Raw genomic sequence first — 115,343 nt, 5'->3', positions numbered from 1 at the left:
CGGCGATGGCGCTATCCCGCAGCCGGAGCTCCTCGACCGCCTCGTGCCGGCGGCCCGTTTCCTCCAGGATGCGGATCGCATAGGCCGGCTCGCCCTCGTCGTTGCGGACGAGCGAAACGGTCATGCGGGCGCGATGGATGGCCCCCGACCCATCCACCAGCCGGCTATCCATCTGATAATGCTCGCGCACGCCGGCAAAAAGATCGGCGTAGAGGGCGGCTTCGCCGGCGCGGAGGTCCTCCGGCAGCGCCGCGTCAAAGGGGCGTCCGGCGAGCTGGCTCCGCGGTATCGACAGCAACCGCGCGGCGGCTTCGTTCACAGCCAGCATCGCGTTGTCCGCATCCGTGACAAACACGGGCGTCGGCGCGTCATGGAACAGGTCGATCAGGAGCGCGGCGGACGGCGCCGGCTCCGGCGGGGGCGGCGGCATCTCGGTGTGGATCAGGTCGTAGATCAGCGCGGCGCACTCCTCGAGGACACCGATCGCCGGCTCCTCGACGTGGCGGCCGCGTACGTCGATCAGACTCAGCGCGCCAATGGCCTGGCCGGCACGATCCAGAATCGGGACGCCGGCGTAAAAACCGATGCCCCGCGCATACCGGTCGGTCCAGTCGGGCATCGCGGCCGCGTCCTCGACGAGAAGCGGCTTGGCTTCCTGAACGACGCGACTGCAAGGGAGATAGTCGATATCCGCGTCGCGCACGCTGAAGCCGGTCGTGGCCAGGAAATGCAGCCTGTCGTTCACGATCCGCGAAACGAGTACGACGGGGACATCGAAGAGCTTTTTGACCAGCGCGACGACGCGCTGGAGCGGATCGGGGCGGGGGGTCGAATCAAGGGCTTCGGCGCCGGGGGCTGCGCTCGAAGGAGAAAGAGAGGGAGATGACATGGCCGATGTGGCGCGTTAGTCCGAAATGCCTGTGGCAGGTGGACACGCCAAGGATGTGCCATGCGGAAAGGAGGCGCCGTTTGGGCGGATACGGGGCGGGAAAGCCCCGGAGATGCGACAGGAGACGGTCAGGAACGCCGGCGGCGCGGACAAAACTTCACTCTGGCATGACACGGCAATCCGGCATGACACGGCCATCCGACCTGACGCGTCGACCGGGTCACGCGATCAGGAGGCGAGGCGGCCGCCGCAGACGTAGAAGTCGTCCTGCCGCCAGGCGCAATCGACATCGCTGAAGCCGGCGCGCTCCATGGTCTTCATGAGCCGGTACAGACCGAGCGTTCCGATCTGGTCGGCCACGAACAGGTGGCCGCCGGGTGCGAGGGACGCGCCGAGCCCCTGAAAGAGCAGTTCGTAGCGCGTTTCCGCTTCGGCGCCTTCCGGCTCGCTGCCGCCGATGAGATCGGGCAGGACCATCGAGGCGATGATGACATCGTAGGGGCTGCCGGGAAGGGGTTCGCCTTCCGGGGAGACCGTGGCCTCGATCTGGGTGACGCCCTCGCGGATCTCGCTGATCTTCTCGCGAGCCAGCTCGAGCATTTCCGGGTCTTTGTCGAGCACCGTGAGATGGACGGTGGGATAGGCCAGGAGGACCGACATGCCGGCGTTGCCGGTCCCGCATCCGAGGTCGCACACCGAGGTATTGGAATCGAGCGGCGGAAGGGCGGCGACAAGCTCTTCCATGAGCGGAATGGAAAGCGGCAGGCGACGTGCGATGTTTACGTCGTACCACCGTCCATGCTTCCAGAATCCGCCTTTCTGGCGCAGATTCCGATTCCAGTTCGGTGTGGTCATATCAGGCCGCTTGGCTGCGTCCGGTAAATGAGCGTTTGTAGATCCCGTTTTTGTTGACGTGGCCGACGTAGCGTCCGAGGATTTTCACTTCTTCGAAGATATCGGGAGAAATCCGGATGTCCTTATAGGCGTCATTCGCCGCGACCAGGCGAAGCCCGTCCTGCTCCTGATAGATCCTCTTGAGCGACGTTTCACCGTCGTACAATACGGCGCCTATGCCGCCGTTCGGGATATCATCGTCGATGAGCAGCACGTAATCGCCATCCTGGATATCCACGCCGATCATCGATTGGCCTGATACCCGAATCGCAAAGATTCGATCCAGATTCGGGAAAAGAGTTTCGAGGGTGATGGTGCCCTGATTGTCCTCGATCGCCTCCTGGAGCACGCCGGCCGTGATCGTGCCCAGAATGGGAATCCCGAGGAGCGGACCCGAAAGCAGGTTCGCCGTTTCGCTGACGAACTGATAGCCCTCATCCTCCTTCATCAGGAAGCCCTTTTTATACAGCGCCTGGAGATTCTGGGTGACACTGTTCGGCGAGCGATAGTCGAACTGATCGACCATCTCCCGATACGTCGGCCAAACGCCGTGCTCGCGCACATAGTTTTTCAAGAACTTCAGGAACGAGTGCTGTTTGGCTGTAAGGTGTTTGCGACTCATGGTTGTGTGATGGTAGTTCACCCTGGCGGTAGGTGCATGCGCAGCCGGCGTTTCGTTCGATCGGAGCAGGGAAATCGCTTCAACCCGCTGGTATGACCCGACTTAGCCCATAGCGCGCTGCATGTCACATATGTATACACACTTCCTGATAAAAAAGCAAGTAGAAAATGTTCCAGGAGGTGAAAGAGCGAATCCGGCGTTTGCGCGGAGGGTCACTCGACCCGGCGATCCAGCAGGGCGCCCAGCACCTTTTCGCCCCGGGTCGGATAGGCGTCCTCGACATGGTACTGCAGATAGGCATCGACGAGGGCGGTCACTTCCCGCCGCACGGCGTCGGGCATGGCCATACGAAGGACGACCTCCGGCCGGGCATGCGCCAGGATGGCGAACGCCCGGAGCGCCTTGCGCGAGGCGCGACGCGACGACGCCCCTTCGCCCCGCCCGACCAGCACGTCGCCGCTCTCGAGCGCCAGAGCCCCACCCGCCTCGGGCAGCGCCTCGACCTGCTCCCGCGTGACGGCGGGCTGAAAACCCAGAATGCCGGCGAGGCGCAGCTGAAAATAGGGCAGCAGATTGTCGGGGTCCTCGGCGTCGAGGGCGTCGAGCAGGGTGAGCGTCTCGACGGCCAGATGGAAAAGCGGCGCGTTTTGCTCGTCGGGCTGCAGCAGCGCGTTGATGAATTCGACGATGCGGAGGCCGATCGCCAGCCGGTCGAGCGCCTTGCTCAGCCCGAGCAGCGGGCGGACATGCGAGATCTCCTTGAGCGTCTGCAGGTCGCGCCCCGGACGGTGGTACAGGACGACGTCGACATACGCCATGGGCTGGAGCGCGCTTCCGAACGGGCTTTTCGCCGAGCGGGCCCCCTTGGCGATGACCGTCACCTTGCCGAGTTCGCGCGAGAACAGCGTCACGATCTGGCTCGTTTCGCGGTAGTCGAGATGACGCAATACGATCGCTTCGGTGCGGAGAATCATGCGGGTGCCGGCCTGCTTCTGGGGGGAAGGTACGTTATCGCGTCGATCCGTGTCTAGAATGAGCATCAAGGGGCGCTCCCCGAAACGTGCACCATCCCCACTCGATCACATGGACTGGCGACACCCTTTTTACCGGCTTCAGCAGCGGCTGGCCCTCACGCGACGCGAAACCCATACACTCGCCGTGTTGCTGCTTCTGCTCGCGGCCGGCCTCGGGCTGCGGCACATCCGGTACGAGCTGGTGCCGTACGATCCTGCATATTATGTCGAGATCGACAGCCTCGCCGCGCCGGCGCCCGCACTCGATCCGGATGCAGCGCCACCGGCGGACCTCCCGGCCGACGCCCCGGCGTCGGATGGCCCGATCCGGCTCAACACCGCCACGGCCGCCGAACTGGAGGCGCTACCCCGCATCGGCCCGCGTACGGCCGAGCGGATCGTGGCGTTCCGGGAAGCGCGAGGCCCCTTTCGCCGGCCCGAGGATCTGCTCCAGATCAAAGGAATCGGGGAAAAAACCCTCGAAGCGCTGCGACCGCATCTCATCGTGGAATGAGCGCGCCACGGGGTCAGGCCGGCCGTTCGTCGCCCACGTTTTCCTCCTCCGCCCGCGCCTCCGCGGCCTTCGCCTCTTCCCGCAACTGATCGACGGTCCAGTTCGCGCTGATCCGCTCTTCCCGTTTCAGAAACCGGTAAACCGGCACGAGGAGGAGTGCGGCCAGCCCGAAGAACCCGAGCAGGGTCATCAGGATGAGCGGTCCGTAGTTCACAAAATCCAGAGGCACCATGAACCAAATCCTTTCGTTTTCGGTGATTCGGTTGCGATCTTTGGTTGTAAAGCTGTAAACTTAGCCAGATCGAGAGGTCTACTGTTGAGCATACCTGTAACGGCCCTACTTTGTGCCCGGCTCCGCAGTCCACACCACCAAAAGCCCACGGGAAATGCACGCTGCGCGCATGCTCATCGTAGAGGATGACCCGGCTACCGGAGAGCAGCTGGGTACGTATTTCTCGGAACACAACTACGAGGTGGTCCGCGCTACCGACGGAGAAAAGGCGTCCCGATTGCTGATCGGCGCCACACCGTTCGATATCGTGTTGCTCGATTTGATGCTGCCCCGGAAGAGCGGCTTCGAAGTTTTGCGCGAGGCGCGGCAGGCCGGCATCGACACCCCCGTCATCATCCTCAGCGTCTCGTCCTCGGAGGAAGACAAGCTCAAGGGCTTCAACCTCGGCGCCGACGACTACGTAACCAAGCCCTTCAGCACCAAGGAGATCGCCGCGCGGGTGCGCGTGATCCTCCGGCGCGTCCACACCGCCGGCGAGGAGTCGGTCGAGCAATACACGTTCGACGACATGAGCATCAACTTCAGCAACCACACCGCCCAGCGAAATGGTAGCAAGCTGCAATTCACCGCGCTGGAGTTCAGCATCCTCCACTACTTCATCCGGCATCGAGGCCGCACCGTGAGCCGGAAACAGCTGCTGATCGATGTGTGGGGCATCAAGGGCGACATCACCACCCGCACGATCGACCGGCATGTGGCGTCCCTCCGCAAGAAAATCGAGACAGACCCCACCGAACCGAAGTACATCCAGACGGTTTACGGCATCGGGTACAAATTCACCGGATGAGCGGACCTGCGCGCCGCCGCATCCATCCCGCTCATGCCGAATATCCCGCGAACGCCGCTTCTGACCCTTCTTCTCCCCGGCTTTCTCACGGCCCTGATCCTGACGGGATGCAACCCGTTCGCGCCGGCGCTGGAGGAAGGCGACCCGTTCGGCGCCCTCCTCGGAGACCCTGCGACCCTCGACGGCTTCTTCACCAATTTCCAGGCGGCGTACGAGTTGCGAGACCTCTCCCTCTACGAACCGCTGCTCGACTCGGCCTTCATCTTCACCTACTACGACTTTGACGTCCAGGTAGAACGCCAGTGGGCCTTCGCCCAGGAGATCGAGTCGACCCGCCGGCTGTTCGCCAACGCCAGCTTCATCAGCCTCGAGTGGAACCAGATCATCTCCCAGAACCTGTTCGACGAGAATCGCCGCGCCAGCATCATCCGCTCTTTCAACCTCACCATCAACCTCGAATCCGGCGACGTCTTCCGCGGCGACGGCAACGTCAACTTCCTCCTCCTCCGCCCCGCCGAAGGCGCCCCCTGGCGCCTGATCAACTGGCGCGACGAGAGCGAGTTTTAGGAAAGGTTCAAGGTTTGAGGATTGAGGTTCAAGGTTGTGCAGCCGGTTTGTGCCGAATCCCTTTCCAACCACTTTTTTTGATCGCCGCCATCAACGCGAAGAGGCGTCTGGACAGCAACGCGGCACGTTCACTCAGCGTGGCGAACGCAGCGTCCTCGATATAGGCCGCATTTCTCGCAACGTACAGCAAACTCCGCAACTCGCCGGCAGAACCTTTTGCCACAGAAAGAAAGTACAGAAACTCCGCGTTGGCGTTGCGCTCGTATCCTTCGGCGATATTGGATGACACCGACACAGCCGCCCTGCGCAGCTGGTCGCGTAGTGAGCGATCGCGAGCAAAGCTTTCCTGACACGTGATTTCATAGATCGCATCGGCTAACTTTATTCCCTCTTGCCACACGACGAGATCCTCAAAGCCGTTGATGGATTTCATGGCTTCCCCCTGATAGTGCGTCTTTCACTACCTAGACGTCTCTTCATTGAACTTCGTACCTCGAACCTTAAACTTTCATGCAGACCGCCCTACAGTACGCCGCCCATCATTTTGATCGATTTGTGGATGAGTTGATCGCGTTGCTGCGGATCCCTTCGATCAGCACGGATCCGGCGTACACCGGCGAGGTGCGGCGGTGTGCGATGGCGGTGGCGGACCACCTCCGCATGGCCGGCTTCGACACGGTCGAGGTGATGAACACCGGCGGCCATCCCATCGTCTTCGCCGAGCGGATCGAGGACCCCTCGCTGCCGACGGTGCTGGTGTACGGCCATTACGACGTCCAGCCGCCCGATCCGCTGGACCTGTGGACCTCCCCCCCGTTCGAACCCGTCGTCAGAGACGGTCGCCTCTATGCCCGTGGGTCGAGCGACGACAAGGGGCAGATGTTTATGCACATCAAGATGGCGGAAGCGTACCTGCAGGGCGAAGGCCGGCTGCCGCTGAACCTCAAGTTCATCATCGAGGGCGAGGAGGAAAGCGGCTCGAAGCACCTCCGGCCGTTTATCGAACGGCACCGGGACTTGCTGAAAGCCGACGTCGTCATGATCTCCGACACGTCGATGTTCGCGCCGGCCATCCCGTCGATTACCTACGGATTGCGCGGCCTGGCCTATGTGCAGGTCGAACTCACGGGCCCGAGCCGCGACCTGCATTCGGGCATGTACGGCGGCGCCATTGAGAACCCGATCAACGTGCTCGCGTCACTCATCGCCGGCCTCCACGATGCCGATCACCGGGTGACGATCCCGGGATTCTACGACAGCGTCCGCCCCCTCACGGCAGAGGAGCGGGCCACGTTTGCGGCGCTGCCGTTCGACGAAGCCGGCTGGAAGCACGCCGTATCCGTCACCGCCACGCGCACGGAGGCCGGCTACTCGGTGCTCGAAGGCATCTCGGCCCGCCCGACGCTCGACGTGAATGGCATCTGGGGCGGCTACCAGGGCGAGGGCGCAAAAACGGTGCTTCCGGCGAAAGCCGGCGCGAAAATCTCGATGCGCCTGGTGCCGGATCAGCAGCCGGACGCCATCGTCGAGAAAATCCGCGCCTACTTCGAAGCGAACGTCCCTACCACCATGAAGCTGACGTTCAAGGACCTGCACGGCGGCAAGCCGGTCATCGTCGACACCACGCATCCGGCCATGCTGGCCGCGGCAAAGGCGCTCACCGACACCTATGGCAAGGAGCCCTTCTTTACCCGCGAGGGCGGCTCGATCCCCGTCGTCGCCGATTTCAAGGAATTGCTCGGCATCGACACGGTGCTCATGGGCTTCGGGCTCGACGACGATTCCATCCATTCTCCCAACGAGCATTTCGGCCTCGACCGGTATCGCCAGGGCATCCTCTCGGCCGTACGCTTCGCGCACTATTTCAGCGAATAAACCGCCGCTCCCCATCCACGTTCGGCTCCCAGCGAGGGCCCTCCACGAAGCCCGTTGCGCTTCCATCGGGGGGTCCTCGCCGCATTTATACGGCTTTTTGCGTCTTCACCGCGCATTAACAGGTCAACAAAGGGTGTTAACACTAAGGTAACACAAAGATAATACCTTGGTAATATGACTCCCTTAATCTGACCGAACTGTATGTTTCGCTTACTGCGTTTCCATGCAGATGGAAACACCCATGCGCCACGCCGATCGCACCACCGGACCCGCCTCGCGATCGTGATCGCCTGCATTTTTTTGACTCGCACACCCTTTTTCCCGGCGTTCGCCCAGTCTCCTGTCGATTTGAGCGGCCTCGCTTATATCGACTACAACTACGTGCTTGCCTCGCCCGACTCCGGAGAAGCCGGCAGCAACGGCTTCACCTATCGACGCCTCTACCTCACCGCCGACTACCGGCTCGACGATTCCTTTTCAGGTCGTGCGCGCGTCGAGGTGTCGAACAGCTCCACGACGGCCCAGGGACGGCCGAGTCCGTTTATCAAAGACCTGTATGTCACGTGGAGCAACGCCCTCGGGCACGGCCACCATCTCACCCTCGGCGTCACCGCGCCGCCCAGCTTTACGGTATCGGAGCGTTTCTGGGGTTTCCGGAGCCTCGAAGCGACGATCATGGACCGCAACCGCATCGTGTCGTCCCGTGACTTCGGGATCGTCGCCAGCGGTCCGCTCGAAGCCAGCCGCCGCTTCCGGTATGCGGTGATGTTTGCAGACAACGAAGGCGTAAACCAGGAGCGCGACAAGGACAAACGCCTGTACGGCCAGCTTGAGTGGCATCAGCCCGACGGGCGCGCCGTGGCGACCGCCGGCATCGATTACGCCGGCTACACGGGCGAACTCGATCGGGGCGTGAATTTCCCCGTTTTTCTCGGGGTCGACCTCGAGCGGTTCCGTCTCGGGGCCGAGGCATTCTACAACCGCATCACGTTCGACGCCGGTGGCGACGAAGTCTTCGCCGGCCTCAGTGTATTCGGCCTGGTCCGGCTGACTACGCGCTGGAACGGCGTCGCGCGGTACGACCGGTTCTCGACCGAGATCGGATCGAACCGGAGCCATGCGGATTACGCGATTATCGGTCTTGAATTTCACCCCAACCCCAACGTGCACATCATGCCCAATTTCGAGTTCACCCGCAGCGCCGCAAACGCGGACATGCTGGTCAACGGGCGATTGACCGTGCACGTCGATTTCGGCACCTGAACACGGGCCTCGCACTCCGGTGTGAAGCCATTACGCCAACACAACCACGATGGAACTCCTGGACCGAAAAACTTCGGGGCTCTCCTTCCGACCTGACGCAACCCAACCAAGCACCCGTGATGCCGGCACCGCCGCGACACCCGCAGCAGACGGCAAAACACGCAATCGTATGACGGACGATTCCTCTTCCTCCCTGCCTCAAGGCGCGCTCACCGCGCTCCGTATCCTGGCGCTGCTCGGCATCCTGATGCTCTTCTTCGTCAGCCTCGAGATGATGAGCGACGCCTTCAAGCTGATGGGCAAGGGCTTCGCCGAGACGCTGCTGAGCACGACGTCCAGTCCGATCATGGCGCTGCTGACCGGCATCCTCGCGACGTCGCTCGTGCAGAGTTCCTCCACGGTAACGTCCCTCACGGTTGCGCTCGTGGCCAGCGGCACGCTGTCGATCGAAGGAGCCGTGCCCATCATCATGGGCGCGAACATCGGAACGACGGTGACGAACACGATCGTGTCGATGGGGCACATCACCCGCAAGGACGAGTTCCGCCGCGCCATGGCCGGCGCGACGGTGCATGACTTCTTCAATTTGCTGGCCGTGCTCATCCTGTTCCCGCTCGAACTCCTGTTCGGCGCGATCTCGCGGCCGGCGGCCATGCTGACGAGCGGTCTGGCCGGCGTGGGCGGCGCCAGTTTGCTGAGCCCGCTGAAGGCCGTCATTAAGCCGATCACCGGGTTTCTCATCGGGTTAATGAACGAAGTCGGCTGGCTCGTGCTGGTCGTCGGTCTCGTGTTGCTGTTTCTGGCGCTGCGCTACCTCGTCGTGCTGCTCAAGCAAATGATGATGGGGCGTTCCGAGCAGATCCTGCACAAGTACATCTTCGGCTCGCCGATGGCCTCGATGGCGTGCGGCCTGGTGCTGACGGTGCTGGTTCAGAGTTCGTCGGTGACGACGTCCGTCGTGGTCCCGCTGGTGGGCGCCGGCATCCTGACGGTGCGTCAGATCTTCCCGTACACCCTCGGCGCGAACGTCGGCACGACGGTGACGGCGCTGCTCGCGGCGCTCGCCCTGGCGGCGTCGGGCGAGGTGGCCGCGCTGGCCGGCCTGACGGTGGCGTTCACCCACGTACTGTTCAACGTGTTCGGGATCGGGATCATCTACGGCATCAAGCCGATCCGCGAGATTCCGATCCGCATGGCCGATTTCATGGGCAAACTGGCGTATACCAACCGCGTCTACGCCTTTCTCTATCTCGTGGGGCTGTTCTTCCTGCTTCCGCTACTGCTGGAGCTGGTGCTCTGATCGCAGGATTGGTTCAAGGATAGCATGTTCAATGTTCAAGGCTGGTTCGATCACGCCTTGCACATTAAACCTGCTACCCCTGAACCAGCACAACGGAACCGTTGTGCTGGAGATCGGGTTAGCGCCATCCTCCCTGCCCGGGTGGCGGAATTGGTAGACGCGCTAGACTCAAAATCTTGTGCTCGCAAGGGCGTGCGGGTTCGAGTCCCGCCCTGGGCACCGAGACGTAAAAGCCCCTGGACCATCTCGGTTCAGGGGCTTTTGTTATGCTGTGGCGTAACTCCGTCTCTGCTGGCACCCGGCCTGGATGGTGACAGCCGCCCGCGCGCACCGCGGTACTCCAGGGCTGCCTCCCGAGCACGGCATGCGGCTTATCGGGATTGAGCCGCCAGCCATTCCATGATCGTCGCCGGCCGACCATCCACCATCACGGGGCTCCCATCATAGTCCTGCCGCGCCAGGTTGGCGTGGGAATAGATCCAGCTCCAGTGACCCGGGTACCGGTAGCCCTCACCTCCAAAAAAACCGGTGATATCCACGACGTGATCGTAGAACGTGAAGTGGACGTTCGGAGCCCCCGCCTTCTTCAACCGGGTATACACGGGCACCACCGTTTCGTCCGGAACCGTTGTTCCGTCGTCTTTTGACTGGATGAACCAGATGGGGATCTTCTTTATCCGGGCTATCTGGGCATCGGTGAGGTAGGCGTCCCGAAACGCGAGGGCACTGGGAAAGGCGGCGGCAAAAAACGTCGGGTATTCAATGAGCAGCTTGAGGGTCATGTAGGCGCCGTTCGAACATCCCCCTACATAGATGCGATTGCGGTCCACCTCCGGATGCTTCGCGATGAAGTCGTCGATAAGCCCCTTTACGGCCTTGAAGTAGATGTCGTCCACCTGACCGCTGGTCGAGCCCTGGCCGCTGTCCATCCAGCGGGTCGGGCTCTGCGGCACGAGCACAAAAGCGCCGCCAAAGATGGCCTGGAGGTCGTCCGAGGCGTAGTTGGCCGCCCGGTTGGCGATCAGGGGGATGGAGGGATCGACGCCCCCTTCGCCGCCGCCGTGCAGCCAGATGATCAGCGGGGCCTTGCCCTGAACGTTTTGGGGACTGTACGAGGCGTAGGACATGGTGATGCCGTGCCCATCCGAGTACCTACCGGAAAGATCGAACCGATCGATGAGCGGCATGTACCTATTGACTTCCCGACTCCAGACCATGCCCTTCGTCTCATCGCGGATGGTCATCGCGTAGTCGATCCAGCTGTTGCCGTTGCAGCCTTCCCCGCGGGAATACTGGATCGGCGAACCGATGGGCAGATTCGGCGCCACGGCGAGCACGAGCGTGATGTGGTCACCCTCTTCCACGCGCGTCCCCCGGGCATCGGACACATAGCCCCCGATGACGGTCCGGCTGCCGAGCACCTGACTCGCGGGGATGGTCGCGCAGTCGGACGAACGCCGCACCATCACGCTGTAGACGCTCCAATCGACGGACGCAACCGGCTCCTCAAGGGCCAAGATCACCTTGTTTACAGCCGGCCCCCAGTCATACCCCTCAATGACTACCCCGTACGCGCCATCGGTCGGAGGTTGGGTGGCGAGCGCACTGTTCATCGACATCCAGCACGCCGCGATATACAGGAGCAATGTGAGCTTTTTCACAGGACTTCAGATTGTGTGAAGGCGACATAAGCGGTAAATCCGATGCGTTCCATTAAAAAAACAACGCATCGGTATAACAAACAAGCACGTCTCGCCGGCCCCGGGTGATGGAACAGGTGGGCTTTTACAGCGACAGCGTCTGCCGGCCCGGGCGCAGCATCGTTCGCTGGCCGGCCCACACGAACGAGCCGCTCAGCCCGTCGGGCAGGACGATTTCGGCCTGCACGCCGGCCGTTCCCCGGCGCTCCAGCTTCACCCGGATGTCGCCCTGCTCGACCGGCAAGACGCCTTCCGCCCGTTTCAGGGGACCGAGCGCCGGCGCGATCTCGACCGTCGCGAACCCGGGCGACGCCGGCCGGATGCCGAGCACGGTCGCCAGGAGGCCGTAATTCGGGTGAGCCGCCCAGGCATGCGAATCGGACCGCGTCGGCTCGGGGGTTTCGGGGGTGGTGGTGAGCCCCATCGCGAGCATCTCCTGCCAGGGGGCGAGCTGCTCGATGTAGCGGTCGGCCATGCCGGCTTTGCGCAGCGCCTCAAAGACGTAGAAGCTGTAATAGTAGGTCGATTGCGTCAGCGACGTGTCGGCCAGGACGCGTTCCATGACGGCGTGCTGTTCGGCGGCCGGCACGGCGTCGGTCAGGACGGCCATCACGTTGGTCTGTTGGCTGAAGGCGTCCGACTCCGGCGCGTCGCGGAAGAGGCCGCGCTCGGCCACCCAGGCGCGGGCGCGGACGTCGGCGATGCGGTCGGCGGCGAGGGTGCGGTACCGTGCTGCGGCGGCCGGCAGGCCGAGCGCGTCTTCCAGATCGGCGGCGCGCTGCAGGGCGTAGACGTACTGGAGTGTGATCATCGCCGAGTGCCCGTCGTTGGCTCCCGGGGGCCGGCCGCCCGGCCAGGCCCAGTCGACGTAAGGCCACCAGGGCAGCGGCTCCATCATCCCGGTATCGTCGATATAGGCTTCGAACCAGGCGAGTACACTCTCGATGCCGGGTACGAGGTTACGGACGAAGTCGGCGTCGCTCCGGTACATCCAGTAGTCGTGCACCATCGCCACGTAGAGCAGCGAGAACGGCGGGATGTACTGACCCAGCTCGGAGGGATACCGGCTGTTCGTGATGCCCTCGGGGATGCGCGACAGGTTAAAATGCGTGATGGCCTGCCGCATGAGGCGGTCGTCGCCGCTCATGTAGAGCGTCATGAGCGCCTGGATGCGCGTGTCGCCGATGTACTGGAGCTGCTCGTAATAGGGCGTGTCAAAAAACGTCTCCCAGGCACAGAGTCGGGCGCCGCGCCAGTTCATGGTCCACACGTCCGCCAGCCAGGGCAGGTCGCTATCGAACCGGGCTTTCAATTCAAACGGATACCCGGTAAAGAGGCCATGAAGGTCGTGGATGCGCAGCGGCTGATCGGCCGTCTTCACGTCGAGTTGCACGTAGCGGTAGGTCCGGAACCAGAGCGTCTGGAAGCGCCGATGATCGCCCCCATCCGGATGAAAAACGTCACGCACTCCCGCGATGCGCTTGCCCTCGAGCTCGTTGCGATTGCCCTTGCGTCCCTGCTCGTCCTTGCCCGACTCGGCGTAGGTCAGTGTGATGGTGCTGCCGGCGCCGGCGCTCGTTTCGAGGATCGCGTAGGCATTGGTCAGATGCCCCTGATCGAGCACGAGCGAGGCCTCCGTATTCGGCGGAATGACGAGATCGCCGGCGCCCGTGAGAAATCCCTCGCCGGCGGCGACGCCTTCCGCGCGGCGGACGCGGGCGAAGCGGACGGGCGCCTCCTCCATCGGCGGGATCGTGCGCGGCGTCAGCTGCCAGGCGCCTGCTTCCCCGTTCGGGTGCTGCCCGCGTAGCTGTGTAAATCGGGAGCCGAAGCCCTGACCGCCCTGCGCCTGCGGCCAGGCCGTGTCGTCGAATCCAGCGGTTTCCCATCCCCAGGGATACCGGGCGCCATCCACCTCCTCGCCGGGCGGGGACGCATAATATCCCCCCACATCGCGAAATCCGATGGCGATCGGCGCATAGGCCGCATCGGCGAAAACCTTCCAGGTCGCGTCCGTATTGATCACCGCTTCGGCGGGGCTATTCCCTTGAAGCAGGAAGCCCGTCCGATACGAGTGCTGGGCCACCGGGCGCTGCGAACCCCAGTTCCACACGAGCGCGGCGATGACGTTGGAGCCGGCGTGCAGATAGGGCGCGAGGTCCACCGTTTCGTACCGCCAGTGCATCAGATCCGAGCGCTGAGGGCCGGAAGATACAGGCTCCCCGTTCACGAACAGCCGGTAGCGGTTGTCCGCCGAGACGTGGACGATGAACGCGGCGGGCGCCGCGGCCAGTTCGAAGGTGCGGCGGAAGTGATAGACACCGAAGGCCTGGAGGTCGGCATCTGGCGGCGCGATCCAGGCCGCAGCGGGTGCGCCCTCGAACTGGGTAGCGCGGCGTTGCTGAGCCCGGGCGGGTTGCACCAGCGCAATCGACAGAAAAACGAGAAGCAGACGGACGGAGAGCATGACGGAGGCGGGATGGCTATGCGCTTCGCAATCTAGCCATGCGGTCCAGCGGATGCAACCGCGGGCCCCGGGTCGGCGCGTCCTCGCCGGGCATCCCTTAGCGCCTAAAACCGGAAGGCATAAAGCAGGCTCACGTTCCACAAAAAGTCGTCGCCGGCGATCTCGCTGTCGATCGTCTTGTTGACGATGGCCTGGAGCGACAGCGGGAAGTCCGCCATGTCCAGCGAGAAGCGGGACATCACGTAGAATCCCTGGTCGCCCACGATACGCAGATAATAGATCTGAGGAACGAGGCTGAAGGTGAGCCGGGGAGCGACCGGGACATTGACCAGTCCGAGGTTGAGGCCCACGTAGTGGGTATTGCGGTTCGACGAGGGATCGATGCCGTGCGAATACAGATAATACGTGCCGAGGGTGACGCGCGGCGCCGGGGTATAGTTGAAGGTCATCTCGCTGGCCAGATAACGCCGCGCCTCGATCACATCCTCGGGGGTCCCGTCCGAATCGAAGGTCCGCGTCCGGAACGACAGGACCGGCTGGGCGCCGAAGCGCAGGTTGACCTTCTTTTTCTGGATGGCGCGGTAGCGCCAGCGGAAGATGAACGACCACGGTTTCCCATCCTCCAGTGCGACGCGGAACTGTGGTTCGAAGCTCAGCCGTTTTCCGCTGACGATCAGGTCGACCGTCGCCGCCGGCCTCCCGAGCGTGAAGGACGGGATGGTTGAGATGCCCTTGTTGGTCACCGTCAGCAGGCCGGTGTAGGACCTGACCGATCGGGAGCTGTCCGTCACCTGGGCGCCGGCATTCGCGGCGAACGCAAACAGCACGGCGAACAGGACGCCGTTCGCGGCAAACCCTTTTTTGTTCATGTGATTGTGCGGCCGGCGCTCCGCTCCCGCGCGTTGGACATACCGCGTTGCCCGTAGGGGTAGTCTGTGGATGGACGCATCGTCCGGACTGGACACGCGATCCGGGCAACCAGCCGAGTCGGCTGCCTTGCCTGACGCAAAATCGCGCGGGGCGGGAGGTACCGGCAAGAGGCTGCTGTGATATTCCACAAAGCTTGTTATCGGCCCGGGGAGCCGGGCGAGCACTGGGAAAGCAGACTGCCTTCAAGGATCGACCCTGCGCTGGGCGTTTTCCGGGTAACGTGCGACGGGAGGCACCTGGCACTTCAACAGAGCATACCAACGGCTTTCTGGCCATCCTCCCTTCAAGGATATCACCCGGGTGCGCAAGACCACCCGGACCGGCAAACGTTAAGAATGTCAAATCTTCGTCATCGCGCCGTCAAGCGCATGTAAAAGATCGCCATTGTAGCGGCTGGCGTCTATTTTCGGTAGCGCTTCCCTTCTTTCTGCCCGGGCGTCTTGCTGCCTGAGCCTCACCCCACGAACCCCATCCGTATGATGCGCGTGAACCCCTACCGATCCACCTTACCCCTGTGGACGGTCGCCGCCCTGATCTTCCTCGCCGGCTGCGCCGACAACTCGTCGCCCTATGCATCGTGGAGCATGTACGAAGGCGACGCCGGCGCGGCGCACTTTTCTTCGCTCACGCAGATCGACCGATCGAACGTCAAGGATCTGGACGTCGCGTGGACCTACCCCGCCGGAGACAACGGTCCGTCGGGATTCAGTCCGCTCGTGGTCGACCGCATGATGTACGTCGTCGCCGATAGCGGCGCGCTCGTGGCGCTGGACGCCGGCACCGGCAAAGAGCTATGGGTCCATTCCTTCCCGCGGGCCGGGCGCGGCGTGCGCGACCGCGGCCTCCTGTACTGGGAGAGCGCCAACCGCTCGGACCGCCGGCTGTTTGTCCCCCGCGGCAACCTGCTCTACGCCATCAACGCCGAAAATGGCGAGGGCATCCCCTCATTTGGCCCGGACGGCGCGATCGACGTCCGGGAAGGCATCTCGCGCGACCCCGAAAAAATCCGCGCGACGCCCTCCTCCCCCGGCATCGTGTTCGAAAACCTCGTCATTCTCGGCTCCGGCCCCGGCGAAGGCTACGGTTCGGGCCCGGGCGACATCCGGGCGTGGGACACGCGGACGGGCAAGCTCGCCTGGGTCTTCCACACCATCCCCCATCCCGGCGAATACGGGTACGACACCTGGGAGAACCCCGAGTCCTGGAAAACCGCCGGCGGCGCCAACGTCTGGGGCGGCATGAGCGTCGACGTGGAACGCGGCATCCTGTACCTGCCGCTCGGCTCGGCCACGTACGACTTTTACGGCGCAGACCGCCTCGGCGCCAACTTGTTCGCCAACTCGCTCGTGGCGCTCAACGCCCGCACGGGCGAACGCATCTGGCATTACCAGACGGTCCATCACGACCTGTGGGACCTCGACCTGACGGCCGCGCCGGTGCTGTTGACGGTGACCCACGAGGGGAAGGAGACAGACATCGTCGTGGAAGCCGGCAAGACGGGGTACGTGTACGTCTTCGACCGGGTAACGGGCGAGCCGCTGTGGCCGATCGAGGAGCGGCCCGTCCCTCCATCCGACATGCCCGGCGAGGAAGCCTGGCCCACCCAGCCCTACCCGACCTGGCCCGAGCCGTTCGGCGTCCTCTCGTTTACCGAAGACGACGTCAACCCGTACATCCCCCAGGAAGAACAGGACAGCCTCCGGCGCTACGTGGCCAGCATGAACAACCTGGGGCTCTTCACGCCCCCGAGCACGACCCCCACGATGCAGATGCCGGGCAACAGCGGCGGCGCCAACTGGGGCACGACCGCGGCGGACCCCGAGAACGGCATCTTCTACATCCTCAACAAAAACTTCCCGACCGTCCTGACGCTGGAGCGTGAGATCCCCGGCGTCCCCGGGCCGGACGCCTTCCCGCCCGAGCGCGGCGCCTTTGTATACCGCCAGAACTGCCAGCTGTGCCATATGGCAAACCTGGAAGGCCAGCCTCCGCTCATCCCGTCGCTGGTGAATGTGATGGATCGGCTCAAGCCCGAGGAGGTGCGCCAGCAGGTGCGTGAGGGCAAGGGGACGATGCCGGCGTTCCGCGACCTCACCGATCAGGAGGTGAGCAGTCTGATCTCCTACCTCTCGTTCCCGGAATTCGCGCCGCCACCTCCGCCGCCGGCGACGTCTACGGGGCCCGAAGAAGGCCCGGTGCGTTATAAAACGGGCTACGGCTATTTCCTCGCCAGCATCGGGTATGCGATCAAGCCCCCGTGGGAGACCCTGACGGCCTACGACATGCATACGGGCAACAAGATATGGGAGCGGCCGGTCGGGGATGTGGAGGCGCTCGTCGAGCGCGGCATCACAAATACCGGCTCCGTCGGGATGCGGGGCGGGCCGTCCGTTACCGCCGGCGGGCTCCTGTTCGTGGCGACGGACAAGACCTTCCGGGCCCTCGACAAGGATACGGGCGAGGAGATCTGGACCCACCGGCTGCCCGGCCCCGTGCAGGGCATCCCGGCGATCTACGAAGTCGACGGCAGGCAGTTTGTCGTGATCGGCGCCGGGCCGGCGGGGGGCAGCATGCTGTCGGCGCTCACCGGCGCGCCGGCGAACCCCCTGCCCCGGAATTACTACGCGTTCGCGCTGACGGAGTGAAGCCCCACACCTGTCATGAGAACATACCACAACGCTCCTGCATCGATACGATGCAGGAGCGTTGTTTTGTACGGACAGTCTGAACGGATGCGCATCCATATGCGCACAAATGCAACCCGTTTATCGGGCATACTGGATGTGATAGAGGTTGTCTTTGTGCGCCAGCGCGTATTTCTGGGCTTCCATCAGCGCTTCAGGATGATCCTTCATCACCCGGGCGAGCAGCGACTCCCAGGCGGTGACAAACGCCGCATGATCTTTCGTGCTGATGTACCAGCCTATATTCCACTCATCTCCCCAGGCGTGCCGAAGATCACCCCATCCGTAGATGAGGCCTTCAGCCAGCATGGCATTTAACGCCGGCGCCATCGCCGTGTCGAACAGCTTGTCGATAGCCGGCACGTCGACCTCTTTGACCATCGCCAGATTGGACATCATGAAACGGGGTGGTGCTTCCCCAGCTGCGAGCGGACGACCGAACGCCTTTCTGACCAGGAACTGGTTATCCTTGTGGGCCTGGAGGTACTGCATCATTTCAGGCACGCCGTCAGGAAACCGCTCCATGATACGTTTGGAGAATTCAGCCCAGGCGCTCACGAACGATGCGTGATCCGCGGTCGTGAGGTACCAGTTCCAGTTCCACTCGTCCCCCCATTCATGCGTGAGAATGCCCCAACTCATGATGATCTGTTCCTCCACCATGGCATCGAGCACGGGACGCATGATGGAGTCGGCCAGTTGATTTAACCGGGGCACGTCCAGCCCCGCGACCTTGTTCTGATGGAACATCAAGAATCCCTGCGGCGCGGCAGCATCCTGAGCGAGGCTGACGGACGAGAGCGCGACGAGGAGGGTGCAGCAAGCAATCAATCGTTTCATGGTGTTGAGCGACAGGTTTATGAAACAGTAAGAAAGTTCGCACAAACACTTCTATCACAACATTGCAGCAATACAGAGCTCATCCAGCGATGTCGCATTCATCGATTTCAAAAAAACGCGCTGGAAAAACACATTAGAACAGCCAAAAAAGTGTGAGAGATTCGGCAACCCGTCTTGGATAGTCAACGGCACACGATACAGGCAGCAACATCGTTACATTACAGCCGGATGTTATCCGAAGGGATAGCCTGAATAAAAAAGCTCCCGAACCTGAGCGGCCCGGGAGCTTTTTTACGACATGATGAGGATTAGGACAGTAGCCTCCGCCCTTCACGGTCGGGATCGTTCATCACCGCGCTCTCGTCGTCGAGCACCATCACCTCGCCCTGCTCCGGTGTGAAGGCCGGCCACGCCGGCAACCCGCCGCCGTTGGGGTCGCCGGTGCGCATGAAATTCAGCAACGACGCCGACATCTTGTTCGACAGCATGCGCGGCCGTTTGCCGCCGCCGGTGTGCGTGAGCATCACGTCGGTGTTGGCGTACCAGAAGCAGATGTCGAGGCAGTGGAACGAGCGCATGCGGCCGTTGAACATCGGCGGCTGCCACCCGAACCAGGCGACGTAGACCGGCGCGTTCTGGCCGGACTTGGCCGTAGCTGTGTCGACGACGCCCTGGCGATTGCTGGAAACGAGGGTGACGATCTCGAACGGCGTGGCTTGCGGGAAGGCCCGGGCGTATCCGTCGTACACGGAACCCGCCTTATCCCCGAGTCCGCCGCGGAAGCCGGCGCGTTCTCGGAGCATGGCGATCGCCTCATCCTTCGACATCTTCTCCATAGCAGGGTTGACGCGGCTTGCCGCCCATTCGTGGAAGGTGCTGCAAATCAGCATGGGCACATCCGCCGACAGGCCGTTCGCGTCGCCGAAGAAGTTCGATTTCGGGATGTTGATCCCGTCGGCTACGGGGCCGAAGCCGGCGCGGAAGCCGGTCACGCCTTTCTCCTCGCCGTATTTCCGCGCGGCGCGGGAGGCCAGCAGGAGGTAGTCCTTCCACGGCATCTCCTGGAGCTTGTCGATCTCGGAGGCCTGCAGGCCGGCTTCTTTCAGGATGTAGGCGCCGATGCCGCGCGACGTCTCCTGATCCATGCCCTGGAGCGTGGAGCCACTGAGCGGGACGCCTTTGTGGAGCAACCCTTTCGCCGCCGGCATGCCCATCAGCGTGCACACCTTCGCGCCGCCGCCGGATTGCCCCATGATGGTGACGTTCCCGGGGTCGCCGCCGAAGTTCGCGATGTTGTCGCGCACCCATTCCAGCGCGGCGACCATATCCAGCGCCCCCACGTTGCCCGAGTGCGCGTATTTGCTGCCGCCGACGCCCGAGAGATCGGAGAACCCGATCGGGCCGAGGCGGTGGTTGATCGAGACGAAGACGATGTTGCCCGTGCGGCTCAGGTTCGCCCCGTCGTAGCCGTCCTGTTCGACGGCGTTGCCGTTCGTGTAGCCGCCGCCGTGGAGCCACACCATGACCGGGCGTTTGCCGCCGTCGTTGAGGGCCGGCGTCCAGACGTTGAGGCGGAGGCAGTCCTCGCTGACATCGTCGTAGTTCCAGTGGTCGGCATACGAGGCCCAGACGTTATCGTACCGGCCGTCCATGATTTGAGGAGCCGTATCGCCCCACCACACCGCCGGCAGGACGCCATCCCACGACGCCGGTTTTTGCGGCGGCATGAAGCGGTTGGCCCCGCCGGTGTCCGCGCCGTAGGGGATGCCCCGGAAGTGGTAGGTGTCGCGCAGGATGAAACCCTGCACTTTGCCGTATACCGTGTCGGTGATGGCGATGTCGTCGCCGATGTAGAGGATCTGCTCGTCGTCTTCTTCGGGGACGCGGGCGTCCCGTTCGCGGGCGCCGAGGGTCACCGGACCCAGGCCGAGGCCTGTGGTACCGGCGCCCAACACCTGCAGGAAATTGCGTCTACTGGATTGCATGATGGTCTCCTGGTGCGCGTGTGGTTGACAGGTTAGTTGATTTACGACTTTCCAACGACAATTGCGAGACGCGCGCCATAGCCTATGCCGAAGTATGGGGCAATGGGGGATAGCTCTGTCATCCTGAGCCGGCACGATGGAATCGGGCCGTGTCGAAGGACCTCCCGACCCATTCGCGACGCCCTGTATCGTCGTTGGCGCGTGTGATTCGGGAGGTCCCCCCGCGTTCGCGAGAGCGGGCTTTCGACACGCCAGTCGCGAGCGACCGGCGGCTCAGGATGACTGGGTGCGCGGGTGAACGCAAACGCTCAACAGACGCCTCAAAACATCCCCTTGAGATGATCCGACAGCCGGAGTGTCATCGCGAGGAGGGTCAGCGTCGGGTTGGCGGCGCCGGCGGTGGGGAAGACGGCGGAGCCGGCGACGTGCAGGTTATCGATTCCGTGCACGGCGCAGTGTAGGTCGACCACCCCCTGTTTCGGATCGGGATCCATGCGGGTGGTGCCCATATGGTGCCAGCCGGCGCCGAGATTGGCCGGCCACATCGGTTCGTCGGTCAGCAGCCAGTCGCTGAGCTGCATGCGGCCGATGCCGGCCTTGCCGATTTCGGCGGCGAACGTCTCGTGCAGCTGGCGGATCGAGCGTTTTTCCAGGTCGCCGATTCGCCAGTCCAGCTTCACCCGGGGCATCCCGAGGGCATCCCGCTGGTCGCCGAGCATGATCCGCGAGTCCGGGTTGGGCGCCTGCTCCATGCGGACCTGCATTACATACTCCGTCCGCGGCGCTTCCTCCACCGCCGGCGCGTTGGCCTGGTTCTGTACACGCGACAGGCGCGACTGACGGTCGCGGACGTTCTGGACGGCATCCGCCGAAAACCCGGTGACGCCGCCGGCGGCGTTCGGGGCGGCCTGCGCCCGGACCGCCGAGGTCCCGTTGAGGATCCGGAGTTCGCGTTGTTTTTCGGCCGTGATGGCCATCTCGGCGAAGTGCTTCGATACGCCGAACTGCGTGAGATACAGTTTCATCGGCAGCGGCTGCGTCAGGACCATCCGTGCCGAGATCACCTCCAGGTGCTCCATGAAGTAGCGCCCGACCCGATCCGCGTCGTTCCCGAGGCCGCGCGGCGCCTGCCGGTTCGAGGCGAGCAGCAGCCGCGCGTTCTGGATCGCCCCGCCGGCGAGCACGAAATGCCGGGCGCGCACGCGGTGCGTCTTACCCTCGTGGGAGCGGATTTCCACCTCCTGCACCTGCGACACGTTCTCATTCGCCCGGATGTCGGACACATTCGCGTACGTGAGCAGATGGATGTTCTTCGACCCCACGACGGCGTCGCGGTACACGGTGCCGAAGCGCGTGGGCGGGCTCAGTTGCCACATCTTGGCCCAGACGACGGAGCGGTCGAGCGGCAACTCGACCAGCCCGGGGTCTTCCGCCAGGTACGCCGGCGTGTCGAAGGTCCGCTTGCCAACCTCGACGTAGGCGCAGGCGCGGGCGTAGTAGGGGTCGAGTTCGGCGCGCTTGATGGGCCACCCGCTGTTCGGCACCCAGTCGCGCGGCTCGAAATCCTGCGGATCATAGACCGACGACCAGCCGCCCCAGTGCCCCGTCGTCCCGCCGAAATAATGCAGCCGGGACGATTGGAGCGGGAAATACGGCTGCCCGACGCTCTCGCCGGTGTAGAGGTCTTGCATGGCGTACTCGACATCGAATCCGCCGCCTTCGAGCAGGATGACGCGCTGCGGCGCGCCTTCCCATTCCAGGGCCATGCTGATGCCGGCGGCGCCGGCGCCGATGATGCAGAGATCGCCTTCGATCAGGCTGCCGTTTTCGAGGGTGCGCGCGTCGGTGTGCATGGATTTCGGGGCAGGTTGAAACGATCGGATACGATATCCTGCCGGCGAAATGGGGTACGCCGGCACCCCCAAAGTACTTCGGATGCGCATCAGATGCCACGCCCGCCCACAGCGAGAACACGGCCCGGTTATGCCGGCGCGACCAGTGCCCGCACGATCTCCTCAAACGCCGGTACGGCGCCGTTGTCGGTGTTCGCCACCAAGATCAGCGAAGTCCGCGAGGCCGGTATGTACACCCAGATCGCGTTGAAACCCGGCATGCCACCGCTGTGCCACACGACCGGCTCACCGAACATATCCGTCAGGTTAAACCCGAGTCCGTACCCGCTTCGCTGCATGTATCCCGGCATCGAGGCCGGCGGCGATCCGGGCGGGGTGTACATCGCGTCGTAGACGGGCCGGCCGTCTCGCACGTGCGCATAGGCTGTCATCTCGTCCAGCAGCGAATCGGCCACCAGTTCGCCATCGAACAGGGCGCGCGACCAGACGAGCATGTCGCGTACGGAGGATTCCAGCCCACCTGCAGCCCCGAGCTGCGCCGCCGGGAAATCGACGGCCTGGAAAGAGGATGTGGCCAGCGAATCGCCGGCATCGACGCGTGCATGCCCCCGGGCCCGGGGCACCGCAGCCTCCTCGCCCCATAGGCCGGTTTCTCGCATCCCGAGCGGCTCGAACACCTGCTCATCCAGATACATGAAGACCGGTTTCCCGGTCACGGCCTCGACGATCTCGCCCAGCAACACGTAGTTGCTGCTGGCATACGCGAACTGCGTCCCCGGTTCGACCAGATACACGGTGTTCATCCGCGCCAGATAGCGGTGGGGCTCGGGTTCACGCGCCCAGGTGTCGGGGGTCCCTTCGGGCAGGCCGCCCATCCACCAGTCGGCGATGCCGGAGGTGTGCGCGAGCAGGTCGCGGACCGTCACCTCGCCGGCGCGAGGGAAGTCAGGGAAGAAGCGTTCGATGGGGTCGTCGAACCGGAGCAGGTCGGCTTCCACGAGCCGCGCGATCGCCATCGCGGTAAAGGGTTTGGTTACGGAGGCGATGCCGAAACGCGTTTCGGGGCGGACGGGCGCTTCAGCTTCCACATCGGCCACGCCGTAGGTTTTCACGAACGGGACGTCGTCGCCGATCTGAACCGCCACGGCCACGCCGGCCGTATGGCCGTTCAGGACCAGGTCCTGGACCAGCCGATCAACGGTTTTAATGGGGCCTTCCCCGCGATGGTCCGACTCGGAATGGGCAGGCGTGGTCGCGTCCCGGCAACCGGTGAGGCCGACGAGCAGCAGGAGCGCCGCGATGCGATAGGAGGTCATAACAGGTGCCCGAATTTTTTCATGCTAGAAAACTAGCACTACGCCACCCTATCGGGCAGGTTTCACTCGTCGCCGAAGGCAAAATCCCAGCGTTCCTTCGGGTCGTCGAACTGGACTTCGGTCGGGTCGAAATGCGCCGGATCGAAATCCTCACCGAGCCATTCGCGCGTCGAGGCGTGGTCTTCGTGTTTCGGGTCGGCGAGGACGGAGAGCATGTCCTGATAGCCCCAGACGCCGCCGCTGTCCTCGATGGGGCAGGCGCGTTCGCCGGCGACACAGGCGGGATAGTCGAGGCCTTCCTCGCGGTCCTTGACGAGTTCGAACTTGAGTTCGTGCACCCAGCCGTCGCCGAAGTCGTATTCGTAGGCCACGATGGCGCCCGGTTTCATCCAGTCGGACACGCGGGTTTCCCATCCGGGCGTGACGTTTTCGCCCCCCATGTCGTCCTCGACGGGGATTCCGATCTCGGTGACGACGCCGGTGGAGGGATGCGGTACGCGGAAGGCGTGGAGGTGATAGTCCTCCCACCCCATCGCGTCCTGTATGGCGACGTGGAGGTCCCAGAACGTATAGGTGGGGGGAACGAGGATACGCCGCCAGATGGCTGGCTTGACCCCTTGCAGGGTGATCTTGAATTGAAAGACGCGATCGAGCGAAATCGAGTCGGGCATGGACGGTCGCGGAGCTGTGGACGGATCTGTGGAAGCATACAGCATGCAACCGGCTGGTGCAACCGTCGCCGGGCGAAAAAGAAACCCGAAGGGTCTCGAAGACCCTTCGGGTTTGCGTCCTGAGCGATAGATACCTCCGTACGAAAATAACGATGCCGATCGCGGACCCGCATCGACGAGATCGGCTGTAGGGCTATGGAGGCCGGCGTACAGGTGCGACTCATGGCCGGGTGTCGTATCGTGCGGTGTTTCTCCAGCCAGCGAATTGCATGACCGACCACCCCGCACCGGCTTCGTTCTCCGAAGCGTTGCTACCCATCCTCGGCCTGCTGGGCCTGATCGTGTACGGACTGATGCTCCGGCCCGCCCTGTTCGGCCAGCCGCCGATGCCGCTCGAAGTCCTCTTCATCCTCGCCGCCAGCCTGGCCACGGTCGCGCAATTCGTGCAGGGCCACACCTGGGAGGCCATCCAGACGTCCATCGTCAACAAGCTCGCCAGCGCGCTGCCGGCGTTTTTCATCCTGTTCGCCATCGGCCTCATCATCGGGAGCTGGATCGTCAGCGGCACGATCCCGATGCTGGTCTACTACGGCATCCGGATCATCAACCCCACCTACCTCTACGTGCTCGCCTTCGTGGTGCCGGCGATCTTCTCGACCCTCACCGGCACGTCGTGGGGCTCGGCCGGCACGATCGGCGTCGTGCTCATCGGGATATCGGGTGCGGTGGGTGGGCACATGGGCATCACGGCCGGCGCCGTCATCGGGGGGTCGTATTTCGGCGACAAGCTCTCGCCCCTCTCGGACACCACCAACCTCGCGGCGCTGGCGGCGGACGTCGACCTGTTCATGCACGTCCGCTCGATGCTGTACACGACGGTCCCCTCGGCCGTGCTCGCCGCCCTCATTTTTACCGCGATGGGGTTTGTCTATCCCCCGCACGCGTCGGCGGCGGACCTGAGCGCCATCGAACCCTTCCTCGCCGAAATCCGGTCCCTCTTCGCGTTCAATCCGCTGCTGCTGCTCCCGCCGGCCATCGTGCTCTACGGTTCGCTCAAAAAGAAGCCGACCATCCCCACGATCCTCTCGTCCGTCCTGACCGCCGCCCTCCTCGCACTGCTCTTCCAGCGCTACACGGCGACCGACGTCATCCAGACGCTGTACAAGGGGTTCCACACCGACATGGCCGTGTGGGCGCCGGCGGTTTCCGAGCGGGTGCAGATTCTGATGAACCGGGGGGGCCTTTACGCGCTCAACGAATCGATCACGGTCGCCTTCATGGTCTTCATCTACATCGGCGTGATCGACAACATCCAGGCCATGCCCATCGTCGTCGGCCGGCTGTTCCGGTTCGCGCGGTCGCGCCCGAGCGTCATCCTCGCCTCCCTGGCCGCCACCGCCGTCACCAACGCGATGACGTCCAATCAGTACGCAACCAGCTTCGTCGTGGGCGATGCGTTCAAATCGAAGTACGATGCGCTACGGATTCCCCGGCAGGTCCTCTCCCGCTCACTGGAAGACGCCGGCACCATGATCGAAAGCATCATCCCCTGGACGACCACGGCCGTCTTCATGGTCGGCGCGCTCGGCGTACCCTATGCCGACTACTGGCACTGGCAGCTCCTCACCCTTATCAACCTCGTCGTGGCGCCGGCCCTCGCGATCCTGGGTATCGGGTGTTTTTACGAGGATGAATAAATAACTGCTTTGGCACACGCCGGCGCTCCGGTGATCAGATGCGGGATACGCGATATGCAGCGGAATGAGCACATCCAGCATCGAGCATCCCGCATCTGACGGAGCGGCTCTTATTGCCCTGTCGGCTTGCCCCAGAATACGAACGTCCCGCGGGTGCCGGAGGTCAGGATGTCGATGGCGCCGTCGCCATTGATGTCCTTCGCCTTGGCCTCGGATCCGACGCCCGATTTATTGTGGACGAGGTGCGGGATGAAGGCGACGCCGCCGGGCGCGTCGGGCCGGCGGACGGTCTGGTACCAGTAGATCACCGCTTCGCCGTCGGGATCGGGGTCGACCATCGTGTCGAGGTGCGCCCAGTGCCGTTTGCCGATGATGAAATCCATGATGCCGTCGCGGTCGACGTCCGCCAGGATGGCGCCGGCATGGGGTTCGGAGAACGTGACGCCGCCGGCGTTTTCCGTCGAGAAGTCGCCCATGATATGGTGCTTCTCGAAGGAGATCTTTCCGCTGGCGTCGCGTTGCTGTTCGTACCAGGCGAGGCCCCAGGCGTGCGCGCTGAGGCTGGAGACGACGTCGTTCAGCCCGTCCCCGTTGAAGTCGTACACCGAGATGGCGCCGCCGCCGCCGATGAACGTGGCGGATTCACCGAACAGCTGCTGGTGGTACACCCAGTTGCCTTTGGCCGCGTCCTTCGCCGGCTGTTCCCACCACCCGGTGGCCTGGAGGATATCCACGCGCCCGTCACCGTTGATGTCGCCGGCGCCCACGCCGTGGATGCTGCACCCGTTGAACTCGAACACGGGCGCAGACACCTTCGTCAGCTTCCAGGGTCCGGTGGGATTTGCGGGATCCACCTTGCCATAAGAGACGCGGCTTTCCCGGTCGACGTACACGAGTTCTTCCTCGCCGTCGCTGTCCACATCCGCCTGGATGGCGATCTCGCTGCAGACGTCGGGGATGACGAGCACCCGCTCCCAGCGCCGGCTTTCGCCTTTCGGGTTGATGAAGAGCGCGAGCGGCCGCATCTCGGACACGATGATATCCGGCCAGCCGTCACCGGTCCAGTCCTTCGCGAAAGCGAGCATGTGCGGCGTGTATTCGACGCCGGGGTTGTAGGTGCGGGACGGGAAATACTCGCGGCGACGGCGGAAGTCCGGGCCGAGGTAATAATAGGGGCCGGCGACGAGGTCGTTGACGCCGTCGCGGTCGATGTCCGCCGCGTCGACGCCCCAGGAATAGTGGAAGTCGGCCACATGCTGCATGGCGAAGCGGTCCGACAGGTGCTCGGACTCGACGGTGTACTGGATCCAGTCCTTCACCGCCACATCGGTAAACGCGACGCTGCCCGAACCGACATACAGCGCGATCGGACCATACGCCTGCGGCATCGTTTCGCGGGGCGCGAAGATGCCGGCGGCGGCGGATTCGGGCGTCTGTGGCACCGCAGTGCCGCCGGGGATCGAACGGCGGACGCCGTTCAGGTGATTCTGGATCTCGTTGGCCCGGATAAAGATCTCGATGGTGTTCCACGCATCCCGCTGCAGCGGGCTCGGCGCGGTGCGGACACCGTTATCGCCGTCGTTGGCCTCGCGCGCCAGTTCGCGCGACGTGATCTTGCCGTTCCGGTCGAGCATCACGCGATAGGGCCCTACGTCGTCGTCCTTCAGCGAGATCAGGATGCCTTTCATGCCGTCGCCGGATTTTTCGAGGCGGAGCAGCACGCCGGCGTCGCAGGCGCCGGTGCATCGAAAGCGAGTGAACACCGCGACATCCTCATAGGACCGGTCGAACACCAGCGCGCCGCCGCCCGAGCGGGCCGTCCCGGTGATGGTGCCTTTCTCCGCTTTCCATTCCGCCCCACCGAGTGGACGCCACGCGGAGAGTTGCGAACCGTCGAAGAGATAGTCCGGCACAAAATCGGGGGCGGGGCTCTGCTGCGCGCGCGCCGGCAACCCGATTAACGAAGCGATAACAAGTATCCAGTTCAAACGGTAGCGCATAAGATGCCTCGCAGAGGGTTGATCGTGTGGTTGAAAGGGATGGAGGGTCAGGGCAGTGCGAAGGCCATGTACCCCGGCTCGATCACGGCGCCGGGGGGCATTCGGGCGGCAGGCACCGCGTTCACCGCCACCACGACATACTGCTTGCCATCCACCTGGTAAACGGAAGGGATGCCCTGGCCGATGCCCGGCAGGGAATGGGACCAGCGTAGGGCCCCGGTATCCTTATCGAATGCGTAGATCTTTTCGGCGGCGGACTGGAAGATCAAGCCGCCGGCCGTGACGGCGGGGCCTCCGCGCACGCGCATGCCGGCGCCGGTGCCCGTGATGCCTTGCTCGGCCAGCCACCATACCTCACCGACGGGCACCTGCCATTTGATGACGCCTTCGTTCATGTCGTAGGCGGTGAGCCGTAGCCAGGGCGGCTTGATCGCCTGCACGCCTTGCGAATCCACGATGTGGATCCATCCGCTCTGGTAGCGTTCGGGCAGGTCGTCTTCCGCCCGGGCATTCGCGCCGGGGGTCAGGGCGAGGTCGGGGTTGGAGAGGTACGAAAACAGCGCGGTCATCTCGGCCTCGGTAAGCTGGGGCCAGGCCGGCATCTGGTTTCGGCCGCCCCGAATCACCGCGTTGAGGTCCACATGCGACAGCCGCTCGGTGACGCCGCGCAGCGACGGGATGCCGCCGGCGGGCTGGCCCTCCAGATCGGGGCGATGGCAGATCTGGCAGTACGCCTGATAGACGGCCTGGCCGCGGTCCACGATGGTGCCGCCGGTGCCGATCGCGGCGGCGGTGACGGCCTCCAGCTCGAGGACGGAAGGCAGGTTGTCGCCGAGGACGTAGAAGGTCCCGTCCCGGGGGTCGCCGGCGGTCGAGCCCCAGTTCGCCCCGCCCCGGTTTCCCGGGATCTGGAGCGTGGGCCGGGTGCCGGGCGGCGTATACATGCCGGTCACCACCATCGACCGCAGCAGGTGCTGAATGGAGTCGCGGTCGGCGAGGGACAGGTACGGATTAAGATCCTCCTCGGTGTTCCATTCGAGCGGCACGAAGGGCGCCGGCTTCGCGGGAAACGGCTGCGTCGGCCAGGCCTGCTCGCCCGGCATCGGCGAGGCCGGCACAGGGCGCTCCTCGATCGGCCAGAGCGGTTCGCCCGTCTCGCGGTTGAAGGCGAACACCATCCCCGTTTTGGTCGCCTGCGCCACGATGTCGAGCGGCTTTCCGTCGCGCTGGATGGTCAGCAAGACCGGCGAAGCGGCCAGGTCGTAGTCCCACAGGTCGTGATGGGTGGTCTGAAAGTGCCAGATACGCTCGCCGGTGCGCGCATCCAGCGCGACGAGGGAGTTGGCGAAGAGGTTCTGCCCGGGGCGGTCGACGCCGTAAAAGTCGTAGTTGGCGGAGCCCAGCGGCACGTACACGATCCCCCGCTCCACATCCACGCTCATGCCGCCCCAGGCGTTGGCGCCACCCCCCTTTTCGGGCCGGCCGGCGGGCCAGGTGTCGTACCCGAATTCGCCGGGTTGCGGCAGGGTATGGAAGATCCACTGCTGTTTGCCGGTCCGCACGTCGAACGCGCGGATATGCCCCGGGCCGGCGCGGTAGCCCTCGCCGGGCGACGACCCGAGAATGACGAGGTCCTCGAACACGACGCCGGGCGACGACGAGGTGGCGCGGGCCATCGTTTCCGGGGGGATGCCCAGGCCGTACCGAAGATCGACCACCCCATGCTCGCCGAACGACTCGATGGGCTCGCCCGTGAGGGCGTCGAGCGCCACCAGGTTGTAGCTGCCCCGAAAATGGAGGAGGCGGCGATCCGAGCGGTCCTCGTTTTCCCAGTACATGAAGGCGCGCCCGGTCATGCGGCCGGCCGGCGTGCTCGGGTGGAACCACACGCGGCGACCGGTGCCGGCGTGCAGCGCCATGACCGACCCGCTGTCTCCCACGGCGTACAACAACGAGTCGACGACGATCGGATTGTGGATCACCGCGCCGGGCGTCGGATGCATCCAGGCCACCTGCAACCGATCCACGTTCGATCGGTCGATCTGGTCGAGCGCCGAGAAGCTGGTCGCGCCCGGCTCCGCCTCGAAGCGGGACCAGCTATAGAACCGCCGATCGAGCCCCTGATCCTCCGACGCGCAGGACGCCAGCACCAGGGGCGAGATCAACAGCAAGCCGCATACAATCCATCGAAGGTCGGTCATGTGCCGGCAATGTGCCGCAAAGGATATGGATGTCACGAAACGTTCCACTCAGTCAGTTTCCGGAAGCGAATACACGATGTAGGCGGGTTTGCGCGGGCGTGTGGGCTCCGGCTGGCCGAATCCGCCCGCCGTGGCGATGGCCACGACATACTGCCGGCCGTTGACTTCGTAGACCGTCGGGATCCCTTCGCCGATGCCCGGCAGCTCGGAGCGCCAGAGCACCTCGCCGGTCGCGCTGTCGTAGGCCCAGAAGGTCTCGCCGGCCATCTGGAAGATGAGCCCGCCGGCGGTGATCGCCGGCCCGCCGCGCAGCCAGTTGGCCGCGCCGGTGTTCGTGATGCCTTTCTCCGCCAGGTGCGGCACCTCGCCGATCGGCGCCTGCCATTTGATGGCGCCGGTGTTCATGTCGTAGGCCGTCATCCGGAACCACGGCGGCTTGATGACCGGCACCCCCTTGCTGTCGAGGATGTGGTTCCAGCCGCTCTGGTAGCGGACGGGCCCCTCGGGCCGGCCCGTCGTCAGCGCCTCGCCGGCGGTCAACGCCAGGTCGGGGTTGGCGAGGAAGGACTGGAGCGCATCGAATTCGCCGTCGCTCAGATTCGGAAAGCCCGGCATCAGCCCGCGGCCGCCCTTGATCTGCTGCTTCAGGATGTCGTGGCTGAGGCGGTCGGTCACGCCGACCAGCGACGGGATCCCGCTCAGGGGCTGCCCCTGCAGGTTCGGGCGGTGGCAGATCTGGCAGTTCGCCTGGTAGATGGCCTGCCCCTGGTCGAAGATGGACTCGCCCGTGCCGACGGCGCCGGCGGTGATGGGCTCCAGCATCAGCACCGACGGCATGTTGTAGCTCAGCACGTAAAAGGTGCCGTCGCGCGGGTCGCCGGACGTCGAGGCGAAATTGGCGCCCCCGCGATTTCCCGGCACCTGCAGCGTCGGCCGGGTGTCGGGCGGCGTGTACATGCCCTTGTAGACCATCGAGCGCACGAACGCCTCCAGCGAATCCCGGTCGCGGGCGTCCATGTGCGGGTTGAAGTCCTCGACCGACAGGGTCAGGGGGATGAACGGTTCGGGTTTCGTGGGGATGGGCTGGGTCGGCCAGGCCTGCTCTCCCGGCATGTCCGATCCCGGCACCGGCGTCTCCTCGATCGGCCAGAGCGGCTCGCCCGTCACGCGATCGAAGGCGAACACCATCCCGGTCTTGGTGGCCTGGACGACGATGTCCAGCGGCCGGCCGTCGCGCTGCACCGTCAACAGGACGGGCGTGGCGGTCAGGTCGTAGTCCCAGAGGTCGTGATGCACCGTCTGGAAGTGCCAGAGGCGCTCGCCGGTCCGCGCGTTGAGCGCCACCAGCGAATTGGCGAAGAGGTTTTGCCCGTGGCGATCGACGCCGTAGAAGTCGTACGTCGCGGAGCCGAGCGGCACGTAGGCGATGCCGCGTTCGACATCCACGCTGATGCCGCCCCACGCGTTGGCGCCCCCGCCCTCGTCCGACCGCCCTTCCGGCCAGGTTTCGTACCCGAATTCGCCGGGTTTGGGCAGCGTATGGAAGATCCATTCCTGACGCCCGGTGCGGACGTTGAACGCGCGGATGTGCCCGGGGCCGGCGGCATACCCTTCGCCGGGCGACGAGCCGAGGATGATGAGGTCTTCAAAGATGGCGCCCGGGCTCGGCGACGATCCGCGCTGGACGCGCAACGGGTCGATGTCGAGCCCCTGCCGGAGGTCGACCATGCCGCTGTCGCCAAACGAAACGATCAGCTCTCCGGTCAGCGCGTCGATGGCCGTCAGCGTGTTCGTGTTGGCATACATCAGCAGCCGGCGGTCGCTGCGGTCCTCGCTTTCCCAGTACGTGATGCCATGCTCGAAGTAGCCCCTCGGCAGGCCGAGCAGCGTCACGGTATTCGGGCTTCGGTGCGACCAGATGCGCCGGCCGGTAGCGGCATCGAGGGCCTCCACCGCGTTCGAGTCCCCGAAGACGTACATCATCGAATCGACGACGATCGGGTTGATCGAAGCCGCCCCGGGGGTCTCGTACGTCCAGGCGACGGTCAGCCGGTTGACATTGGTGCGATCGATCTGGTCGAGCGCGGAGAAATGCGTGGCGCCGGGCTCCGACTCGTAGCGACGCCACTCGTAAAAACGCGGGTCGAGTTCGGTGGTAGACGGCGAACAGGCCGCGGCCAGCATCGCCAGCGCGGCCAGTCCGGCCAGGGGTAGTTTGGTCGTGGACATCATACAGGATGAGCGGGGTATAAAACGAGGGCCGGCAACCGACATGGGCCGCCCCCGGAATCAGGCCTTTCTTGAAAATCGCTCGGGTGGCCCCGGGGCATTCAGGGAACCTTCAACACCGCGTCGAACCCTGAATTCGGGTCGGGATACACGCGGTCTGCCGGCTTTTCCAGATAGAACCTAGCGTTTGCTGATAAAGACATTCGTTCCCCGGCGCGTCGCGGTCAGCACGTCCGGCAGCCCGTCGTTGTTGAGGTCGGCCGTGACCATGTCGGTCCCGACGCCCGAGTTGTTGTTGATCAGCTCGGGCACGAAGCGGGCCTGGCCGTTCTCGCGCACGAGGCGGAACCAGTAGACCACGGGTGCGCCGAAGGCATCCGGGTCGGTCGGGTTTTCGCCGAAATGCGCCCACCAGCGTTTGCCGGTGACGATATCCTGCAGCCCGTCGCCGTCGATGTCGGCCACGGCGAGGGCATGGAGCGCGGCGAAGACGACGCCGTTGTTCGGATGGGCGAAGTCATCCATGATCATGTGTTGCGTGAACGAGATCGTGCCGGCCGCGTCGCGTTTCTGCTCGAACCAGGCCAGGCCGAAGCCATGGCCTTCGAGGCTGGTCACGATATCGTTCAGCCCGTCGCCGTTGACATCGTAGGCGTAGGCGCGGGCGCCGCCGCCGCCGCCCTGCTGGGATCCCCAGCGGCCAAACGTCTCGGGATGGTACGTCCACGGCTGCCCGTTCGGCGTCGCCGGCTGCTGCCACCACCCGTAGGCCTGGATGATGTCCTTGCGCCCGTCGCCATCCACGTCGCCGGTGCCCAGTCCGTGCGCATACATCGCGCCCCACGGTCCCTTCTCGGTGACGGGGTGGAAGGTCCACATCTTCGTCGGGTCCGGACCCGGCTCGGCGTACCCGATGAAGCCGCCATCGGTGTAGACATACTCCAGCTGGCCGTCGCCGTCGATGTCATCCGCGAAGGCGACCTCGTTGTCCACCGACGGGATCACCATGTATTTTTCCCAGCGGTGCACGTCGCCCTTGCCGGGATTCACATAGAGAAAACCCGGACGTCCCGGCTCGCCGGTGTACAGGATGTCCGGATACCCGTCGCCGGTGAAGTCGCCGGCGGAGGCGAGGAGCGGATCGGGGTACGAGGTGGGCGAATAGGTTTTGGGGACGAACAGTTCGTGCCGCGTCGTGAATTCGGGCCCCATGAAGATGTTCGGCCCGGCGATGACGTCCATGTTGCCGTCCAGATTCACGTCGGCCGCGGTGATGGCTTCGCTGTAGAACATCGCGTCGAGCTGCTGCTTCCGGAAGCGCGGCGACGTCACCTCGACCGGCTGGGCGTTCTTGACGTCCATCGGCTTGACACCGACGCCGCGGAACCGGATCTCGGTGCCGGGAGGGCCGGAAACGAAGAGGCCCACCTGCCCGTGGGCGGTGCGGGCGGCGGCGGTCACGCCGGCTTCCATGGTGCCGGCGCCGTTGAGCAGGCCCCGCAGCGACGTGCCCACCGAATGGATCTCGGCGCGGTTCCAGGAATTGTCGAGCTTGAGCGGCTCGATCCCCTGCCGGCCTCCGAGCTGGCCCGGGTACAACAGGCCCAGGCCCGGATACTCCGCCCGGAAGTCGAGCATGCTCATGGGGTACGGACTCGGACTCGGCTCGATGCCCGACCGCTCGACGAGCTTTCCGCTCGGATCGAGCACGATCTGATGTCCCCCCACCTTCCCCTCGCCGAACGAATAGAGCACCGCGCTGGTGCGATCGCCCTCGGTTTGCGCATGGATCACGATGCCCGGCTCGCAACCGGGGCCGCACCGAAAGGATGCCGCCACGGCGAGATCCTGGCTCGACCCATCCAGCAGGAGCAGCGCGCTGCCGCCGGGCCCGACCAGGCCGATATATTCGCCGTCCTGCACGCGCCACCGCCCGCTCTGCTGGCGGGTGCCGTTGAGGCTCGTGGCGTCGAACACCCGGGACGGCATAAACGTCTGGACATACGTCGCATCGAGGGTCGGGGCGAGCGCCGCGGAGGCCGAGGGCGGCTCGGCCGCCTGTTGGGACAACAGCATCGAGATCGGAATCGTCGCCTCTTTCTCCTTGTCCTGCGCCCAGCCCCCCCGCGGGAACAGGAGCGCGATCAGCGCAACGACAAAACCACGGAAGAACATCGATTTCATGGCAAAAGCCTGTGACTGGTTGAATACGGGATAATCACACCGCGCGCCGCGCCGGCTACTTACCCCAGAAGATGAACGTGCCGCGCGTCCCCGACGCCACGACGTCGAGCACACCGTCGCCATCGATGTCCAGCACCTTGACCTCGGAACCGACGCCCGACTTGTTATGGATCAGATGCGGCACGAATTCGACGCCTCCCGGGGCTCCCGGGCTTCGGACGGTCTGGTACCAGTAAATGACGCCCTCCCCATCGGGGTCGGGATCGGTATAGGCATCCAGGTGCGACCAGTGCCGTTTTCCGGTCACAAAATCCATGATGCCGTCCCCGTTGATGTCCGCCAGCGTGGCGCCGGAATGGACCTGGGAGAAGGTGACGCCGCCGGCGTTTTTCGTCGAGAAGTCGCCCATGATCAGGTGCTCGTCGAACGAGATCTTGCCGGCCGGGTCGCGTTTCTGCTTGTACCACGCCAGGCCCCAGCCGTGCGCGCTGAGGCTGGTCACGACATCGTTCAGGCCGTCGCCGTCGAAGTCGTACACCGAGATCTCGGCGCCGCCCGGGTGCTGCGGCGAACGGGTGTAGCGGCCAAACTGATCGTCGTGGTAGATCCACATGCCTTTGTCGGGGCCGGCGGCAGGCTGCTCCCACCATCCCCGGGCCTGCAGGATATCGATCCGGCCGTCGCCGTTGACGTCGCCCGTGCCCACGCCGTGCGTGTTGCAGCCGGCGACGACGGGTTCTGAAATCTTGTGCACCTTCCACGCGCCGTTGAGATTGGCCGGATCGGGCTCGCCGTAGGCCACGCGGCCGTCATCCGCCACATAGACGATCTCCGGCTTCCCGTCGGCGTCCACATCCGCGCGCACGGCCGTTTCGCTACAGACATCCGGCAGCGCCTCGATCCGGTCCCAAAAGCGCCGCTCGCCCCTGGGGTTGACGTACAGCACCAGCGGCCGGCGTTCGGTGACGAGGGCATCGACCCATCCGTCGCCGTTCCAGTCGTTCGCGAACGTAAGCATGTCGTTGATGTACTCGAGCCCGGGGTTGAATACGCGGGCCTCGTAGTACTCGTGCCGCTCGGTGAATTCGGGGCCGAGGTAATAAAACGGTCCGGAGATGAGGTCGTTGATGCCGTCCTGGTTGACGTCCGCGATATCCGCCCCCCATCCGAAATAGAATTCGTTGAGCTGCTGTGCCCGGAACTGGTTGGAGGTCTTCTCCGGCTCGACGTTGAGGACGTGCAGATCCTTCACCGACACATCCTCGAACTCCACCGTCCCCGAGCCCACATACAGCGCGATCGGGCCATACCCGTGGACGCGCGTCACCGGGATGATCACGGCGCCCCCGAACTCCGGCGCCGGCGTATCGGGGAATTCCTGCGCGATGCCGCCGGCAATGGCGTTGCGGACGTTGTTGAGGTGGTTGTAGATGAGGTTGCCGTCGACGATGACTTCGAGGGTATTCCAGGCGTCGGGCTGGACGGGTACCGGGGCCGTCAACGCGGCGGTGGCCGCGTCGAGCACGGGGCTCGATGGCATCGGCGGCTGTTGCCCTCCACCCCCGCCGCCGCCCTGCCGGCGCGCGGACTGCTTCGAAACGATCTTCCCGTTCGCATCGAGGGTGACGCGGTAGGGCGCGATCGTTCCTTTTTCAATCGCCACAAAAACGCCTTTCATGCCGGTCGGCGTCTTTTCGGCGCGCAGGAGCACGCCGGCGTCGCAGGCGCCTTTGCATTTGAAACGGGTGAAAAACGCGGCGTTCTGGTACGACGCATCCAGCATGAGCCATCCGCCATTCCTGCCGGCCGTGCCCGTGATGGCCCCGAACTCCGCCTTCCACTCCGCTCCGCCGATCGGACGCCAGCCGTTCAGCTGCGAGTCGTGAAAGATGTAGTCGGGGATAAAGTCGGGCGCGGGGCTTTGCTGCGCCGACGCCGGCAGGGCTGCGAGCACACACAGGGCGCCAGCGAGCCGGACCATGAACGTAGTGGACATGTCTGATCTCCTAGGGATGGTACAAAAAGGCAGATCCGGAGCGAGGGGCATGAACAGCCCGGCAAACCTATTCCGGAAGTGCGAAGGCGATGTAGGCGGGCGTTCGCGGCCTGACGGCCGGCGGGGACCCCTGGCCGCCGCGCGACACCGCCACGACGACGAACTGGCGGCCCTCGGCCTCATAAATGGTGGGGATGCCCTCGCCGATGCCCGGCAACGGCGTGGACCAGAGCAGGGCGCCTGTTTCACGATCGTGCGCCCACAGCTTCTCGCCGGCGGAGACAAAGATCAGTTCGCCAGCCGTGACGGACGGGCCGCCGCGGACCCAGGTGGAGGTGCCCGTATTTTCGATGCCCTCCGCCACCAGATGATCCACCTCGCCGATCGGCACCTGCCACGCGATGTCGCCCGTCTCCATGTCGTACGCCGTCAAACGGAACCAGGGCGGCTTGATGGCCGGCTCGCCCCGGCTGTCGAGAATATGGTTCCAGCCGCTCTGGTACCGCTGCGGTCCTTCCGGCCGGCCGGTCAATCCGCCGTCGGTCGCCTGCTGCTGGCCGGTCGTCAGCGCCAGCTCCGGGTTGGCCAGATACGCCACCAGGGCGTCGTACTGCGCGGGGGTGATCTGCGGGAAACCCGGCATGAGGCCGCGGCCGACCGTGATCTGCTGCCGGATGTCGTCGTGGCTCAGGCGCTCGACGACGCCGACCAGCGACGGAATGCCGCCGCGAGGCTGGCCCTGCCGGTTGGCGCCGTGGCAGATCTGGCAGTTCGCCTGATAAAAGGCCTGGCCCTGGTCGAACGACGAGCCGCCGGTGCCCACGGCGCCGGCGAAGATGGGTTCGAGCTTCAGCACCGAAGGCATGTTGTAGCTGAGCACGAAAAACGTCCCGTCGCGTGGATCGCCGGCCGTCGAACCCCAGTTCGCCCCGCCCCGGTTGCCGGGCGCCTGGAGCGTGGGATGCGTGTCGGGCGGCGTGAACATCCCCTTGTAGACCATCGACCGGACGAGCGCCTCGAGGGAATCCCGGTCGCTGTCCAGCATGTGCGGGTTAAAATCTTCCACCGACAGGGTCTGGGGGATAAAGGGCGCCGGCTTCGTCGGGATGGGCTGCGTGGGCCAGGCCTGCTCGCCGGGCATGTCGGACGCCGGCATGGGCCGCTCCTCGATCGGCCAGAGCGGCTCGCCCGTCTCGCGGTTGAACGCAAACACAAACCCCGTTTTGGTGGCCTGGGCGACGATGTCGAGCGGCTTGCCATCGCGCTGGATGGTCAGGAGGACGGGCGTCGCCGTGAGGTCGTAGTCCCAGAGGTCGTGATGGACCGTCTGGAAGTGCCACTTCCGCTCGCCGGTGCGCGCGTCGAGGGCGACGAGCGAATTGGCGAAGAGGTTCTGGCCGTGCCGATCCACCCCGTAAAAGTCGTAGTTGGCGGATCCCAGCGGAACGAACACCATCCCGCGTTCGATATCGACGCTCAACCCGCCCCAGGCGTTAGCGCCGCCGGCGGCGTCGGAGCGTCCGGGCGGCCAGGTTTCGTAGCCGAATTCGCCGGGTTTGGGGAGGGTATGGAAGATCCAGACCTGCTTGCCCGTCCGCACGTTGAAGGCGCGGATGTGCCCCGGCCCGGCGGCGTAGCCTTCGCCCGGAGCCGAGCCCAGGATGTAGAGGTCGTCATAGATGACGCCGGGCGCCGGCGCCGTGGCGCGCACCACGCGCATCGGGTCGATGTCGAGCCCCTGGCGGAGGTCGACCTGGCCGTTGTCGCCAAACGAGGGGATCGCCTGGCCGGTGCGCGCATCGATGGCCACGAGGTAATAGCTGCCCCGGAAAAAGAGGAGCCGGCGTTCCGACCGGTCCGCGCTCTCCCAGTAGGCCACGCCGTGCTCGGTGCGTCCCCCGGGCAGCGGGCTCTGGTACGACCACAATTCCTCCCCCGTCGCGGCATCGAGCGCCACCATGGCGCCGCCGTCCCCGAACGCGTACATCACCGAGTCGATCACGATCGGGTTGAAGGCCGCGATATCCGGCGCCTCGTAGCGCCAGGCTTCTTGCAGCTGGTTTACATTCGACCGGTTGATCTGGTCGAGCGCGGAGAAATGGGTCGCGCCGGGCTGGCCCTCGTAGCGCTTCCAGGTGTAAAACGATTCATCCAATGCCTGCTGCTTCGGCGCGCAACCGGCCAGCAGCGAGGCGGCCAGTGCCACGTAAAGGGGCAAGCGCAGGGTGTCTCTCATGATTCACGCAATGATGAGTGGGATGGGCTCGAAATGCGCGTCTTCCGCCGTCGCTTCGTCGTGCCGTGAGGCGACACTGGAGCCGGCGCGACCTCACGCGGCCAGGGACGGGTATCGCACGGGACGGCACGCGACAGGACGCGTTCGCACCCCTGTTCGAAAAACCTGTTTAGCCAGTGAAATAATACCCGGAGGCGTCAAGACGCACGAGAGGTAATTTTTGGTAGTACATGGCGGATTTTTCGCTCGCCCGCGAGGCAAAGAACCTATATCGCCAAATGAAGCCATTCCAGGCCGGCAAGAATGTGCGTTTTTTACACCGCGCCGGCTCTTTTTCCCCCGGGAGCCCGGTGCGCATCCCGCCACGCGCCCGGCGAGATGCCGGCTTCGCGGCGAAAGAGGCGGACGAAGTGCGAGGGGTCGGTGTACCCCACGCGCTCGGCGATCTGGGCGATGGTCAGGTCGGTATGCACCAGCAGATGCCGGGCTTCCGCGATGCGCCGCCAGATGATCCAGTTGCCGACGGTCCGCCCGGTCAGCCGGCGGATCGTCGTGGTGAGATGCGCCGGCGAATAGAAGACTTCCTTCGCCACATCGGCGAGCGAAAGCGACTCCGCATACCGGGCGTCGATCACCTCGAATACCTGTTTGAGCAGCGGCTGCGTCTGCGCCTGCGGCGCCGGATGCGCCATGGCGGCAAACCGGCAGACCTGGACGAGCAGCAGCGTGAAGAGCGCGTTCACCGCCTCCTGCCAGTAGGGAGGCTGCTTGCGGCGTTCGGCCTCGAGCGATCGCAGCGCGGTCTCCCACCCCGAACGCTGGGAGGCGGGCACGTTGAGCCGCATCGGCCCCTCCTGCGAGCCGAAGGCAAACGGCACCAGCAGCGGATGCAGCAGGATGCCGAGCAGCGACTCGCCGGCGTCGCCGTCCGGGTCCAGCGCCGACGCCGTGAATTCCAGGATCCAGATGGTGGACTGTTTCTCGAACACGTCCTCCGCCCACTCGTGCACCTGCCCCGGCGGAATGATGAGCAAATCGCCGGCGGTGCTTTCCCAGACCTCGTCCCCGAGACGGTGCACGCCGCCTGGCTCCTCGAAGTACACGACTTCGAAGAAACGATGGGCGTGCGGGGTCAGGAATTGCTGCGTATGCTGCGGCTCTAGCCGAAACGCGCGTACCGGCGGCCCGCTGGGTGTCGGTTGAAAATTGATCAGTTCTGGCATTGCGCTCCGGTGGATGCGTCCGCAAGATACGAAGCGTATGCGTGAACCCCACAGCCCGACGCTAAAAGGGGCGACCCCTGCCGGAGTCGCCCCTCTGAAATCGGTGCGGTATGTCGGTCAGTCGATCACGAACCGGAAGCCGGCACCGCGTCCTTTTTCGGTTCGCGGAACACGAAACCGAAGAAGACCGCGACCACGATGGCCATCGCCCCCATGATCGTCCAGAACTGCGTCCAGCTCGCCATCGAGAGCGTCGTCCCGTCGCCCATGAACGAGTTGAACAGCCGGCCGGAGAGCTGCGCGCCGATCAGCATGCCGATGCCGTACGTGGCGAAGACGAGCATGCCCTGCGCCTGGGACCGGATCGACGGGTTCGCCAGCTTGTCGATGTAGATCTGGCCGGTGACGAAGAAGAAGTCGTAGCAGATCCCGTGGAGGATGATGCCGGCGGCGATCATCCAGAACACCGAGGCCGGCGCCGCCAGGGCGAACAGCGCATACCGCACGGCCCACGCCAGCATCCCCACGAGGAGCATCCACTTCACGCCGAGGCGGCGGAAGAAGAGCGGCATCAACAACATGAAGACCATCTCCGACACCTGGCCGAGCGTTTGCGTGGCCGCGATGTTTTCCACGCCGGTCGCGCCGAGGAACAGCTGCGTGAAGTTGTAATAGGCGGCGAGCGGGATGCAGATGAGCATCGAGCTGACGATGAACGCGATGAACGACGGGCTCTTCAGTTGCTGGAACGCGTCGATGCCGAGCAGGCTGCGGACCGACACCTTCTGGCCGGCGGCCGGAGGCGGCGTATGCGGCAGCGTGAAGGAGTACAGCCCCAGCAGGATGCCCGCGATGCCGGCCGCGTAGAGCGGCATCGGCGTCTGTTCGGGGACGCCGCCGCCGGCCAGCGGCTTCAGGATAAACGGAAACATGATCAGGCCGGCGAATATCCAGCTGAACGTGCCCCAGGCGCGGATCTTTGGGAAGTCCTTCTCGGGATCCGGGATGTGATGGAACGCCAGCGAGTTCGACAGGCCGAGCGTCGGCGTGTAGGCCAGCTGGTGCAACATGATCATCGCGATGAACAGCACCGGCTGCCCTTCAAACTGAGGCGCCAGCAGCAGGAACATGCCGCTCAGCAGGTGCATCACGCCCAGCACCTTTTCCGTGCTGAAATACCGGTCTGCAATCAGACCCAGGAAAAAGGGCGAAATCAACGCGCCGATGGGCTGCGCCGTGAACGCCCAGAACGTCACCGTCCCCATCCCCACGGTCGACATGTACACCGCGATGCTCGTATACCAGGCCCCCCATACAAAAAACTGGAGGAATGATAACAGGCTGAGCCTACTGGTCAGGTTCGAATGCATAATTCGCTCTTCCGACTTTGGTGAAGGACGGCACACGCGAAGCGCTACCATCCGTGACGTGAAACCGGGCTTTTTTCAAACCCGAAGGGGCATTGTGAGGCCACGGAAGGTGACCGTGCTCTCACGGGGATCCAGGTGGAGGTCGATCGACTCGCCGTATTCCGGCTCCCCAGGATCCTGGTGGGTATAGTGCTGCAGTACGGCACGGAGCACCGGCGAATGCGTCACGCACACGAAGCGCCTCCGGCGGTGCGTTGGAACGTACAACAGGCTCATACAGAATGCAACGATGCGCCGCGCCACCGCCGTCACATCCTCGCCGGGCGGATCGGGCTGGGCCATCCAGTAGCCGATGCGGTCCGGACTCCGAAAAAACGCATGGAAAAACGCGACGGCGTCCACGCCGGCGGCGTCGATGCCGGTCTCGGGGATCTGGCCGGCCATCGCTTCGGGGGTGCTGACCATTTCCACACGCCGGCCCGCCAGAAACAGGTCGGGGTTCCGGATCGCCCACTCCTCGCGGGGCTCGAGGAAGCCGGCGCCTTCTCCGTGCGCCGCGCGCATCGACGCGCGGAGCACGTCGGCCGTCTCTTTCGTCCGCCGGGTCGGGGTGGTCAAAAAATGAACGTCCTCGTCGCGCCGCAGCCCGACGGCCAGCCCGCGGCCCGCCGCCGCGATCTCGACCCGCCCCTCCTCCGTGATCGGTATGTCGCCCCGATGCGAAGCGACCCGGCCGTGACGAACCAGATGCACCGCCACCGGCAAGCTGTCTCCCTGTGCCATCCCGATCAATCGAGCGTTTCGTAGATCGCGCGTTCGCGGTGCGCCAGATTCGGCAGCGCCTGCCCGAGTACGTACTCCTTGAAATGCTCGGTTTCCTTGTGCGCCTCGAAGCCGGCCTCGGAGGTATAGACCTCGTACAGCAGGAACGAGGCGGGATCGTCCACCGACCGCTGCGCCGTGAACTGGATGGTCTCCGGCTCCTCCGTGGTGGACAGCCGAGCCATCGTCCGGACGATGTTTTCGATAAACGCTTCTTTCCCTGGCTTGGCGCGCCAGGTCGCTACGACGACGTAGGACATAGGGGTTGCAGGTTACAGGTTGGAGGCCTGTCCTGAGCGGCGGCGGCGGTTGCCGCCGGCGTCGAAGGATCGCAGGTTCTCAGTAAAAAAATGATTGTCGTCCCGACCGCAGGGCCTGCAAAGCAGGACCGGAGCAGAGGGACCTCCCAAAGGATGGCGGTATTCCACAATCAACGTAGCGCCACTCTTCGGGAGGTCTCTCCGCTTCCCCTCGATGTGATCGAGGGTTCGGTCGAGAAGACATCGAAGTTTCAGGACGATCAGTGACCGATGACCCCTGACCGCGCCCAGAGGGCGCTCACGACCGTTCATCTCCCCGCCGCCAGCTTGACGGCATCGCGGATCTTGACGTAGCAGCCGCACCGGCAGAGATTGCCGCTCAGCGCGAGGTCGATCTCATCGTCCGTCGGATGCGGGGTTTCCTCCAGGAGCCGCTTGGTGGTCAGAATCATCGCCGGCGTGCAGTAGCCGCACTGGAACGCGTGCGCCTCCTCGAACGCGCGCTGGACGGGGTGATCGCCGCCCAGCCCTTCGATCGTCGTGATCGCCCGGCCTTCGGCCATCGGCGTCAGGTAGATGCAGCTGGACACCGGCTCGCCGTCGATCAGGACGGTGCAGGAGCCGCACACGCCGATGCTGCACGTCTCGCGGACGCTCGGAAAGCCCAGCCGGTCGCGCAGGACGTCGAGCAGCATCTCGTCGGCGCGGACGTCCACCTCGGTCGGGGTGCCGTTGAGGGTAAATCGTACGTTCATGATGGTTACGATCGCGGGTGCGTCTCGATGAGTTTCCGGACGGCCGCCAGCCGCGCGGGGCCGTCCCCGCCGTCGAGGGCGTGGATGACGCGCTCTGCCGTCATGGGCAGCGCCGTCTGGTGGATGCCCTGCGACGCCAGCGCGTTGCCGATGGCCGCCGGCACGGGCGGCAGCGCCGTCTCGCCGAGGCCGTACACCTGCGCGCCCTCGCGCTCGACGAGGTCGTGCGTGATCCGCGGCAGGTCGTGGAAACTCGGAACATTGTAATCCGACAGGTTGGCGTTGGTCACCTGCCCGCCGTCGAACTGGATGGCCTCGAACAGCGCCGTGCCCAGCCCCATGATCATGGAGCCTTCGTTCTGCAGTTCGGCCGCCGGCCGACTCACCACCTTGCCGGCATAGATGGAGGCGTGAATGTGGCGCACGTGCAGCTTGCCCGTCTCGCGATCCACGTCGACGACGGCGCCGGCGGCGCCCTGGTGCCAGTGCGACGAGGCGATCCCCTGCCCGGTATCCACGTTCAGCCCCCCCTTGTCCGTCACCTCGCCGACGCCCTTTCGGCCGTCCAGCTCCAGCGCCCGCACGGCCTCGACCAGCGCGCGGCTCATCACGTGGGTCGAGCGGCTCGACGTGGTGCGTGTATCGTACGGCACGATGTCGGTGTCGGGGTCCGGAAACGTCACCCGGTCCATGGGCACGCCGAGGAGCTCCGCCGCCATCTGCCGGATCGCCGGCCGGGCGCCCTGGCCCATCTCGATGGTGGCGCAGCGGATGGTGTACGTCCCGTCGTCCTCTTTTTCGATGCCAATCGACGCGCGGCTGGGGGTCTGCATCCCTTTCATCAGGACGCAGAGCCCCTTGCCGCGGTGATCATCGGAAGAATCCCAGCCTATCGCCTCCGCGCTCCGGCGCAGGCACTCCTCGAAGGCGACATCGTGCATCGTCTCGCCGGTGCAATACGTGTCGCCCTCGCGGAGGATGTTCTTGAGGCGCAGCTCGAGGGGGTCCATCCCGAGCTTGTGCGCCAGCATGTCCATCAGCCGCTCCGACGCCCAGATGCACTGCATCTGCCCGTAGCCACGGTAGGCGCCGTTGGGAGGGGTGTTGGTGTACACGCAGTGGGAATCGACCCACACGTTCGGGATGCGGTACGGCCCCGGCGAGGCATAGCCCATCTTCTGGGCGACGCCCGGGCCGCTATCCGCGTGCGCGCCGGTGTTCGCCCAGCACATGACGTGTTTCGCCACGAGCGTGCCGTCGCGCTTCGCGCCGATCTTCATCCAGAGCGTGGCGGGGTGGCGGTTCATGGTCTGCCACTCTTCGGCGCGCTCCAGGACGATCTTGACCGGCCGGCCGGCCTTGCGCGCCAGCGCCGCCGCGATGGCCTCCGTCCGCACGAACGTCTTCGCGCCGAAAGACCCGCCGAGGGGCGGGACGACGATGCGGACCTGCTCGGGCTTGAGGCCGAAGATGCCGGCCAGGTCCATCCGCAGGTTGAACGGCGTCTGGTTGCCGGTCCAGACCTCGAGCCGGCCGTCGTGCCAGCGGGCCAGCGAGGCGTGCGGCTCCATGGGCACGTGCGCCGCGCTGTCGGTCGTGAACACTTCTTCGACGATGACGTCGCTGCCGGCGAAGCCGGCGTCGATGTCGCCGTGCCGGATGCGGAACCGGTGGCAGATGTTGGTGCCGTCGATCGGCCGCATCCCGAAGTAGGCGGCGTCGTTCTCGGAGATGTAATGGCGGGGATGGACGAGCGGCGCGCCGGGCGCGATGGCGTCCATCTCGTTGAACACCGCCGGCAGCTCGTCGTAGTCGACGTCGATGTACTGCAGCGCCTCGTCGGCCTCGCGCCGCGTGGCGGCGGCGACGGCCACCACCGGGGCGCCGGCGAACAGCGCCTCGTCGACGGCCACGACGGTTTCGTCCTGGATCTGGCACCCGTAGCGGTTCAGATCGCGGATGTCGTCGCGCGTGAGCACCACGACCGAGTCGGGCACGGACGAGGTATCGATGCGCACGATCCGGGCGTGCGCGTAGGGCGAGCGGAGCACGCGTGCGTGAAGCATGCCCTCCATCTCGAGGTCCTGCGCATACCGGAGCGCGCCGGCGGAACGGGGATCAGCCATGGTACAGCTCCTCCAGGGCGCGGCGCACCTCGACGGCGATGACGCGGCGTCGGTACTCCGACGAGCCTCTGGAATCGGAAATGGGGTCGATGCGCTGCGCGTAGGCCTCGCCAATCTCGCGGGCCAGATCGGCGTCGACACGCCGGCCCCGGGCGAGCGCGCAGACCTCGGGGAAATACTGGGGACGGCTCGCCACGGCGCCGACGGCCACCCGAAGCTCGCCGCCCCGGTTGACGGCGGCGACGGAGACGCAGGGGCGGTCTTCGCTCGAACGCGTGCGGAACTTGCGGTACACGCCGGCCTCGCCGCCGGCGGGCACACGCACCTCGGTCAACAGCTCGTCCGGCGCGAGGGCGGTTTCGTAGTAGCCGAGGATGAAGTCCTCCACCGGCACCTCCCGCTCGCCCCGGGGCCCCCGCAGCACGGCGCGGGCGCCGAGCGCGAGAAACATCGCCGGCGGATCGGAAGCATAGTCGGCGTCGGCGAGGACGCCGCCGACGGTCGCCATGTTGCGGACGCGCGGGCTGGCCACCACCGAAAACGCCTGCGCGAGGGCCGGCCAGTGCCGGCGGATCTCGGGCGACAGCTCGATGGCGCGGTGCGTGGTCATCGGACCGATGCGCAGCTCGCCGTCCGCGCGGATGTACGCGAGCCCCGGCACGCCGCGCAGGCTCAGCAGCGCCGCCGGCGCCATGAACCCGATGTTCATCAGCGTGCCGACGAAGGTCCCGCCGGCGACGACGGTAGCTTCATCCTGCAACTCGGCGCGCATCGCCAGCGCGGCGTCGAGCGTGGTCGGCGCGTGCCACTCGGGGCCGTTGAATTCCATAACGTTACCGGTTGCTGAACGTCACCCTTCGAGGATGGCCACGGCGCGGATCGGCGCGGCGGTCGTGCCGACCCACTTGACCGGGAAGACGGAGAGCTTGAAGCCGTGCGGGGGAAGCTGGTCGAGGTTCATCAGGTTCTCCATATGCCAGTAATCCTCGTCCAGCATCACCCGGTGCGCCTCCCAGAACTTCTTCCGCTCGAACATCGCCCACACGGGCGGATCGAACGTGACCGCATCGGTGCCCATCATCCGTACGCCCTGCTTGATGAGGTGCCGCGTCGCTTCCCCTGTCATGCCGCAATGGTCCGTGAGGTACCGCTGTTCGGTGTTGTAGGCCGAAGCGCCGGTCTGGATCAGGACGATGTCCTTCTCCTTCAAGGTATAATTGATCTTCGCGAGCGCCTCGTCGATGTCCTCGGGCGTGATGCCGTAGCCTTTTTCCTTGTGGCGGAAGTCCAGCACGACCCCGTCGCTGTAGCAGTACTCGAGCGGGATGCCTTCCGGCCCGGGCGACTTCGGACCCCGGAGGTGCTTGACGGCGTCGACGTGCGTGCCCACGTGGTCGCTCGTCGTCACGTAGTAGCTGCCGGTGAGCCACGTGGCCCCGTGTTTCGCGGCGCCGATCCGCTCGGCGAACTCCTCCCAGGTTTCATAGATCACCATCACCGGCGGCGGTACCCGCGGAAACGTGATCATGTCGGGATGGACAGGCATGGAAAGGTCGATGAGACGGCTCATAGGGCAGATCGTTTGCTTGGAAAAAGGGACTGAGGCATCGCAAATCGTAAAATCGCAAATCGTAAATCATGTAGTGTCTGGCGACTGGTACATACGTCCCGATACTGCCCAGGGCATTTTGCGATTAACGATTTGCGATTTACGATCTTCCATCTTCGATCATCGCCAGCAGGCCTTCGGCCATGGCGTCGGCAAAGATGGGGTCGTTGATGATGGTGTCGAATTCGTAGACCGGGATGTCCTTGCGGAGGTTCGAGCGCAGGGCGTCGAACAGGGCCGCGTCGGCCTCCGGCCAGTGGTAGGGGCCGCCGGGCTCCGAAATCACGGAAACGGCCTTGAGCGGGAGATATACCGCCACCGGCCCGGTCGCCGCGTTGAACTTCTCGGCGAAGATCTTCCCGAGCTTCGCGTTGTCGTCGATGTCGGTGCGGACCAGCGTTTGTTTGGCATTATGGTGGTAGATCCGGCGGTCGCGGAGCGCCACCGGCACCGAGTCGGGCTCCCAGAAATTGACGATGTCGACGCAGCCGGGGGCGTACACCGCCGGCGTCCCGCTGCGGGCCGCGGCATCGAGCCGCGTGGGGCCGGCGGACATGACGCCGCCGAGCAGCTCGTCCGCCCATTCGGTGAGCGTCACATCGAAGACGCCGGCGATCTGGCCGGATTCGATCAGACTCTCCATCGTCATCCCCCCCGACCCGACGGCGTGGAAGACCAGCAGCTCGTAGCCGGCCGCCTCGAAGTGCGTCCGCGCCCGCTCGACGCATTTGGTCGTGTTGCCGAACATCGACGCCGTGATCGTCGGCTTGTCGTCGCCCTCGGGAATATCGGCTTCGACCATCCCGCATACGGCGGCGGCGGCGCGCGTGAACACGCCGCGCGCGATGCCGTTCAGGCCGCTGATGTCGACGATGGACGGCACCATCATGATGTCCTTCACGCCCACGAAAGGCCGCGTATCGCCGCTCGCCAGGGTGGAGACCATCACCTTCGGGATGCCGAGCGGCAGGGCCCGCATCGCCGCGGTGCCCACCGTCGTGCCGGCGCCGCCGCCCATCCCGATGATGGCGTCGACCTTGCCCTGTTCGTGGAGCCGCTGCACGATGGCGGCCGCGCCTTGCGTCATGGCGATCACGGCCTGGCCGCGGTCGTTGGCGGCGCGCAGCTTTTCGAGATCGGCGCCGCCGGCCGAGGCGACTTCCTGCCGCGTCACGTCCGCCCGGAAAAGCGGGTCGCCGAGGACGCCGGAGTCGATGACGACGGTGCGATGCCCGCGGGCCTCGATCTGTTGCTTGACGAAAAGAACCTCGGTGCCTTTCGTATCGAGCGCACCGATGATGACAATGTTAGCCATGGCATGTACGGAATGATGGGCGCGGCAGACGCGCCCCGGCAATAGTACTGGCCGACGCCCGGCGCCACGAGTGCGCATCTTCGGGAGTCGTTGGCGAATCTTTCGCGCGCGTCAGGCGCCGATGTTGGCGATCAGCTGGTCCTTCATCCAGCCCGCGGCACGCAGCGGATCGGCCGGCGGCGGACTATCGGCGTCGGGCCACATCTCGATCGAATAAATACCCCGGTACCCGGAGGCCTCGGTGGCGCGGACGAGCGCGGCAAAGTCGTAGTCGGAATGCCTCATCTGCTCGTCGAACCCCGTCCCCTTCGCCGAGACGAAGGCCAGGTACGGCAGCATCTTCTGCAACCCGGCGATCCGGTCCTCGATGCTTCCCGCCGGCGTGTTGCCGTAGTCGGCCAGGGCGCGGCAGTTCGGGCTTTCGATGGCCTCGATGATGGCGACGACCGTATCGATGTCCCGCGTGAAGCCGCTGTGGTTTTCGACGAGGATGACGACGCCCTTGCTACCCGCATAATCGACGATCCGGCGATACGAATCGACCGTCACCGCAAGATCGAACGGGTCGCCCGCGCGTCCGCCGGCGTCGACACGGATGCTGGGCGCGCCAATCGCCACGGCGCGGTCGACCCACTCCCTGGCCTGGGTAACGCCCTGCGCCCGCTCGTCGGCGTCCATCGACGACAGATTCGCCAGCCCGCTCACCTGGATGTTCGTGATCCGGGAGCCGGCCCGCTCGGCGGCGGCCCGCACCCGCTCGCAGTAGGCGATGGAGGTATCGTCGAACTGGCGCTCCCAGACCTCGACATTGTGCAGCCCCAGCTCGCCGGCGATGTACGCCGGCGCTGTTTCCAGATTCAGCATCGGCCCCTCGTAGGGCTCCGCCATCATCTCGTGGGTCTGCGCGAAGCGCGACCGCAGGCTCACCGTGGTGATCCCGATACGGGCGAGCTTCGCATCGGCCGAGGCCGCCGCCGAGGGGGCATCGCCCGGCGAACACGACCAGAACGCGGCGGAAGCCGCGACGAGGCCGCTCTGCTGAATAAAGACGCGACGGTTCATGCGCCGCACCTCACGCGCTGATGTTGGCAAGGAGCTGATCCTTCATCCAGTTGCCGGCCTTGATCGGGTCGGCCGGCGGCTGGCTGTCGGCGTCGGGCCACATCTCGATCGAATAGATGCCCCGGTACCCCGACTCCTCCGTGGCGCGCACGAGCGCGGCGAAGTCGTAGTCGCTATGCTCCAGCTGATCGTTGAAGCCCGTGCCCTTGGCCGACACGAACTGCAGCCACGGGAAGAGCTTCTTGAGCCCGTCGATCCGGTCCTGCGTCGTGCCCGCCGGCGTGTTGCCGTAGTCCGCGAGCGTCTTGCAGTTCGGATGGTTGAGCGTCGAGACGATGGCCACCACCTTGTCGATGTCCATGCTGAACCCGACATGGTTTTCGACGAGGACGATCACGCCCTTTTCGCCGGCGTAGTCGGCGATCTGCCGGAACGATTCGACCGTCTCGGCGAGCTTGAATTCCTGGCCTTCCTTGCCGCCGGTGTTGACGCGGAAGTTCGGCACGCCCATCGCCACCGCGCGGTCGACCCACTCCTTCGCCTGGGTCACGCCCAGCGCGCGCTGGGTGGGGTTCGGATCCGACAGGTCCGCGAGCACATCCACCTGGATGTTGGCGATGCGCGAACCGATCTTCTCCGCCGCGGCACGAACCCGCTCGCAATAGGCGAGCGACAGGTCGTCGAACTGATAATCCCACACCTCCACGTTCCGGAGGCCGAAGTGGTCGTAGATAAACTGCGGCGCGGCTTCGAGGTTGATGGTGGGAGCCGAGTTGGGCTCCGCCAGCATCGTGCGCGTCTTCTCGAAATACGAGCGGATGCAAACGGTCGTGATGCCGATACGCGCCAGCTTCGCCGCGTCATTCGACGCGCCGGTGGCGGCCGCTTCGGTGCCAGATTCCTTCGGCGCGCACGACCACAGGGGGGCCGTCAGCGCCACCAGACTACTCCGTTGCAAAAACGTTCGGCGATCCATAATCGTTGGGCGGGTTGATGATGAGAACAACTTCCGAGAGCCGGAAAGGCCTCTTCGCAGTATACCTTGAACCTGAAACCTTGAACCTGAAACCCTTCATCGTTGCACGATGAAGGCCTTTAGAACGTGCGGGACCACGTATCGGGCCAGCGTTCGACGACCACTTTCTTTTTCGTGTAGAACTCGAACGAATCGCGGCCCTGCCCGTGCAGGTCGCCGAAAAAGCTCTCGCGGGCGCCGCTGAACGGGAAGAAGGCCATCGGCGCGGCGACGCCGATGTTGATGCCGATGTTGCCGGCGTCGGCTTCGTATTTGAACCGCCGCGCGCTCGCGCCGCTGCCGGTAAAGAGCGACGCCTGGTTGCCGTACGAGCCGGCGTTGACGCGGGCGATGGCGGACTCGATGTCGTCCATGTAATGGACCGACAGCACCGGCCCGAAGATCTCCGTCGAGGCGACCGCGCTCTCGAACGGCAGTTCCTCCAGAATCGTCGGCGCCACGAAATAGCCGTCCGGGTAGCCGGCGATCGCCGGCTGGCGGCCGTCGACCACGGCGCGCGCGCCGTCCTTCAGCGCCTGATCGACTAGCGTCTCCACACGCGATTTGCTCTGCGACGAGATCACGGGCCCCATCAGCACCCCTTCCTCCAGGCCGAAGCCGGTCTTCCGGGACGCCGCGCGATCGCGCATGGCCTCCATGAACGGCTTGCGGGCCTCGCCGACGACGAACGCCATCGAGGTGGCCAGGCATCGCTGGCCGGCGCAGCCGAAGGCGCTGTCGGCGATGATCTCCGTCGCCTTGCCCAGATCCGCATCCGGAAGCACCACGACGGGGTTTTTCGCGCCGCCCTGACACTGGGCGCGTTTTCCGTTCGCCGTGGCGCGCGAATACACGTGGCGGGCGACGGCGGTCGAACCGACGAAGCTCACCGCCTTGATGGTGGGGTGATCGAGGATGGCGTTGACCACGTCGCGCCCACCGTTGACGAGGTTCACCACCCCGGGCGGCAGGCCGAGCGTCTCGATGAGACCGAACACCTTCTGCATCGTCATCGGAACGCGTTCGGAGGGTTTGATCACGACGGTGTTGCCCGTCGCAATCGCGTAGGGCAGGAACCAGAAGGGGATCATCCCCGGAAAGTTGAACGGCGCGATGATGGCCACGACACCCAGCGGCTGCCGGATCATGGTCTCGTCGATGCCCCGGGCGATGTCTTCCGAGTTGTAGCCCTGCATCATGATCGGGGCGCCGCACGCGACCTCGACGTTTTCGATCGCCCGGCGCATCTCGCCGCGGGACTCCGCAAGGGTCTTCCCGCACTCGAGGGTGATGGTGCGGGAGATGTCGTCGAAGTGCTCCTCGAGCAAACCCTTCAGCTTGAACAGGTACTGGATGCGGTCGGCGACGGGCACGCGGCGCCATGCGGGGAAAGCGGCCGCGGCGGCCTGCGCGGCGGCGTCGACTTCCGAGGCCGGCGACAGCGGGGTGCGCCCCAGTTCCTCACCGGTCGCGGGATTGATGACCGGAAACGCTTCTACGGCGGAGGACTTCCGCCACTCGCCTGCTATGTAATTCTTCATGATGGTCTGTTGGTCGCTATTGGGTGGCGGTGAGGCCGCCATCGAGATACAGCGTCTGCCCCGTGATGAAGTCGGCCGCCGGCGACGCAAAAAACAGCGTGGCGCCGACGATGTCCAGCGTCTCGCCGACGCGCCCGACGGGGATGCGCGAGACGACGCTGTCGTAAAACGCCTTGTCCGCCAGGAACCGCGCCGACTGCTCGGTGCGGATGAACGTGGGCGAAAGGACGTTGACATTGATCTTGTCCGGCGCCCACTCGCCGGCGAGCTGTTTGCAGAGCACGGTGAGGCCGGCCTTGGACGCGCAATACGCCGCGAAGCCCTTGCCGCGCAGCGCCAGCAGGCCGCGCACGGAGCCGAAATGCACCTGCTTGCCGCCCCCGGAGGCCTTCATGTGTTTCGCCGCGGCCTGCGCCTGGTACATGGCGCTGGTGAGATTGAGCTCGAGCACCTTGCCGAAGCCTTCCTCGGTGACCTCATCGGCCAGTTCAGCGTGCGTGTTGCCGCCGACGGTGTTGACCAGGACGTCCAGCCGGCCGAAATGCTTCGCCACGGCGTCGGTCATGCGGTGGGTATCCTCCATCGAGCAGGCGTCGAAGGGGGCGGCGATTGCATTGACGCCCTTGGCCCGCAGCTGCCCGGCAAAGTGTTCGGCTTTTTCGGCGTTATGGCCGGCCACGGCGATGCCGGCGCCCATTTCGGCGAGGCCTTCGCACACCGCGGCGCCGAAGCCGCCGTATCCGCCGGTGACCAGCGCGGCCTTACCGTCGAGCCGGAAGAGTTTTTCGAATATCGTCATGAATCAGAGAGCAAGTGGAAGCCGGAGCCTGGACTGCGCCGGCGTGAGAACCATGTACAGGGTGGTTTTTCGGAAAGTACGCATCCAGCGGCAGCTTCAAAACATCGCGCGAACGGTGGAGCGGAACCGGATGCAAGATGCAGGACGCATGATATCCGCCTAGGGTGCGGGTTCATACAAAGCGTTCCTGCATCTTGCATCCGATGCGGCAGAGGCGATGCTTCGGGACCAGGAACACAGTATACCCGGCGTCTCCCTCCGCTACGAGAGGTAATTTTTGGCAGTCGTTGGTGGATTTTTCGGGAGACCGGTTCCGGCTAGCGTCCGCCGAAGGCGCGTTTTACCCGTCCCCAGAGTGCCCGGAGCACGAGCGAAACCACACCGACGGGCCGGGGCGCGGGAGCCGGCGGCGTGGGGGTCACGGGCGCGGCGGCAGGCGTTGGAGCAGCCGCGGCCGGCGTCGGCTCCGGCACCGCATCCTCCACGACAGCCTGCGCGAGCGTCGCCTGCATGCACGCGCCGAACTGCTTGAACAACTGGCGCGACACATCCTCCATCAGCCCCCGCCCGAACTGCGCCATCTTGCCGGCGACGTCGATCTCGGCTTCGACATCGAGCAGCGTCGTTCCGTCGGCCCCGGCCGAAAGCCGCCCCGTCATGTTCATTTTCGCCGTTCCAGCGCCGGTAGCCTCTTTCCCTTCACCGGAGAGCCGCATGATGCGGTCGGCCTCGTTCACCTCTTCGAGGCGCGCGGTCCCCTTGTACGACGCGGCCACGGGGCCCACCTTGACACGGACGCGACCGGTGTAGGTCTTCTCGTCGACCACCTCGGTCAGCTCGGCTCCGGGGAGACATGAGACGACACGCGGTGGATCTACCAGGTAGTCCCACACACGCCCGATGGGCGCCTGAATCTCAAACCGTTCCTCGATCTTGAATGCCATCGTCTCTGCGTTTGCAGACGCGGTAGTGGAGAAAAGTGGGCGCCATCGCCGGCGCTCCCGAACAGCCCCATGATACTGCGGGGGCGGGAAATTTGCCGTTGTCATTTTCGGAGATGCATGGCGGATTTTTTGAGGGCGTCGCGAAACCGAAATTGGCGTATCCTTCGTCGACCCCGGTCACGAACCGCCTCATCCGCCATGAAACCCGAATCGCTCCATCTCGAAACCCTCCTGGCGCACTACGCCGAAGACCGCGCGGCCCACGCCGGCGCCGTCGTCCCCCCGATCTACCAGAACTCGCTTTTCACCTTCGAAAGCTGGGAAGCGATCGATGCGGCGTTCGACGATCGGGTAGCGAACAGCATCTACACGCGGGGCCGCAACCCGACCGTCGCGCTCGTCGAGGAAAAGATCGCCCGGCTGGCCGGCGGCGACCGCGCCCGGCTCTTCGCCTCGGGCATGGCCGCGATCTCGTCGGCCGTGATGCATTGCGTCGACGCCGGCGACCATATCGTCACCGTAAAAAACATCTACGGGCCGGCGAACAACCTGATGAACGTCTTTTTACGCCGCAAGATGGGGGTGGAGACGACCTTCGTCGCCGGCGATCGGGTGGAGGACTTCGAGGCGGCGATCACGGATCGAACGCGGCTCATCTATCTCGAAAGCCCGTCGTCTGCCGTTTTCGGCCTGCAGGACATCGCGGCCGTCGCCGCCCTGGCGCGCTCGCGGGGGATCCGGACGATCATCGACAACACCTGGGCGACGCCGGTTTTCCAGCAGCCGCTGGCCCTCGGGATCGATTTCGAGGTGCATTCCTGTTCCAAATACCTCGGCGGCCACAGCGACATCGTGGCCGGCGTGGTCATCGGCCGGGAAGACGAGATGCGGACCCTCGCCGTGCGCGAATACGAGTTGCTGGGCGGCAAAATGGCGCCGTTCGAGGCCTGGCTGATCCTGCGCAGCCTCCGCACGCTCCCCATGCGGATGCGCCAGCACCAGGAAAACGCCCTCGCCGTGGCCCACTATCTCGCCGCGCATCCCCGCATCCGGCAGGTGCGTTACCCCGGGCTGACGTCGTTTCCCCAGTACGACCTCGGCCGGCGGCAAATGAGCGGCTACAGCGGTCTGCTGGGGTTCACCCTGGACACCGACGACCTGCCGTCGATCAAGCGCTTTTTCAACGGGCTCGAAATCTTCCAGATCGGCGTCAGCTGGGGCGGGCACGAAAGCCTCATCTATGCGCCGGCGATCAGCTACCTGAAGGAGCTGCCCCCCGAACAGTTCGCCGGGCTGGGCATCGCCATGGGCGACATGCGGATCTCGGTCGGGCTCGAACACGCCGACGACCTGATCGCGGACCTGGATCAGGCGCTCGCCGGGTCGGGGATATAGGCCGCTTGACATCCGCCCGGGGTATCCCGGAGCATGCGGCGAACCTCCACACGGCGCCGGATCCGGCGTGGCGGTACGGCTCCTAAACCCGCGCGAACAATCCGCGCTTTTCGGACACCGGGACGGGGCATTCGTGCGTCGCGTAGCAGGTGTCGGTTTCGCGGACCGTGACGATCACGCGCTGGATGCGGCGGGCCCGGAGCGTATCGCCTCCCTCGCGAACGAGGTATTCGGCGGCATACAGGCACAGGTTCTCGGCCGTGCTGTCGTACGGCAGCAGCGCGATCCGCGACCCCAGCTCTTCGAGCGCGTGGCGGAGATCGATGTCGTCGTCGGCCACCAGCGTGGCGTGGTCCCAATCGTCGATCAGCGGGGCGAGGACCCTCTTGATCTCCTTGAAATCGATGAGCATCCCCCGCTCATCGGGCTCTCCCTCCACTTCCACGGTCATCTTATAGGAATGACCGTGCAGGCTCTTGCAAGAGCCCGCGTGCCACGGCAGCCGGTGCGCTGCCTCCCAGGTAAATTGTTTCGCTACTTTCATCGTTGCCCTGACCAGCTTTTTCGGGCCGCAACATACGCCCGCGCACGCCGGCTCGCATCCTCCATTACGCCTGATTTACATGCGCCACGGCATGAACGACGCCGCATGGCACGTGTTTCTATCGTCCCATCCTCGGGCCGGCCCGGCAAGAACGCCCCTGTTTTTCCCGCACCCGGTGCCAGCCCGGAGCGGCGGCGGCCTCGGGGTGGAAAAGCGGCCGAATGAAAGCAAAAGAATCCCATCCGTAGAACTGGAAATTCGTCCGGATTGCGTAATTTTATGAACCAATTTCCGCCGAGGAACCGAAGCTAGAAGAATAGGTTACTGCCGCCTATCACCAGATCCCATGAAGGACACATGAGCGAACCCGATTCATCAGACAGCCCAGGTCGAGCCAAGCCATCCGTGTCCACGGACAGCTGGACCGCGCTGGCTGAAAAAAAATTGTCGCGTGGGTATACGCTGATTGTAAACGACACCCGTCGTATCGCCAACTTTTTCAAACCGGGTTCGGGTTACGAGGCGTGTTCCTATACCGCGGCCATGAAGCTGATTCAGAGCGGCCGCGTGGTCAAGACCGGGCAGCACGATCTCGGAACGGTCTACGGGGTGCCCGACATCGGGTAAACGATCGGACCGGAAGACGTCCTCACCACGAAGGTGTACCGCGCGCCGGCTTGCCACTTGGCAGGCCGGCGTTTTTATTTGGGTATCGCGAGCCGTCCGTTCGCAGGCCTGCGCGTTTCCGACGACTGAGGAGAGGTATGCCTGAAAATTCTCGTTCACAACCATCCACCACTATGTCTGCCGAAAAAATCGAGACCGTCGACGCCGTCGAAAAAAAGGGGTCGAAAGCGAGCCGGCGCGCCGCGAAGAACAAAAAGGAACCCAGTCCCGCGCGGCGTTTCTGGTTCGAGGTGCTCTCGCTCTGGTTTATGAACGAGGTCGTCTTCACCGTCCTGCCCATCGTGGTCATCCTGCTGATCGACATCGCGTTCAGCAACCGGATCGAAAACGTACTCCTGCTCCCCGAATGGAGCTTCGCGGCCATCGTGCTCTACGGGATCGCGATCAGCAACTCGATCGAGATGAAGGCGCAGTATAACGACGAACTCACCCCCCGGCTTTTGACCGGAACGAAGGCGATGACGATCCTGCTCATCGGCGCCGTCATCACGCTCACGCTGGCGATCCTGCGGGAGAAATCGGTCGACATCAACGCGATGTTTATCCAGTCGTCGCAGGTCGTGCTCTTCGTGCATGCCCTGTTCAGCGTCTTCATCGGCGTCTTCACCCGACAGGAATACAACTGGCTGCCCGAGCGCTACCCCGAGCATTTCACCGACAAGGAGCTGATGCAGTACATCGTGCACCTCACGAAGGAGGCCGACGGCCAGCTCGGCCGGCTCCGCTTCGCCATCGAAAAAACCGGGTTCAACAGCTCCAAGATCCACCCGCGCGACGAAGCCTACTTCTGGTTTTTCATCGACGAGATCGAAAAATCGATCGGCCAGATCAAACGCAGCTGGACCCCGGCCGACGGCACCCGCCCGGCCATCCCCCCCTACGACCAGCCCCAGCTTCCACCCATCCACGAAGCCAAACGGGATGTGAGGGTTTAGGGGGCGAAGTTCCAGGTTTCAGGTTCAAGGTTCAAGGGACCTTGAACATCGAACATCGAACCTTGAACCCCCTCCCTTGAACCTTTAACTTCGAACCTGAACCGAAAGCGATCGGCCCGCGGGTGGCAAATGCCACGCGGGCCGATCGCTTTTTTCAAAAACTCAACGCCTTGTCGACATTAAGAATCCTATCGCTTATCTTAAAGTATCACTTTAAATTACGGGGTAATCTACACTTGGCCCATCCGGGTCTTGGCTTTATCATGAACAGGCACACCATGGCTGGCAATCCCATCATCTCGCGCCGGACGCAGCGGGTTCTCGCGGCGTTCGTGCTGCTTCTTTGCCTGACCTCTCTGGATCAATTCGTCATGCGCAGTCAGGCGCAGGCCCTCCCGATCGATGCGCGTCTCGTGCACATCATCAACTACCAGGCCGGCGTGGTCCGGGCGCAGTGGATTCCGTATGGCCGGCGCTGGGCCATCCAGGGAACGACCATCAAGACGGAGAACGAGATCAAGGTCGTCGTCGGCGAGATCGAGGGGCGCGGCACACGCGACCGCCAGAAATCGTGCTGGGTCAACCCGCCCGACGTGTACACCGACGTGTTCCGCCTCGTGTTCGAGCCGCTGGATATCGGGCGCCGTTACGACCTGAAGCTCGACTTCTACGGCGGCTTCGACGTCAACATCCTGAAGCCGGCGCTCGACCGCGCCTACGAAGAAACCATGCGCACGGCGAAGGAGACCTATCCCTACGTCAAGCAGCAGGTGATCCGCGACATCTTCACCCAGAACATCGAGACGGAGCTGGCGGAAGTCTTCAAGCGGGATGAGGTGGTGCTCGTGCGCAACGTGGTGGACGACAACTGCGAGGTCGTGGGCGAGGACAAGTTCGTGCCGAGCTTCGACATCGAGCCGATGCTGCTCAACGAGGTGGCGGAATCGGTCCTCGGCGACGTCCGCATCAGCCGCAGCGAAGATATCCTGGAAGAACTCACGCAGTCGAACCGCGTGATGATGCAGGACCAGACGTTCACCGATCTGATGATCCGTCTGAAAAAAGAGGAAAACATGCGCTTCCTGCAGGCCGGCGACGTGGAGGCCCTCCGCGCCTCGATCGTCTCCAACCGGATGCCCCAGGAAGACGTCGTCGCCCGCCTCTACGCGACGAGCCGCGCCTGCCGCGGCGATGCGGGTTTCCCGGAAGACGAGTGCGGGATGCTGGGCGACATCGTCGACCGCTCGTACCAGGTCATCCGCGAGATGAGCCTCCAGAGCGCCGACGAATATGCGCCCATCCGGACGCGCATCCTCAACTCCCTCGGTGAACACCTCTCCGGCCTGTACACGGCGGTAGCCAACACGCGCGTCAACGCCCTCAACTGGGAAGGCGCCGAGGCGACGTCCGACCGCGCGCGCATCAGCACGACGATCGGCTTCGGCGCGGCCGCGCTCAACCTGGCGCCGAGCACGGTGTTCAACCCCGGCGTGCAGGAAGCCCAGGCCTTCGGCGTGGCGGCCCTCAAGTTTTATCCGTTCGCGGTGGACAAGCAGCTTCCGAGCCCCTATTTCGGCCGGGAGCTCCTGGCCCGCACGTCGCTCGTCGCCGGCCTCATCCTGAGACGCCGGCTGCAGTTCGAAAGCCAGAACCTGAAGGGCGCGACGGCCGGACTCATCCCGCTCGTGGGCGGCGGCTTCGACATCACGAAGAACTTCACCGTCCAGCTGGGCATGATCTTCTTCCGTCAACCCAGCTTCACGCCCGGCGACAACTCATCCGAGTTCAAAGGCGCGCCTTCCCTGTCGATCGCGTTCGACTTCGACGGTGTCAACCGGGTCCGCGACGCCATCCGGGACTTGAAGGACTGACCCGAAACGGCTACTCCACGTACACCGCCTCTTCGCTCTGCTTGAATCCGATCCGGATCGCCACGGCGCGCAGGGTGTCGCCGGCGGCCAGGTGGAGCGGGCGGGTATACAGGAGCCAGGGCGCATCGGCGCCCCGGGCGTAGGCGATCGACGCACCTTCCGTGGCGGACGCGAGCGTGACGCCGCCGCCGGCGTCCGGCGTGGCGACGGGCGGCTGCGTGGCCGGCTGTACCCCATCCGGAGGCCACATGCGCTTCACCAGCTCCGTTTCGGGCAGCAGGCCGATATCGCGGGTTTCCGCCTTCCACCGCTCGTGTTCTGCCCGCAATTCGGCCAGCTTGTCCGCATAGGCGGGATCGCCGGCCAGGTTGACGATCTCATGGGGATCGGCCTCCGTGTCGTAGAGCTCCTCGCGCGGCTTCGTCTCCCTGAACCACAGCGACTGCACGGCATCCAGCTGGCCCTCCGCGTGCAGCCGGTGTAACTCCTGCATGATCCCCATCCGGTCGCGGTACGGCAGAAACTGCACGTACGGACGCTCCGGCATGTAATTCCGGATGTACTTGAACCGCCGATCGCGGACGGCGCGCACATTGTCGATCGCGGGATCCATCCGGTCGCGGGCGGCGAAGACGTGGGCGCGCTCAGGCCCGGCCCGATCACCCAGAAACGGGATGCCCTGGAGATGCGCCGGCACGTCGAGGCCCAGCAGAGACAGCATCGACGGCGCGAAGTCGACGAAACTGACCATCCGATCGTTCACGGCGCCGGCGTGCCGCCCGTCCGGCCAGCGGATGATGAGGGGCACGCGCAAGCCGGAGTCGTAGACCCACCGTTTCATGCGGGGCATGCCGTCGCCGTGGTCGCTGAAGAAGAACACGACGGTCCGGTCCATCAGACCGTCCTCTTCCAGTTCGCGCAGCACCTGCCCGACCTGCGCATCCATCAGCTCGATATTGGAATAGTGGCGCGCGATGTCGCGGCGGACGATCGGCGTGTCGGGATAATACGGGGGAAGCGGCACGGCGGCAGGATCGACGCGCAGCGGCTCGTCGTCGCGCGACCAGATCTGCGACTCGTGCGTGGTCGTGAAATTGAACACCGCAAAAAACGGCTGGTCCGGGTCGCGGCGGTTGCGCCAGTGGGCCGTCCGGCTGGATTCGTCCCACGCCGTAATCGGCCGGCGGAATTGGTAGTCCTCCTTGACGTTGTTCGTCGTGTAATAGCCGGCGGCCCGGAGGTATTCGGGGAAACAGCGCACCTCGGGGGGCGGAACCGCTTCGTACACCGGAATCGCCAGCAGCTCCGGATCCGTGATCTTCGCGATGTCGGCCGTGCGCGCGAGGGTGCGCATGTGCTGGGCGCCGATCGTCGTCGGGTACATGCCCGTTATCAGGGCGGCGCGGCTCGGGGCGCAGACGCCGGAGATGGAGTACGCGTGCGCATACCGCTCGCCTTCCCGGGCGAGGCGGTCGATGTTCGGCGTCTTCGCGAGCGTGTCGCCGTAGGCGGCCAGCCGCGGGCTCATGTCCTCGACGCTGATCCAAACGACGTTGAGCGGAGGCGTCTCCGCCGGCGGGGTACCGCCGCAGCGGAGGCCGGCGAGACCGAGCAACACGAGCAGGATTATTCGGGGGCGCATCACGTTTATGGTTTTTTTGGGGTAATATGCACGCCAGCCCCCAACGAGGCAACCTCGGCGACGCCCCCACGTCAGAGTTTGCTCCCCGACACGCCCGCCATGCCCTTGGCGCATCCCGCATTCCCATGGCCTCCACCCCGCCCACCAAATCGCCCGAGCAACTGGCCCGGGAAAACGACCGTCTCCGGAGATCGGTCGAGGAACTCTCCCTGCTCAACGATCTGGCCGTCGCCATCGGTGGCGCCGGCGACTCGCGCCACATCGTCGAGACCATCGTCCGCAAGGCCATGAAGAGCCTTCACGCCGAGCAGGGGGATATCATCATGATCAGCAGCCTCGCCGAGCAGCAAACCGCCACGTTTATCCGGGCGTCGGACAGCGAAGTGCAGCGGGACTCGATCCACATGAACGAGAGCCTGCTCGGATGGATGATGATCCACAAACGGGCCATCATCGTGAACGACCCGCTCACCGACGCCCGGTTCAAGGGCGCGGTCTGGAACGCGGACATCCGCAATTTCCTGAGCGTCCCCCTGCTGGTCCGCTCGACGCTGATCGGGCTGCTGACGGTGTACAACAAGATCGGCGACCGCGAGCTGTTCAACGAGGACGACCAGCGCCTCCTCGCGATCATCGCGACCCAGTCCGCCCAGGTGCTCGAAAACGCGCGGCTCATGGAGGAGGAGCGGGCGCTGCAGCGGATGAACGAGGAGCTGCGGCTGGCCAATGAAATCCAGTCCTCCCTTTTCCCCCAGTCGCTGCCCGCGATCGACGGCTACGAGATCGCCGGCTCCAGCATCGCCGCGCAGCGGGTCGGCGGCGACTACTACGACGCCCTCGCCTTCGAGGACGGGCGGATCGGATTGTGCGTCGGCGATGCGTCGGGAAAGGGGCTGCCGGCTTCGCTGCTGATGGCGAACGTGCAGGCCACCCTGCGCAGCCTGGCGCCCTGGAGCGATTCCTGCTCCGAGTGCCTCACCCGCATCAACAGCGTCGTCTGCGACCGCAACCGGAAGGGCTCGTTCGTCACCCTCATCTACGCCCTGCTCGATCCGACGCAGCATGCGTTGCATTATGCAAATGCCGGCCACAACCGCCCCCTGATCTGCCGTACCGGCGGCGAGATCGAACAGCTCAACGTCGCCGGCGCGATGCTCGGCTTCACGACGCGCATCGCCTTCCCGGAGGGCGAGACGGCGTTGGGGCCGGGCGACGTGCTGCTGCTGTACTCGGACGGTCTCAACGAGGCCTGGAACGATGCCCACGTGCAATTTGGCGAGGAACGCATCGCCGAGATCCTCCGGGATTCGCGGGCTGAAACCGCGGAGGGCATCGTGGAAAGGCTGACCCGCGCCGTGCAGCGCCACGCCGGCTCCGCGCCGCAGTCGGACGACATGACGCTGCTGGTCGTAAAAAGAACCGCACCGCGCGCTGTTGCGGCATAACCTTTGCGTGCAAAACCGGGCATCAACCGGCCCACGGCGCCGGCCTGCCGATCCGTGAAATCGAGATCGCTACCCACGATTCGCTCCGCAACTCCGGAGGCCCTGTGATGAATGCAACGTAAGGCCCGGGGGCTGTCGCTATGGCTACTATCGAGACATGAGCATTACATCCGATCAAAAATCGCAGGTCATCGACCTGATCCGCCGCAAATATCCTGAATGGGTGAACTTCGAGTATCGCCCGTTCATGCGCGATGAGATCAACACGAAGCGGCTGACCGTAAAAAAGGCGAACGCCCTCCTCAGCGAGAGCACCCTCGCCCACATGCTGGTAACCCGGGACACCGACGCGTTCATCGACCGCCTCGAACGCCTCGGGAAAGCCACCAACCTGCTCGACCGGCCGGGCACCGAGCATGGCGACATGGAGATTCTCTACGTCCCGACGCTCGACAAACCCGTTTTTTGCGCCCAGATCTACCACCTGCTCCACGGCACGGAGTCGGCGCAGGAGCGGCTCGCGGCGTATCTCCGCTATGTGGAAGACCACGAGCTGCCCAACAGCTGGACCTTCCCGACCTATCTGCTCTTTTTCTCGAATCCGAGGACGGAATTTTTCGTGGAGCCGCAGCCCACGGAATGGTTTCTGAAATACATCGGGCTCTCGCCGTATCTCGGCAAGCCCTCGCCGGACACCTATACCGCGATCAAGGAGTTTGCGCACGGCCTGAAGCACGCGCTGGCGGAATACAAACCGCACGACATGATCGACATCCAGAGCCTGATCCGGGTCTGTGCGACCATGAGCCAGCAGGCGAAGCCGGCGGGGGTCGGCGTGGCGCCGCCGCCCCAACCCGTCGAGTTCTGGACCGAAGAAGAGGCTGAAGACGCCGACGCGACCGTTCTTCACCCCTCCAACCCGCTCGCCCAGCAAGAGCCCGCGAAGCCGGCCCCGGCACAGGCGCCCGCGCCGGCCGCCCGGACCGACCGGCCCTCGACGCCGCTCGACCAGCACTACCGGGTATTCCTCGAATCGTTCATGACGGCGCCGCCCGGCATCGCCGCCGCCGTGGCCTTCGCCAAGGCGCGCGAGCAGGCGGAACAGCATTTCGCGCATATCGTCGCCGAACACGAACTGGGGGAGATCGTCACCGAACGCGTATTCCTCCACCTCCTGCCGCATGTCGACCGGAAAGAGCACGTGTCGAGCGGGGCCTGGATCCATCCGATGCCGGCGATGGACGATGCCCTCAACGCGCTCGCGCAGCTGTCTTCCCAGGAACGCGAACAGGCGGCCACCGCCCTGCTCGAACTCACCCGCCAGTGCGTCTACAACCCGCGCGGCATCACGGCGTACATCGACCGGTTCAAACAGAACGTCCACGCCGCCCCGTTCCAGAGCCGGCACGTATCGCCGATGCTCCATGCCCTGAAGCCGGGGGCCTTCACGATCGCGACGGACGACGCCGTCGCCACCATCAACTTTTTCAGCGGCACGAACTACACGAGCCAGATCGATCACTACCCCGAAGTGAACGAGGCCGGCCTGGCGCTGGTACGGTACCTCCACAGCGGCGCCAATGCCTTCGGGGTCAAGAGCGTCCAGAATACGGACCTGTTCGCGCTGTTCTGCACCTGGTTCGTTTCGCAGCAGGGGCTCCGAAAACAGCCGATCAAGAAGACGATCGACCTCGCGGGCGTCAGTGGACCGCTCTCGGGAGACGGCGGCATGGCTCCGGGCGAGCCGGCTATCGAGACGCCGCACAAGCCGGCTGCCCCGGCGACGGATGCGGCACATGAGGCTCCGGCGACAGATCATGCGCCCGCCGAACCGACGCCGGCTGCCGAACCAGTAGCGGAAGACGATGCGCCGGCACCGACCGCCGCCGCCGAGGCGGAAACGCCTGTCGCCATCGAGCCAGACGCCGAGATCCCCGCGACGCCGGCCGACCTGACGGTCGATAGCCCCCAGGATGACGAGGAAGAACTCGAAACCGACGCGTATGCCTCGTCGACCCTCAGCGAAAGCGACGCCGAGGCCCTCGCCGAGGAAGCGCGGGCGATCGACATGCTGCTTGGAGGGCATGCCGCCGAATCCACGGGAGACACCGCCGGCGTCGACGATATCCCCGAGGTGCTCCGCATCCTGACATCGTCGGGCGGCACCACGGGCGCCATCCATACCGATCCCGGTCACGACGACCTTGACGCCATCGAACAGCTCGTCTCCGAAGAGCCGGAAGCGCCCGAAGCGCCGGCCGAACCGGCCGAGCTCGCCGTGGACGAACGCGTGTCGGAAACGGATGCGACGCAGGTCCAGGCCGATGCGCCGGACCCCATCGCGGCGGCAGACATCGAGCGGCCTGCCGAACCGGAAGCTTCCGCGACAGACGACGAGGTGGATATCGCCCCGGAAACCGAGGCATCGGTCGCCGAAGCCGTGGAAGACCGGCACGAATCCGAGGAGACCGTCGCCCACACCGACGAATCCGCCCAGGCGGAATCGGACGAAACCGTGATGGCGAACGTCGACGACGTGCCGGTGGACACCGGCTACGACGCCGAGGGGCTGCCGGAAGACCTGGCGTTCATCGACGAACTGCTCCGCGGGCGGAGCATGACCGACACCCGGGACGATGCGCCGGCGCCTGAGTTCGCGGGCGTTCCCGACTTTGAATACGAGGCGGACCGCGACACCGCGCCGGATCAGGACCATCCCGAAGACACCGAGCTGGCGGCGGAACCGGTTACGGTCGACGCCGCCGAGGCGGACGGCGAACCGGCGGTGGATGAACCCGTCGCGGACATGCCGGCGAGCGAAGAAACGGTCGCCGAAGAGCCCGCGATCGACGCGGAATTCGAGGAAGAGGAACCGGAGCAGGAGACGCCCATCTATCTGCCCCACCACTACATGCCCGACGTCGAGGACGAACCCGTCGTCCTGGAAGCCGGCATCGAACTGGTGGAAGACGAAACCCTCGACCGCGACCCGCTCGAGGTCTGTGCCGAACTCACCGGGTTCGACATGGACGAGCTGGGGCGCTGGATCGAGACCGTGCGCCGCAAGAAGCAGGTGATCATCTGCGGACCTCCGGGCGCCGGCAAGACGTTCCTCGCCCGCCATCTCGCCCGGTACCTCGCGGAGTCCGGCGACGGCTTCGTCGAGACGCTGCAGTTCCACCCGGGGTATTCGTACGACGACTTCATCGGGCTGCGGTACGACCTCGCGCGGGAGCAGGACCGGCCGGCGATGGGGCATTTCACGCTGTTCTGCGAAAAAGCCGCCCGCCGCTCCGGCGAGTGCGTGCTGGTCGTCGACGAGATCAACCGCGCCGACCTGAACCGGGTGCTCGGCGAGCTGGTCTACCTGCTCGAATACCGGGGCGAATCGCTCTCCCTGGCCGCCGGGCGCACGCTGCGCGTGCCTCCGAACGCCTACATGATCGGCACCATGAGCGCCATCGCCGGCTCGGCGATCGACCCGATCATCCGCCGGCGGTTCGCCTTCATCTACCTCCCGCCCCGCTACGACATCCTCCAGCGTTATCTGGAGAACACGGGATACGACGCGGAGCCGCTGATCGGCGTGCTGGAACAGCTGAACGACCAGATCGAGGATCCCAACAAGAAACTCGGCATCGCCTACTTCATGCGGGACAACCTCGCCGACCAGCTGCAGGACATCTGGCTGCTCGAAGTGGAGCCCTGGCTCGAGGCCTGCTTCTCGCACCAGCCCGAAAAGCTGGACGCCTACCGCTGGAAACAGGTGCGCGCCCGGTTGAGCGGATCCTGAGCCCGTTCAGGCTTTGACGGTTTCCTTTTCGTTGAAATAGGCGGCGAAACCGAGCAGGATGACGAGCGCCATGACGCCCGGGATCGCCCAGAAGAGCTGCCACGCCGGCATCCGGGTCAGGTCGCCGTCGAGCAGCACGTTGAAGAGCCAGCCGGCGAACTGGGCGCCCGTCAGCAGCCCGATCCCCGAGCGCAGCATCACGAGCAGGCCCTGCGCCTGACCGCGTGTCGCGGGCGTCACCTGCCGGTCGACGAAGATCTGGCCGGCGATGTAGACGAAGTCGAAACAGATGCCGTGCAGCAGGATGCCGATGAGGATGAAGGCATAGACGCTGCCCGGCGCCGCCGCGGCGAGGAAGGCGAACCGCAGCACCCAGGCCACGAAACCCACCAGGATCATACGCTTCACGCCCAGCCGCAGCAGCACCCAGGGCATGAAGAACATGAAGAGCACCTCCGTCATCTGGCCGAACGACATCTGAAAACCCGGATCGGGTATGCCGGCGGCGTTGATGTAGACCGGCGCGTACGCGTAATAGGTCGATAGCGGAATGGAGATGAGCAGCTCGCACAGCGCGAACACGAGGAAAGGCCGTTTCTTGAGCAGATCGAACGCATCGAGCCCGAGCCGCTGCCGCCACGTAACGCCCACGGCGGCCCCTTTCGGCGGCGTGGCGGGCAGCGAGAGGCAGTAGACCCCCATCACGAGCGCCGAGTAGCCGGCGATATGCAGGGGCAGCGCCGTCTCATCCGCCCCCAGCACCAGACTCGCCAGTACGCCGGCGGCGATCCATCCGATCGATCCGAACATCCGCACCCGGGGAAACTGCTTCTCCGGATGGTTCATATTGTGGAAACAGAGGGTGCTTGTCAGGCCGATCGTCGGGAAAAAGCAGATGGTATGGAGGAAGAGGAGGCCGATGAACAGCGGCGCCGAGGCGCCGCCGACCTGTGCGGCCGCAAGCATCGCCACGCCGGCGAGCAGGTTGAGCACCACCAGCACCTTCTCCGTGGAGAAAAAGCGATCCGCGAGATTGCCCACCACAAACGGGCTGATGAGCGCCGAGACGGGGCCGACCGTATAGGCCCAGTGGATGACCTCCGATAGCCCGTTCGCCGCCATGTAATTGCCGACGGTGACGTACCAGGCGCCCCAAATGAAGAACTGTAGAAACATCATCAGGCTGAGCCTGGCGGTCAGATAGGGCTGCACTACGGGGACCTCCCGGAGAGTATATTAGGACCTCGCGCCCGGGAGCCAGCGTGCTCCGGGGCCGCCCGAAAGTACGGAGATCGATCCGATCGCCCAAGCACGACGCCATGAAAATCACGCTCGCTTACGGCCGCACGGGGCTCGACCTCGAAGTCCCCTCCCGCACCGACGTCATCCGCGCCGCGGCCGTCGCCGGCCTGGCGGACGAGGCCGCCGGCATCCGACACGCCCTGCGCGCGCCGTACGGCTCCGAGCCCCTGGCGCGACGCGTTCAACGCGGGGATCGCGTCGTGGTCACGCACAGCGACATCACGCGCCCGGTGCCCAACGAGCGCATCCTGCCGGTCGTTCTGGCCGAACTGGAGGCCGCCGGCGTCCGCCGGGAAGACATAACGCTCCTGAACGCCCTGGGCACGCATCGGCAGCAGACCGACGCCGAGCTGCGCACGATGCTGGGCGACGCCATCGTCGACCGCTACCGCTGCGCCCAGCACAACGCGTTCGACGACGCCGGCCTGGTACCCGTGGGTACGACGTCGCGCGGCAACCCGGTGCGGCTCAACAAGACCATGATGGAGGCCGACTTCCGGGTCTACACCGGCTTCATCGAACCGCATTTTTTCGCCGGATTCAGCGGGGGCCCGAAGGCGGTGCTGCCGGCGCTGGCCGGCCAGGAGAGCGTCCTGTCCAACCACGGTCGCGCTATGATCGCGCACCCGAACGCCACGTGGGGCGTGATCGACGGCAACCCGATCTGGGAAGAGATGCGCGAGGCGGCCCTGATGACGATGCCGGCGTTTCTCGTCAACGTCGCGATCAATGCCGAACACGCGATCACCGGCGTCTTCGCCGGCGACCTGCTGGAGGCCCACGCCGCCGGCCGCGCATACGTCCGCGACCATGTGATGGTCGGCGTCGACGCCCCCTACGACATCGTGCTCGTCAGCAACAGCGGCTACCCGCTGGATCAGAACCTGTACCAGACCGTCAAGGGCATGAGCGCGGCCAACCGCATCGTGCGCGAGGGCGGCGCCATCATCATGTGCGCGGCCTGTCAGGACGGCCTGCCCGATCACGGCCGATACGCCGCGCTGCTGGCGGAAGCCGGCTCGCCGCAGGCGGTGCTGGACATGCTCGCGCGGCCCGGCTTCGGCGAGCAGGATCAGTGGCAGGTGCAGGTGCAGGCGCAGGTCCAGCTACGCGCCGAGGTGTTCGTCTACAGCGAAGGGCTGTCCGACGACCAGATCCGGCGCGCCCTCTTTACGCCGTGCCGCGACGTGCCGGAGACGATCGCCATGCTCATGGACCGCTACGGCCCGGAGGCGCGCATCTGCGCGATGCCCGACGGGCCGGCGACGATCGCGTATGTCCGGTGAATCGGCGACGGCGTCATCACGCTCTACCTGACACAACGTGAACATGGCACAACCTGAATCCCGCATCATCTGTCTTTGGTCCGGCCCGCGCAACGTGTCGACGGCGCTGATGTATGCCTTTCGGCAGCGACCGGACACGCGGGTCGTCGACGAACCGCTTTACGCGCATTACCTGCGCGTCTCGGGCGCCGAACACCCGGGCGGCAACGATGTCCTCGCCGGCATGGAAAACGACGGCGCCAGGGTCATCCAGCGCGTCGTCTACGGCGCCTACGACCGGCCCAACGCCTTCCTGAAGCACATGGCGCACCACCTGGTCGATCTCGACCTGTCGTTCCTCGACGACACCGTCAACATCATGCTCGTGCGGGACCCCGAGCAGATGCTGCCGTCGCTGATCAACCAGATCCCCGAGCCCACGCTGCGCGACACCGGCCTCGCCCGGCAGACGCAACTGCTCGACGACCTCACGGCGCGCGGGCAGACGCCCGCCATCCTGGACGCCAGGGCGCTGCTGCTGAATCCGCGCGGCGTGCTCGAAAAACTCTGCCGGCACCTGGACCTCCCCTTCGACGAAGGCATGCTGGCCTGGCCGACCGGCCCGAAACCCGAGGACGGCGTATGGGCGCCGCACTGGTACCACAACGTCCATCAATCCACTACCTTTGCCCGGTACAGCGAAAAAAGCGATCCTTTCCCCGATCGCCTGAAACCGCTGCTCGACGCCTGCCGGCCCCACTACGAGCGCCTGCTCGCCCGGGCCATCCAGGCCTGATCCCACGGGCGGACGGCCGTTCGCCCCTGCATCCTTTGCCCCGATCATCACGATTCGGGCGGACGGCCGTCCGCCCCTACACCGGCCCGATAGCTATGGCAAAAATCCCTGATCCGCGAAACGAAAACATCCTCATCTACGTCGGCGACGGCCTGTATCCGCGCGAGGAGGCCAAGGTCTCGGTATTCGACAGCGTCGTCCAGGGCGGCGACGCGGTATGGGAGGGGCTGCGCGTCTACGACGGCCGCATCTCGGAACTCGACGCTCACCTCGATCGCCTCTTCGCCTCGGCGCACGCCATGGCCTTCGCCGAGGTCCCCACGCGCGACGAGGTCCGGCAAGCCCTGTTCGAGACGCTCAAGGCGAACGGCATGCGCGACGGCGTCCACATCCGGATGACCCTGACGCGGGGCAAGAAGGTGACCTCCGGCATGAGCCCGACCAACAACCAGTACGGCCCGACGCTCATCATCGTCGCCGAGTGGAAGCCGCCGGTCTACAGCACCGCCGGCATCCGGCTCATCACGTCCTCCATCCGCCGGAACAGCCCATCGAGCCTCGATTCCAAGATCCACCACAACAACCTCATCAATAACATCCTCGCGAAAATCGAGGCGAACTTCGCCGGCGTGGACGACGCGGTCATGCTGGATCTCTACGGCTTCGTCGCCGAAACCAACGCGACGAACATCTTCATCGTCAAAAAAGGCGTCGTGCTGACGCCGCATCCCGACGCCTGCCTGCCCGGCATCACGCGGGCCCTGGTGCTGCAGCTCTGCCGCGACAACGGCATCCCCGCGCAGGAAAAAAACATCTCCATGACGGAGGTCTACACCGCCGACGAGATGTTCACGACGGGATCGATGGGCGAGCTCTCGCCGGTGCTGGAGGTCGACGGCCGGCGTATCGGCCAGGGCGCCATCGGGCCGATGACGCAACAGCTCCAGCAGCTTCACGCGGCCTGGGTGCGGTCGCACGGGGAGGCGCTGCCGGCGTTTTAAGGGGTCTGTCCGGGGTGTTTGAGCCGACGTGGGGGAAAAAGATGTGTATCAGGTGCGTCTTCCGGTCGCATTTGCAAACATACACGCCTACTTTCCGCTACCGGCTCATCCACCTACCCCCGGCCACAAGAGACCCATGGGCAAGATCTACGCGCTACTCGCAGGCATCAACGACTACTCCCAGTCGAACGCCTCCAACCTCAAAGGCTGCGTCAACGACATCGGCTTTTACGAGGATTTCCTGAAGTCGAACTACACCGCGGATCTGGCGCTGCTCAAGCTGACCGACAGCGACGCGACGCGCGAAAATCTGATCGAGCAGTTTCGCAAACACCTGGGCCAGGCCGGGAAGGACGACGTCGCGCTGTTCGTCTACGCCGGCCACGGCGCCCGCTGGAAGGCCGCGAACGCGTTCACGACGTTTTTCCCGGATGGGTACGACGAAGGCCTCGTCTGCTACAACAGCCGCAGCAAGCCCGACGCCTACGACCTGGGCGACAAGGAGATCGCGCTCCTGCTGAAGGAACTGGAGCGCAACAACCCGCACATCGCGGCCATCCTCGACTGCTGCCACTCCGGCTCCGCCACGCGCAGCGTCGAGGAGGTCGAAGGCGCCGTGCCCCGGGCAACGCTCGGCATGGAGACGGAGCGCCCGATCGACTCCTACCTCCACAGCGACCTGCTCCGCCTGAATTACGCCAGCGCCGTCACGTCGCCGGATTTCGACGTCCCGAAATCGAAGCATATCCTCCTCGCCGCGTGCGACCGCACGCAGTCCGCCTACGAAAAAAAGGGACGCGGCCTCTTTTCGTTCAGCCTGCAAAAGGTGTTCGACCTGCACGGCACGGACATTACCTACGCCGAACTCTTCTCCCGCACCCGCGCCATGATGCGCGAGCAAAAGAAGCAGGACCCCCAGTTCCAGACCTACGGCCACTTCAACAGCTACACCACCTTCCTCGGCTCCACGGTGCGTCGCCAGACGCGCCACCTGGTCTTTTTCGACACCCGCGACCAGGCCTGGATGGTCGAGTGCGGCGCCGTGCACAACCTGCCCAGCGACGCGGACAAGCCGGCGGAGCTCACCCTGTATAACGACGCCGGCGACGTGGTCGCGCAAACCCGGACGACCCAGGTGGGCATCCAGAAGAGTGCGATCGCGATGCCCGAGGAGCTGGCCGGCGACAAGCAGGCTCAGTTCAAGGCCGCGATCACGAGCCTGCCCATCCCGCCCGAGCCGATCCATATCGAAGGCGATGCGCAGGCGATCAGCGCCATCCAGAACGCCCTGGATCCCTCGATCGGCGCCGCGTTCGTCGACGAGCCCGAAGGAACCCGCTACACGCTGACCGCGGCGGAAGGCGACTACCGCCTCACCCAGCGGGACACGAAGGAGTTCATCCAGGGGGTTCGCGACACCGATGTCAAGCCGGCCAAAGCGGCCGACGTGATGCTCTCGTCGGTGCTGAAGCCCGTCGTCGCCTGGGAGCGGGCGCTGCGTCTCCAGAACAACAGCACGGCGCTCGACACGGCGAAATTCCAGATCCAGTATGTCGAGACCCGCGACGACGGCGGGGAGGATCGCTACGAAATTTGCCTGACCGATCCGTCGGGCCGGCCGTTCCCGGATAAAAAGGAGCGCGTGCTCGAACTCGGCGAGACCGACAACCTGTACAACGACAACGAAGTCGTGCTCACGTACCGCGCCCCGGACGGCAATGACGACGCGGCGTTCGACATCAACACGCAGTTCCAGGTCCGGAATCGAACCGGCCGCGAACTGCACGCCCTGCTCCTCTATTTCTCAAGAGAATTCAAGATCCGGCAGAACGCCAACGAACCGATCCCTCCGGGGCAGACGTTTTCCGTGCTGGACAAGGGTTCGCTTTTCCTCGACAAATCGCTCAACGAGGAGACCGTGTGGTACAAATTGATCGTGAGCACGGAGCGCATCGACGATCAGCTGCTGGCCATGGACGGGTTCGACCTGGGCGAATACTTCCAGTCGACGCGCGGCGAGCGCAAGCACGACGACCGGAAGATCGAACCGACGAACGACTGGTTCACCAAGACGTGGCGCGTGAAGATTGTCCGTCAGAACAAGACCGTGGGCGAGGAGCCGGTGAAGGTCGACACCCTCGGGCTTACGATCGATCCGCACCCGTCGCTCAAGGCAAAGGTCAACACCGCCACGGCTTCGTCGGACACGCGCGGGGCCACGAGCGACGGCGCCTACTACGAAGCCCTCGAACACGCCGGCCTGTCGCTCGTCTCGCCCGGCCGCACTCGCGGCGACGCTGCGCCGGCGCACGTGCTTGAGCTGACCGATATCGAGAACGACGCCGACCTCGCGACGAACCCGCTCCAGATGACGATGACCGTCGATCTCGACCCCAACGAGATGCTGCTGCCCCTGGCGTTCGACGGCGAGAACTTCGTGATGGTCGGGGATGCGAAAAGGACCGACGCCGGCGCCCGCATCACCATCGACGAAATCCCGGAGTCGACGGCGAACCGCCGCAGCCTCGGGCGGGCGCTGAAGCTGTATTTCTTCAAGGCCTTCCTGAACCAGGACGTGGCCACACTCAACAAGCTGGGCTGGGTCGATCCCGCCTCCCTGGACATCAAAAAAGACGGCGCGAAAGATCGCGTCAAGGATGCAAAAAAGGTGCTGCTGGTCGTCCACGGCATCATCGGCGACACCAAAACGATCGTTCCCGGCCTCGCGAATATCGCCGGCGGCCTGCAGCACAAGTTCGACGCGGTGCTCACCTACGACTACGAAAACCTGAATACCCCGATCGAGGAGACGGCCCGAACGCTCAAGCAGCAGCTGGAGGAAGCGGGGTTCGGCAAGGATGACGGGAAGTCGCTCACGATCCTGGCGCACTCGATGGGCGGACTCGTGTCGCGCTGCATGATCGAGCGCCTGAGCGGGCACGAGTTCGTCGACCACCTCGTCATGGCCGGCACGCCCAACGGCGGATCGCCGTTCGGGGAGCTGATCGAGGCCCGCGAAGCGCTGAAACGCATCACCGGCGTCGTCGTCAACTTCGTGCCGACGGTGATCCCGTTCCTCGGCACGCTCTTCAGCAGCGTCAACGCCCTGCTCGAAGGCAGCGAGGACATCACCCCCACCCTGGAGCAGATGAATCCGTCGTCGAACTTCCTCGCGCTCCTTAACGACCCGAGTTCCAACCCGGGGATCCGCTACTCGATCGTCGCCGGCAACGTGGATCAGGTGCCGGAAACCGCCCAGCGCGGCTTCCTGAAGAAGTTCGTCGTGAAGATCGGCCGCAGCAAAACCGCCGACGCGCTCTTCAAGGGAAAACCGAACGACATCGCGGTGAGCGTGGACAGCATCAAACAGGTGAACGAGACGCGTACGCCGCGGCCGATCATCATGGATGCCCCGTGCCACCACCTCAGCTACTTCAACACGGACGAGGGGGTCCAGGCGTTGAGCCAGGTGGCGTGGTAAGTCAGCGCGGCAGCGTGCTCCGCAGCACGACGCGATAGGCGGGGTGGTAGACCTGCTCGTAGATCTCGGAATGATGTACGGCCGGGTAGTCGCGGGCGCGTTGTTCCTCGAGGAAGGCCGCCAGCACGTCGGGGTTGAGCCATACGTCGCCGTGCTCGGCCATGAAGACGAGTTGCGCGAGGTAGCCTTCGAGGCGATCGACGGAGGGCGTAAACGCCTTCCAGGAGACCGCCATCATCGCGTAGACGGCCGCCGGCGTGCCCCCGGATTCCTTGTACGGCCTCAGGTTGAGCCGAACCATCTGGCTGTCCGGCGAGATGTATTCGATCATCCGCTCGTTTCGCGCCGGCCCGAGGGATTCCCACTCATGGAGGAGATAGTTGTAGATCGCGCTGCTGTCGGCCCCGAGGTGCGCGCTGCCCATCGCCGACTGATGGAGGAGTTTGTACCAGTCCTGCACCTGCATCCGCGGGTAGAGCTGGGACTGATCGACGAGCACGGCATGAATCGGCGGCGGGTCGAAACGCAGACAGGAAGCCATCGTCAGCGTGGCGAAAGCCAGCAGACCAAACCGGGCGATGCCCGAGCAGATTTGCGATGTATGGCCAGAGAGCGTCACGTCGGCCCCGGTTAGATGCAACACGAACAGGCAGCCAGGCGAAGTTTCGCACAGTACTTCCAGCGCGGATCGATGATCCGCAGCCGCCACTACAGGGATTCGGCGGCAATCCCCGTTCCTGAACGGTTGTGACAGAAAGGACATAGTCCGCCGGCTGGCCGGTTCGTTTGTCATCCTCGCGCATGCGGGGATCCAAACAAGGCGGGGCGGTCGCAGGCATCCCCAATCAGGTTGGGAGCCTCCTGCCCCCGGCTTGACCGGGCGATGACGCTATCCGCAAATCAGCGTCCGGTATGGGGAGGAGGCCATCCTACCGCACACGGCGGCCCTCGAGCATGACCAGCTTCACCCGGCGCAGTGCGGACAGGTCCTTCGACGGGTCGCCGTCCACGGCGATGAGGTCGGCCAGGCGTCCGGGCTGAATGGAGCCTACCCGGTCGTCGATATGAAAGAGGCGCGCGTTGACCGAGGTAGCCGCGCGCAGCACGTCGAGCGGCGCCATGCCGTACGCGCCCATCAGTTCCAGCTCCCAGGCGCTATCGCCATGATCGAAGACGCCCACGTCGCTGCCGGCGCACAGGGTGACGCCGGCGTCCATCGCGAGCCGCATCATGGCGTGTTTCGTGACGATCCGTTCGGGCATGGGGGACTGGCCGTTCCATCCCCCGTAGCGTGAAATGGCTTCGACGGCCGCGAGGGTCGGGCACAACGCAACGCCGCGCTCGGCCATCAGCGCGAAGACCTCCGGCGTCCCGCCGTCGCCATGTTCGATCGTCTCGACGCCGGCCAGGACGGCGCGCCGCATCCCCTCCGCCGTGCCGGCGTGCGCGACGACGGCGCGGCCGCTGCTCCGGGCCGTCTCGACGATCGTCGTCAGCTCTTCCACCGAAAACGTCGGCATAGCCTCGCCGCCGAGGCCCCACCGGTAGTCGGCGTAAACCTTGATCACATCCGCGCCCTTCCCGATCTGATGGCGCACCACGCGCACGAGGTCGGGCCCGTCGGCCGCCTCGGCGCCGAGGGGCACCTCGACCTGATCGGCGAAGCCCTTCGGCCCGTAGCTGCCGGTCGCCACGATCGCCCGCGTCGCCACCAGCATCCGGGGCCCTGGAATGACGCCCTTCTCGATGGCTGTCTTGAGGCCGACATCGGCGTAGCCGGCCCCCTCCGTGCCGAGGTCGCGTATCGTCGTAAAGCCGGACATGAGCGTGTTTTTCAGATGCACCGTCGCCCGCGCCACTCGCTCCGCCTCCGATTCGACGAGCACCTGGTCGTTCCACGAGGTCTCGTCGTACGGATGCAGGAGCACGTGCGAGTGCCCCTCGATGAGCCCCGGCAACAGCGTGAGGCCGGCGAGATCGACCTCTTGCGCCCCGGTAGTCGGCACGTTGCGCGCGGGACCGGCGGCCGTGATGCGCCCCTCCTCCACCCGAACGGCCCATCCCTCATGCATCGTGTCGCCGTCGAACACGCGCGCCGGACGGAGGACCACCGGCTGGGCGAAGACCGGGGCGGCGACCACGAGCAGCAGCAGCATGGCCGGATTACGCAGGAGGCGCGTAAGGCAAGGAGGTGTAATCATGGCTGTTCGATTGCGAAACGTTTTGTACATCTGTACTCTGTGAGCCCAACACGGAACCCACATGCCTGCTTCAAAAAAACCAGACAACGCGCCCCCACCGCCGGCGGAGACCGCGCCGCAAGATAAGCAGTACACCGCTATCGTGTACTTTCACGGCATGGGCGCGCAGCGACGCTACGAGGAGATCTCCCGCCTGGTCGACGCGCTGGACCGGCTTTCGTACGTAAAGCGCGACACCCCTCTCGACGGCATCCCCGTGGCCAAGCTGAGCGGCATCGAGGCGCGGCTCGAACCCAGCCGGGTGACGCCGGACGAGCGGCTATCCTACATCCGGGCCTACTACGACCGCGGCGCGGCGCAGCCGGAGGGGTTCACGACGGCCTACCGCTTCTACGAGGCCTACTGGGCGCCGCTCGCCGCCGGCAAGTCGTCCGCCCGCTCGGTCGTCAAATGGCTGCTGGTCCAGTTCAAGACGCCGGCCCAGACGATCCGCTCGCCGTGGCGCGATCGCGCGCGGCTCCGACGGGCGGCCCTGTATGCCATGTGGCAGGCCGATCGCGGCGCGAGCACGCCGGCGTATTCCGACAGCGAGTACCAGTACATCCTGAACCGCTACGATGCGTTCGAGGAGCCCGACAAACGCCGCGCCTTCGAAAAAGGAAGCTTCCGCGCCTTCCTCAAATGGCTGACGGAAGCGAACCCGAAGGACGACGACCAGCGGCGCATCCAGCTGGCGAAAAAATGGCGCCGCGCCTATGTGCTGTCCGAGATCTACAACATGATGGTGCTCCTCACCATCCTGCTGGCCATCACGATCCTGGGCATCGCGGCGATCGGCAGCCTCCTCCGCACGATCGCCATGCTGACCGAGGGCATGTCCTATCTGCAGATCGAACTGCTGCAGCCCTATCTCTCGGTCTCGCCCCTGCAATACATCATCGAACTCGTTCCCTACGCACCCCATCCGTTTGTGGCGTTCGGACTCCTGCTCATCTCCGCCATCGCGATGCGGCGATTTTTGCGGGATTATGTCGGCGACGTGCAGCTGTGGACGACCTACCAGGAGACCGACGACAAGCACAAGACGCGGACGGAGATCCTGGAACGCGGCACCGTCCTGATGCGCCACGTCCTCAGCGACCCGGCGTGCGGCCGCGTCATCGTGGTCGGGCACAGCCTGGGCTCGGCCATCGCATACGACTGCCTGCTGGAACTGGGCCGGATCAACCGCGCGGAAAACGCCGAAAATCCATTCAAGGCCTCCTTACGCCTCGACGTCATCGACCACTTCATCACGCTGGCCAGTCCGATCGACAAGATCCACTACTTCTTCGAGAGTCATACCGGCAAATACCACCGCTACAACCGGGTGGTCGACGATATCCGGGGCGATATCGGCACCGTTCCCTTCGCCAAAAACAGGAAGGCAACCATCCACTGGGTCAATTTCTGGGACCGTGCCGACATCATCAGCGGCGCCATCGACAGCGCGTCGTCGCGCAGTGCTCCGTTGCTGATGGTCGATAACGTCCAGGTCTCGAATTACCTGCTCGGCCTGCCCGGCCCCAGCCACTCGGGCTACTTCCAGCACGAGCGGGTAATGTCGGATATCTTTTCTATGATCTTCCACGGCGCGCACAGCTTCAAGAATCCCCCCAGAAACGAAAAAGGCTGGCCCGACCTGGACCAGGTGATGCTCGGCCCCGGAAACCGGAGTTCGTTTTTCGACATCGCCGGCATCGGCCTCGCGCTCGTGCCGTGGCTGATCCTCTTCGCCAGTCTCCTGGTGGCGTTCACCCCCATCGCCGCCAGCATCACCCTCAACGCGGCCCTGGCCCTCGTCGCCGCCGGCGCCCTCCTCGCCCTCGGCAGCGCCCTGCGTGGGCACGTACGGTCGATCGATTGAAGGTTCAAGGGTTAATGTTCAAGGTCCTTTTCCTTAAACCTTGAACTTCGAACCTTGAACCATTTAATGCGCCGGCACGGTCCGTTCGTTCGCCCAGGCGCGCATCGCGCCGATGTGCTCGCTCATGACGACGGATAGGGGGCGCGTCGTGTGCAGTTCGTCTACCAGGATCTGTTGATCCAGCCGGCCGGAGCCGCCCTGCGCGGAATAGAGCCCGGCCACGATCGCCTGCTCGATCTCGGCGCCCGAGAAGCCATCGCTGGCTGTCGCCAGGGCCGGCAGATCGAAGGATTCCACGACGAGCCCGCGTTTGGCCATGTGGATGGCGAAGATTTCGCCGCGCGTCTCCGGGTCCGGGAGGTCGACGAAAAAGATCTCGTCCAGCCGCCCCTTGCGCATCAGTTCGGGCGGGAGCGACTGGATGTCGTTCGCCGTGGCCACGATGAACACGGGCGCGCTGCGCTCGGCCATCCAGGTGAGCAGGGTGCCGAGCAGGCGTTTCGAGGTGCCGGCGTCGCTGTCGCCCGTGGAGATGCCTTTTTCGATCTCATCGAGCCAGAGCACGCAGGGCGCCATGACCTCGGCCATGCGGAGCGCCTCGCGCGTGCGGCGCTCGGTTTCGCCGTGGTACTTGTTGTACAGCGCGCCAAAATCCAGGCGGAGCAGCGGGATGCCCCACGTGCCGGCGACGGCCTTCGCCGCGAGGCTCTTTCCGCCCCCCTGCACACCGAGCAGCAGGATGCCTTTCGGCGGATCCAGGGCCGTGGCTTTGGGGTCGCCGAAAAACGCGACGCGGCGGTGCGCGAGCCACTGCTTGAAGCGCCCGAGCCCGCCCACCTCCGAGAACCGCGCCGTGTTGTGCTCGAACGAGAGGATGCCCTCGCCGTTGAGCAGGTCATGCTTGGCGCGCGCCACGTCCGTCAGGTCGTCCAGCGTGATCGCGCCGTCGTCGTAGATGGCCGTCCGCGCCAGACGCTCCGCCTCGGTCAACGTGAGGCCGCGCAGGTTCTGAACGAGGAGCCGGAGCGCCTCCCGGTCAATATGCAGCTTCTGGTCCTTGCGCTCCTCGGCCCACTGGCCGGCGACCTTCGCCACGGTCTGCATCAGGGCGGACTCGCTCGGCAGCTTCAGCTCGAAGTGGGCCACAAAATGCCGCAACTCCTCCGGAATCTTGATGGCGTGGCTCATGAAGACGATCGTCTGCCGGCGGGATTCCGCCTGCAGCGCCACTTCCTTGATCTGGCGGATATGTTTGGGATCGTCGAGGAAAGGATGAAAGTCGACGAGCAGATAGATCCCGGAGATCTGCATCGCCCAGATATGCTGGAGCACCTCGCCGGGCTCCTGCACCGCGTCCTGGCGCGACGAGCGTTCCCCGACCCGGCACAATCCCTGCGTGATCGTCCACCGAAACAGTCCGCGCCCGAGCTGCGCGGCCGACCGCTTCAGCAGATCCAGGACGCGCTGCTCCTCGATGGATTCGACGACGATGATGGGGGTCCGCGACTGGACGAGCGTGACGAGTTCGTGCGTTTCGGGCATGAAGCAGCCTGATGCGATCACACGGGCCTGTCGGCCTCGGTGAGCGGTTCATGGATCGAGGAACGGACCAACCCTGAACCGGCTACGGCAAAACGGCCCGGGCATCCGTCCTCCCTTTCTCGTCACTGCGGGCCGCTACAGCAGAATGATGTTTTCGATCCGCGCCGCACGGGTGTACACATCGATCACTTCGTCGCTGGAGGACACGCTGAGCCGGGTGGTGACGCTGACGTAGTTGCCTTTTCGCGAAGCGCGCAGCTCGACCGGGTGCCCTTCGCCGAACAACGCGCGCACGTCATCCACGCCGGCACTGGGCACGATGAACTTGAACAGATATTCGCCCGGCCACTCCTCCTTCTCGTCCAGAAGCGCTTGAAATCGATCCCACCATTCCTGGTTTTGCAGCGGTTTTTGGTTCATCAATGAGCTTGCCCTATCCCGACATACTGGAAACGCCACGGCCCATTCGGGCAGCGGCGGACGGGTTTTAACGTGGAGACGCGGTATGGGTTCGAGGGCATCCGGGGCGTCGGTTTTAGTCGGCTACGGTGCCGCCGATACGCTCAAAAAGAACCCTGAGGCCAATTAACCAACGTACAGCACCGCGTGACATAACGATCTCTTCAGCAACACAGGGCTCGGCCTGCATTGGCTATGATAGGCTCAGACTTCTCGGCATTGTCCGAATTCGGCTATTTTGCCGTCACGCCGCCGGCGTCGACGGGTACCTCCACGTCCAGTCCCGACGACCCATCCCTTTCCGGGACGCAACCTGCCGCGGCGAACGGATCGCTGGCCGACACCTTTCTCTACCGGAAAAGGCCCGAGGCCGTCCCGGAAACGGCGCAGTCGGACAACGCGGCGCAGGAGGACGCGCAGGGTAGCCAGGCCGGCGTCGATCAGGCGCTGACCGAAGAGGAGCTGAAGCAGATCGAAGAACTCAAGAAGCGCGACGCGGAGGTACGCCGGCACGAAGAAGCCCACATGCGCACGGGCGGCCGCTACGCCGGCACGCCGAAGTACGACTACCAGACGGGGCCCGACGGGAAACGCTATGCGATCGGCGGGAGCGTCGACATCGATACCAGCGAAGTGCCCGGCGACCCCGAGGCCACCATCGAAAAAGCCCGCATCATCAAACGCGCCGCGCTGGCTCCCGAGGAGCCGTCGACCCAGGATCGGAAGGTAGCGCGCGAGGCGGATCAGATGGCGGCTCGCGCCCAGCGCGAGCAGTCCGAGGCCAAGGCGGACACGCCGGATGACGAGCCGGGCGAGGCGGCGGAAACAGCGACGTCGACGGCGGCGAAAACCGATCCGCATGCCCACGTCGCGGCGACGACTTCTGAGGAAACGACGGCCGTGGAGCAGGAGGTCTTGAAGGTCGATCCCCAGACGGAACTGGACCTGGAGGTGGCCTCCGCCCAGCAGTCGCTGATGCGCTACAAGACCTCTCAGTTGCGGCATTTCTACATGCCCATCAACGCGCGGCTGAACATGGATAACCAGCGCATCGCGCTGCTCCCCATCTTCGATCAGTATGCGTAACGCGATGCCGCGTTAAGGAATTTTTTTCGCTCCTCGCTCTGGTAACATCGTGCCCGAAAGGCCCTGTTGGGCTTTTCGGGCCGATTTATTTCTGCACAGGAATTGGGCACGGGTTTTCCACCGTGCGGCCCGAATCGGTTGCAACGACGTTTCGGATCATGGCATCTCCAATACCTTCATATACCCTGGAATACCACAAGCTTCGGGAGGCGGCCGAAACCTTTGGTTTTCACCGGGAGGCGGATCTGATCGCCACGCGGCAGGAGTCGCTCGGGCATCCGTTCACGCTGTTCGTGGTCGGAGAGCAGGGTGCGGGCAAGTCGTCGCTGATCAATCTGCTGCTGGGCCGGCCGATCGCCCCCATCGGGCGCTCGCTGCCGTGGCTGAATATTTACCGCCGGCCCGAGGGCGGCCAGGAGATGGCCGAAATCATCCTGCAGGACGATGCCGTGCCGACGGTCCTCTCCCTCAGCGAGGCCCGCGCGCTGACCGACGAGATCGGAGACGACGGCGCGATCGCCGGCGGATCCATCGATCGCATCGTGTGGCACATCAACGCCCCCGGTCTGCCGCTCGACATCGCGTTCGCCGAGGCGCCGGCGACGGACGACGCCGACCTGCCCGACCGCTACTTCTGGCAGGCCGATGGGCTCCTCTGGCTGATGCGCGCCGACCAGCTCATGGAGAACAAGACGCGCATGCTCGTCACCGCGCTCCAGCAGAAGAAGGTGCTGCCGGTCATCTCGATGGGCGTGCTCACGCACATGGACGCGGTACCGAACAACAAGTGGCTCCAGATCGTCCAGGACGCCCGCTCCGGCTTCACGGGGGCGCTCGATCTGGTCGTCCCCTTCACGGCATCGCCGCAACGGGTCGACAGCATCTTCGACGACCCGAACGCCCTGATGTATCGCGAACTGAGGAACCGGTTTTTCCAGGGCGCGCGCCTCGCCCGGCAGAAGAACCAGTCCTATTTCGTCGAAGCGATGGGCGACGCCCTGTCGGGGCGGTTCGAGGCGTTCGTGGACCGGGTCCTCGCGAATCGGTGGGCGTATCTGTCCTTCCAGCGCGCGCTGGACGAGCAGATCGAAACCCTCGAACTCGGCATCGGGGAGCGGATCCAGCAGTACGCGGAAACGCTCAAGACGTATTCGATGGAGCAGGCGACGGCGCTCGAAAAAGCGTCGTACGCCCCGCCGGAGCTCGTGGTGGCGAACGAACCGCCGCCCTCGCTGGAGCGGCTGCGCAACGAGATCCATCTGGATATCGTGGAGAGCAGTCAGCGCATCTTCGGGCAGCTGCAGTACGACAGCCGGCCCGTCACGCAGTGGCAACCCGGCGAAGACGGCCCGATCCCGCGCAAGGAGGGGTGGACGCTGAAGGAGCCGCCGGCGGCGGCCTTCAAGTTGCCCGAGATGCCCAGCGGACATCTCGCCTTTCTGCGCGGCCAGCATCCCGGCACGCGCGTCGCCGCCGAAGCCGCGATCTACGCGCCGGGGTCGGAAGGCGACGGCATGCCGCACCCGGCCGAGCTCTGGCAATCGGCCACCGTCTGGCTTCCCCGCATCGCCGAACTGGCGGAAGAGGAACTGGCCGTATGGAAGGCGGACGTGTTCAACCAGATCCGACGCAGCCTGCTCGACAGCGCCGCGCTCTCGTTCAAGGCGCTCCACGGGTTTCTTCCCGGCGAGGCGGCGGCCGTGCTCATGCCGCTCGAGCAGACCTACGAACGGCTCACGGGCGAATCGGTGAAGGTGCCCACGCCGCATCTGCCGGGCGCCGGCCTGTCGCCGGCGCTCTTCCTGTGCCGGATGCAAGAGGATGCGTTTATCGAGCGATGGAACAGCGAGCTGACGCAGAAATGTTATGAAGCCATCATGCCCCGGCTGCACAAGCAGATCCTGCACGACGTCGAGCGCCTCCGCAACCAGCTGGTGGAACAGTGGGAGAAGTCGCAGGACTCGGTGCACCGGCGGGTCGATGTGGCCTGGCGGCAGTACGGACGCGGCCTGACGCTCAAAAACGCCGTCAAGTGGTCGGTGCCGTGGATCTCGTCGCTGATCCGCGACCGACTGCCCGATCCGAGCGACACCCTCGCCCGCCGGCGCGTCTCGCTGCATCCGCCCTACGATGTCCCGGTCGCCCTCTTCCTCGACGGCGACGGCACCTCGTTTCTGGAGCCGATCTACAAACCGGTCGATCCGCCGCTCAACCCGGATCAGTTCATCGCGCAGCGCCTCCAGGAAACGATCCGTCAGATCTGCCGGCAGAACTGGCGCGTCAAGGCGCCGATCACGGTCTCGATGGAGCTGCGCAAGATGCTGCGCCGGCGCACGTCGATCGCCATCGGCACGCTGGCCGGATTCTCCCTGATCTGGATCATGCTGTTCGGAACGAGCACCGTCAGCCTTACCTCGCTCAGCGTCATCGCCGCGCCGTACATCTTCACGGTCGGTTATGCGATCAAACGCATGATCGATCACACGTTCGATACGGGCAACGACGAGCAGGCCGAACGGGTGTACACCCTCATCCATCGCCACATCCAGAGCCGGATGGACATCATCCGCGACGAAATCGACGACCTCTTCCTGAAGGAGGCTTTCCGGGATACGATCTATGAGGAGTTGAAAAAACTGTCGGCTGACCCGGGCGGACCCTATATGCCGTACGCCGAACTCGTGCGCCGCCTCCGCAAGATCGGCGAGGTGCGCGTGTGACCGCGCGTCAGTCGCCGTAGCGCAACTGGATGGTGGTCGTTTTTCCCGAGGCGATGGTGACGATGTAGAGCCGGTCGTATTCGGTCACCTCGTCGTACGCCGGCCCCGATTCGCCCCCGAGGAGCCCCACGAGCTGCGGCGTCGTGTTGCTGTGCCCCACCACCACGATGCGGCCCGTCGACGTCTTCAGCAACTCGGCCACGGCGTCGAGCGCGCGCGGATCGTAGCGTTCCACCTCCAGCCCCAGCTGCTGCGCCAGCGGCTCGACGGTTTCTATCGTCCGCTTGAAATTCGTACTCAGGATGCGCGTGACGCCGGCTTCGCCGAGGGTGCGCGCCAGCGCCGCGGCCCGCGCCATGCCGGCCGCATCGAGCGAGGGATCCGCCGTGGTATCCGCCGGCGGCACCTGTTTCTCCGCATGCCGCATCAGATAGATCACGACCGGATCGGGCGCGTCGGTCGACTGACACGCCGCGAGGAACGCGCCGCCCAGTACCAGCGCGGCAAAAAAGATACGTGCGGACATGTGTGGGTAGGGTATCAGAGTCGTCGGGAGACGCGCGGAAGCATCTCCTGCTTCCACGCCAGAAAGCGGCCGTCCAGAATCGCGGCGCGGGCTTCCTGCATGAGCCATAGATAAAACGATAGATTCTGCAGGGATGCAAGCTGCAATCCGAGCAGTTCGCCGGCGATAAACAGATGACGAAGATACGCCTTCGTGAACGTCTGCGCCGCATACCGGTCGAGCCCCGGATCGACCGGCGAAAAATCCCGCTGCCACTTCAGATTGCGGATGTTGAGGATGCCTTCCGTGGTGAACAGCATACCGTTGCGCCCGTTGCGGGTAGGCATCACGCAATCGAACATGTCCACCCCCCGGGCGACGTTCTCGATCAGGTTTTCCGGCGTGCCCACACCCATCAGGTAGCGCGGCTTCTGCGCCGGCAGGTGCTCGTTCACGACCTCGACCATGGCGTACATGTGTTCCGCCGGCTCGCCCACCGAGAGCCCGCCGATGGCGTAGCCGGGAAAGTCCATCTCGATCAACCGCGCGGCCGACTCGCGCCGGATCTCGGGAAAGATGCCGCCCTGCACGATCGCGAAGAGCGCCTGGTCGTACCCGTACAGCGGCTCGGTATCCGCCAGCCGCCGGCGGCACCGCTCGGCCCAGCGAAGCGTGCGCTCGTGGGCGGTGCGCACCTGCGACTCCGGCGCGTCGCCGGGCGGGCACTCGTCGAAGGCCATGATGATGTCCGCCCCGATGGCGCGCTGCATGTCCATCACGTTCTCCGGCGTGAACTGGTGGTAGGAGCCGTCGATGTGGCTCTGAAAGCGCGCGCCCTCTTCGGTGAGCTTGCGGCGCTCGGCCAGGGAGAAGATCTGGAAACCGCCCGAATCCGTCAGAATCGGCCGATCCCAGGCCATGAAGCGGTGCAGGCCGCCGGCTTCACGCAGCAGCTCGGTGCCGGGGCGGAGGTAGAGGTGGTAGGTATTCCCGAGGATGATCTGCGCACGGACATCCGCCCGCAGGCGGTCCGGCGCCACGCCCTTGACCGTCCCGACCGTGCCTACCGGCATGAAGATCGGGGTCTCGATCACGCCATGATCGGTGGTGAGCCGGCCGGCGCGAGCGTTCGTATGCTCGTCGGTCTTCTCGAGGACGAACTCCATGGGACGCGGGGGTAACCTGGGCGGGATGCGAAAGGCGTTCTATACGCCGCAGGAGCGAGGACGTTCTCAGACCAGGGCGGCCGGCGCCACGGCCGGCACGGCGTCGCGCGGCGACCGCTCCAGCAGCGCCCGCAGCGCCGCGCGCTCGTCGGCGGGGAGCGCGAGGATCACCGGCCCCTCCGGCGTTTCGATCAGGAGGACCTGCTCGACGGCCGCGCCCAGAAATGCGCGGGTGCGCGCATAGGCCCTGTAGTGCCGGTAATAGGCGAGATACGGGATTTCAGCGACCCGGAGGATGCGGGCGCGGGGGATGACGAGCGCCTCGCCGGCCCGGTCGACCTCGAGCTGGTGCGCGTCGCAGCGGACGGTGAACCCGGGGCGAAATCCAACCAGGCCTACGCCCACGAACAGCAGCAGCGCCGTGAGCTGGGCCGCCCAGAAGACCGACAACGCCGCCGGCGTCGTCAGGGCCGGCAGGAAGACCGCCCACGCCAGGTTCTGCGCGACGGCCAGCATCAGCAACAGGGCGCAGCACGCCAGGATGAAGGCGCCTTCCGCCATCCGTTCATCCCGAACACGCGCACGAATCCATCTGCCGAGCAATGAATAGCCCGGGTGAAAGCGACGGGGCACGGAGCGATGAAAAGACACGATGGGTCAGTGTTCCAGAAGATCGATGTCAGCCACTTCCAAAATCGGCTGCTCTTTACGTTCTCTCTCGGGGGCGTTTGTTACGCCGCCGGCGCCAAAGAGGTTCGGCTCCGGACCCCGTTCCATCTCCTGCGCATGCGGGGCGGCGAAGGTGGAGAGGTCGAAGGTGACCCTGCCCTGGTAGGTCTGGAATACGGTGGCGATCAACGCCATGGCCGGCACCGCGACAAAAAGCCCCAGCACCCCCATGAGCGCGCCGAACACAAAAAGAGAAAACAGGATGAGCACCGGATGCAGCCCCACGTGATGGCTCAGGATCCGGGGGACGAGGACGGCCTGCTCCAGCAGCGACTGCCCCAGTAAGATCGTCACGACGAGCACGACATCCAGAAGCCCGCGGTCGCCGAAGACGAGCGCGATGCAGATGCCCACCATGTTCGTGATGATCGCGCCGAGGTTGGGGATCATGTTCAACATGCCGGCGATCAACCCGATGAGCAGCGCAAACGGCACCTTCGCGATCATCAGGGCCACGGTGACGATGATCGAACCGATGACGCTGATGGTCAACTGTCCGCGCAGATAGTTGCCCACGATGCTGCTCACCTTTTTCAGGTACGTCCGCTGACCGCCGACGAGCGGCAGCAACTGGATGATGCCCGTCTTGATGTGCCGATAATCCTTGAGCATGTAAAACAGGATCACGGGCATCACGAGCGCTATCATGAGCACATTGAAGACCGGCCCGATGGACTGCATCATCTCGCCCACGTTGGACGGGATGCGCTCCGTCCAGGCGCGGGTGTAGGACTGGATCGACTGGGTCAGCCGGCCGGCGAGCGCCTCTTTCTCGGCATCGCCGGGCACCGCATAATTCACCAGGGGCGACGTCAGCAGCCAGGCCCGCAGCTCGCGCAGACCGGTCGTCACGTGATTCGCGATCGTGTCCAGCTGGTTGAGCACATTGGGGATGAGGAAAAGCCCCAGCAACGCCACCACGCTCACGATCATCAGCGTCACGAAGAGGGAGGAGACGCCCCGGTGGACCCCGTAGCGTCGGTGCAGGTACGTGACGACCGGATCGAACAGATAGGCGAAGATGTACACGCTCACGAACGGCAGCAGCACCCCCGAGAGCGTTACAAAAAACCACACCAGCAGTAAAAAGCCGCCGGACAGGAGGATCGCGTGCACGATTTTATGCCGCCGGATCGGCCAGAGCAGGATGACGCACGCGCCCGAGAGAATCGCCGGATTCAGGATGGCCTGCATGTGGTACAGCAGCACCAGGAAGATGAGCGTGCCGCCGGCGAACAACAGCATCTCCGCGCCCGACAACATGGGCGCGAGAGGCGAAGCGAGTTTTTTGGGCGGCAGCACGGGCATGGCTGAATTCGGCACGGGATGAATCGGGGATCTCCCGGACCGGATTCGAAAATCATTCCACGGGGACCGGCCCATGCGCAATGCGAGCCCGAACCCCGCCTCCGATCCGGATCCTCCGCGGGTCGCCGTTCCGGACCCGCCGGCGATCAGTAGGCGTGCTGCCAGAGCAGGTTGATTTGCACCGTCGATTCGCCTCCGAGCAGGCGCAGCAGGAGCGAATTCATGAGCTGCAACTCAAGTGTAACGATGGTGCCAATTTCGCGGGTGGCCCCCCCGCTGTCCGCCCCGCCGATGGGTTGACTGACGGACGTATAGACCTTCGGAGTGACATATTTTCCGGCCGTGACGGTCGCCCCCCTTCCGCTCGCACTCGTCTCGATCTGGATGACATCGAGCTCCAGACCGGATTTATTTACCAGGTCCTCGATGGCGCTCGTGAGCAACCCCACGCCCTGACTCACGGCGAAGCCCCGGCCGGCGCTCGCGAACGAGGAATTCGATGACCCGCCCAGCAACAGCGCCTCGCTGGCCGGCTGCCCCGTGGCGATGTAGGAAATGATGTCCGTCAGCTCCATCGACGGCTCGGAGCTGAGGGTGAGATTCAGCGCGTCGGGCTGGCCCTCGGCGTCGAGATTGATGGTGACGGCGTTCTCCTGGCTGCGCTGATTGGGCACTTCGTACCGCGCCTCGATATCCATCACGGGCGACGTCGCCGGCCCGTTGAACGAGAGCGTCCCTTTCCGGATGGCGAATCGTTTTCCGAACTCCTTGATATAGCTCCGTTCGGGCACGACCTCGATGGCCCCGAAAATCGTCTGCTCCTTCGCGGGCTCCTTCGTGAGGTCGAGGTTTCCGGTGAACTGGATGTTCATTTCCGGATTGATCTTGCTGCGCAGCCAGATATCCCGGTCCATGCTCACGTCGATATCCATCGACATCGCCTCATACAGGTCGAACGAGGTGGTGTCTTTTTCCGTCACCCGCACGCCGAAGGTGCGCTCCAGCATCAGCAGGTCGTCCTGGGTAAAAACGACCTCCGTCGTATCCTCGCTCGTCCACGCATCGAGGAAGATGTCGCCGCTGCGCAGGTTCACGTCGCCGCTGAGCGCGGGATGCGCGAGCGTCCCGCCGAGCTGGAGCGTGGCCGACGCCACGGCGCGGTACTGCCGCGAGTCGACGGCCAGGAATTCGCGGGCGGAGATGTCCACCTCGAACGTCCCTTCGGTGATGCTGCTCATCGCGAGCACGCCGGCCGCATCGACGCGCCCGTCTCCCGTGCGGGCGTGCACGTCCTCGATGTAGATCACGTTGTCCCGCGTCGTAAAATCGACGCCCACATCCGAATACGAGACGCCCAGGAAGGGCGCGCGAACCCGCGAAAGCCGGACGCGCCCCTCGCCCTGCAACACCGGCTCCGCGGCCGTGCCCTCCACGCGCAGCCGCGTGGTCAGCGTGCCTTCCAGCCGATCCACGAATTCCCTGTCGACGAAAGGCAGGATCCAGCCGATGGCGAACGAGTCGGCCCGGGCGTTCAGCTCTACCGGACCGTCGGCGATTTCTGATCGCACGCCCACCTGATCCCGGGCGTCGGATACGAGCGCGAAGTTGGCCGGCACGTACCCGTTCAGCGAGAACGTGCTCTCGTCCTGGTGCTTCATCAGCACATCCAGCTGCAGCCGGAGGCTGTCGTAGCGGGCGATCAGCGCGAGGTCGCCGACCGGTTCGCCGCGCGAACCCACGGTCATGTTCAGGTTGGAGACGACGCGCGGCGAGGCCGCCGGCCCCCGCAGGTCGAGGTTGCCCGTCAGGCGCCCGCTGAGCCCTTCGTAGCCCAACAGGCCGGCGACCGACCCGACCCGGAACGCATCGATGCTCATCCCCAGATTCTGCTCGCCGTTCAGGTCGATCAATCCGTCGATCGCTATCTGCTGATCCCCGCTCTCGAGCAGGAAGTTGCGGACGCGGTAGGTCCGGCCGTAGGATACGGTGGCGGTCCGGTCGAGCGCCCACGCGTCGCCGTTGAGGGTGATGTCGAGCGCTTCGAGATCCACCCGCTGACTGTCGGCCTCGGTGTACACGGTGCCGGCCAGGTGAGCGCGCCGGCGGCTGTCCATCCGCGCGTCGATCACGAACGGCAACCGCTCGTCCTGAAGCGTGCCTTCGAAGTGGATGTCCTCGACCACCAGCCCCGGCACCGACAGCACCGCGATGTCGCCGAAGAGGTCGCTGTTTTCCACCCGGCCGGCGGTCGACATGCCGGCGACCCAGCGCGCCTGCGCGTCCGCGACCCGCACGGATTCATACACGAGCCCGCTGAGCACGACCCGCGATTCGAGGCGGTAGTCGGCCGGACGGCTGACCAGACGCGCCGTTACTTCGCCGCGCTGGATGCCCAGGGTCTCGACATCGAGAAAACGCCGCAGGGGGGCGATGTCTTTCATCTGCGCCGTCAGCACCAGCTCGTGCGCCGGTCGCTCCGCGCGCTCGGGCAGCAGCACGCCGCCCTGCCCCTCGAGATCGAAGGCGCTCGTCGCCAGCCTGAGGGTATCGATCTGAATCACGCCGTCGTCCACCCGAAACCGGCCGCGGCCGGCCTGGATATCGATCCCCCCGAATGCGCTCGCGCCGAGATCGACGGCCCCGGCCAGCTGCATCGCGCCGATGTCGCGGCCCGCGCCATCCACGCGGAACGTGCCCGTGAGCCGGCTGGCGAGCGTATCAAGGCCGGCGATCGACGCAAGGTCGAAGGACGCGAGGCTTCCGCTCACGGCATACGACGGCCGCGCCCCTCCCACGCCGCGGAGCCGTGCCCGGGCTTCGGCGCGCCCCTGCCCGAAGCGCACGCGGGCGCTCGCGTCGCCCGCGCCGGCGCGCATGTCCAGCTCGACCGACACCTCCTCGAGCGACTCGCCGTTGACGGTCGACGACCGCAGGGCGAGTTCGCCGCTCAGATCCATCGACGCGAGCTCGAACCCGCGCCCCAGCGCGGCGAAATGGCCGTTGAGATCGGTGGTCCATGCGTCCCGCCCCATCCACGCGCCGAGATCGAGCCCTTCGATGCGTTCGCCCTCCAGCCGGTACTGCCAGACGTCACCGTCGCGGCGCATGTCCACCCGGGCGCGCTGCTCCCCGGCCGGCGTGTCGACGGACAGGTCGACCGCCAGGGAATCCCCGCCGAGATCCAACGTCGCCCGCGCGTGATCGATGGTCTGCCGGTTGAAGCGCGAGGGGTCGAAATCGAGACGCGCCCGGATGGCCGGCGATGCAAAACGCCGCCCTTCGCCCGTCAACGCGGCCGTGAGCCGGGTATCCAGGTCGGGCCGGCCCAGCAGCGCACCGAGATCCACGTCGACGAGCCGCCCTTCGTCGACAGCGTACGTCGGCTCGGCGTCGAAAGGACGCACCGTGCCGGCAAGCTGCACGTCGCCACCCTGCATCCGTCCGTCCAGCTTGTACGTCGCCTCACCTCGCTCCAGCGCCAGGTCGAGCGTGGCTTCTTCGGTGTAATAGGAGCCGTAATACGAATCGTGCAGCGCAAGCCGGGCCGCGAGCGTCAGCTCCTCGGCAGTGCGCCCGGTCGCCTCCGCCGAAAAGCGGCCGCGGACCACGTTACGCGTGGTGTCGCCGAAGAGCGCGGCCACATCCACATTATCGAACGAGCCTTCCTCCACCCGCACCCGATAGGGCGCGCGAAAACCGAGCGCGCCGCGCGCGTCGATGCGCCCCGTGCCGGCCAGCAGCGACGTGGAGAAATCGAGGTTGCCGTCGTCGAGTTGGAGGGACAGCCGGCCCGTACCCGTGCGCGAATCGTTGATGGTGGACGGTTCGAAATCGAGTTCGAGGAGCGACGACGCCGTGGCCGGGTCGAAACCGGAGCCGGAGGCCTGGAAAACGAGCGACAGGTTGCTTCGCCAGTCGGAGGCCAGCTGGAGGTCGGCCACATCGAAGCGGTCCACCCGGCCGGCGAGCTGATACGTGGGCGTTTGATCGAAGGGACGCACCACGCCGGCGAACGCGAGCAACCCGTCCCCGAGCCCGGTCTGGATGGTCGCCTCGGCCATGCCGGCGATGAACCGTGCGAACGCCAGCGAACGCCCGATCTCCAGGTCCCCGACCTGCAGGCGCGTGATGTCGAGCCGTGCCTCGCCGTTGAGCGAGTCGAGGTGCGGACCCTGCAGATCCACTGAAAGCCGCGCATCGACGCGCCCACGAAGCGAATCGCCGGCGAAGAGCCCGGGGTCGAGGTGCTGGACGACCGCGTCGGCCTGGTACTGGAGGAGATCGTCCGGATACGGGCGGGCGAGGGCCGACGCGTCGATCCGGCCGCCGTCCGGGAAAACGACCGACGCCTCGCCGCGAATCTCGCCGGCGTCGCTCGTCGCCAGGAGGTCTATGGTCGCCTCGCCACCGGGCGCCAGCGATGGGGCGAAGAGGCGGATGTCGTCGAACGCGATGGGCCGCGCGCTGAGCGAGAAGGTAGCCTGATCCAGGGGTCGCTCGGCGACCGAAAGCCGCAGGGTGCCGGCGCCCTCGACGAGGCTGCGGTCCGACGCGAGGTGCAGTCCGCCGAGGGTGAAGAGGTCGTCCCGCAGGGTCGCGCTGGCGCGGAGGGCCACCTGGCGCGTCGTGTCCGGGAAGACGAGGTCGGCGTGGAGCGTATCGAGCCGCAACCCCAGCGCATCGCCGAAGCGCAGCCCGTGGGATGCGATCGTCACGTCCCGCATCCGATAGATCGAATCCCGATCCGGGGAATACACCGATGCCGTCACGGCGCCGCCGGCCAGCGTGGCGGCATCGATCGACACCGAGATCCGGCTGGACGTCGTATCCTCGGGAAAGAGCGCGATCAGATCCCAGGCGCCGCCGGCCTCCTGCCGCACATTCAGCTTCCACCCGATCGCCTCGACCTCCTCCAGCCGCACTTCCCGCCGCAACAACGGCCATAGCGCATACCACACGCGGAGGGTATCCACGGCAACAAACGGCTCGGCTCCCGGCAGACCGAAGCGGCTGCCGATCAACGTAAGGTGCGTCGGCAGCCGGCCGTCGATGGCGTCGGCGGAGACCGTGGCGCCGTACAGGGAAAGCCGATCCAGCACCGCCCCCACGATCCACCGCGTGCCCGGACGGGTCGAAGCGAACAGCACCAGCAGCACGATCATCCCGATCACGACGCCCAGTGCCCGCACGCTATGTCGTAGCCAGCGCTTCACGGGTTATTTGATCCAACGGCAAGATGCACAGGTCGGCTCTTCATGCGATAGCTCCTCCTAAAAGGCCTGCCCGATGCTGATATGGAGTCCGAACCGCCGCATGAACCGCTCGCGGGGCGGATCGGACGTTAGCCCGTTCTCGAACAGGAACGCGCCCTCGGGGCGGACGAGGTCGGCGCGGGAGGGGTTCAGTTTGTACGCCACATCGAGCCGGATGACGCCGACGATGGTGCGGTAGCGCAGGCCGGCGCCGGCGGCGTACTGAAATTTGTTGAACGTGAACGGCCCGTTGGGCACCTGGCCGGCATCCAGAAAGAGGGCGGCCTGCCAGTCCGATGTCCGGCTCCCGATCGGCGTCCGGGCCTCCAGGTTGGCGGCGACCTTGGCCGTCCCGCCGAGCCGTTCATAATAAAACCCGGAAAACACCGGAACGCCGTTTTCGTCGAGGACGACGGCGCCGTTCTGTTTCAGGGTGTCGGCGCGCGCCACTTTTTCGCCGAGGAGCTGGTAATCCCAGCCGCGGACGTCGCTGCTGCCGCCGGCGTAAAAGAACACCGGATCGAAACGGGCCTCGTAGGTCCGGCAACGCAGCACGTCGCGGGGATCGTCCGGTGCGATCTGGCTCTCCAGCGCGCAAAAACGGTCGTTCAGCGCGCGCCGGCTCGTCCCGAACGCCCACATCTTCGCCAGGAACAGGCGTCCGCTCACGTTGAGGCGCTCGGATGCGGGGAGATACCCGACCAGTTCGATGCCGGCTTTATTGTACTGGAGGCCGGAGGCGAACGCCCGGCCGGCCGTTTCCAGAAATGGGCGCACGAGATAGCCGCTCGACGGGGCGAGGTAGTTGTCGGTCCGCCCCAGCGTGGCGTTGACGCCGACGGTGCTCTGGTTGTAGAGGTCGCGCGAGGACAGCGAGACGGCGCGATCCGACTGAAACTCCTGGAGGATCCGGCTCAGCGTGTGTTGCAGCGTGATGGGCCGGTACGGCAGGAGTTCGTAGATCAGCGTGGTGCTGACGCCGTATTCGCCGCGGTTGATGTCGAGAAAGCGCTCGCTCGCCGGCAGCTGCGGGTCGTTGCGGAACTCGAGAAAGGGCGCCACGATGCCGGAGGTCCGGTTGGTAAACAGGTACGGCTGCCGGAGGGAGAGCGAGAACCGGAAGAGCCGGGCGGGGAGCTTGCCGACGGTGTTGGCGGAGGTAAATCCGCCCGTCGTCCCGAGCACGCCGGTCTCCGCCGTCAGGCGGGCGCTGAGGTTGCGCGCGCTACCCATAAAATTCCGGTTGAGCCACTCGCCGTTGAAGCCGATGCCCTTTTCCCGGGCGTACCCGGTCTCGGCGGTGATGTAGCGGGGCTTCGCCTCCCGCACGCGGATGCGCACGTCCACGGTGCTGTCCGCCGGCTGCTCCGGGAGGTCCGCCAGGGCGACGCGAAAGAGGTTGAGCCCGAAGAGCTGCTGCTGGCCGGCGCGCAGCTTGCTGCTGTCGTAGCGGTCACCCACCTTGAACGGCAGCTCGCGGATCACGACATGGGTATCCACGGACGCGACGCCCTCGACATCGATCGCGGAGACATACCCGATGGGCCCGGTGTCGATCGTGTAGGTGAGATCGACCGCCAGGTAGGTGGTGTCGACGAGCGCTTCGGCGTCGACGTTGGCGAAGGCGAACCCTTTATTCTGCATCCATTCGAGGAGGCGGTCCTGGATGTCGAGGCGTTCGATTTCGGTGTAGCGGTCGCCGGCACGGAGGGAGAGCTGATCCCGAAACCGGAACCAGTCGTCGCGCATCGGGCCGGAGAACTCGTTAAAAATGTAATCGCCCCCCGGGTTCTGAAAACTCACATCCTGGATGATGAGGGGCTGGCCTTCCTGGATGCCCAGGACGATGTGTATTCGGTTCGCCGCGGTGTCCAGTTGCGAGGCGGCATAGCCGATGCGGGCGCCCGGGAAACCGTTCCGGTTGTAGAAATTGCGGAGGCGCACGACATCCCTTTGCAGTTCGATGGGATCGAACGGAAACGTGGAGACTTCCCGAAAGGGGTTGATCTTGTCGAACCGGTCCCAGAACCCCGGGGCCTGCGTCACCATGTTCGGGAGCAGCTCCTTGCCGTCGAACCGGTGGGATCGCCCCTGAAAGACGAACGAGATACGCCGGACCTGCGTGTCTTCATTGATCAGGTTGAGCGGCTGCCCATACACCTCCGCGCCGGCCCCGCCGATGAGCGCCGCCGCGACAATCAACCAACACCAGGGGCGAAGCAGGGAAACCATGTAGGAGGGTAGGGCGAGCGGGTAGCGAGGGTGGGGTGTCAAGCCGTAGCCGTATCGCCGCCACCAGATTGGATATGCGCCCGACCCCATCCATGTTTCTCGTGCAAACGCACGGTAATGGCGCCGATAATGAGTACGACGCCCGTGTAGTACGCCCAGACCACGATGGCCAGCAACAACCCGAACGCGTCCCCCAGCACGGCCACCCCGCTCGCGCCGGCATCGCCCCGGTACCGCTCGAAGGTCCCCACGTGCGTGGCGTAAAACGTAAAGAGCGATTTGGCCAGTTCCCAGAACGTCGCCGCCACCAGGGTCCCCACGATGGCGCTGCGAAACGGAGGATGCGGATCGGGGATAAAGAAGTAGAGCTGGAAGAACATCGACAGCGTGAGCACGAACGGGATCAGGACCCCGAGCAGGTTGATCGTGCGGCGCCAGCCCGCCTGCACCCACAGGTTGTCCATCCCGACAAACTGCAGGAATTCGAGGCCCGAGCGGTTGATCCCCTGGATGCCCACCGTCAGCGCGAAGGTGAGCAGGAAGGTCAGTCCTACCTGCAACATGATGCGAAACACGAAGAACTGACGGTGTACGATGGGCCGGCGTGCGCGTTCGTCGCCCATGATGAACGTGCTGACGATCGTCTCCAGCGAATTGATGATCATCCAGATCGACACGAGGAGCCCGAGCGCGCCCACCCAGGTGAAGGTGCCGCTCGATGCCTGGAGCTGTTCGAGGAAGGCGTTGACCTCGCCCAGGTACCGGGGCAACAGCTGGTTCACCACGCCGATCGCTGTGTCGGAGATCCGGTCGTTGTGCAGCACGCTGCCCAGGATGCCCGTCGAGAAAACCGCGAGCGGAATGATCGTGATCAGCACCTTGAAGCCGATGGCCTGGGCCAGCATCAAGCCGTTGCGTGCTTCAAGGATGGAATAGACCGCCTTGAGGTAGCGCCAGAAGAGCTTGAGGTAGGGCACGGGGTTGGCTGCGTTGTGCGGCTCGCGCTTCAGGCGCTAGCCTTGCGCTCTTCGAAAATCGGCTGATCGCCGTTGAGGACGGTGGAGGCGGTGATACGGCAGGTGCCGGCCTGCATCTTCGAGTGCATGTTGAACATGATGTCGAGCATGATCGACTCCATCACCGAACGCAAGCCGCGCGCGCCCGTGCCCAGTTCGCGGGCACGCTGCACGATGGCCTGGATGGCGCCGTCGTCGAACACGAGATCGACACTGTCCATCGCCAGCAGCTTCTGGTATTGCTTGACCAGCGCGTTCCTCGGCTTGGTGAGGATCATCGTCATCGCCTCGTCGGAGAGCTTTTCGAGGGGGGCGACGACGGGCAGCCGCCCGATCAGTTCGGGGATGAGGCCGAATCGCAGCAGGTCGTTGGGTTCGACATACTGGAAGAGCTGGGGATCGTCTTTCTCGATCTTGTGCTGCGAGCCGGTCAGGAAGCCGATGGAATTGCTCGAAAGCCGGCGCGCGATGATCGTATCCAGCCCCTCGAACGCGCCGCCGCAAATGAACAGGATATTCCGCGTGTCGATGTTGATGAGGCTCTGCTCCGGGTGCTTCCGGCCGCCCTTGGGCGGCACGCCGGCCACGGTGCCCTCGAGGATCTTGAGCAGCGCCTGCTGAACCCCCTCGCCGGAGACGTCGCGCGTGATCGACGCGTTATCGCTCTTGCGCGCGATCTTGTCGATCTCGTCGATATAGATGATCCCCCGCTCGGCCCGTTCGACGTTGAAGTCGGCCGCGTGCAGCAGGTGCGCGAGGATGCTTTCGACGTCCTCCCCGACGTAGCCGGCCTCCGTGAGGGCGGTCGCATCCGAGATCGAGAACGGCACGTCCAGGATGCGCGCCAGCGTCCGCGCGAGCAGCGTCTTGCCCGTGCCGGTCGGCCCGATCATGAGGATGTTGGATTTTTCCAGCTCCACATCCGCGAACTCGGGGAGGTAGTCCTCGGCCTCGATGCGCTTGTAGTGGTTGTAGACCGCCACGGAGAACGCTTTTTTGGCCCGCTCCTGCCCAATGACGTATTCATCCAGCGAGCGCTTGATTTCCATCGGGCTCATGCGGACGTGGCGGGGGCCGTTCCGGCGTCCGGGCGGGGTGGACTCGTGGTGATACGAGGTCAGGTCGTTCCGGACGATGCCGGCGGCATCGTTGATGCATCGATCGCAGATGTAGACATCCGGACCCGCCACCATCGAGGCCACTTCGTTCGCGGTTCGGTTGCAGAACGAGCATTTGATGGTGTTCTGGCCTCTACGGGTGCTCATAGGCGCAAGCTGAAGTGAAATGCACAAGACAGGCGATCGTCGCCACAAAGATAGAACCCGGGGCCACAAAATGCACGACCGATCCGTACTTTTCGACGGCTCTTTAAGCGCGCCCGCCAGCCGGCCCCGGATTGGCACGGCCGCGCCGGCACCTGACGCTGTTCCGCAACATACCCTGATGGCGCTTCCTTCCACGTTCCTCGAACGACTCCGTCGCATCCTGCCCGAAGACCGCTTCGAGGCGGCGCTGCACGGCATGACGGCCCCACGGGCGACCTCCTTCCGGGTGAACCCGCTCCGGGCCGATGCGGCCCGCGTCGACCAGGCGCTGGACGCGGCGCAGATCCCGTTTCACCGGGTCGACTGGCTGGATGGCGCCGGCTGGATCGAGCCGGCGTGGCGCGAAGCCCTCATGGCGCTGCCGGCCTATGCCGACCGGTGGATTTACGTGCAAAACCTCTCCAGCATGCTCCCGCCGATTGCGCTGGCGCCGCGGCCGGGCGAACGCGTACTCGACCTTGCCGCCGCCCCGGGCAGCAAGACGCTGCAGATCGCCGGCATGATGCGGGACGGCGAACTCGCCGCCGTTGAGGCCGTCAAGCATCGCTTCATGCGCCTGAAACGAAATCTGAGCGAGCACGGCGCCGAATGGGTGCGCACCTTCCTGCAGGACGGCACCCGCGTCTGGAAGTACCGCCCGGAGTATTTCGACCGCGTCCTCCTCGACGCCCCGTGCTCCAGCGAGGGCCGGTTTCATGTGGACGACCCGGAATCGTTCGCCTACTGGAGCGAACGCAAGATCGCCGAGATGGAACGCAAGCAGCGGCAACTCCTCTTCTCCGCCATCCAGTGCCTCCGCCCCGGCGGCATCCTGGTCTATTCCACCTGCTCCCTTGCCCCGGAGGAAAACGAGGCGGTCGTCGACCGCATGCTGCGCCGTTTCGGCGACGCCCTCACCACCGAGGCGCTTCCCTTCGAGACCCCGGAAATGACCGAACCCCTGCCGGCCTGGGGGAAACGCACCTTCGACCCGGCCGTCGCCGCCGGCCGGCGCGTCGTGCCGACCGAGCGCACTGAAGGCTTCTACCTCTGCGTGATCCGGAAGCGGGAGAGCACGATGGGGACTAAAGATTGAAGATTACAGAGTAACGATCAAGGATTGCTTAGGGGTAGGGGAAGCGACGGGGAGACAGCATTGAACCTTGAGAAACGGTTGGGATTTTCAAAAATCCTTCTCGGTACGTCATCCTGAACCGCCCTCCGCTTGCGGTGGGCGTGATGAAGGACCTCTCGAACCACCGTGAGACGCTCATTGGAGCCATGCGCGAGTGATTCGGGAGGTCCTTCGACAACCCCGTCGCAAGCGCCGGGGGCTCAGGAAGACAACTCTTTTTTATTTCTCAACAGTTTCTGAACGGTAAACGGTAAACGTAAAACCAAAAAGACGCACGGATCCCTCAGGATCCGTGCGTCTTTTCCAGGACTCTGGCGCGTCCCGTCAAGTCGGTCAGGCGGCCTGGCTTTCGGCGACGTGGGCCGGCTGCTCGGTCGACCAGCTGTAGTGCCGGCTGTAGGCCTGAGCGGGCGGCTGCATCCACGAGGGCGCGTAGCCCGGGGTGCCGCCGAAGCCGGCGAGCGAGGGCATGGAGAGATCGACCAGCGAAAGCGAGGGCCGCGCATCCTCGATCAGCGCAGCGCGCAACTCCTCAGGGAGCCGCTGCACGAGCTGGAACCAGAGGCCGCTCTTGCGCCATTTGTCGTAGTAGTAATACACGGTCTGCCAGGGCGCGAACGAGGCGGGGAGCATCCGCCAGTTTTCTTCGGATTGCAGCACGTAGAGGATGCCGTCCACGATGCCGCGGAGATCGTGCTTGCGTTTGCGCCGGCAGTCAAAAAGGTCTTTGACGAGGTCCCACTGGGCATCGCTGAGGCCGAGACGCGGCCGGGAGTAAAGCGTGAAGTCCATCATGTCAGTTGCGTCGTTTGGGGTTTGCGATTCGAGGTGCAGATCTGCTTGGGTACGGTGCGCGTTGTGTCGTGAGCTTATACATATAATAACATATGTGTATGATATGTACAAGTTTCAGACGAAATATTTTTGGGGTGATGGATGGGGGTGGTCCAGGGCCATCGCATGCTCGCCGTGGCCGTGAGAGGAGTATGGGAGTTTGGGTGCATGGGGGCATTTTTTACCACAAAAACCTCCCATACCCCCATACTCCCATACCGGGAGATGCTCACGTTTGAAGAGCATGCGAGTGCCCTGTGGGGTAGTCCCTCCGCCTTGCAATCGGGTATAATCCGGTATATTTTCCGGTATGCTCAACACCGGCACCCTGCATATCACCCACGAACTCCTCGCCCTCCTGTCCGAAATCGACGAGTTCAAGGGGGCGTGGCGCGCCCTGGGCGTGCTCGCGCCGGACCGGCTGCAGGCGCTTCGCCGCGTCGCCACCATCGAAAGCATCGGGTCCTCCACGCGCATCGAGGGTAGCACGCTTAGCGACCGGGAGGTGGAGCAGCTCTTGAGACGGCTAGACATCCGGCGTTTCGAGAGCCGCGACGAACAGGAAGTCGCCGGCTATGCCGAGGTCATGGAAACGGTCTTTCGGGCGTGGGTGGACATCCCCGTCACGGAGAACCACATCAAACAATTGCACCGCGACCTGCTGCGCTACAGCACGAAGGACGAACGGCACCGGGGCGCCTACAAGGCCGTCCGCAACGACGTCGGCGCCTTCGACGCCGACGGGACGATGGTGGGCATCGTCTTCGAAACCGCTACCCCGTTCGATACACCGCACCGCATGGCCGAGCTGGTGCAGTGGCTGGACGAGGCGCGCGCGCTGGGCCGCCTCCACCCGTTGCTCGTCATCGGGGTGTTTGTCGTGGTGTTTCTCGAAATCCACCCGTTCCAGGACGGCAATGGGCGCTTGAGCCGCATCCTGACCATCCTCCTTCTCCTGCAGGCCGGCTATGCCTACGTGCCCTACTCGTCGCTCGAAAGCGTGATCGAGCACAGCAAGGAAGGCTACTACCTGGCCCTGCGGCAAACCCAGAGCACGATCCGGTCGGAGGCGCCGAACTGGCAGCCCTGGCTGCTCTACTTTGCGCGCGCCCTGCAACAGCAGAAGCGCCGGCTGGCCGCGAAAGTCGAGCGCGAACAACGCGCCATGATGGAGCTACCGGAACTGGCGCTCCTCATCCTCGATTACGCCCGCCAGCACGGCCGCGTCACCAACCGCGACATCGCCCGGGAGGCCGGCGCGAGTCCGAATACCATCAAGGCCACCTTTCGCACCCTGCTCGACAACGGCCAGCTTGTCCGCCACGGCGGCGGGCGGTCCACGTGGTATGGGCTACCGTGACTCCCCCCATTCCCCTTCGACGCGCCGTTCGTATTTCCGATTCAGGAACCGTTCGCGATAAAGATGAAACGCCGCGTCGCAGACGGTGCGGGTATAGAGCGAGTTGAACCCGCCGGCCAGCAGCGCGCCGGCGACCGGCATGAACTGGAGGAGCTTGCTGCGGGTGAGCCGCAACGCGATCGACCGGGCCGCGGCGCCGAGCGTGCCCCCGACCACCACCGAGTTGATGGTGCGCGTGGTTTTCGTGCGCGCCACGTTTTCGTGGGCCTCGTTCAGGCGCGCCTCGGCCTGATGCCGCTCCGTCGCCGGCAGGGCCGCCGCGTCGAGGATGCTCAGGGCATAAAGCCGCTCCTCGGGCGTCGAGATGTCGAAACCGTAATACGTGGCGTATTCGCCGGCCGCGCGCAGGTTCAGGGCGACGAGCGCCACCACATCGGGCAGGATGCCCGCGGCGCCGGCCAGACCCGTCGCCGTCCCCTCCACGGCCGCCAGCCCGAGATACTTGGCGCTGAGCCCGTCCAGCGCCTCGTCGATCGTCCGGAGATCGAGCCGCGCGACGGCATCGATATCGCGCACGTCATCATGGCCGAGCCGCTGAAAATCCCGGTAGATGGCGTCGCGCCAGACCAGGTCCTGCGTGATTTCGTTGAGGACCTTCAGGAGGCCGGCGACCACGTTGTCGATCGTCCAATCGACCCCCGGAATGCGGCGGAGCTGGTCGCCCACGTCGTCGAGCGAGCGCTGGACCGCCGCGGCCGCCCGCTCCCACCACGCCTGATCGGGGCGTTTCCACACCGCGATGCCGCGCAGGGCCTCCTGTTCATACGGGCTGAGCGAAGACGGATCGATCGATGGCGGCATGAGCGTCGAACGTGGTGAGGTGAACGGTTCGTTTCACGGCGCACGCCCCGGTTCGGTTGCGAAGGCGGTTCGTTTCGGCCGCCGCCGGCAGGCCCCTCAATCGAAAATCGGCCAGAAGACGCCAAAGCGAAAACGCTGCGTCGGGAGCGGGTAATCGGGCACGAGCAGGTTGCCGATGACGACGTTGGTGCCGCTGAAGACGTTGTCGTACGCCACATAGAGCTTGGCGGTGCGGACGCCGGCCTCCAGCACGATGTCGGCCGTAAACGAACTCAGTACGTCGCGGCCTGCCACGGCCGGCAGCGCCAGCAGCCCGGTCTCGGGGTGCAGCGTGCGGCTGCCGAACGGAGACCAGAACCGGCCCTGGACGTACAGATCCATATCCAGATCGCCCTTGAAGAGGAGGTACCGCAGGCCCGATCGGCCGCGAACGAACAACTCGGGCAGACTCGCCTGGACCCGGCGCGCGTCCGACGAGGCTGCATCGCCGGCATAGCGATAGACGGTCGGCTGCGCGGTCAGATAAAAACCGCGCGCGGCGTCGCGCCGGAATCCAGCATCCAGGCTGGCGCCCACCCAGCGGACCGGCTCGCCGAGGACGCGAACCGCGAGGGTGTCGCTCTCGCCGACCGTAAAGAGATCGAAGGCGTTTTTCGTCTGGTGCGCAAATGGAGCCACTTCCAGATCGAAGGGCCCGAGCCGCACCCGCACGCCGGCGCGCCCGGCGCTCGTGCGGCTCTCCGGATCGGCGGCGAGCGGGGCGACGAGGCCCGACCAGCCGTATTCATCGATCCAGGCTAGCGACTGCCCGGACCGGCTCGCTTCGGCGAACAGCATCAGCGCGTCACCCGGGCGCCATCCCAGACGCGCCATCCCGCCCGGATAGGCGGCGCCGGTCGCGCCGGCATGGAGATCGGCCTCGCCCTCCAGATCGAACCCGCCCGTGCGGTACTGCACGCGACCGCCGGCGTGGAAGGCGCGGCGGCTGAGGCCGAGCGAGTCCGGCAAGGCCGTGCTCTCGGCGACGCGCTCGCGCCACCCTTCCGCCCGGGCCTCCAGCGAAAACGGGCCGGCATCGATCAGCGGCTGACGCAGCCGATAGCCCAGCCGGCGCGTCGCCGCGGCGAGGGTATCGCTGCCGAGCGCGTAGCGAAACGTCTGCGCCGTCCAGTAGCCCGTCGCCTCGAAGGGTTGCCGAAAGCCCGGCAGCAGCCGGGTGCGCAGGGTGGCCGCGAGGTCGTTACGGATCACCGTGCGCTTCGCCGTGGCGTTCGCGACCTGCGCGCTGATGCGGTTGTAGATCGAGTTGTAGTTCGTCCCGAACGGGATCACCCCGCCGTGGGCGCCAAGCCGCTGGCGATTCTGGAGGTTGACGATCTCGAGGGAGCCGAAGGATTGCTGCAGCCGCAGCCGCGCCAGGAGCTGCCGGCCGGCGCTGAGTTTGCTGCCGGGATATTCGCCGTTCGCCCCGTGCCCGCCGTAACCCAGCGCGTAGCTGAAGAGTCCGGGCTCCCTGAAAAACCGCACCCGCCGGCGCTGGGCGTGGACGACGAAGGCGCTCTGCAGCCCGTCCTTGCTCGACCCGTACCGGAGTTCGCTGATCGGGCGCGCCGCGTCGTAGGCGCGAAGCCGCGCGCCAACGGACATCGCCTGCCCGAGTCGACCCGGTTGCAGACGTACGGGATCCAGCCAGGGCAGCGGGAGCATCTCGTACAGGGGCCGGCCGGTGACGGGGTCCGCATACGAGATCCCCTGAAACTGAAGACCGGCCTGCCTCGGATCGAGCCCGAGCGGACTCCATCCATCGGGCCAGCCCGGACCGCCGAAATCGTACAAAAAGGATCCCCCTGCCTGTGCGAGCACGTCGGCCAGTTCGCGGTCGGGCAGGCGGGCCGGAAGCGAATCGTTGACGGTGACGCCGGCGGCATCGGTGGCGAAAGCGACCAGCGTGGAGAGGTCGAGCGCGCGGCGGGGCGCCGGCGCGGGGAGAGAATCGGCAACGACGAGCGCGCTGTCGGGCGGCGGGGCGGCAAGGGTATCCACCACCTGGGCGCGCGCGGGCAGGGCGACGAGAAGGCCGGCGACTAAGAGGGCCGCGCAGGCCGGATCAATCCGCAAAGAGACCAAAAAGCCGGCTTTCGATGCGGCCGACCACATCCTGCCGATCTTCCGGATTGTTGACAAAATCGTACGAGTCGGCGTCGATGATGAGCTTGGGACCGAAGTCGTAGCGATCGATCCATTCGTCGTACAGCACATTGAGGCGCTCCAGATATTCGATGCGGATGCTGGACTCGTAATTCCGGCCGCGCGACTGGATGTGGCGCACGAGCGTGGGCACGGAGGCGCGAAGGTATACCAGCAAATCGGGCGGCCGCAGATAGGACGTCATGATATGGAAGAGCTCCGTATAGTTCTCGTAGTCTCTTCGCGACATCAGATCCATCTCGTAGAGGTTGCGCGCGAAAATCTCCGCGTCCTCATAGATCGAGCGGTCCTGCGCCACCGGATTCGGCCCCGATTCGATCCGGCGTTGCTGGTTGAACCGGCTCGAAAGAAAAAACACCTGGAGGTTGAACGACCACCGGCGCATGTTTTCGTAAAAATCCGACAGATACGGATTGTCGTCCACGCGCTCGTAATAGGCATCCCACTTGAAGTACTCGCTGATGATCGCCGTGAGCGAACTCTTGCCGGCGCCAATATTGCCGGCGATGGCGATGTATTTCTTCTCCGGGCTCGGGTCTGGCGATGGGTGCCGTATTGAATCCATTAAAAACTACACGTCAATCGATGCTGAATTTCCTGCAAGGGGAGATGGATCGACCAAGGGGGTGGGAAGTTCCCGGACACTGGACACTGGACACTGGACACTGGACACTGGACACTGGACACTGGACACTGGACACTGGACACTGGACGAACGCGTCGCTCCAGTCAGGTTCCCCATGACCAGTGCCCGATGACCAATGTCCAATGACCGCGCCCAAAGGGCGCTCATGACCAATGACCGCGCCCAAAGGGCGCTCATGTCCAGTGACCGCGCCCAAAGGGCGCAATGTCCAATGACCGCGCCCAAAGGGCGCAATGTCCAATGACCGCGCCCAAAGGGCGCAATGTCCAATGACCGCGCCCAAAGGGCGCAATGTCCAATGACCGCGCCCAAAGGGCGCAATGTCCAATGACCGCGCCCAAAGGGCGCTCATGACACGGCCTCCGGCCGTTCATGCCCAGTGACCGCGCCCAAAGGGCGCCATGACCTTCACCCCAGATACCCCAGATTCTCCGCCGTAAACCGGATGGGTGTCAGGTCGAAATCGCGGTAGAAGTCCGATGCGTCGCAGGTGTTGCCTTCGAGGAGCATCTCGAACTGGTCGGGCGTGATCGGGAGCAGGCCGAGCTTGCCCACGGTTTGCACGACCGGTCGGACGAGCCAGACCGGCTGCTTGATCTGCGGCTTCGGGGCGATGCCCATGCCGCCGGCGATGAGATCGAGCACTTTCCGATAGGGTATCCGGTCATTGCCGGCGACGCAGTACGTCTTCTGCCGCGCGGCGTCGTTCGTGAGGGCCTGGACGAAGGCCGAGGCGACCTCCTGTACCGAGATTGGCTGCATCTCGTAGTTGCCGTCGCCGAACACGGGCAGGATCGGAAACGGCCCCACCAGCGTGCGGGCCAGCTGCGAGGCAAACTCCGGATTGTCTTCGCCGGGGTCTCCGAAGACCACCGAAGGCCGAAAGATCGTCCACCGGTCGAAGCCGGCCTGGCGGACGTACTCTTCCGCCTCCCACTTGCTCGTCTGATACCCCGAGACCCCGTCGGGCCGGGCGCCGTTCGCGCTCATATGGACGAAACGCTCGATCCCGTCCTCTCTCGCCTGATCCACCACGTGACGCGTCGCGTCGGCATGGAGGGCCTGGAAGGTGACGCCCTGCGCCGGCTTCTCCTGGATGATCCCCACGAGATGCACGACGGCATCGCACCCGCGCATGAGCCCGTTGAGCGATTTGCGGTTCGTGACGTCCCCTTTTACGGTTTCGATCTTGCCTTGCCCCGGCATCCGGTCTTCGGAGCGGCGCACGAGCATCCGCACGGAATGGCCCCGGGCCAGGAGTTCCTGGAGGATGTAGGTACCGACGAATCCGGTGCCACCGGTCAGAAATACATGCATCGTGGTTGAGGGGTCAGGTGACGTGTCGCGCGTCCTGGTTGCCGTGGAAGCGGTGTTCGAAGTCGCTTACGCCGAACGAGGTGCCCACGGCCATGCCGGCGAGAATCATGGCCGCATCGGCCGGAACCGTACGGACCCGGTTCGCCACCTCTTCGAGGGGCGCGCTGGTCAGGTTGTTGTCCTTCAGCGCCACCATATGACCGTGGCGCCCATCCGCCACCATGGCGGCGGCATAGGCGCCGAAGGCGGTGGCGAGGTTGCGATCGTAGGGCGTCGGCGGACCGCCGCGCTGCGTATGGCCGAGGATGGTGGTGCGCACCTCGCTGCGCAGATGCGCCGTGAGCTGGTGCTCAAGCACCTTGCAGATGCCGCCGAGGCGGATCGGGTCCGGGCTGGATTCGACGATGTTCTGGACGACCATCGAGCCGCCCTTCGGCTTGCTGCCTTCCGCGATGCAGACGATGGTGAAGCGCTGTCCGCCGCTCTCGCGCTCCTTGCATACGCGGACGATCTCGTCGATCTCGTATTCGAATTCCGGGATGAGGATGACGTCCGCCCCGCCGGCGACGCCGGCGTACAGCGCGATCCAGCCGGCGTAGCGACCCATGGTCTCGATGATCATCACCCGGTGATGGCTCTGCGCGGTCGTATGCAGCCGGTCGATGGCCTCGGTCGCGATCGCCACGGCCGAGTCGAACCCGAATGTCCGATCCGTCGCGTACAGGTCGTTGTCGATCGTCTTCGGCACCCCGACGATGTTCACGCCCAGTTGGTGCAGACCGTGCGCGATGGACATCGTCCCGTCGCCCCCGATGGTGACGATGGCGTCGAGGCCGAGGGTGCGAACGAACTTGACCACCTGACTCGAGACGTCGGCGTCGCCGCGCTTGTAAAAGCGAAACGGGTTCGCGCGGTTGCTCGTCCCGAGGATCGTGCCGCCCTGCGTGAGGATGCCGCTGACGTCGTGGTAGTCGAGCGGCCGGACCCGCTCCTCGATCAGCCCGAGAAACCCGTCCTCGAATCCGATCACCTCGGCGTTGTGCTGAATGATGAGGCTTTTGCTCACCGCGCGGATGACGGCGTTCAAACCGGGGCAATCGCCGCCGCCGGTGAGGAGGCCGACACGTAAAGATCTGGACATGGGAACGGTTTAGTGTGGCAATCGACGTTGTAGGCGAGGGTCGGGCACGAAGATACGGAAGGGGAAGCGAAAGGGTGTTTGAAAATCATGGCCATTTTAACCCATCGCGCCGGCCGGTCGATACTCCCTGTCCCAGCCGCACCAATCCCCTACGCCCTTGGCCTCACCCGCGTCCGCTTCCCCCAAAGACTCCGACGCCGCCGATGCGCAGCTGGTCTTCGCCGGCAGTCTGAGCCACGAGCTTCGCGCCCCGCTGGCTGCCATCCTCGGGTACACACAGCTGTTGCACGACGAACTGCGGGGCCGGCTCGAACCGCATCAGGAGGAGTTTTTCCGCACCATCCTCGGCAGCGTCGAGCAGTCGCTCGATCTGGTGAACGACCTCGTCGATTTCTCGCGCATCGTATCCGGCAAGCAGGATTTGCGCATCGGCCCTGTCGCGCTCAACCCGCTGTGCGACGATGTGGTGCACCAGCTCCACCCCGTCGCGGAGCGAAAAGGGCTGACGTTGCGCGTCGACGACGAAGCCGGCATGCTCTACGCCAGCGCCGACGTGCTCCGCCTGAGGCAAATCCTCGTCAACCTCGTCCTCAACGCCATCAAATACACCGAGGAAGGCGTCATTCTGCTCCGCCTGAGCCTTTCGGGAGACCGGGTATCCATCCACGTGAGCGACACCGGCCGCGGCATCTCGCCCGAGTTTCTGCCCCGGCTGTTCGAACGCTACAGCCGCGAGGAGCGGATGACGGAGGCCGTGCAACAGGGCGCCGGCATCGGCCTCGCCGTGGCCCTCGAATATGTCATGCTGATGGATGGCACCATCGACGTCGCCTCCACACCCGGCCAGGGATCCACCTTCTCCCTCACCCTGCCCCAAGCCGACCTTCGGACCTGGTGAAAGCCGGGACACTGGACACTGGACACTGGACACTGGACACTGGACACTGGACACTGGACACTGGACACTGGACGAACGCGTCGCTCCAGGCAGGTTCCCCATGACCAGTGCCCGATGACCAATGATGCCAATAAGTAGTTGAATTAGGGCAAAATGTCCCAAAATAATGTCATCTCGACCGAAGACGCCGGCTTGCCGGCATTGGAGCGGAGAGACCTCCTTAACATGGGCTTTTGAATGTCATTTGGAGATCACGACGCGGCCGCATCCTCAAAGGCGCAGTGCTCGGCATAAGGAGGTCTCTCCGCTTCCCCCCGCGTACGCGGGGGTTTCGGTCGAGATGACATTTCTTTTTGCTGAACGTTTCAACGGCTGATTCGCATCAATGACCAGTGACCGCGCCCGAAGGGCGCTCATGTCCAATGACAGCGCCCAAAGGGCGCTCATGACCAGTGACCGCGCCCGAAGGGCGTTTATGCCCAATGACCGCGCCCAAAGGGCGCTCACGACACGGCCTACGGCCGTCCATGCCCAGTGACCGCGCCCAAAGGGCGCTTCCCCGAACCCCCGCCAAAGGCCGGCGTTACACGCCCCATCCCTACCATCCGTAGCGCCATGGCCCGACAATTCGACGTCCCCCTGTTCTACCGCAGTCCGCTGATCTCCCGCGTGAAGGCGGCGCGGCGGCTGACCGATCCGCGCAAGAAGGACCTGAGCCCGTCCGTGCTCGACTTCGGGCCGGTGCGCTACAAGATTGCCCGGCATTTCGGCTTCTGCTACGGCGTCGAGCAGGCGATCGAAATCGCCTATCGCGCGATCGACGAAAACCCGGACAAACGGATCTTCCTGCTCTCCGAGATGATCCACAACCCCCGCGTCAACGAAGACCTGCAGGCACGAGGCATCCGCTTTCTCCGCACCACGACCGGCGAGCAGCTCGTCCCGTTCGACGACCTCACGCCGGACGATGTGGTGCTCATTCCGGCGTTCGGCACCTCGGTGGAGATCGACGCCGACCTCCGCCGGCGCGGCATCGATACGCAGACCTACGACACGACCTGCCCCTTCGTCGAGAAGGTCTGGAAAAAAAGCCAGCAGATCGGCGAGCAGGACTTCACGGTCGTCGTTCATGGCAAACGCTACCACGAGGAAACGCAGGCGACGTTTTCCCACGCCCGGCAGTCGGCGCCGGTCGTCGTGATCCTGAATCTCGCCGAGGCGGAGGATCTGGCCCGGGTGATCCGGGGAGAAGAAGGGGCGGATTTCTTTGCCGAGCGCTTCGCCGGCCGGTTTTCCGAGGGGTTCGACCCCGAACGCGACCTCGTCCGCATCGGCGTGGTGAACCAGACGACGATGCTGGCCACCGAGACGCAGGCCATCGCGGCCCTGCTCCGCGACGCCATGGTGGCGCGGTACGGAGCGGCGCACCTCGGCGACCATTTCGCCGACACGAACGACACGCTGTGTTACGCCACCAACGAAAACCAGTCCGCCACCCGCGCCCTCATCGACGACGGAGCCGATCTGGCGCTCATCGTCGGGGGGTTCAATTCGTCCAACACCAGCCACCTCGTCGAGTTGTGCGAGGAGGTAATGCCGACCTACTTCATCCGGGGTGCGGAAGATCTGCATGATCCGGACCGGATCACCCATTTCGACCTGCACCGGCATGCGGCGACGGACAGCACGAGCTGGCTGCCGGCGAAGCGGCCGCTCGATATCCTGCTCACCGCCGGCGCCTCGTGCCCGGACGCACTGCTCGACGAAGTCGTCCGCCGCATCAACGCCTGGTTCGACGACGTGCACGACGAGGACGCCGTGCTGGCGCCGTTTGCGGAGGTTGCGTGAGCGCGCGACGCGGAATCCGCTTCCCGGGATGGCCCCCCGTTCGCCCCGCCTGCTGGCTGGCGCTGCTGCTCCTGCTCGGCTCGTGCGATCTGTTCTCGGCCCGCGAGCCGGAGCCGCCGGCGCAGGAAGGCGGCACGTTCCTCCAGCCGGACACCCCCGAGCAGGTCATCGAAAACATCCAATCGGCCATCGAGGAGATGAACGCGCCCAACTACGGGCGCTCGCTGGCGGCCGACCTGAAGTTCACGCCCACGCCGGCCGCGCTGGGGCAAGACCCGTCCACCTGGGTATCCTGGTCCAAGAGCGAGGAAGAGCGCTATTTCAGCACCGCCGCCGCCGCGGCCCAGCTGTCGACCGGGCACCGGCTCGTCCTCACCGACCCGAACGTCTCCGTAATCTCCGACGACCGGTTCCAGTACGACGCCACGTATTCGCTGACCATCAACCACAACCGCCCCGAGGTGCCGACGGCGGCGCAGGGCCGGCTCATCTGGATCATCACCCAGACGGACGACGGTCTCTGGAGCCTCAGCGAGTGGACCGATCGCGAACTCGGCGGGGCGGTGTCGTGGAGCGATCTGAAGGCGGCCTTCTCCCGATAAGGGGCATCGCCAATCCGTTGACCTCCCGCCCGACGGATCGGCCCATCGTGTCACCGATCAAAACGCTCCGGATACGCCGGCCGGGTGAGCCCCTGGTACGTACACTGGCACACCCCCAGATCGCTGGTCCCGAAATACGCCGGCGCGCAGGCGCAGCGCGCCCGGATGACGCGGGCGGCCCACTCCCCTTCGTGTGACGGGCTCGCGTGCGCCAGCCAGGAATAGATGCGCTCCCGATTGTCGTGCTGCGTAGCGGTGACACGGTCATCCTGGATGAAATAGCCGGCCCCGCTGAACGTCAGGATCCGCTCTCGCTTGTTCCACTCGAAGCCCATCAGCTGGAAGAAGACGCGGTAGCCGATCGCCGCGTTATCCACCACCAGCACGTTGTCCGCCGACGCGCTGAGCCGCCGGCGATCCTCGCGGAAGTCGAGCGCATACGGGTTGCGCAGGACGGCCTCCTCCTCGAACGGCATCGTACCGAGAAACAGCTTCGTGAACAGCTCCGACTGCTTGTCCCATCCCCGGGGCCGTTCGGCCGTGACGGCCACCTCGCCCAGGTCATACACCTCCGCCTCCAGCCGGTGATCGATACGCAGGTCGCTGCCGGCGTCGACGACGACCTCCTGCCGGCTGCCGGCATACCCGATGCGCGACACGATCAGCGTGTGGGTCCCGGGCTCCACGCCCTCGATGACGTAACGCCCTTCGCGGTCCGTCGCGGCCCCCAGCAGGGTGTGCCCGAAGTACACACTTGCCGCTTCGAGCGGCTCGCCCGTCGCGGCGTCGCTCACCACGCCGTACAGCGTGGCGGACGCGCGCTCCTGGGCCGGAGCGATCCGAACGGTCGCCCCGGCCAGCGCGAGCAGCAGTGCGATCAACAGGCCGTTTCGATGACGCATGCCCACCTCGGGTGGGGTGAAGACGTTATTTCAGGGTCAGCGCCACGGTGGGATCCAGCGGATACCGGCCGAACCGGGCCCCGTAGATCGCCAGCCCGCCCGGGAGCGCGTCGTCGACTTCAAGACGGATGCGGACGGCGCCTTCCTCGGCGGCTTTCGCGAGCGCATCCGGGGGGATGGTGACGGCGAGGCGATACCCGTACGACCCGGCCTCGCGCAGCTTGCGGTCCTTGAGCTGGTTATGCCACGACAGCACGCCGCGGGAGTCGGCCGGGTCGTCGGGAAGCTCGTAGACACCGGCCGGCACGTCGTTGACGAGCACACGCACGGAACTCGGGTAGCGCTGCGTGTCCGTCATCGGGTAGGCATTCGGGTTGCGGCTCGGGTCGAAGGTGCCGCCGCCGAGCATGTAGTCGCCGCTCATGGCGGCGGCGTTGTCGCGGTCTTTCCCGAAGAGCTGTTTCGCCGACGCTTCCACCAGAAACGTCGCGCCCTCGACATCGGTCGGCTTGAGATCCGCGGGCCAGGCCAGCCGGTAGCTGAAGTGCCCCGCGCCGGCGCCGTTGACCTTGAGGCCATCCAGCACGTCCCACTGCTTGACCGACCAGTCGCTCTCGGCCAGATCCTTCGCGGCGACGCGGAGGAGCCGCGTCCGCCGGCCGTCGACCGTCATCGTCTGTGGCGGCGCGCCGGAGACGACAAAGGTCGAGAAGTTGCGACCGAGCACCGCGCCGGCGGCGTCTTCGACCGTCAGGGCGAGGACCACGACGGCGGGGCCGGCGGGCATCGTGCCGGCGACGGAGCCGATCGATCCCTGCATCCAGGGCCGGTAGGCGAAGCGCCGCGTCTGTTCGCCGAGCGGCACTTCGTTGCCGAGCGCATCCCACGCAAACCAGCGCGAACGGAGGACGAGCTCCTCCCCATAGTCGCGCCCCGTCATGAACGAGGCCACGAGCGGCACCTCGACGCGGGCGCCGGCGGCGGCGTCCTGCGACAGCGGCGTCTCGGGGGCGACATAAATCGGCGCGTGAAAATCGCGCAGGCTCATCCCGTCGACAAACGCGTCCAGGCCGGTAATTTTCTCCGACCGGTCGAACCGCCAGTAGCCGTTCCACTCGTTGATCACGTCGTGATGCTCGGTATAGAGCCAGCCGGCGACGCGCGGAAAACGCCGGAAGGCGTCGATCGCCCGGTGGTAATCCCACGTCCAGTCGACATCCCCGGTGCTCCCCTCATATCCCCACACGTTGCCGAACTCGCTGTTGATATTCGGCTGGCGATCCTGCCGGTAGCCCGGCTCGAAGTTCCAGGTCGACCCGGGATAGGTACCCTTGCTGACGGCGGCGAGGCTGTCTACCCACGCCCATCCGGGGAGATAGGAGTGCCAGGAGTTGATGTCCGTGCGGGTATGGCCCCGGTGGCAGCATACCGAGTTGTCCTCGACGAGCCGGGTGGGGTCGCGGCGCTTGGCCTGATCGTAGACGCTGGCCACCCACGCCTGCGTTTCGGGGGTGTAGATCTCGCGGTCGCCGGCTTTTGTAAAAAGCCCCCAGGTTTCGTTGAACGGCACCCAAGCAAAGATGGACGGATGGTTGAAGTCGCGCTGCATCATCCATTCGAGCGAGCGTTCGACTTCCTGCTTCTGGATGTCGACCGGCTCGCCCCAGCTGTTGGGCAGATCGGCCATGATGAGCACGCCGAGGCGGTCGGCCCAGTACAGCTTGCGCGGCAGGGCCACCTTGACGTGCACGCGCATCCCGTTCAGACCGATCTGGCGGGAACGGAGCACTTCGTCGCGGATAAAGTCGTCCGACGGGAACGTGTAAAAGCCGTCGGGATGGTAGGCCTGATCGAGCGCCAACTGGAGATAAACCGGCTCGTCGTTGAGCGCCACGTAGCGATAATCCGTGCCCGGCATGTCCATCACCGAGATCTTCCGCATCCCGAAATAGGTGCGGACCCGGTCGGCCTGATCGCCCTCACCGACGCGCACGTCCACATCGTACAGATGCGGATCGTCGAGCGACCAGCGGTGAGGATGGGGGATGGGGATGACGAGCGAGGCTTCGCGGGCGCCGGCGGGCACGGAGAACTGCGCGTCGGGCACCGAGGGATCCGTAAAATCCACGACGACCGCCACCGGCGAGGATGCCGGCTCCAGCAGGCGCACCGTCGCGGTGACCCGGTCGCGGTCGATGTCCGGCGCGAAATGCACGAACTCGGCCGGCGTGCGGCCGCGCACTTCCAGATACGGCGTCTGCCAGATGCCGCGGGCGTTGCCGTAGCCCTGCTTGCCGTAGAGCTGGTGGTCGCGACGGACATCGTCCACGCGTACCACGAGCCGCTGCGCGCTGCCCGGCCGGAGGTGCGCCGTCAACTCCGCCGAAAACGGGGTATAGCCGCCTTCATGCTCGCCGACCTGGTGGCCGTCGAGCCAGATCGTCGTGTGATAATCGGCCGCGCCGATGACGAGGAAAACCCGCTGGCCGGCCCAGTCGGCCGGCGCGGTGAGGTCCCGCGCGTACCAGCCGATGTCGGCGCCATCGGGCACACCCGACAGGTTCGAGCCCCAGGGGAAGGGCACGTTGATCGTGAGCGGAAAAGCGACGCCTCCCGTGTGCCAGCCGTCGGCGAGGCCGGCGTCCTCGGCGTCGAAACGAAAGCTCCAGGAGCCGTTCAGATTGAGCCATTGCGGCCGCTCGAAGTCGGGTCGGGGGTGTTCGGGAAGCGGGATGGTGGTTTGCGCCAGCGCGGCGCCGGCAAAAAGGAACGTGATGCCAGCAAGAAGGAGGCGAATCGAAAACATATCAGTTGATCGGATGGATGGAATAGGTGGCCTGTCGCGATGGCGTGCTATCAAGATACCGCCAAAGAACGACATTCGCCGGCGTTGAATCCCCTGCCAGGGCTGTATATTAACGCACTCGCTGCAAGCCGATATATGGACTCGTTAACGTCCCCGATCATCGAAACCCACGCCCTCGTCATCGGCGCCGGCGCTGCCGGCCTCGCCGTGGGCGCGTGCCTGCTCAAAAAACACATCCCGCATATCATCCTCGAACGCAGCGACCGTGCGGGGTCGGCCTGGGAGCGGCGATACGACCGCCTGCATCTCCACACCCACCGCGACTTCTCGGCGCTGCCCTATCTCCCTTTCCCGAAAGAGACGCCCCGCTACCCGGGCCGCCGCGAGGTGGCCGCCTACCTGCAGCACTATGCCCGCACGTTCCGGCTCGAACCGCGTTTCGGGCAGGAAGTGCTCGACGCCCGCCCCGAGGGCGGCCACTGGATCGTCACCACCGCGGACACCCGCTATCGCGCGCGCGCACTGGTCGTGGCGACGGGCCAGAGCCATACCCCGTATCGTCCGGAATGGCCCGGCATGGACGGTTTCCCGGGTACGATCCTCCACAGCGCCGAATACGCCAACGGCAGCGTGTTCAAGGGGACGCGCGCGCTGGTGGTGGGCTTCGGCAATTCGGCCGGCGAGATCGCCATCGACCTGCACGAACATGGGGCCCGGGTGTCAATGGCGGTGCGGGGCGCGGTGAACGTGTCGCCGCGTGACATGCTGGGGATGTCGACCCATTCGATCGCGGTGATGCTCAGTCCCCTGCCGGCGCCCCTCGCCGACCGCCTCACCAAAACGCTGCCCCGGCTCGTCATGGGCGACCTCACGCGCTACGGCATCCACCGGCTGCCGTACGGGGGGATGATTCAGATCGAAAAGGACCGGACGACGCCGCTGCTCGATATCGGCACCGTCGATCTGATCAAGCAGGGCGCCATCACCGTGTATCCCGGTCTCGATCGGTTCGAGGGCGACACCGTCGTGTTCGCCGATGGCCGGCGCGCCGCGTTCGACGTGATCCTGCTCGGCACCGGTTTCCGGCAAAACCTCGCGTCCTTTCTCCATGAGGCCGACGCCGCGCTGGACGAAAACGGCGATGCGCGCACGAGCGGCGAGGAGTCGGCCGTCCCGGGGCTGTTTTTCTGCGGCTTCCGGAATGCGCGGGGCGGGTTGCTGCGCGAGGCCGGCCGCGAGGCGAAGCGCATCGCGGAGCAGATCGAGACTTTAGTATCGAAGGGTTGAGCCGCCTCGCCTCCGCTCATCCGAGTTCTTTCCGCATGGCCACCAGCGGCAGGTGGACTCCGCCTCGCA

85 protein-coding genes and 1 tRNA gene (2 of these 86 running past the window's edge) are annotated in these 115,343 nt (G+C 65.1%); 28 read left to right on the top strand and 58 right to left on the bottom strand.

Annotated elements, in window-relative coordinates:
* The 4 genes from R2834_06625 to recO form a co-directional block, all read right to left on the bottom strand.
* On the bottom strand, positions 1 to 889 hold the beginning of the coding sequence (locus tag R2834_06625) for a PAS domain-containing protein (GenBank protein ID MEZ4699986.1). It extends 890 nt beyond the left edge of the window; the window shows 889 of its 1,779 coding nt (coding positions 1-889); the start codon lies at positions 887 to 889; its stop codon lies off the left edge, out of view.
* Positions 890 to 1,117: 228 nt separating this feature from the next.
* Positions 1,118 to 1,744 (bottom strand): class I SAM-dependent methyltransferase, encoded by a 627-nt coding sequence (locus R2834_06620; protein ID MEZ4699985.1) that lies wholly within the window; start codon positions 1,742 to 1,744, stop codon positions 1,118 to 1,120.
* A gap of 1 nt (position 1,745) precedes the next feature.
* A complete protein-coding gene (gene lexA / locus R2834_06615; GenBank protein ID MEZ4699984.1) occupies positions 1,746 to 2,405 on the bottom strand; it encodes a transcriptional repressor LexA in 660 nt (219 codons plus the stop codon).
* Between the two features lie 212 nt (positions 2,406 to 2,617).
* Positions 2,618 to 3,379: a DNA repair protein RecO gene (gene recO / locus R2834_06610; GenBank protein ID MEZ4699983.1), complete on the bottom strand. Its 762-nt coding sequence runs from the start codon at positions 3,377 to 3,379 to the stop codon at positions 2,618 to 2,620.
* Positions 3,380 to 3,488: 109 nt separating this feature from the next.
* Between recO and R2834_06605 the strand changes: the two genes are divergently transcribed.
* Positions 3,489 to 3,932, top strand: a complete 444-nt coding sequence (locus R2834_06605) for a helix-hairpin-helix domain-containing protein (GenBank protein MEZ4699982.1) — start codon at positions 3,489 to 3,491, stop codon at positions 3,930 to 3,932.
* A gap of 13 nt (positions 3,933 to 3,945) precedes the next feature.
* Here R2834_06605 and R2834_06600 read toward each other — a convergent pair whose 3' ends face one another.
* The gene (locus R2834_06600) at positions 3,946 to 4,164 is read right to left on the bottom strand and encodes a hypothetical protein (GenBank protein ID MEZ4699981.1); all 219 of its coding nucleotides are present in this window, start codon (positions 4,162 to 4,164) and stop codon (positions 3,946 to 3,948) included.
* Between the two features lie 169 nt (positions 4,165 to 4,333).
* Between R2834_06600 and R2834_06595 the strand changes: the two genes are divergently transcribed.
* Positions 4,334 to 5,011: a response regulator transcription factor gene (locus tag R2834_06595; GenBank protein MEZ4699980.1), complete on the top strand. Its 678-nt coding sequence runs from the start codon at positions 4,334 to 4,336 to the stop codon at positions 5,009 to 5,011.
* A 33-nt stretch (positions 5,012 to 5,044) separates the two neighbouring features.
* Complete coding sequence (locus R2834_06590; protein MEZ4699979.1) at positions 5,045 to 5,578, top strand: hypothetical protein; 534 nt, start codon at positions 5,045 to 5,047, stop codon at positions 5,576 to 5,578.
* Positions 5,579 to 5,606: 28 nt separating this feature from the next.
* Here R2834_06590 and R2834_06585 read toward each other — a convergent pair whose 3' ends face one another.
* The gene (locus R2834_06585) at positions 5,607 to 6,011 is read right to left on the bottom strand and encodes a four helix bundle protein (protein ID MEZ4699978.1); all 405 of its coding nucleotides are present in this window, start codon (positions 6,009 to 6,011) and stop codon (positions 5,607 to 5,609) included.
* Positions 6,012 to 6,088: 77 nt separating this feature from the next.
* Here R2834_06585 and R2834_06580 point away from each other — a divergent pair, with 77 nt between their 5' ends.
* From R2834_06580 to R2834_06565, 4 genes are all read left to right on the top strand, one after another.
* The gene (locus R2834_06580) at positions 6,089 to 7,453 is read left to right on the top strand and encodes a dipeptidase (protein MEZ4699977.1); all 1,365 of its coding nucleotides are present in this window, start codon (positions 6,089 to 6,091) and stop codon (positions 7,451 to 7,453) included.
* A 300-nt stretch (positions 7,454 to 7,753) separates the two neighbouring features.
* Positions 7,754 to 8,716 carry a hypothetical protein gene (locus R2834_06575; GenBank protein ID MEZ4699976.1) on the top strand — a complete coding sequence of 321 codons (963 nt, stop codon included), beginning with the start codon at positions 7,754 to 7,756 and terminating at the stop codon, positions 8,714 to 8,716.
* Between the two features lie 169 nt (positions 8,717 to 8,885).
* Positions 8,886 to 10,016 carry a Na/Pi symporter gene (locus tag R2834_06570; GenBank protein MEZ4699975.1) on the top strand — a complete coding sequence of 377 codons (1,131 nt, stop codon included), beginning with the start codon at positions 8,886 to 8,888 and terminating at the stop codon, positions 10,014 to 10,016.
* A gap of 135 nt (positions 10,017 to 10,151) precedes the next feature.
* Positions 10,152 to 10,235, top strand: a tRNA-Leu gene (locus R2834_06565).
* 152 nt (positions 10,236 to 10,387) lie between these two features.
* On the opposite strand, the gene R2834_06560 is transcribed toward R2834_06565, so the two are convergent.
* From R2834_06560 to R2834_06550, 3 genes are all read right to left on the bottom strand, one after another.
* On the bottom strand, positions 10,388 to 11,677 hold the full coding sequence (locus R2834_06560) for a hypothetical protein (protein MEZ4699974.1): 1,290 nt from the start codon (positions 11,675 to 11,677) through the stop codon (positions 10,388 to 10,390).
* Between the two features lie 124 nt (positions 11,678 to 11,801).
* On the bottom strand, positions 11,802 to 14,183 hold the full coding sequence (locus R2834_06555; GenBank protein MEZ4699973.1) for an alpha-L-rhamnosidase N-terminal domain-containing protein: 2,382 nt from the start codon (positions 14,181 to 14,183) through the stop codon (positions 11,802 to 11,804).
* A 104-nt stretch (positions 14,184 to 14,287) separates the two neighbouring features.
* A complete protein-coding gene (locus R2834_06550) occupies positions 14,288 to 15,052 on the bottom strand; it encodes a hypothetical protein (GenBank protein MEZ4699972.1) in 765 nt (254 codons plus the stop codon).
* A 537-nt stretch (positions 15,053 to 15,589) separates the two neighbouring features.
* On the opposite strand from R2834_06550, the gene R2834_06545 reads away from it, so the two are divergent.
* Positions 15,590 to 17,758 (top strand): PQQ-binding-like beta-propeller repeat protein, encoded by a 2,169-nt coding sequence (locus tag R2834_06545; protein MEZ4699971.1) that lies wholly within the window; start codon positions 15,590 to 15,592, stop codon positions 17,756 to 17,758.
* Between the two features lie 120 nt (positions 17,759 to 17,878).
* Here the strand turns inward: R2834_06545 and R2834_06540 are convergent, their stop codons facing one another.
* From R2834_06540 to R2834_06520, 5 genes are all read right to left on the bottom strand, one after another.
* Positions 17,879 to 18,637 (bottom strand): hypothetical protein, encoded by a 759-nt coding sequence (locus R2834_06540; protein MEZ4699970.1) that lies wholly within the window; start codon positions 18,635 to 18,637, stop codon positions 17,879 to 17,881.
* Positions 18,638 to 18,945: 308 nt separating this feature from the next.
* Positions 18,946 to 20,622 carry a carboxylesterase family protein gene (locus R2834_06535; GenBank protein MEZ4699969.1) on the bottom strand — a complete coding sequence of 559 codons (1,677 nt, stop codon included), beginning with the start codon at positions 20,620 to 20,622 and terminating at the stop codon, positions 18,946 to 18,948.
* A gap of 320 nt (positions 20,623 to 20,942) precedes the next feature.
* Positions 20,943 to 22,475 (bottom strand): GMC family oxidoreductase, encoded by a 1,533-nt coding sequence (locus tag R2834_06530; protein MEZ4699968.1) that lies wholly within the window; start codon positions 22,473 to 22,475, stop codon positions 20,943 to 20,945.
* Positions 22,476 to 22,603: 128 nt separating this feature from the next.
* The gene (locus R2834_06525; protein ID MEZ4699967.1) at positions 22,604 to 23,791 is read right to left on the bottom strand and encodes a serine hydrolase domain-containing protein; all 1,188 of its coding nucleotides are present in this window, start codon (positions 23,789 to 23,791) and stop codon (positions 22,604 to 22,606) included.
* Between the two features lie 62 nt (positions 23,792 to 23,853).
* On the bottom strand, positions 23,854 to 24,462 hold the full coding sequence (locus R2834_06520) for a plasmid pRiA4b ORF-3 family protein (GenBank protein ID MEZ4699966.1): 609 nt from the start codon (positions 24,460 to 24,462) through the stop codon (positions 23,854 to 23,856).
* A 269-nt stretch (positions 24,463 to 24,731) separates the two neighbouring features.
* Here R2834_06520 and nhaC point away from each other — a divergent pair, with 269 nt between their 5' ends.
* Complete coding sequence (gene nhaC / locus R2834_06515; protein ID MEZ4699965.1) at positions 24,732 to 26,159, top strand: Na+/H+ antiporter NhaC; 1,428 nt, start codon at positions 24,732 to 24,734, stop codon at positions 26,157 to 26,159.
* A gap of 110 nt (positions 26,160 to 26,269) precedes the next feature.
* On the opposite strand, the gene R2834_06510 is transcribed toward nhaC, so the two are convergent.
* The 20 genes from R2834_06510 to R2834_06415 form a co-directional block, all read right to left on the bottom strand.
* On the bottom strand, positions 26,270 to 28,159 hold the full coding sequence (locus R2834_06510; GenBank protein MEZ4699964.1) for an FG-GAP-like repeat-containing protein: 1,890 nt from the start codon (positions 28,157 to 28,159) through the stop codon (positions 26,270 to 26,272).
* Positions 28,160 to 28,206: 47 nt separating this feature from the next.
* Positions 28,207 to 30,360 carry a PQQ-binding-like beta-propeller repeat protein gene (locus R2834_06505; protein MEZ4699963.1) on the bottom strand — a complete coding sequence of 718 codons (2,154 nt, stop codon included), beginning with the start codon at positions 30,358 to 30,360 and terminating at the stop codon, positions 28,207 to 28,209.
* Between the two features lie 48 nt (positions 30,361 to 30,408).
* Positions 30,409 to 32,592 carry a PQQ-binding-like beta-propeller repeat protein gene (locus tag R2834_06500; GenBank protein ID MEZ4699962.1) on the bottom strand — a complete coding sequence of 728 codons (2,184 nt, stop codon included), beginning with the start codon at positions 32,590 to 32,592 and terminating at the stop codon, positions 30,409 to 30,411.
* A 177-nt stretch (positions 32,593 to 32,769) separates the two neighbouring features.
* Positions 32,770 to 34,773, bottom strand: a complete 2,004-nt coding sequence (locus tag R2834_06495; GenBank protein MEZ4699961.1) for an FG-GAP-like repeat-containing protein — start codon at positions 34,771 to 34,773, stop codon at positions 32,770 to 32,772.
* A 55-nt stretch (positions 34,774 to 34,828) separates the two neighbouring features.
* On the bottom strand, positions 34,829 to 36,769 hold the full coding sequence (locus R2834_06490; GenBank protein MEZ4699960.1) for an FG-GAP-like repeat-containing protein: 1,941 nt from the start codon (positions 36,767 to 36,769) through the stop codon (positions 34,829 to 34,831).
* A 67-nt stretch (positions 36,770 to 36,836) separates the two neighbouring features.
* Positions 36,837 to 39,005 carry a PQQ-binding-like beta-propeller repeat protein gene (locus R2834_06485; GenBank protein ID MEZ4699959.1) on the bottom strand — a complete coding sequence of 723 codons (2,169 nt, stop codon included), beginning with the start codon at positions 39,003 to 39,005 and terminating at the stop codon, positions 36,837 to 36,839.
* A gap of 314 nt (positions 39,006 to 39,319) precedes the next feature.
* Positions 39,320 to 40,228 (bottom strand): AraC family transcriptional regulator, encoded by a 909-nt coding sequence (locus R2834_06480; protein MEZ4699958.1) that lies wholly within the window; start codon positions 40,226 to 40,228, stop codon positions 39,320 to 39,322.
* A gap of 125 nt (positions 40,229 to 40,353) precedes the next feature.
* Entirely contained in the window at positions 40,354 to 41,598 is a 1,245-nt protein-coding gene (locus tag R2834_06475; GenBank protein MEZ4699957.1) for an MFS transporter, read from the bottom strand.
* A 75-nt stretch (positions 41,599 to 41,673) separates the two neighbouring features.
* Positions 41,674 to 42,381, bottom strand: coding sequence for a histidine phosphatase family protein (locus R2834_06470; GenBank protein MEZ4699956.1), 708 nt, complete (start codon positions 42,379 to 42,381; stop codon positions 41,674 to 41,676).
* Positions 42,382 to 42,386: 5 nt separating this feature from the next.
* Positions 42,387 to 42,680 carry an antibiotic biosynthesis monooxygenase family protein gene (locus tag R2834_06465; GenBank protein ID MEZ4699955.1) on the bottom strand — a complete coding sequence of 98 codons (294 nt, stop codon included), beginning with the start codon at positions 42,678 to 42,680 and terminating at the stop codon, positions 42,387 to 42,389.
* A 308-nt stretch (positions 42,681 to 42,988) separates the two neighbouring features.
* Positions 42,989 to 43,435: a (2Fe-2S)-binding protein gene (locus R2834_06460; protein ID MEZ4699954.1), complete on the bottom strand. Its 447-nt coding sequence runs from the start codon at positions 43,433 to 43,435 to the stop codon at positions 42,989 to 42,991.
* A gap of 5 nt (positions 43,436 to 43,440) precedes the next feature.
* Positions 43,441 to 45,561, bottom strand: a complete 2,121-nt coding sequence (locus R2834_06455; GenBank protein MEZ4699953.1) for a xanthine dehydrogenase family protein molybdopterin-binding subunit — start codon at positions 45,559 to 45,561, stop codon at positions 43,441 to 43,443.
* Complete coding sequence (locus tag R2834_06450) at positions 45,554 to 46,390, bottom strand: xanthine dehydrogenase family protein subunit M (protein ID MEZ4699952.1); 837 nt, start codon at positions 46,388 to 46,390, stop codon at positions 45,554 to 45,556. The genes R2834_06455 and R2834_06450 overlap by 8 nt, the downstream gene beginning before the upstream one ends.
* Positions 46,391 to 46,411: 21 nt before the next feature.
* On the bottom strand, positions 46,412 to 47,131 hold the full coding sequence (locus R2834_06445) for a cyclase family protein (GenBank protein MEZ4699951.1): 720 nt from the start codon (positions 47,129 to 47,131) through the stop codon (positions 46,412 to 46,414).
* A gap of 139 nt (positions 47,132 to 47,270) precedes the next feature.
* Positions 47,271 to 48,485 (bottom strand): Tm-1-like ATP-binding domain-containing protein, encoded by a 1,215-nt coding sequence (locus tag R2834_06440; GenBank protein ID MEZ4699950.1) that lies wholly within the window; start codon positions 48,483 to 48,485, stop codon positions 47,271 to 47,273.
* Between the two features lie 111 nt (positions 48,486 to 48,596).
* Positions 48,597 to 49,547 carry a sugar phosphate isomerase/epimerase family protein gene (locus tag R2834_06435; GenBank protein MEZ4699949.1) on the bottom strand — a complete coding sequence of 317 codons (951 nt, stop codon included), beginning with the start codon at positions 49,545 to 49,547 and terminating at the stop codon, positions 48,597 to 48,599.
* A gap of 10 nt (positions 49,548 to 49,557) precedes the next feature.
* Positions 49,558 to 50,523, bottom strand: a complete 966-nt coding sequence (locus R2834_06430) for a sugar phosphate isomerase/epimerase family protein (protein MEZ4699948.1) — start codon at positions 50,521 to 50,523, stop codon at positions 49,558 to 49,560.
* A gap of 119 nt (positions 50,524 to 50,642) precedes the next feature.
* Positions 50,643 to 52,103 (bottom strand): CoA-acylating methylmalonate-semialdehyde dehydrogenase, encoded by a 1,461-nt coding sequence (locus tag R2834_06425; protein ID MEZ4699947.1) that lies wholly within the window; start codon positions 52,101 to 52,103, stop codon positions 50,643 to 50,645.
* Between the two features lie 16 nt (positions 52,104 to 52,119).
* Positions 52,120 to 52,902, bottom strand: coding sequence for an SDR family oxidoreductase (locus R2834_06420; GenBank protein ID MEZ4699946.1), 783 nt, complete (start codon positions 52,900 to 52,902; stop codon positions 52,120 to 52,122).
* 317 nt (positions 52,903 to 53,219) lie between these two features.
* A complete protein-coding gene (locus R2834_06415) occupies positions 53,220 to 53,846 on the bottom strand; it encodes an SRPBCC family protein (GenBank protein ID MEZ4699945.1) in 627 nt (208 codons plus the stop codon).
* Positions 53,847 to 54,044: 198 nt separating this feature from the next.
* Here R2834_06415 and R2834_06410 point away from each other — a divergent pair, with 198 nt between their 5' ends.
* Positions 54,045 to 55,241 carry an aminotransferase class I/II-fold pyridoxal phosphate-dependent enzyme gene (locus R2834_06410; GenBank protein MEZ4699944.1) on the top strand — a complete coding sequence of 399 codons (1,197 nt, stop codon included), beginning with the start codon at positions 54,045 to 54,047 and terminating at the stop codon, positions 55,239 to 55,241.
* 82 nt (positions 55,242 to 55,323) lie between these two features.
* Here R2834_06410 and R2834_06405 read toward each other — a convergent pair whose 3' ends face one another.
* The gene (locus R2834_06405) at positions 55,324 to 55,785 is read right to left on the bottom strand and encodes a 6-carboxytetrahydropterin synthase (GenBank protein MEZ4699943.1); all 462 of its coding nucleotides are present in this window, start codon (positions 55,783 to 55,785) and stop codon (positions 55,324 to 55,326) included.
* 357 nt (positions 55,786 to 56,142) lie between these two features.
* Between R2834_06405 and R2834_06400 the strand changes: the two genes are divergently transcribed.
* From R2834_06400 to R2834_06390, 3 genes are all read left to right on the top strand, one after another.
* Complete coding sequence (locus R2834_06400) at positions 56,143 to 56,412, top strand: hypothetical protein (protein MEZ4699942.1); 270 nt, start codon at positions 56,143 to 56,145, stop codon at positions 56,410 to 56,412.
* 173 nt (positions 56,413 to 56,585) lie between these two features.
* Complete coding sequence (locus R2834_06395; protein MEZ4699941.1) at positions 56,586 to 57,407, top strand: hypothetical protein; 822 nt, start codon at positions 56,586 to 56,588, stop codon at positions 57,405 to 57,407.
* Between the two features lie 278 nt (positions 57,408 to 57,685).
* Positions 57,686 to 59,278: a hypothetical protein gene (locus tag R2834_06390; GenBank protein ID MEZ4699940.1), complete on the top strand. Its 1,593-nt coding sequence runs from the start codon at positions 57,686 to 57,688 to the stop codon at positions 59,276 to 59,278.
* Positions 59,279 to 59,288: 10 nt separating this feature from the next.
* On the opposite strand, the gene R2834_06385 is transcribed toward R2834_06390, so the two are convergent.
* Entirely contained in the window at positions 59,289 to 60,920 is a 1,632-nt protein-coding gene (locus R2834_06385; protein MEZ4699939.1) for a sulfatase-like hydrolase/transferase, read from the bottom strand.
* A 125-nt stretch (positions 60,921 to 61,045) separates the two neighbouring features.
* On the opposite strand from R2834_06385, the gene R2834_06380 reads away from it, so the two are divergent.
* Positions 61,046 to 62,365 (top strand): GAF domain-containing SpoIIE family protein phosphatase, encoded by a 1,320-nt coding sequence (locus R2834_06380; protein MEZ4699938.1) that lies wholly within the window; start codon positions 61,046 to 61,048, stop codon positions 62,363 to 62,365.
* A 157-nt stretch (positions 62,366 to 62,522) separates the two neighbouring features.
* On the top strand, positions 62,523 to 66,158 hold the full coding sequence (locus tag R2834_06375) for an AAA family ATPase (protein MEZ4699937.1): 3,636 nt from the start codon (positions 62,523 to 62,525) through the stop codon (positions 66,156 to 66,158).
* A gap of 6 nt (positions 66,159 to 66,164) precedes the next feature.
* Here R2834_06375 and R2834_06370 read toward each other — a convergent pair whose 3' ends face one another.
* The gene (locus tag R2834_06370) at positions 66,165 to 67,370 is read right to left on the bottom strand and encodes an MFS transporter (GenBank protein MEZ4699936.1); all 1,206 of its coding nucleotides are present in this window, start codon (positions 67,368 to 67,370) and stop codon (positions 66,165 to 66,167) included.
* 107 nt (positions 67,371 to 67,477) lie between these two features.
* Between R2834_06370 and larA the strand changes: the two genes are divergently transcribed.
* The 4 genes from larA (at position 67,478) to R2834_06350 (ending at position 74,003) form a co-directional block, all read left to right on the top strand.
* Entirely contained in the window at positions 67,478 to 68,746 is a 1,269-nt protein-coding gene (gene larA / locus R2834_06365) for a nickel-dependent lactate racemase (GenBank protein MEZ4699935.1), read from the top strand.
* Positions 68,747 to 68,789: 43 nt separating this feature from the next.
* The gene (locus R2834_06360) at positions 68,790 to 69,521 is read left to right on the top strand and encodes a hypothetical protein (GenBank protein ID MEZ4699934.1); all 732 of its coding nucleotides are present in this window, start codon (positions 68,790 to 68,792) and stop codon (positions 69,519 to 69,521) included.
* A 95-nt stretch (positions 69,522 to 69,616) separates the two neighbouring features.
* A complete protein-coding gene (locus tag R2834_06355; protein MEZ4699933.1) occupies positions 69,617 to 70,522 on the top strand; it encodes an aminotransferase class IV in 906 nt (301 codons plus the stop codon).
* Between the two features lie 136 nt (positions 70,523 to 70,658).
* Positions 70,659 to 74,003, top strand: a complete 3,345-nt coding sequence (locus tag R2834_06350) for a caspase family protein (protein ID MEZ4699932.1) — start codon at positions 70,659 to 70,661, stop codon at positions 74,001 to 74,003.
* Position 74,004: 1 nt separating this feature from the next.
* Here R2834_06350 and R2834_06345 read toward each other — a convergent pair whose 3' ends face one another.
* Together R2834_06345 and R2834_06340 are read right to left on the bottom strand one after the other, a co-directional pair.
* The gene (locus R2834_06345) at positions 74,005 to 74,646 is read right to left on the bottom strand and encodes a hypothetical protein (GenBank protein MEZ4699931.1); all 642 of its coding nucleotides are present in this window, start codon (positions 74,644 to 74,646) and stop codon (positions 74,005 to 74,007) included.
* A 286-nt stretch (positions 74,647 to 74,932) separates the two neighbouring features.
* Positions 74,933 to 76,204, bottom strand: coding sequence for an amidohydrolase family protein (locus tag R2834_06340; GenBank protein ID MEZ4699930.1), 1,272 nt, complete (start codon positions 76,202 to 76,204; stop codon positions 74,933 to 74,935).
* Positions 76,205 to 76,265: 61 nt separating this feature from the next.
* Here R2834_06340 and R2834_06335 point away from each other — a divergent pair, with 61 nt between their 5' ends.
* Positions 76,266 to 78,110: a hypothetical protein gene (locus tag R2834_06335; protein MEZ4699929.1), complete on the top strand. Its 1,845-nt coding sequence runs from the start codon at positions 76,266 to 76,268 to the stop codon at positions 78,108 to 78,110.
* A gap of 63 nt (positions 78,111 to 78,173) precedes the next feature.
* Here the strand turns inward: R2834_06335 and R2834_06330 are convergent, their stop codons facing one another.
* The gene (locus R2834_06330) at positions 78,174 to 79,652 is read right to left on the bottom strand and encodes an AAA family ATPase (GenBank protein ID MEZ4699928.1); all 1,479 of its coding nucleotides are present in this window, start codon (positions 79,650 to 79,652) and stop codon (positions 78,174 to 78,176) included.
* A 135-nt stretch (positions 79,653 to 79,787) separates the two neighbouring features.
* The gene (locus R2834_06325) at positions 79,788 to 80,072 is read right to left on the bottom strand and encodes a DUF493 family protein (protein ID MEZ4699927.1); all 285 of its coding nucleotides are present in this window, start codon (positions 80,070 to 80,072) and stop codon (positions 79,788 to 79,790) included.
* Between the two features lie 234 nt (positions 80,073 to 80,306).
* On the opposite strand from R2834_06325, the gene R2834_06320 reads away from it, so the two are divergent.
* Positions 80,307 to 81,197 carry a putative metalloprotease CJM1_0395 family protein gene (locus tag R2834_06320; protein ID MEZ4699926.1) on the top strand — a complete coding sequence of 297 codons (891 nt, stop codon included), beginning with the start codon at positions 80,307 to 80,309 and terminating at the stop codon, positions 81,195 to 81,197.
* Between the two features lie 158 nt (positions 81,198 to 81,355).
* Positions 81,356 to 83,917 (top strand): hypothetical protein, encoded by a 2,562-nt coding sequence (locus R2834_06315; protein MEZ4699925.1) that lies wholly within the window; start codon positions 81,356 to 81,358, stop codon positions 83,915 to 83,917.
* 7 nt (positions 83,918 to 83,924) lie between these two features.
* Here R2834_06315 and R2834_06310 read toward each other — a convergent pair whose 3' ends face one another.
* The 8 genes from R2834_06310 to clpX all read right to left on the bottom strand — a co-directional run bounded on the left by R2834_06310 (position 83,925) and on the right by clpX (position 97,390).
* Entirely contained in the window at positions 83,925 to 84,443 is a 519-nt protein-coding gene (locus R2834_06310) for a phosphoglycerate mutase family protein (protein ID MEZ4699924.1), read from the bottom strand.
* Between the two features lie 14 nt (positions 84,444 to 84,457).
* Complete coding sequence (tgt, locus tag R2834_06305) at positions 84,458 to 85,588, bottom strand: tRNA guanosine(34) transglycosylase Tgt (GenBank protein ID MEZ4699923.1); 1,131 nt, start codon at positions 85,586 to 85,588, stop codon at positions 84,458 to 84,460.
* 66 nt (positions 85,589 to 85,654) lie between these two features.
* Entirely contained in the window at positions 85,655 to 86,221 is a 567-nt protein-coding gene (locus R2834_06300; GenBank protein MEZ4699922.1) for a hypothetical protein, read from the bottom strand.
* A gap of 24 nt (positions 86,222 to 86,245) precedes the next feature.
* A complete protein-coding gene (locus R2834_06295; GenBank protein MEZ4699921.1) occupies positions 86,246 to 87,640 on the bottom strand; it encodes an AI-2E family transporter in 1,395 nt (464 codons plus the stop codon).
* A 131-nt stretch (positions 87,641 to 87,771) separates the two neighbouring features.
* On the bottom strand, positions 87,772 to 92,838 hold the full coding sequence (locus tag R2834_06290) for a translocation/assembly module TamB domain-containing protein (GenBank protein MEZ4699920.1): 5,067 nt from the start codon (positions 92,836 to 92,838) through the stop codon (positions 87,772 to 87,774).
* A 57-nt stretch (positions 92,839 to 92,895) separates the two neighbouring features.
* Positions 92,896 to 95,109, bottom strand: a complete 2,214-nt coding sequence (locus R2834_06285; protein ID MEZ4699919.1) for a BamA/TamA family outer membrane protein — start codon at positions 95,107 to 95,109, stop codon at positions 92,896 to 92,898.
* A gap of 38 nt (positions 95,110 to 95,147) precedes the next feature.
* A complete protein-coding gene (locus tag R2834_06280; protein MEZ4699918.1) occupies positions 95,148 to 96,086 on the bottom strand; it encodes a YihY/virulence factor BrkB family protein in 939 nt (312 codons plus the stop codon).
* A gap of 29 nt (positions 96,087 to 96,115) precedes the next feature.
* Complete coding sequence (clpX, locus tag R2834_06275) at positions 96,116 to 97,390, bottom strand: ATP-dependent Clp protease ATP-binding subunit ClpX (GenBank protein ID MEZ4699917.1); 1,275 nt, start codon at positions 97,388 to 97,390, stop codon at positions 96,116 to 96,118.
* Positions 97,391 to 97,568: 178 nt separating this feature from the next.
* Here clpX and R2834_06270 point away from each other — a divergent pair, with 178 nt between their 5' ends.
* The gene (locus R2834_06270; protein MEZ4699916.1) at positions 97,569 to 98,525 is read left to right on the top strand and encodes an RsmB/NOP family class I SAM-dependent RNA methyltransferase; all 957 of its coding nucleotides are present in this window, start codon (positions 97,569 to 97,571) and stop codon (positions 98,523 to 98,525) included.
* A gap of 372 nt (positions 98,526 to 98,897) precedes the next feature.
* On the opposite strand, the gene R2834_06265 is transcribed toward R2834_06270, so the two are convergent.
* The gene (locus R2834_06265; GenBank protein MEZ4699915.1) at positions 98,898 to 99,359 is read right to left on the bottom strand and encodes a transposase; all 462 of its coding nucleotides are present in this window, start codon (positions 99,357 to 99,359) and stop codon (positions 98,898 to 98,900) included.
* Between the two features lie 349 nt (positions 99,360 to 99,708).
* Between R2834_06265 and R2834_06260 the strand changes: the two genes are divergently transcribed.
* A complete protein-coding gene (locus R2834_06260) occupies positions 99,709 to 100,758 on the top strand; it encodes a Fic family protein (GenBank protein ID MEZ4699914.1) in 1,050 nt (349 codons plus the stop codon).
* Here the strand turns inward: R2834_06260 and R2834_06255 are convergent.
* The 5 genes from R2834_06255 to R2834_06235 form a co-directional block, all read right to left on the bottom strand.
* Positions 100,750 to 101,619, bottom strand: coding sequence for an EcsC family protein (locus tag R2834_06255; protein MEZ4699913.1), 870 nt, complete (start codon positions 101,617 to 101,619; stop codon positions 100,750 to 100,752). The genes R2834_06260 and R2834_06255 overlap by 9 nt on opposite strands.
* 96 nt (positions 101,620 to 101,715) lie before the next feature.
* Positions 101,716 to 103,737, bottom strand: a complete 2,022-nt coding sequence (locus tag R2834_06250) for a putative porin (protein ID MEZ4699912.1) — start codon at positions 103,735 to 103,737, stop codon at positions 101,716 to 101,718.
* The gene (locus tag R2834_06245) at positions 103,727 to 104,392 is read right to left on the bottom strand and encodes a deoxynucleoside kinase (GenBank protein MEZ4699911.1); all 666 of its coding nucleotides are present in this window, start codon (positions 104,390 to 104,392) and stop codon (positions 103,727 to 103,729) included. Before R2834_06245 ends, R2834_06250 begins: the two co-directional genes overlap by 11 nt.
* A 489-nt stretch (positions 104,393 to 104,881) precedes the next feature.
* The gene (locus R2834_06240) at positions 104,882 to 105,790 is read right to left on the bottom strand and encodes an NAD(P)H-binding protein (protein ID MEZ4699910.1); all 909 of its coding nucleotides are present in this window, start codon (positions 105,788 to 105,790) and stop codon (positions 104,882 to 104,884) included.
* A gap of 13 nt (positions 105,791 to 105,803) precedes the next feature.
* Positions 105,804 to 106,931, bottom strand: coding sequence for an ATP-dependent 6-phosphofructokinase (locus R2834_06235; protein MEZ4699909.1), 1,128 nt, complete (start codon positions 106,929 to 106,931; stop codon positions 105,804 to 105,806).
* Positions 106,932 to 107,088: 157 nt separating this feature from the next.
* Between R2834_06235 and R2834_06230 the strand changes: the two genes are divergently transcribed.
* From R2834_06230 to R2834_06220, 3 genes are all read left to right on the top strand, one after another.
* Positions 107,089 to 107,829 (top strand): HAMP domain-containing sensor histidine kinase, encoded by a 741-nt coding sequence (locus tag R2834_06230; protein ID MEZ4699908.1) that lies wholly within the window; start codon positions 107,089 to 107,091, stop codon positions 107,827 to 107,829.
* 615 nt (positions 107,830 to 108,444) lie between these two features.
* On the top strand, positions 108,445 to 109,677 hold the full coding sequence (locus R2834_06225) for a 4-hydroxy-3-methylbut-2-enyl diphosphate reductase (protein MEZ4699907.1): 1,233 nt from the start codon (positions 108,445 to 108,447) through the stop codon (positions 109,675 to 109,677).
* On the top strand, positions 109,674 to 110,279 hold the full coding sequence (locus R2834_06220) for a hypothetical protein (GenBank protein MEZ4699906.1): 606 nt from the start codon (positions 109,674 to 109,676) through the stop codon (positions 110,277 to 110,279). Before R2834_06225 ends, R2834_06220 begins: the two co-directional genes overlap by 4 nt.
* A 50-nt stretch (positions 110,280 to 110,329) precedes the next feature.
* On the opposite strand, the gene R2834_06215 is transcribed toward R2834_06220, so the two are convergent.
* Together R2834_06215 and R2834_06210 are read right to left on the bottom strand one after the other, a co-directional pair.
* A complete protein-coding gene (locus R2834_06215) occupies positions 110,330 to 111,181 on the bottom strand; it encodes a carboxypeptidase-like regulatory domain-containing protein (GenBank protein ID MEZ4699905.1) in 852 nt (283 codons plus the stop codon).
* A 25-nt stretch (positions 111,182 to 111,206) separates the two neighbouring features.
* Positions 111,207 to 113,987, bottom strand: a complete 2,781-nt coding sequence (locus R2834_06210) for a glycoside hydrolase family 2 TIM barrel-domain containing protein (GenBank protein MEZ4699904.1) — start codon at positions 113,985 to 113,987, stop codon at positions 111,207 to 111,209.
* 135 nt (positions 113,988 to 114,122) lie between these two features.
* On the opposite strand from R2834_06210, the gene R2834_06205 reads away from it, so the two are divergent.
* Complete coding sequence (locus tag R2834_06205; GenBank protein ID MEZ4699903.1) at positions 114,123 to 115,274, top strand: NAD(P)/FAD-dependent oxidoreductase; 1,152 nt, start codon at positions 114,123 to 114,125, stop codon at positions 115,272 to 115,274.
* A 16-nt stretch (positions 115,275 to 115,290) separates the two neighbouring features.
* Here the strand turns inward: R2834_06205 and R2834_06200 are convergent, their stop codons facing one another.
* On the bottom strand, positions 115,291 to 115,343 hold the final stretch of the coding sequence (locus R2834_06200) for a GNAT family N-acetyltransferase (GenBank protein ID MEZ4699902.1). Its footprint extends 481 nt past the window's final position; only the last 53 of its 534 coding nucleotides appear in the window; its start codon lies off the right edge, out of view; it ends in the stop codon at positions 115,291 to 115,293.

Source organism: Rhodothermales bacterium (assembly GCA_041391505.1).
Taxonomy (GTDB): domain Bacteria; phylum Bacteroidota; class Rhodothermia; order Rhodothermales; family JAHQVL01; genus JAWKNW01.
This window is presented reverse-complemented; position numbering and strand designations above follow the sequence as displayed.

Bases quoted from the DNA above. Each gene is read 5' to 3' on its own strand.
- R2834_06620 (MEZ4699985.1), bottom strand. From the start codon at position 1,744: ATGACCACACCGAACTGGAATCGGAATCTGCGCCAGAAAGGCGGATTC.
- lexA (MEZ4699984.1), bottom strand. From the start codon at position 2,405: ATGAGTCGCAAACACCTTACAGCCAAACAGCACTCGTTCCTGAAGTTC.
- recO (MEZ4699983.1), bottom strand. From the start codon at position 3,379: ATGATTCTCCGCACCGAAGCGATCGTATTGCGTCATCTCGACTACCGC.
- R2834_06605 (MEZ4699982.1), top strand. From the start codon at position 3,489: ATGGACTGGCGACACCCTTTTTACCGGCTTCAGCAGCGGCTGGCCCTC.
- R2834_06600 (MEZ4699981.1), bottom strand. From the start codon at position 4,164: ATGGTGCCTCTGGATTTTGTGAACTACGGACCGCTCATCCTGATGACC.
- R2834_06595 (MEZ4699980.1), top strand. From the start codon at position 4,334: ATGCTCATCGTAGAGGATGACCCGGCTACCGGAGAGCAGCTGGGTACG.
- R2834_06590 (MEZ4699979.1), top strand. From the start codon at position 5,045: ATGCCGAATATCCCGCGAACGCCGCTTCTGACCCTTCTTCTCCCCGGC.
- R2834_06585 (MEZ4699978.1), bottom strand. From the start codon at position 6,011: ATGAAATCCATCAACGGCTTTGAGGATCTCGTCGTGTGGCAAGAGGGA.
- R2834_06580 (MEZ4699977.1), top strand. From the start codon at position 6,089: ATGCAGACCGCCCTACAGTACGCCGCCCATCATTTTGATCGATTTGTG.
- R2834_06570 (MEZ4699975.1), top strand. From the start codon at position 8,886: ATGACGGACGATTCCTCTTCCTCCCTGCCTCAAGGCGCGCTCACCGCG.
- R2834_06555 (MEZ4699973.1), bottom strand. From the start codon at position 14,183: ATGCTCTCCGTCCGTCTGCTTCTCGTTTTTCTGTCGATTGCGCTGGTG.
- R2834_06550 (MEZ4699972.1), bottom strand. From the start codon at position 15,052: ATGAACAAAAAAGGGTTTGCCGCGAACGGCGTCCTGTTCGCCGTGCTG.
- R2834_06545 (MEZ4699971.1), top strand. From the start codon at position 15,590: ATGATGCGCGTGAACCCCTACCGATCCACCTTACCCCTGTGGACGGTC.
- R2834_06540 (MEZ4699970.1), bottom strand. From the start codon at position 18,637: ATGAAACGATTGATTGCTTGCTGCACCCTCCTCGTCGCGCTCTCGTCC.
- R2834_06535 (MEZ4699969.1), bottom strand. From the start codon at position 20,622: ATGCAATCCAGTAGACGCAATTTCCTGCAGGTGTTGGGCGCCGGTACC.
- R2834_06530 (MEZ4699968.1), bottom strand. From the start codon at position 22,475: ATGCACACCGACGCGCGCACCCTCGAAAACGGCAGCCTGATCGAAGGC.
- R2834_06525 (MEZ4699967.1), bottom strand. From the start codon at position 23,791: ATGACCTCCTATCGCATCGCGGCGCTCCTGCTGCTCGTCGGCCTCACC.
- R2834_06520 (MEZ4699966.1), bottom strand. From the start codon at position 24,462: ATGCCCGACTCGATTTCGCTCGATCGCGTCTTTCAATTCAAGATCACC.
- nhaC (MEZ4699965.1), top strand. From the start codon at position 24,732: ATGACCGACCACCCCGCACCGGCTTCGTTCTCCGAAGCGTTGCTACCC.
- R2834_06510 (MEZ4699964.1), bottom strand. From the start codon at position 28,159: ATGCGCTACCGTTTGAACTGGATACTTGTTATCGCTTCGTTAATCGGG.
- R2834_06505 (MEZ4699963.1), bottom strand. From the start codon at position 30,360: ATGACCGACCTTCGATGGATTGTATGCGGCTTGCTGTTGATCTCGCCC.
- R2834_06500 (MEZ4699962.1), bottom strand. From the start codon at position 32,592: ATGATGTCCACGACCAAACTACCCCTGGCCGGACTGGCCGCGCTGGCG.
- R2834_06495 (MEZ4699961.1), bottom strand. From the start codon at position 34,773: ATGAAATCGATGTTCTTCCGTGGTTTTGTCGTTGCGCTGATCGCGCTC.
- R2834_06490 (MEZ4699960.1), bottom strand. From the start codon at position 36,769: ATGTCCACTACGTTCATGGTCCGGCTCGCTGGCGCCCTGTGTGTGCTC.
- R2834_06485 (MEZ4699959.1), bottom strand. From the start codon at position 39,005: ATGAGAGACACCCTGCGCTTGCCCCTTTACGTGGCACTGGCCGCCTCG.
- R2834_06480 (MEZ4699958.1), bottom strand. From the start codon at position 40,228: ATGCCAGAACTGATCAATTTTCAACCGACACCCAGCGGGCCGCCGGTA.
- R2834_06475 (MEZ4699957.1), bottom strand. From the start codon at position 41,598: ATGCATTCGAACCTGACCAGTAGGCTCAGCCTGTTATCATTCCTCCAG.
- R2834_06470 (MEZ4699956.1), bottom strand. From the start codon at position 42,381: ATGGCACAGGGAGACAGCTTGCCGGTGGCGGTGCATCTGGTTCGTCAC.
- R2834_06465 (MEZ4699955.1), bottom strand. From the start codon at position 42,680: ATGTCCTACGTCGTCGTAGCGACCTGGCGCGCCAAGCCAGGGAAAGAA.
- R2834_06460 (MEZ4699954.1), bottom strand. From the start codon at position 43,435: ATGAACGTACGATTTACCCTCAACGGCACCCCGACCGAGGTGGACGTC.
- R2834_06455 (MEZ4699953.1), bottom strand. From the start codon at position 45,561: ATGGCTGATCCCCGTTCCGCCGGCGCGCTCCGGTATGCGCAGGACCTC.
- R2834_06450 (MEZ4699952.1), bottom strand. From the start codon at position 46,390: ATGGAATTCAACGGCCCCGAGTGGCACGCGCCGACCACGCTCGACGCC.
- R2834_06445 (MEZ4699951.1), bottom strand. From the start codon at position 47,131: ATGAGCCGTCTCATCGACCTTTCCATGCCTGTCCATCCCGACATGATC.
- R2834_06440 (MEZ4699950.1), bottom strand. From the start codon at position 48,485: ATGGCTAACATTGTCATCATCGGTGCGCTCGATACGAAAGGCACCGAG.
- R2834_06435 (MEZ4699949.1), bottom strand. From the start codon at position 49,547: ATGAACCGTCGCGTCTTTATTCAGCAGAGCGGCCTCGTCGCGGCTTCC.
- R2834_06430 (MEZ4699948.1), bottom strand. From the start codon at position 50,523: ATGGATCGCCGAACGTTTTTGCAACGGAGTAGTCTGGTGGCGCTGACG.
- R2834_06425 (MEZ4699947.1), bottom strand. From the start codon at position 52,103: ATGAAGAATTACATAGCAGGCGAGTGGCGGAAGTCCTCCGCCGTAGAA.
- R2834_06420 (MEZ4699946.1), bottom strand. From the start codon at position 52,902: ATGACGATATTCGAAAAACTCTTCCGGCTCGACGGTAAGGCCGCGCTG.
- R2834_06415 (MEZ4699945.1), bottom strand. From the start codon at position 53,846: ATGGCATTCAAGATCGAGGAACGGTTTGAGATTCAGGCGCCCATCGGG.
- R2834_06410 (MEZ4699944.1), top strand. From the start codon at position 54,045: ATGAAACCCGAATCGCTCCATCTCGAAACCCTCCTGGCGCACTACGCC.
- R2834_06405 (MEZ4699943.1), bottom strand. From the start codon at position 55,785: ATGAAAGTAGCGAAACAATTTACCTGGGAGGCAGCGCACCGGCTGCCG.
- R2834_06400 (MEZ4699942.1), top strand. From the start codon at position 56,143: ATGAGCGAACCCGATTCATCAGACAGCCCAGGTCGAGCCAAGCCATCC.
- R2834_06395 (MEZ4699941.1), top strand. From the start codon at position 56,586: ATGTCTGCCGAAAAAATCGAGACCGTCGACGCCGTCGAAAAAAAGGGG.
- R2834_06390 (MEZ4699940.1), top strand. From the start codon at position 57,686: ATGGCTGGCAATCCCATCATCTCGCGCCGGACGCAGCGGGTTCTCGCG.
- R2834_06385 (MEZ4699939.1), bottom strand. From the start codon at position 60,920: ATGCGCCCCCGAATAATCCTGCTCGTGTTGCTCGGTCTCGCCGGCCTC.
- R2834_06380 (MEZ4699938.1), top strand. From the start codon at position 61,046: ATGGCCTCCACCCCGCCCACCAAATCGCCCGAGCAACTGGCCCGGGAA.
- R2834_06375 (MEZ4699937.1), top strand. From the start codon at position 62,523: ATGAGCATTACATCCGATCAAAAATCGCAGGTCATCGACCTGATCCGC.
- larA (MEZ4699935.1), top strand. From the start codon at position 67,478: ATGAAAATCACGCTCGCTTACGGCCGCACGGGGCTCGACCTCGAAGTC.
- R2834_06360 (MEZ4699934.1), top strand. From the start codon at position 68,790: ATGGCACAACCTGAATCCCGCATCATCTGTCTTTGGTCCGGCCCGCGC.
- R2834_06355 (MEZ4699933.1), top strand. From the start codon at position 69,617: ATGGCAAAAATCCCTGATCCGCGAAACGAAAACATCCTCATCTACGTC.
- R2834_06350 (MEZ4699932.1), top strand. From the start codon at position 70,659: ATGGGCAAGATCTACGCGCTACTCGCAGGCATCAACGACTACTCCCAG.
- R2834_06340 (MEZ4699930.1), bottom strand. From the start codon at position 76,204: ATGATTACACCTCCTTGCCTTACGCGCCTCCTGCGTAATCCGGCCATG.
- R2834_06335 (MEZ4699929.1), top strand. From the start codon at position 76,266: ATGCCTGCTTCAAAAAAACCAGACAACGCGCCCCCACCGCCGGCGGAG.
- R2834_06330 (MEZ4699928.1), bottom strand. From the start codon at position 79,652: ATGCCCGAAACGCACGAACTCGTCACGCTCGTCCAGTCGCGGACCCCC.
- R2834_06325 (MEZ4699927.1), bottom strand. From the start codon at position 80,072: ATGAACCAAAAACCGCTGCAAAACCAGGAATGGTGGGATCGATTTCAA.
- R2834_06320 (MEZ4699926.1), top strand. From the start codon at position 80,307: ATGATAGGCTCAGACTTCTCGGCATTGTCCGAATTCGGCTATTTTGCC.
- R2834_06315 (MEZ4699925.1), top strand. From the start codon at position 81,356: ATGGCATCTCCAATACCTTCATATACCCTGGAATACCACAAGCTTCGG.
- R2834_06310 (MEZ4699924.1), bottom strand. From the start codon at position 84,443: ATGTCCGCACGTATCTTTTTTGCCGCGCTGGTACTGGGCGGCGCGTTC.
- tgt (MEZ4699923.1), bottom strand. From the start codon at position 85,588: ATGGAGTTCGTCCTCGAGAAGACCGACGAGCATACGAACGCTCGCGCC.
- R2834_06285 (MEZ4699919.1), bottom strand. From the start codon at position 95,109: ATGGTTTCCCTGCTTCGCCCCTGGTGTTGGTTGATTGTCGCGGCGGCG.
- clpX (MEZ4699917.1), bottom strand. From the start codon at position 97,390: ATGAGCACCCGTAGAGGCCAGAACACCATCAAATGCTCGTTCTGCAAC.
- R2834_06270 (MEZ4699916.1), top strand. From the start codon at position 97,569: ATGGCGCTTCCTTCCACGTTCCTCGAACGACTCCGTCGCATCCTGCCC.
- R2834_06265 (MEZ4699915.1), bottom strand. From the start codon at position 99,359: ATGATGGACTTCACGCTTTACTCCCGGCCGCGTCTCGGCCTCAGCGAT.
- R2834_06260 (MEZ4699914.1), top strand. From the start codon at position 99,709: ATGCTCAACACCGGCACCCTGCATATCACCCACGAACTCCTCGCCCTC.
- R2834_06255 (MEZ4699913.1), bottom strand. From the start codon at position 101,619: ATGCCGCCATCGATCGATCCGTCTTCGCTCAGCCCGTATGAACAGGAG.
- R2834_06245 (MEZ4699911.1), bottom strand. From the start codon at position 104,392: ATGGATTCAATACGGCACCCATCGCCAGACCCGAGCCCGGAGAAGAAA.
- R2834_06240 (MEZ4699910.1), bottom strand. From the start codon at position 105,790: ATGCATGTATTTCTGACCGGTGGCACCGGATTCGTCGGTACCTACATC.
- R2834_06235 (MEZ4699909.1), bottom strand. From the start codon at position 106,931: ATGTCCAGATCTTTACGTGTCGGCCTCCTCACCGGCGGCGGCGATTGC.
- R2834_06225 (MEZ4699907.1), top strand. From the start codon at position 108,445: ATGGCCCGACAATTCGACGTCCCCCTGTTCTACCGCAGTCCGCTGATC.
- R2834_06215 (MEZ4699905.1), bottom strand. From the start codon at position 111,181: ATGCGTCATCGAAACGGCCTGTTGATCGCACTGCTGCTCGCGCTGGCC.
- R2834_06210 (MEZ4699904.1), bottom strand. From the start codon at position 113,987: ATGTTTTCGATTCGCCTCCTTCTTGCTGGCATCACGTTCCTTTTTGCC.
- R2834_06205 (MEZ4699903.1), top strand. From the start codon at position 114,123: ATGGACTCGTTAACGTCCCCGATCATCGAAACCCACGCCCTCGTCATC.